The 115,343-nt window shown below is 43.2% G+C and carries 110 protein-coding genes and 1 pseudogene (2 of these 111 running past the window's edge); 30 read left to right on the top strand and 81 right to left on the bottom strand.

Annotated elements, in window-relative coordinates:
- Positions 1–995 carry the 3' portion of a metallophosphoesterase gene (locus H1R16_RS12050; RefSeq protein WP_181886301.1) on the top strand. The gene continues 214 nt to the left of window position 1, outside the view, so only the last 995 of its 1,209 coding nucleotides appear in the window; its start codon lies off the left edge, out of view; the stop codon is at positions 993–995.
- Positions 996–1,149: 154 nt separating this feature from the next.
- On the opposite strand, the gene H1R16_RS12045 is transcribed toward H1R16_RS12050, so the two are convergent.
- Positions 1,150–2,112: an NAD-dependent epimerase/dehydratase family protein gene (locus tag H1R16_RS12045; protein ID WP_181886302.1), complete on the bottom strand. Its 963-nt coding sequence runs from the start codon at positions 2,110–2,112 to the stop codon at positions 1,150–1,152.
- A gap of 88 nt (positions 2,113–2,200) precedes the next feature.
- Between H1R16_RS12045 and ggt the strand changes: the two genes are divergently transcribed.
- Positions 2,201–3,886, top strand: coding sequence for a gamma-glutamyltransferase (gene ggt / locus H1R16_RS12040; RefSeq protein WP_181886303.1), 1,686 nt, complete (start codon positions 2,201–2,203; stop codon positions 3,884–3,886).
- 53 nt (positions 3,887–3,939) lie between these two features.
- Positions 3,940–4,491, top strand: coding sequence for a hypothetical protein (locus H1R16_RS12035; RefSeq protein ID WP_181886304.1), 552 nt, complete (start codon positions 3,940–3,942; stop codon positions 4,489–4,491).
- A 36-nt stretch (positions 4,492–4,527) separates the two neighbouring features.
- Here H1R16_RS12035 and H1R16_RS12030 read toward each other — a convergent pair whose 3' ends face one another.
- The 7 genes from H1R16_RS12030 to H1R16_RS12000 are packed head-to-tail and all read right to left on the bottom strand — an operon-like array spanning position 4,528 to position 10,415.
- Positions 4,528–5,955: an SDR family oxidoreductase gene (locus H1R16_RS12030; RefSeq protein ID WP_181886305.1), complete on the bottom strand. Its 1,428-nt coding sequence runs from the start codon at positions 5,953–5,955 to the stop codon at positions 4,528–4,530.
- A complete protein-coding gene (locus H1R16_RS12025; RefSeq protein ID WP_181886306.1) occupies positions 5,955–6,437 on the bottom strand; it encodes an SRPBCC family protein in 483 nt (160 codons plus the stop codon). The genes H1R16_RS12030 and H1R16_RS12025 overlap by 1 nt, the downstream gene beginning before the upstream one ends.
- A complete protein-coding gene (locus H1R16_RS12020; protein ID WP_181886307.1) occupies positions 6,434–7,147 on the bottom strand; it encodes a lycopene cyclase domain-containing protein in 714 nt (237 codons plus the stop codon). Before H1R16_RS12020 ends, H1R16_RS12025 begins: the two co-directional genes overlap by 4 nt.
- A 9-nt stretch (positions 7,148–7,156) precedes the next feature.
- Positions 7,157–7,624, bottom strand: coding sequence for a sterol desaturase family protein (locus tag H1R16_RS12015; RefSeq protein WP_181886308.1), 468 nt, complete (start codon positions 7,622–7,624; stop codon positions 7,157–7,159).
- Between the two features lie 3 nt (positions 7,625–7,627).
- On the bottom strand, positions 7,628–8,086 hold the full coding sequence (locus tag H1R16_RS12010; RefSeq protein WP_181886309.1) for a hypothetical protein: 459 nt from the start codon (positions 8,084–8,086) through the stop codon (positions 7,628–7,630).
- A gap of 3 nt (positions 8,087–8,089) precedes the next feature.
- Positions 8,090–8,935 carry a phytoene/squalene synthase family protein gene (locus tag H1R16_RS12005; protein WP_181886310.1) on the bottom strand — a complete coding sequence of 282 codons (846 nt, stop codon included), beginning with the start codon at positions 8,933–8,935 and terminating at the stop codon, positions 8,090–8,092.
- Complete coding sequence (locus H1R16_RS12000) at positions 8,928–10,415, bottom strand: phytoene desaturase family protein (RefSeq protein WP_181886311.1); 1,488 nt, start codon at positions 10,413–10,415, stop codon at positions 8,928–8,930. The genes H1R16_RS12005 and H1R16_RS12000 overlap by 8 nt, the downstream gene beginning before the upstream one ends.
- 272 nt (positions 10,416–10,687) lie before the next feature.
- Between H1R16_RS12000 and H1R16_RS11995 the strand changes: the two genes are divergently transcribed.
- The gene (locus tag H1R16_RS11995; protein ID WP_181886312.1) at positions 10,688–11,329 is read left to right on the top strand and encodes a MarR family winged helix-turn-helix transcriptional regulator; all 642 of its coding nucleotides are present in this window, start codon (positions 10,688–10,690) and stop codon (positions 11,327–11,329) included.
- A gap of 22 nt (positions 11,330–11,351) precedes the next feature.
- On the opposite strand, the gene H1R16_RS11990 is transcribed toward H1R16_RS11995, so the two are convergent.
- From H1R16_RS11990 to H1R16_RS11965, 6 genes are all read right to left on the bottom strand, one after another.
- Positions 11,352–12,200: a diacylglycerol/lipid kinase family protein gene (locus H1R16_RS11990; protein WP_181886313.1), complete on the bottom strand. Its 849-nt coding sequence runs from the start codon at positions 12,198–12,200 to the stop codon at positions 11,352–11,354.
- Positions 12,201–12,236: 36 nt separating this feature from the next.
- Positions 12,237–13,049, bottom strand: a complete 813-nt coding sequence (locus H1R16_RS11985) for a DUF3298 and DUF4163 domain-containing protein (protein ID WP_181886314.1) — start codon at positions 13,047–13,049, stop codon at positions 12,237–12,239.
- 71 nt (positions 13,050–13,120) lie between these two features.
- Positions 13,121–15,055, bottom strand: a complete 1,935-nt coding sequence (gene gyrB, locus H1R16_RS11980; RefSeq protein WP_181886315.1) for a DNA topoisomerase (ATP-hydrolyzing) subunit B — start codon at positions 15,053–15,055, stop codon at positions 13,121–13,123.
- 250 nt (positions 15,056–15,305) lie between these two features.
- A complete protein-coding gene (gene lysS, locus H1R16_RS11975) occupies positions 15,306–17,003 on the bottom strand; it encodes a lysine--tRNA ligase (RefSeq protein ID WP_181886316.1) in 1,698 nt (565 codons plus the stop codon).
- A 109-nt stretch (positions 17,004–17,112) separates the two neighbouring features.
- Entirely contained in the window at positions 17,113–17,526 is a 414-nt protein-coding gene (locus H1R16_RS11970) for a c-type cytochrome (protein WP_228451042.1), read from the bottom strand.
- Positions 17,519–17,791: a hypothetical protein gene (locus H1R16_RS11965; RefSeq protein ID WP_181886317.1), complete on the bottom strand. Its 273-nt coding sequence runs from the start codon at positions 17,789–17,791 to the stop codon at positions 17,519–17,521. The genes H1R16_RS11970 and H1R16_RS11965 overlap by 8 nt, the downstream gene beginning before the upstream one ends.
- A gap of 221 nt (positions 17,792–18,012) precedes the next feature.
- Here H1R16_RS11965 and H1R16_RS11960 point away from each other — a divergent pair, with 221 nt between their 5' ends.
- From H1R16_RS11960 to lipB, 4 genes are all read left to right on the top strand, one after another.
- Complete coding sequence (locus tag H1R16_RS11960; RefSeq protein WP_181886318.1) at positions 18,013–18,330, top strand: hypothetical protein; 318 nt, start codon at positions 18,013–18,015, stop codon at positions 18,328–18,330.
- Positions 18,331–18,414: 84 nt separating this feature from the next.
- Complete coding sequence (locus H1R16_RS11955) at positions 18,415–18,918, top strand: hypothetical protein (RefSeq protein WP_181886319.1); 504 nt, start codon at positions 18,415–18,417, stop codon at positions 18,916–18,918.
- A gap of 98 nt (positions 18,919–19,016) precedes the next feature.
- On the top strand, positions 19,017–19,586 hold the full coding sequence (locus H1R16_RS11950) for an anthranilate synthase component II (protein ID WP_181886320.1): 570 nt from the start codon (positions 19,017–19,019) through the stop codon (positions 19,584–19,586).
- Positions 19,587–19,637: 51 nt separating this feature from the next.
- Complete coding sequence (lipB, locus tag H1R16_RS11945; RefSeq protein WP_181886321.1) at positions 19,638–20,360, top strand: lipoyl(octanoyl) transferase LipB; 723 nt, start codon at positions 19,638–19,640, stop codon at positions 20,358–20,360.
- 18 nt (positions 20,361–20,378) lie between these two features.
- Here the strand turns inward: lipB and H1R16_RS11940 are convergent, their stop codons facing one another.
- Positions 20,379–20,672, bottom strand: a complete 294-nt coding sequence (locus H1R16_RS11940; RefSeq protein ID WP_181886322.1) for a putative quinol monooxygenase — start codon at positions 20,670–20,672, stop codon at positions 20,379–20,381.
- A 106-nt stretch (positions 20,673–20,778) separates the two neighbouring features.
- On the opposite strand from H1R16_RS11940, the gene H1R16_RS11935 reads away from it, so the two are divergent.
- Complete coding sequence (locus H1R16_RS11935) at positions 20,779–21,207, top strand: DUF4268 domain-containing protein (protein WP_181886323.1); 429 nt, start codon at positions 20,779–20,781, stop codon at positions 21,205–21,207.
- Positions 21,208–21,209: 2 nt separating this feature from the next.
- On the opposite strand, the gene gldG is transcribed toward H1R16_RS11935, so the two are convergent.
- From gldG to H1R16_RS11780, 31 genes are all read right to left on the bottom strand, one after another.
- Complete coding sequence (gene gldG, locus H1R16_RS11930) at positions 21,210–22,877, bottom strand: gliding motility-associated ABC transporter substrate-binding protein GldG (protein WP_181886324.1); 1,668 nt, start codon at positions 22,875–22,877, stop codon at positions 21,210–21,212.
- Between the two features lie 5 nt (positions 22,878–22,882).
- Positions 22,883–23,611, bottom strand: coding sequence for an ABC transporter permease subunit (locus H1R16_RS11925; protein ID WP_181886325.1), 729 nt, complete (start codon positions 23,609–23,611; stop codon positions 22,883–22,885).
- A 24-nt stretch (positions 23,612–23,635) separates the two neighbouring features.
- Entirely contained in the window at positions 23,636–24,193 is a 558-nt protein-coding gene (locus H1R16_RS11920; protein WP_181886326.1) for a CopD family protein, read from the bottom strand.
- A 39-nt stretch (positions 24,194–24,232) separates the two neighbouring features.
- Positions 24,233–24,871 (bottom strand): hypothetical protein, encoded by a 639-nt coding sequence (locus H1R16_RS11915; RefSeq protein ID WP_181886327.1) that lies wholly within the window; start codon positions 24,869–24,871, stop codon positions 24,233–24,235.
- Positions 24,872–25,023: 152 nt separating this feature from the next.
- Positions 25,024–26,220, bottom strand: a complete 1,197-nt coding sequence (gene kbl, locus H1R16_RS11910; RefSeq protein ID WP_181886328.1) for a glycine C-acetyltransferase — start codon at positions 26,218–26,220, stop codon at positions 25,024–25,026.
- 139 nt (positions 26,221–26,359) lie between these two features.
- A complete protein-coding gene (locus H1R16_RS11905) occupies positions 26,360–28,282 on the bottom strand; it encodes a M1 family aminopeptidase (RefSeq protein ID WP_181886329.1) in 1,923 nt (640 codons plus the stop codon).
- A 78-nt stretch (positions 28,283–28,360) separates the two neighbouring features.
- A complete protein-coding gene (dacB, locus tag H1R16_RS11900) occupies positions 28,361–29,833 on the bottom strand; it encodes a D-alanyl-D-alanine carboxypeptidase/D-alanyl-D-alanine endopeptidase (RefSeq protein WP_181886781.1) in 1,473 nt (490 codons plus the stop codon).
- Between the two features lie 164 nt (positions 29,834–29,997).
- Positions 29,998–32,445: a replication restart helicase PriA gene (priA, locus tag H1R16_RS11895; RefSeq protein ID WP_181886782.1), complete on the bottom strand. Its 2,448-nt coding sequence runs from the start codon at positions 32,443–32,445 to the stop codon at positions 29,998–30,000.
- A gap of 138 nt (positions 32,446–32,583) precedes the next feature.
- Complete coding sequence (locus H1R16_RS11890) at positions 32,584–33,759, bottom strand: proline dehydrogenase family protein (protein ID WP_181886330.1); 1,176 nt, start codon at positions 33,757–33,759, stop codon at positions 32,584–32,586.
- Between the two features lie 55 nt (positions 33,760–33,814).
- Positions 33,815–34,708 carry a UbiA family prenyltransferase gene (locus H1R16_RS11885; protein WP_181886331.1) on the bottom strand — a complete coding sequence of 298 codons (894 nt, stop codon included), beginning with the start codon at positions 34,706–34,708 and terminating at the stop codon, positions 33,815–33,817.
- A gap of 65 nt (positions 34,709–34,773) precedes the next feature.
- On the bottom strand, positions 34,774–35,703 hold the full coding sequence (locus H1R16_RS11880) for a mevalonate kinase family protein (RefSeq protein WP_181886332.1): 930 nt from the start codon (positions 35,701–35,703) through the stop codon (positions 34,774–34,776).
- 106 nt (positions 35,704–35,809) lie between these two features.
- Positions 35,810–37,300, bottom strand: a complete 1,491-nt coding sequence (locus H1R16_RS11875) for an MFS transporter (protein ID WP_181886333.1) — start codon at positions 37,298–37,300, stop codon at positions 35,810–35,812.
- A gap of 95 nt (positions 37,301–37,395) precedes the next feature.
- On the bottom strand, positions 37,396–38,577 hold the full coding sequence (locus H1R16_RS11870; RefSeq protein ID WP_181886334.1) for an acetyl-CoA C-acyltransferase: 1,182 nt from the start codon (positions 38,575–38,577) through the stop codon (positions 37,396–37,398).
- 129 nt (positions 38,578–38,706) lie between these two features.
- Positions 38,707–39,492 carry a hypothetical protein gene (locus tag H1R16_RS11865; protein WP_228451043.1) on the bottom strand — a complete coding sequence of 262 codons (786 nt, stop codon included), beginning with the start codon at positions 39,490–39,492 and terminating at the stop codon, positions 38,707–38,709.
- 17 nt (positions 39,493–39,509) lie between these two features.
- Positions 39,510–40,832, bottom strand: coding sequence for a nucleoside permease (locus H1R16_RS11860; RefSeq protein ID WP_181886335.1), 1,323 nt, complete (start codon positions 40,830–40,832; stop codon positions 39,510–39,512).
- A 13-nt stretch (positions 40,833–40,845) separates the two neighbouring features.
- Positions 40,846–41,442, bottom strand: a complete 597-nt coding sequence (locus tag H1R16_RS11855; RefSeq protein WP_181886336.1) for a bifunctional nuclease family protein — start codon at positions 41,440–41,442, stop codon at positions 40,846–40,848.
- A 106-nt stretch (positions 41,443–41,548) separates the two neighbouring features.
- The gene (locus H1R16_RS11850) at positions 41,549–42,496 is read right to left on the bottom strand and encodes an electron transfer flavoprotein subunit alpha/FixB family protein (protein WP_181886337.1); all 948 of its coding nucleotides are present in this window, start codon (positions 42,494–42,496) and stop codon (positions 41,549–41,551) included.
- A 31-nt stretch (positions 42,497–42,527) separates the two neighbouring features.
- Complete coding sequence (locus H1R16_RS11845; RefSeq protein ID WP_181886338.1) at positions 42,528–43,274, bottom strand: electron transfer flavoprotein subunit beta/FixA family protein; 747 nt, start codon at positions 43,272–43,274, stop codon at positions 42,528–42,530.
- Positions 43,275–43,397: 123 nt separating this feature from the next.
- Complete coding sequence (locus H1R16_RS11840) at positions 43,398–44,105, bottom strand: SDR family oxidoreductase (RefSeq protein ID WP_181886339.1); 708 nt, start codon at positions 44,103–44,105, stop codon at positions 43,398–43,400.
- A gap of 182 nt (positions 44,106–44,287) precedes the next feature.
- On the bottom strand, positions 44,288–45,268 hold the full coding sequence (locus H1R16_RS11835) for a T9SS type A sorting domain-containing protein (RefSeq protein WP_181886340.1): 981 nt from the start codon (positions 45,266–45,268) through the stop codon (positions 44,288–44,290).
- Between the two features lie 135 nt (positions 45,269–45,403).
- Positions 45,404–46,966 carry a T9SS-dependent choice-of-anchor J family protein gene (locus H1R16_RS11830; RefSeq protein WP_181886341.1) on the bottom strand — a complete coding sequence of 521 codons (1,563 nt, stop codon included), beginning with the start codon at positions 46,964–46,966 and terminating at the stop codon, positions 45,404–45,406.
- Between the two features lie 127 nt (positions 46,967–47,093).
- On the bottom strand, positions 47,094–48,152 hold the full coding sequence (locus H1R16_RS11825; RefSeq protein WP_181886342.1) for a T9SS type A sorting domain-containing protein: 1,059 nt from the start codon (positions 48,150–48,152) through the stop codon (positions 47,094–47,096).
- 196 nt (positions 48,153–48,348) lie between these two features.
- Complete coding sequence (locus H1R16_RS11820; RefSeq protein WP_181886343.1) at positions 48,349–49,260, bottom strand: T9SS-dependent choice-of-anchor J family protein; 912 nt, start codon at positions 49,258–49,260, stop codon at positions 48,349–48,351.
- Between the two features lie 128 nt (positions 49,261–49,388).
- Entirely contained in the window at positions 49,389–50,771 is a 1,383-nt protein-coding gene (locus H1R16_RS11815; protein ID WP_181886344.1) for a dipeptidase, read from the bottom strand.
- A 204-nt stretch (positions 50,772–50,975) separates the two neighbouring features.
- Positions 50,976–51,224: a hypothetical protein gene (locus H1R16_RS11810; protein ID WP_181886345.1), complete on the bottom strand. Its 249-nt coding sequence runs from the start codon at positions 51,222–51,224 to the stop codon at positions 50,976–50,978.
- 65 nt (positions 51,225–51,289) lie between these two features.
- Positions 51,290–52,426: a class I SAM-dependent methyltransferase gene (locus H1R16_RS11805; RefSeq protein ID WP_181886346.1), complete on the bottom strand. Its 1,137-nt coding sequence runs from the start codon at positions 52,424–52,426 to the stop codon at positions 51,290–51,292.
- Positions 52,427–52,501: 75 nt separating this feature from the next.
- Positions 52,502–53,665 carry a methylmalonyl-CoA mutase family protein gene (locus tag H1R16_RS11800; protein ID WP_181886347.1) on the bottom strand — a complete coding sequence of 388 codons (1,164 nt, stop codon included), beginning with the start codon at positions 53,663–53,665 and terminating at the stop codon, positions 52,502–52,504.
- Positions 53,666–53,695: 30 nt separating this feature from the next.
- Positions 53,696–54,061, bottom strand: a complete 366-nt coding sequence (locus H1R16_RS11795) for an FtsB family cell division protein (RefSeq protein ID WP_181886348.1) — start codon at positions 54,059–54,061, stop codon at positions 53,696–53,698.
- A 1-nt stretch (position 54,062) separates the two neighbouring features.
- Entirely contained in the window at positions 54,063–54,680 is a 618-nt protein-coding gene (gene udk, locus H1R16_RS11790; protein ID WP_181886349.1) for a uridine kinase, read from the bottom strand.
- A 130-nt stretch (positions 54,681–54,810) separates the two neighbouring features.
- Positions 54,811–57,498: a DNA ligase D gene (gene ligD / locus H1R16_RS11785; protein WP_181886350.1), complete on the bottom strand. Its 2,688-nt coding sequence runs from the start codon at positions 57,496–57,498 to the stop codon at positions 54,811–54,813.
- 71 nt (positions 57,499–57,569) lie between these two features.
- Entirely contained in the window at positions 57,570–57,761 is a 192-nt protein-coding gene (locus tag H1R16_RS11780; RefSeq protein ID WP_181886351.1) for a DUF3606 domain-containing protein, read from the bottom strand.
- A gap of 11 nt (positions 57,762–57,772) precedes the next feature.
- Here H1R16_RS11780 and H1R16_RS11775 point away from each other — a divergent pair, with 11 nt between their 5' ends.
- Complete coding sequence (locus H1R16_RS11775) at positions 57,773–58,096, top strand: hypothetical protein (protein WP_181886352.1); 324 nt, start codon at positions 57,773–57,775, stop codon at positions 58,094–58,096.
- A gap of 918 nt (positions 58,097–59,014) precedes the next feature.
- On the opposite strand, the gene H1R16_RS11770 is transcribed toward H1R16_RS11775, so the two are convergent.
- Positions 59,015–59,779 carry a helix-turn-helix domain-containing protein gene (locus H1R16_RS11770; RefSeq protein WP_228451044.1) on the bottom strand — a complete coding sequence of 255 codons (765 nt, stop codon included), beginning with the start codon at positions 59,777–59,779 and terminating at the stop codon, positions 59,015–59,017.
- Positions 59,780–59,993: 214 nt separating this feature from the next.
- On the opposite strand from H1R16_RS11770, the gene H1R16_RS11765 reads away from it, so the two are divergent.
- The 3 genes from H1R16_RS11765 (at position 59,994) to H1R16_RS11755 (ending at position 65,309) form a co-directional block, all read left to right on the top strand.
- Positions 59,994–61,316, top strand: coding sequence for a T9SS type A sorting domain-containing protein (locus H1R16_RS11765; RefSeq protein WP_181886354.1), 1,323 nt, complete (start codon positions 59,994–59,996; stop codon positions 61,314–61,316).
- Between the two features lie 90 nt (positions 61,317–61,406).
- Positions 61,407–63,320 (top strand): T9SS type A sorting domain-containing protein, encoded by a 1,914-nt coding sequence (locus H1R16_RS11760; RefSeq protein ID WP_181886355.1) that lies wholly within the window; start codon positions 61,407–61,409, stop codon positions 63,318–63,320.
- Between the two features lie 90 nt (positions 63,321–63,410).
- On the top strand, positions 63,411–65,309 hold the full coding sequence (locus tag H1R16_RS11755) for a T9SS type A sorting domain-containing protein (protein ID WP_181886356.1): 1,899 nt from the start codon (positions 63,411–63,413) through the stop codon (positions 65,307–65,309).
- Between the two features lie 124 nt (positions 65,310–65,433).
- Here H1R16_RS11755 and holA read toward each other — a convergent pair whose 3' ends face one another.
- Positions 65,434–66,471, bottom strand: coding sequence for a DNA polymerase III subunit delta (gene holA, locus H1R16_RS11750; RefSeq protein WP_181886357.1), 1,038 nt, complete (start codon positions 66,469–66,471; stop codon positions 65,434–65,436).
- 6 nt (positions 66,472–66,477) lie between these two features.
- Here holA and H1R16_RS11745 point away from each other — a divergent pair, with 6 nt between their 5' ends.
- Positions 66,478–66,912 (top strand): type I restriction enzyme HsdR N-terminal domain-containing protein, encoded by a 435-nt coding sequence (locus H1R16_RS11745; RefSeq protein ID WP_181886358.1) that lies wholly within the window; start codon positions 66,478–66,480, stop codon positions 66,910–66,912.
- A gap of 73 nt (positions 66,913–66,985) precedes the next feature.
- Here the strand turns inward: H1R16_RS11745 and H1R16_RS12365 are convergent, their stop codons facing one another.
- From H1R16_RS12365 to H1R16_RS11730, 3 genes are all read right to left on the bottom strand, one after another.
- The gene (locus H1R16_RS12365) at positions 66,986–68,035 is read right to left on the bottom strand and encodes a bifunctional transcriptional activator/DNA repair enzyme AdaA (protein ID WP_181886359.1); all 1,050 of its coding nucleotides are present in this window, start codon (positions 68,033–68,035) and stop codon (positions 66,986–66,988) included.
- A 128-nt stretch (positions 68,036–68,163) separates the two neighbouring features.
- Positions 68,164–69,096 (bottom strand): SPFH domain-containing protein, encoded by a 933-nt coding sequence (locus H1R16_RS11735; RefSeq protein ID WP_181886360.1) that lies wholly within the window; start codon positions 69,094–69,096, stop codon positions 68,164–68,166.
- Positions 69,097–69,200: 104 nt separating this feature from the next.
- Positions 69,201–70,556, bottom strand: a complete 1,356-nt coding sequence (locus tag H1R16_RS11730; protein ID WP_181886785.1) for a deoxyguanosinetriphosphate triphosphohydrolase — start codon at positions 70,554–70,556, stop codon at positions 69,201–69,203.
- A gap of 72 nt (positions 70,557–70,628) precedes the next feature.
- On the opposite strand from H1R16_RS11730, the gene H1R16_RS11725 reads away from it, so the two are divergent.
- Positions 70,629–71,366, top strand: coding sequence for an endonuclease (locus H1R16_RS11725; protein WP_181886361.1), 738 nt, complete (start codon positions 70,629–70,631; stop codon positions 71,364–71,366).
- Positions 71,367–71,435: 69 nt separating this feature from the next.
- Here the strand turns inward: H1R16_RS11725 and gcvP are convergent, their stop codons facing one another.
- Complete coding sequence (gcvP, locus tag H1R16_RS11720; RefSeq protein ID WP_181886362.1) at positions 71,436–74,291, bottom strand: aminomethyl-transferring glycine dehydrogenase; 2,856 nt, start codon at positions 74,289–74,291, stop codon at positions 71,436–71,438.
- Positions 74,292–74,432: 141 nt separating this feature from the next.
- Between gcvP and H1R16_RS11715 the strand changes: the two genes are divergently transcribed.
- A complete protein-coding gene (locus H1R16_RS11715) occupies positions 74,433–74,585 on the top strand; it encodes a hypothetical protein (protein ID WP_181886363.1) in 153 nt (50 codons plus the stop codon).
- Here H1R16_RS11715 and H1R16_RS11710 read toward each other — a convergent pair.
- A complete protein-coding gene (locus H1R16_RS11710; protein WP_181886364.1) occupies positions 74,582–75,226 on the bottom strand; it encodes a J domain-containing protein in 645 nt (214 codons plus the stop codon). The genes H1R16_RS11715 and H1R16_RS11710 overlap by 4 nt on opposite strands.
- A 102-nt stretch (positions 75,227–75,328) precedes the next feature.
- Positions 75,329–76,456, bottom strand: a complete 1,128-nt coding sequence (gene dnaN / locus H1R16_RS11705) for a DNA polymerase III subunit beta (RefSeq protein ID WP_181886365.1) — start codon at positions 76,454–76,456, stop codon at positions 75,329–75,331.
- A gap of 112 nt (positions 76,457–76,568) precedes the next feature.
- Here dnaN and H1R16_RS11700 point away from each other — a divergent pair, with 112 nt between their 5' ends.
- The gene (locus H1R16_RS11700; RefSeq protein WP_181886366.1) at positions 76,569–76,919 is read left to right on the top strand and encodes a diacylglycerol kinase family protein; all 351 of its coding nucleotides are present in this window, start codon (positions 76,569–76,571) and stop codon (positions 76,917–76,919) included.
- A gap of 7 nt (positions 76,920–76,926) precedes the next feature.
- Here H1R16_RS11700 and H1R16_RS11695 read toward each other — a convergent pair whose 3' ends face one another.
- Both H1R16_RS11695 and purB read right to left on the bottom strand, forming a co-directional pair.
- On the bottom strand, positions 76,927–80,622 hold the full coding sequence (locus H1R16_RS11695) for a phosphoribosylformylglycinamidine synthase (protein ID WP_181886367.1): 3,696 nt from the start codon (positions 80,620–80,622) through the stop codon (positions 76,927–76,929).
- A gap of 374 nt (positions 80,623–80,996) precedes the next feature.
- Entirely contained in the window at positions 80,997–82,424 is a 1,428-nt protein-coding gene (gene purB / locus H1R16_RS11690; protein ID WP_181886368.1) for an adenylosuccinate lyase, read from the bottom strand.
- Between the two features lie 191 nt (positions 82,425–82,615).
- Between purB and H1R16_RS11685 the strand changes: the two genes are divergently transcribed.
- Genes H1R16_RS11685 through H1R16_RS11675 form a run of 3 tightly spaced genes read left to right on the top strand, consistent with a single transcriptional unit; the run spans position 82,616 to position 84,589 of the window.
- Positions 82,616–83,317, top strand: a complete 702-nt coding sequence (locus H1R16_RS11685; protein ID WP_181886369.1) for a DUF4197 family protein — start codon at positions 82,616–82,618, stop codon at positions 83,315–83,317.
- Between the two features lie 55 nt (positions 83,318–83,372).
- Positions 83,373–83,681, top strand: coding sequence for a DUF493 family protein (locus H1R16_RS11680; protein ID WP_181886370.1), 309 nt, complete (start codon positions 83,373–83,375; stop codon positions 83,679–83,681).
- An 8-nt stretch (positions 83,682–83,689) separates the two neighbouring features.
- Positions 83,690–84,589 carry a TIGR01777 family oxidoreductase gene (locus H1R16_RS11675; protein WP_181886371.1) on the top strand — a complete coding sequence of 300 codons (900 nt, stop codon included), beginning with the start codon at positions 83,690–83,692 and terminating at the stop codon, positions 84,587–84,589.
- 4 nt (positions 84,590–84,593) lie between these two features.
- Here the strand turns inward: H1R16_RS11675 and H1R16_RS11670 are convergent, their stop codons facing one another.
- The 4 genes from H1R16_RS11670 to H1R16_RS11655 all read right to left on the bottom strand — a co-directional run bounded on the left by H1R16_RS11670 (position 84,594) and on the right by H1R16_RS11655 (position 87,475).
- Positions 84,594–84,941: an arsenate reductase family protein gene (locus H1R16_RS11670; protein WP_181886372.1), complete on the bottom strand. Its 348-nt coding sequence runs from the start codon at positions 84,939–84,941 to the stop codon at positions 84,594–84,596.
- 28 nt (positions 84,942–84,969) lie between these two features.
- The gene (locus H1R16_RS11665) at positions 84,970–85,584 is read right to left on the bottom strand and encodes a deoxynucleoside kinase (RefSeq protein ID WP_181886373.1); all 615 of its coding nucleotides are present in this window, start codon (positions 85,582–85,584) and stop codon (positions 84,970–84,972) included.
- A gap of 73 nt (positions 85,585–85,657) precedes the next feature.
- Positions 85,658–86,356, bottom strand: a complete 699-nt coding sequence (locus tag H1R16_RS11660) for a hypothetical protein (protein WP_181886374.1) — start codon at positions 86,354–86,356, stop codon at positions 85,658–85,660.
- Between the two features lie 96 nt (positions 86,357–86,452).
- Positions 86,453–87,475: a glutaminyl-peptide cyclotransferase gene (locus H1R16_RS11655; protein ID WP_181886375.1), complete on the bottom strand. Its 1,023-nt coding sequence runs from the start codon at positions 87,473–87,475 to the stop codon at positions 86,453–86,455.
- Between the two features lie 249 nt (positions 87,476–87,724).
- On the opposite strand from H1R16_RS11655, the gene H1R16_RS11650 reads away from it, so the two are divergent.
- Positions 87,725–87,976: a BPTI/Kunitz-type proteinase inhibitor domain-containing protein gene (locus H1R16_RS11650; protein WP_181886376.1), complete on the top strand. Its 252-nt coding sequence runs from the start codon at positions 87,725–87,727 to the stop codon at positions 87,974–87,976.
- A gap of 82 nt (positions 87,977–88,058) precedes the next feature.
- On the opposite strand, the gene H1R16_RS11645 is transcribed toward H1R16_RS11650, so the two are convergent.
- Positions 88,059–89,309: a CinA family nicotinamide mononucleotide deamidase-related protein gene (locus tag H1R16_RS11645; protein ID WP_181886377.1), complete on the bottom strand. Its 1,251-nt coding sequence runs from the start codon at positions 89,307–89,309 to the stop codon at positions 88,059–88,061.
- A 185-nt stretch (positions 89,310–89,494) separates the two neighbouring features.
- Between H1R16_RS11645 and H1R16_RS11640 the strand changes: the two genes are divergently transcribed.
- Complete coding sequence (locus H1R16_RS11640; protein WP_181886378.1) at positions 89,495–89,878, top strand: SpoIIAA family protein; 384 nt, start codon at positions 89,495–89,497, stop codon at positions 89,876–89,878.
- 79 nt (positions 89,879–89,957) lie between these two features.
- Here H1R16_RS11640 and H1R16_RS11635 read toward each other — a convergent pair whose 3' ends face one another.
- The 3 genes from H1R16_RS11635 to H1R16_RS11625 all read right to left on the bottom strand — a co-directional run bounded on the left by H1R16_RS11635 (position 89,958) and on the right by H1R16_RS11625 (position 92,378).
- Positions 89,958–90,788, bottom strand: a complete 831-nt coding sequence (locus tag H1R16_RS11635; protein WP_181886379.1) for a dienelactone hydrolase family protein — start codon at positions 90,786–90,788, stop codon at positions 89,958–89,960.
- A gap of 120 nt (positions 90,789–90,908) precedes the next feature.
- Positions 90,909–91,775 (bottom strand): lipoyl synthase, encoded by an 867-nt coding sequence (gene lipA / locus H1R16_RS11630; protein ID WP_181886786.1) that lies wholly within the window; start codon positions 91,773–91,775, stop codon positions 90,909–90,911.
- A gap of 45 nt (positions 91,776–91,820) precedes the next feature.
- Complete coding sequence (locus tag H1R16_RS11625; RefSeq protein WP_181886380.1) at positions 91,821–92,378, bottom strand: RNA polymerase sigma factor; 558 nt, start codon at positions 92,376–92,378, stop codon at positions 91,821–91,823.
- Between the two features lie 109 nt (positions 92,379–92,487).
- Between H1R16_RS11625 and H1R16_RS11620 the strand changes: the two genes are divergently transcribed.
- A complete protein-coding gene (locus tag H1R16_RS11620) occupies positions 92,488–94,101 on the top strand; it encodes a M1 family metallopeptidase (protein WP_181886381.1) in 1,614 nt (537 codons plus the stop codon).
- Positions 94,102–94,106: 5 nt separating this feature from the next.
- Here the strand turns inward: H1R16_RS11620 and H1R16_RS11615 are convergent, their stop codons facing one another.
- The 5 genes from H1R16_RS11615 to H1R16_RS11595 form a co-directional block, all read right to left on the bottom strand.
- Positions 94,107–95,258, bottom strand: a complete 1,152-nt coding sequence (locus H1R16_RS11615; RefSeq protein WP_181886382.1) for a sensor histidine kinase — start codon at positions 95,256–95,258, stop codon at positions 94,107–94,109.
- A 7-nt stretch (positions 95,259–95,265) separates the two neighbouring features.
- Positions 95,266–96,651, bottom strand: a complete 1,386-nt coding sequence (dacB, locus tag H1R16_RS11610; RefSeq protein WP_181886383.1) for a D-alanyl-D-alanine carboxypeptidase/D-alanyl-D-alanine endopeptidase — start codon at positions 96,649–96,651, stop codon at positions 95,266–95,268.
- A gap of 110 nt (positions 96,652–96,761) precedes the next feature.
- A complete protein-coding gene (locus tag H1R16_RS11605; RefSeq protein WP_181886384.1) occupies positions 96,762–97,010 on the bottom strand; it encodes a NifU family protein in 249 nt (82 codons plus the stop codon).
- A gap of 42 nt (positions 97,011–97,052) precedes the next feature.
- Positions 97,053–98,159: an Mrp/NBP35 family ATP-binding protein gene (locus H1R16_RS11600; RefSeq protein WP_181886385.1), complete on the bottom strand. Its 1,107-nt coding sequence runs from the start codon at positions 98,157–98,159 to the stop codon at positions 97,053–97,055.
- 166 nt (positions 98,160–98,325) lie between these two features.
- A complete protein-coding gene (locus tag H1R16_RS11595) occupies positions 98,326–99,753 on the bottom strand; it encodes a dicarboxylate/amino acid:cation symporter (RefSeq protein ID WP_181886386.1) in 1,428 nt (475 codons plus the stop codon).
- A gap of 223 nt (positions 99,754–99,976) precedes the next feature.
- Between H1R16_RS11595 and H1R16_RS11590 the strand changes: the two genes are divergently transcribed.
- A complete protein-coding gene (locus H1R16_RS11590) occupies positions 99,977–100,453 on the top strand; it encodes a BON domain-containing protein (RefSeq protein ID WP_181886387.1) in 477 nt (158 codons plus the stop codon).
- A 10-nt stretch (positions 100,454–100,463) separates the two neighbouring features.
- Entirely contained in the window at positions 100,464–100,883 is a 420-nt protein-coding gene (locus tag H1R16_RS11585) for an SH3 domain-containing protein (RefSeq protein WP_181886388.1), read from the top strand.
- A 52-nt stretch (positions 100,884–100,935) separates the two neighbouring features.
- Here H1R16_RS11585 and H1R16_RS11580 read toward each other — a convergent pair whose 3' ends face one another.
- Complete coding sequence (locus H1R16_RS11580; protein WP_181886389.1) at positions 100,936–101,550, bottom strand: alpha-ketoglutarate-dependent dioxygenase AlkB family protein; 615 nt, start codon at positions 101,548–101,550, stop codon at positions 100,936–100,938.
- A gap of 75 nt (positions 101,551–101,625) precedes the next feature.
- The gene (gene speB / locus H1R16_RS11575; protein WP_181886390.1) at positions 101,626–102,477 is read right to left on the bottom strand and encodes an agmatinase; all 852 of its coding nucleotides are present in this window, start codon (positions 102,475–102,477) and stop codon (positions 101,626–101,628) included.
- 154 nt (positions 102,478–102,631) lie between these two features.
- On the opposite strand from speB, the gene H1R16_RS11570 reads away from it, so the two are divergent.
- On the top strand, positions 102,632–103,291 hold the full coding sequence (locus tag H1R16_RS11570; protein ID WP_181886391.1) for an HAD family hydrolase: 660 nt from the start codon (positions 102,632–102,634) through the stop codon (positions 103,289–103,291).
- A gap of 187 nt (positions 103,292–103,478) precedes the next feature.
- Here H1R16_RS11570 and H1R16_RS11565 read toward each other — a convergent pair whose 3' ends face one another.
- The 9 genes and pseudogenes from H1R16_RS11565 to lptB form a co-directional block, all read right to left on the bottom strand.
- A complete protein-coding gene (locus tag H1R16_RS11565) occupies positions 103,479–103,949 on the bottom strand; it encodes a hypothetical protein (protein WP_181886392.1) in 471 nt (156 codons plus the stop codon).
- Positions 103,950–104,118: 169 nt separating this feature from the next.
- Complete coding sequence (locus H1R16_RS11560) at positions 104,119–104,373, bottom strand: hypothetical protein (RefSeq protein ID WP_181886393.1); 255 nt, start codon at positions 104,371–104,373, stop codon at positions 104,119–104,121.
- A gap of 72 nt (positions 104,374–104,445) precedes the next feature.
- Positions 104,446–105,273, bottom strand: a complete 828-nt coding sequence (locus H1R16_RS11555) for a GLPGLI family protein (protein ID WP_181886394.1) — start codon at positions 105,271–105,273, stop codon at positions 104,446–104,448.
- A 376-nt stretch (positions 105,274–105,649) separates the two neighbouring features.
- The gene (locus H1R16_RS11550; RefSeq protein WP_181886395.1) at positions 105,650–107,041 is read right to left on the bottom strand and encodes a type III PLP-dependent enzyme domain-containing protein; all 1,392 of its coding nucleotides are present in this window, start codon (positions 107,039–107,041) and stop codon (positions 105,650–105,652) included.
- 76 nt (positions 107,042–107,117) lie between these two features.
- Complete coding sequence (locus tag H1R16_RS11545) at positions 107,118–107,768, bottom strand: thiamine diphosphokinase (protein ID WP_181886396.1); 651 nt, start codon at positions 107,766–107,768, stop codon at positions 107,118–107,120.
- A complete protein-coding gene (locus tag H1R16_RS11540; protein WP_181886397.1) occupies positions 107,769–108,344 on the bottom strand; it encodes a cob(I)yrinic acid a,c-diamide adenosyltransferase in 576 nt (191 codons plus the stop codon).
- A gap of 42 nt (positions 108,345–108,386) precedes the next feature.
- Positions 108,387–108,971, bottom strand: a complete 585-nt coding sequence (locus tag H1R16_RS11535; protein WP_181886398.1) for a hypothetical protein — start codon at positions 108,969–108,971, stop codon at positions 108,387–108,389.
- Positions 108,972–108,999: 28 nt separating this feature from the next.
- Positions 109,000–110,730 carry an ABC transporter ATP-binding protein gene (locus tag H1R16_RS11530; protein WP_228451067.1) on the bottom strand — a complete coding sequence of 577 codons (1,731 nt, stop codon included), beginning with the start codon at positions 110,728–110,730 and terminating at the stop codon, positions 109,000–109,002.
- A gap of 483 nt (positions 110,731–111,213) precedes the next feature.
- A pseudogene (lptB, locus tag H1R16_RS11525) lies at positions 111,214–111,939 on the bottom strand (LPS export ABC transporter ATP-binding protein); the annotation flags it as partial.
- A gap of 122 nt (positions 111,940–112,061) precedes the next feature.
- On the opposite strand from lptB, the gene H1R16_RS11520 reads away from it, so the two are divergent.
- Positions 112,062–112,391 (top strand): TM2 domain-containing protein, encoded by a 330-nt coding sequence (locus H1R16_RS11520; protein WP_181886401.1) that lies wholly within the window; start codon positions 112,062–112,064, stop codon positions 112,389–112,391.
- Positions 112,392–113,119: 728 nt separating this feature from the next.
- Here H1R16_RS11520 and hemB read toward each other — a convergent pair.
- Positions 113,120–114,112 (bottom strand): porphobilinogen synthase, encoded by a 993-nt coding sequence (gene hemB, locus H1R16_RS11515; protein WP_181886402.1) that lies wholly within the window; start codon positions 114,110–114,112, stop codon positions 113,120–113,122.
- 115 nt (positions 114,113–114,227) lie between these two features.
- On the opposite strand from hemB, the gene H1R16_RS11510 reads away from it, so the two are divergent.
- The 3 genes from H1R16_RS11510 to H1R16_RS11500 form a co-directional block, all read left to right on the top strand.
- A complete protein-coding gene (locus H1R16_RS11510) occupies positions 114,228–114,572 on the top strand; it encodes a T9SS type A sorting domain-containing protein (protein ID WP_181886403.1) in 345 nt (114 codons plus the stop codon).
- Positions 114,573–114,641: 69 nt separating this feature from the next.
- Positions 114,642–115,040 (top strand): VOC family protein, encoded by a 399-nt coding sequence (locus H1R16_RS11505; RefSeq protein ID WP_181886404.1) that lies wholly within the window; start codon positions 114,642–114,644, stop codon positions 115,038–115,040.
- A 4-nt stretch (positions 115,041–115,044) separates the two neighbouring features.
- Positions 115,045–115,343 carry the 5' portion of a DUF2116 family Zn-ribbon domain-containing protein gene (locus H1R16_RS11500; RefSeq protein ID WP_181886405.1) on the top strand. Its footprint extends 49 nt past the window's final position, so 299 of the gene's 348 nt are visible here — the first part of the coding sequence; its start codon is at positions 115,045–115,047; its stop codon lies beyond the right edge, outside the window.

Below are 115,343 nucleotides of genomic sequence, written 5' to 3'. Positions count from 1 at the left end.
TCATTTTCGTCCTGCCTAAGCTGTTTGTGGTGCTTATGCTCCTCATAGACGACATTTTGAGGCTGTTTCAGTTTGGTTACCAATATGTCACCTCAGATCCGGCGTCTGAATATCCGGGTCGCCGGAAATTCCTAAGCCTGGCCGGCATTGGCCTGTTCGGACTTGCTGCAGGTCTCTTTACCGACGGAATCATATTCGGGAAGTACAGACATAAAGCGAGAAAAGTGAAGCTTAAAATACCGAATCTGCCTGAAGCGTTGAAGGGATACCGCATTGTACAGATATCTGACCTGCACAGCGGCAGTTTCTTTAATCCTGAAAAGCTGCGTCCGGCTATAGAGCTTATTAACAGTCAGCAGCCTCATCTTGTACTTTTTACCGGCGATGTAGTCAATAATTATGCTGAAGAGTTTTCACGATTCATACCGCTGTTCTCAGAAATAAAAGCGCGCGACGGAAAGTTCACAGTTTTGGGAAATCATGACTATGGGCATTATGGAGAATGGGCTTCCAGGCAGGAACAGCAAGCAAATATACCTACGCTGATTCGATTACTGAAACAGGCAGGCTTCGAAACACTGCTTAATGAACACAGAAAACTGAATATTAGGGGCGAAGATCTCTACGTAATCGGCGTTGAAAATTGGGGCATCAAGCCGTTTCCTCAGTATGGAGACCTTAATAAGGCAACCTCCGGAATACCGTCCGAAGCTATAAAACTATTGATGAGCCATGACCCGTCCCATTTTGATGAAGTGGTGAAAAATCATCCGTCCAATGTACAGCTCACCATGTCGGGACATACACACGGGATGCAGTTCGGACTGGATCTGAAGAATATTAAATGGAGTCCCGTACAGTACCGCTATAAAAAATGGGCAGACCTTTATGAAAGCAATGGAAAGTACCTTTACGTGAACCGCGGTTTTGGAGTTATAGCCTACCCTGGACGTGTCGGTATTCATCCCGAAATTACAGTTTTCGAACTTACATAAAGTAGGAAATAGAAAGGGGAAATGCATTCAGCATTCCCCTTCTTATTAATTTGATTCTACACTCAGGTATATATCAATTGTTAAAGTACATTTTACTTTAAACTTACAATTAACTCATTATCATAATTATAAATCGGTTGTATTAAACCAATATTTAACTTCCGAGTTTAACCTTAAGATTCTTAAGCATATCTTTTGTCATGTCCGTAATATCGAAATCATACTTGAGACCCCAATCCTTTTTAGCTACAGAATCATCAATTGAAGAAGGCCAGGAATCGGCAATTGCCTGTCGAAAATCGGGCTTATAATCTATTTCAAAATCTGGCATTTCTTTTTTGATTTCTTCGGCCAGCTCATGCGGAGTGAAGGACATTCCTCCTAGATTATATGATGAGCGAACAGTCAGACTTTCCTTTGGTGCCGACATTAACTTCAGTGTAGCATTGATAGCATCATCCATATACAGCATCGGCATAGCAGTATCTTCGGAGATAAAACTGGTATATTTACCTTTCTCTACAGCTTCATAAAAGATTTCCACCGCATAATCTGTGGTTCCGCCACCTGCAGGAGTTTTCCAGGAAATCAGTCCGGGATAACGGATACTCCTGACATCCACACCATATTTATCAAAATAGTATTCACACCACTTCTCACCCGCCATCTTCGAGATTCCGTATACCGTAGTTGGATTCAATACCACATCCTGCCCTACATCATGTTTGGGAATTCCTTTACCGAATACGGCGATGGAACTGGGCCAGAACACTTTTTTCAGCATACCTTCACGCGCAAGTTCACAGAAATTAAGCAGAGGCTCTACATTCAGCTTCCAGGCGAACAGCGGCTGCTTTTCCGAAGTTCCGGAGAGCAGGGACGCCAGATGATACACTGTCGTAATTTCGTAATCCTTAACTACCTGCCTTACAAGCTGCGTATTGGATACATCCATCCTTTCATAGTAACCTGCCGACGTAAGGTTTTTGTCATAGCGGTCCAGTCCCGAAGCCACCACATTTTCGGCGCCATGTATTTCAACAAGTCTGTTTGTGAGCTCAGTTCCAATCTGGCCAAGGGCACCTGTAATAAGGATTTTTTCCGTGTACGACTCCATGTATATTGTTTAGAATTAGATGTTGGCAAATTTAGAAAATTTGATACGTTAATAAAAGTATTCTTTACTTTTGATAAAACTTCATGAGATGAAAAATACACTTTTCTTTATTCTACTTTGGCCGTGTGTCGCCTTTTCGCAGTTTACACAGATTAAAATTGTAAAGGAAGTCCGTACTAAAGACAAGGGCCTGATTGTAAGCGCTCATCCACTGGCCAGTGAAGCGGGTGCACTCATGTTAAGGAAGCAAGGCAATGCATTCGATGCCGCCGTAGCCACCCAGCTGGCGCTTGCCGTTGTCTATCCGCAGGCAGGAAATCTTGGCGGGGGCGGTTTTCTGGTCGCAACTAAAACAAATGGCGAAAAATTCACGCTCGATTACCGCGAAACTGCACCGTCAAAAGCTTACCGGGATATGTATCTCGACAAAAAAGGTAATGCAGATACCGACCTTTCGCAAAACGGAAGACTGGCGGTTGGAGTTCCGGGCTCAGTCGCCGGTTTTTTCGCCACTTTGAAACATTGCAAACTTCCAATGAAGGTTCTTATTCAGCCTGCAATTGAACTGGCTCAGAAAGGTTTCGCCATAACCGATCGCGAGGCATCCTTACTAAACAGAGAGATGCCGTCCTTTGAACGTCACAATAAAATACAGACCGTTTTTCAGAGAAAAAGTAAATGGAAGAAAGGAGATATATTAATTCAAAAAGATTTGGCAGAAACACTGAAACGTATTCAGAAAGAGGGTGCTGAAGGATTTTATCAAGGCGAGACAGCCCGGCTTATAGTAGCTGAGATGAAACGGGGCAATGGTATTATTGAGATGGGAGATCTGAAGAATTACAGAGTTATAGAAAGAAAACCCATCATGTTCAACTATAAAGAAAATGAGATTCTGTCGATGCCATTACCATCAAGTGGTGGTATTTTACTGGCGCAAATGCTGAAAATGTCGTCTTTTGAAAATCTTGGAAACCACAGGCATAATTCGCCGGTAGCGGTTCAGATCATGGTAGAAGCCGAGCGCCGCGCCTTTGCCGACCGCGCGGAATATATGGGAGATCCCCATTTCATTGAAGACAGGACACAAATGCTTATTTCCGATGACTATCTGAAAAAACGCTGGAAAAGTTTTGACAGAAATTGGGCCACCCCCAGTGCGGCAGTCGGCAAGATTACAAAGCAGCCGGAGGAGTCTACCGAGACCACACACATCTCTATTCTGGACCGTGAAGGCAATGCTGTGGCTGTTACCACAACTCTTAACGGGCTTTACGGAAGCAAAGTGGTCGTAGCGGGCGCGGGTTTTTTCCTGAATAATGAAATGGATGACTTCTCAATAAAACCCGGTGTGCCCAATATGTTCGGTGCAGTGGGCGGTGAGGCAAATTCGGTTCAGCCCGGAAAGAGGATGCTCAGTTCAATGACACCTACAATTGTTTTGAAAAACGGTAAACCTTTTATCATTGTAGGAACTCCGGGCGGCACAACAATCCCTACATCAGTTTTTCAGTCGATAGTAAATATTGTGGATTTTGGATTGAATGCCGCCGATGCTGTAAATTCACCAAAATTCCATCACCAGTGGCTTCCCGAAGGTGTTCTTGTTGAAAGGACGTTTCCAGAAAAGACAATAGAGTCACTGATCAAAAAGAATTACAGTTTTGTTAAAACGGAACAGATTGGCAGGACAGAATTGATCGTCATTGATGAAAAAGGTGTGGCCACAGCAATTGCAGACAGTCGCGGTGATGATTCTGTAGGTTTAGAGTAGAATTAGTTTATAAAATAGATTGAATATAGAGCCCTTATATTTTAATGTCTTACATGGTTAATGTCCTCCAAACAGCAAGAAATTATTTTAAATGGATTTTAATACTTGGTCTTTTGCCATGCATTCTATCATTTCTGCTGTATCTTCAAATCAACGATATCTCAAAGAGCAAAGATGATTTCAATATATCAACAGGAAAAATTGACATTGTGGGCTTTACAGAAAAAGTTCATAAAGGGAATGCTTACAAAAGACTTCCTATTAAAAGCAAAACTAAAGTTCTTTTTGTTAAATTAAAAGGAAATGGCAACTTGTATTCCTTCTTATCAAAGGATAAGAAGCAATATGACAAAATTTTCTCCATCCTTAACGAGGACGATCTGGTGAGAATTTACCATAGTCCACCCGTTAAAACTCAGAATACCATTGACATTATTCAGCTTGAAAAAGATGATAATGTTTTAATTGACAAATCTATTTTTGACGAAAAAAGGTATGTACAAATAAAAATCACTTTAATAATTTTAGCCGTGTACTTTGGCTTTCCGCTTTTATTTTTTATTCTATCGGTTATTGAGCAACGAAAAATACATGGTAAGCAATAAAAGACTTTTCTTGAAGTATGTTTCGGGCAAATTTTGTTACGCACCGGCAAGTTTTCGCAGCATCCCGTTAAAAATAAGCCCGTGAAAGGGCAGAACCGCATACCAGTACAGTCTTCCGGACAAACCCAACGGTCTGAAAGTAGCTTCCTGATGCAGGACACCATCCTTAATCCGGAATTCCAGCCACGCTTCACCGGGAAGTTTCATTTCGGCAAAAAGCAAAAGTCGCTTTTCATTCTTATCAGCATAAAGAACCCGCCAGAAGTCTACTGAATCACCGGCTTCCAGATCATCAAAATTCCTGCGGCCGCGGTGCAGGCCTACGCCCCCGAACATCTTATCCAGAAAACCTCTGATTCTCCAAAGGAAATCAGCATAATACCAACCTGTATTTCCACCAATGCTGAAAACACGGCTTATGGCAGCATTTTCATCATCAACCTTCATTGAACGGATATCTTTAAAACAACCCTTCGAGGGAACTTCAAGGTACTGCCACACATTGCGTGCATGAAACGGGCCGGTGAATGAATCGTACCAGCTGGACAGTACGTTGTTCTGCTTTATTTTGTCGAAAGCCATCTCAATGGCTTCCCTATACGAAAACAGCTTAATTCCAAGCTGTTCAGAGAGCGTATTCGGTTCTGCTATTACATTTATTTTCATACTGTCCACCAGATTTTTCGCTAAAGGATAACTGGTGCTTGTAATGAAGTAAAGCCAGTAGGAAGACAGTTTTGGTGTCATAACCGGAACCATATAAATTCTCCTTGTCAGGCCACGGACGCTGGCGTACTGCAGCAGCATCTGTTTATACGTCAAAATATCCGTACCCGCTATGTCGTAATTTTTATTGAAGGTAAAATCTTTGCCAAGTACACCTACCAGAAACTGAATCACATTCCGGATAGCGACAGGCTGACATTTTGTGTCGAGCCATTTAGGTGCAATCATCACCGGAAGTTTCTCTACCAGATCACGTACAATTTCAAAAGATGCGCTGCCGGAGCCAACAATGATGCCTGCGCGCAGACTTGTAAGTGCATATTTATGACTTTTGAGAGACTCTTCTACCCTTTTACGCGACTCTAAATGTTTGGACAGTTTTTCTTCGTTTACGATACCCGTCAGGAAAATAACCTGCTTTACCTGTGTCTGTTCCATGGCTGCCCGGAAATTATCCGCAGACTGCTTTTCCTTTTCAGCAAAATCGCCCTCGCCGGAGGACATGGAATGAACAAGGTAATAGGCTACTTCTACATCCTCAGGTATATTGTTTAATGTTTGGGAGTCCAGGAAATCATTCTCAACGATTTCCAATCGCTCCATGTGATTTTTGTAAAGGCGCGTACCAAACCTTCTGCGGTCGCGCACAGAACATACCACGGTGTGACCTTCTTCCAAAAGCTGGATCAGTAAGCGCTTGCCAATATAACCTGTGGCACCGGTGAGAAAAATCTTCATTATATGAACAGTTGCTTCAAAATTTTATGGCGGCTTTCGAAAATGAAAACCACCCGGTTCTTCACCACTTTACCTGCAAGTATATCGCCAATAATTCCAAAAGGCATCTTAAAGTTAACAATATCTGTCATCACTACATTTCCATCTTCAGTTTCCGTAAAATGGTGCTCATGATGCCACATGGAATACGGTCCGAACCGCTGTTCATCAACAAAGAACTTTTTCGGTACAAAGTGCGTAATTTCTGTAATCCAGTTGCTTTTCACAAAAGGTAATATCCCAATAGTATAGGTAATTATCTGACCCTGATAGGTATGCAGACCCGGATTATTGGTAATGCTGAATTTCATTTCTGCAGGAGTAATGCGGTCCAGATTACCGGGAACCGTAAAAAAAGCCCAGGCCTCATCAAGTGAGATCGGCAATAGTTGCTCAGAAGTCAGCGTGTAAATTCCGGACTGTTTGCTAATTTTCAGATTCATTCTATCATTGTTAAAGGATTCTGCCATTTTTTTTTCAGATACTCAAAGACCAGTACAATACCGTACAAAAGTGCGAAACAGTAAAAACTGTCTTCCAATGGCATGGTTCCTACGCGGATACCTAAATTTTCCGCATTATCATAGAAAACCACTGGCTTTACTGAATAGTTGCCTGTAAGAGCATTATTAACGAAATAGAACGGAATATAAATTACCAGGAAGCTTATATAAAAACGAGAAGCATACTTCCACCTGAAAATAATCTGCAACATCAGAAGCAGGGCAAAAATGCCGAAGGCAGTAAACGTATAAATTTTATCAGTGTTGAAAATTGCCACAACCGAACTCAAAACAAAGAGGAACAGTGAGAGATACTGAGAAACCGATTTACTTAGTACAACCTTAGGCAGAAAATACTCCAGTGCATAGTGAATAAATACGCTGGCATACGGAATCAGCAGGAAAAACAGATACTCTTCCAGCGGCATTTCCGCAATGCGGACGCCGATGAGATAGTCATCATTAAAACCCCAGACACCCAGATGAGTGAACCAGATGTCCCACGCAATGAAAAATAGACCAACAATAAGGATTGCCGAAAAAAAAGGCTTCCAGTACTGGATAAAATGCATACGTTTCCTTTCAAAACTGAAAAGGAAGGGAATCAGAAAACTAAAAACGTCTAATAACAGATAGTAGTAATGCTGCAAGATGAATGATTATTTAGTGGAAGATTTTGCCTCGCGAAAATAGCGCAGCGGCACGAAGAGCATACCGAAGCATTCACCCTGTTCCCTGCCCAAATGTTTATGATGGATTTTGTGTGCTTTCCGCAAACCGCGGAAATACCAGTTATTGGTATTGTCGAACCATTTAAAGCGGCGGTGAATAAGCACATCGTGTACCAGAAAATAGCACATTCCGTACAGAAAGACGCCCAAACCTACGAAAAACAGCCAGTTCAGTCCGTACCAGCTTCCGAAGTAGCAAAGTGCCATACAAGGCACCGCAAAAACAACGAAGAAGAAGTCATTCTTTTCAAAAACATGAGGATAACCGGGCTGATGGTGATCTTCGTGAAAGTACCATCCCAGCCCATGCATGATATATTTGTGCGTAAGCCAGGTTACACCTTCCATACCGATAAAAACAGCAAGTGTAATTAAAATATACAGCAGTATTTCCATTGTTTACATCTTAAAATAAGACTTGATTTTGCTGATCAGGTAAGGATCTGATGTCCTTTTCACTTCAGAAAGAATGAACTTTTTGTCCGAGGCCAGATCAGTGCGGTATCCGAGCGCGGCAGGCGCCTGGTCCTGACTCATAAAACGCATAAACCGTATTTCCAGATTTTTAGGGTCTTTTTTGACCGCTTCATTCAAAGCTTTTCGGCCTTTATTGAAGTAAGAATATTGGGTAATCGGGTTAGACGAATGTTTTGCCATCAAAAAATTTCCCAGCGCAAAGAAGGCCAGCGAAATAGGTTTACTGCCGGTATCGTAACTCTTTCGCGAATCTTCAAAAAGAGCTTTGGACGCCGCAGCCGAATGTTCACCCTGCTGCATCAGTTTGCGGAAACGGTCTACCTCCTGCCCGCTTAAAGCGGCAAAAGCACAGAACAGCGCTATCGTATATAATCTTTTCATAATTTAGACCAGATTCAAATTCTTGTTTAGCATCATTTCGCCGAAAAGATAAAGTTTTCGCGCATTAGACACCCGGATTCTTTTGGTGAGTAACATATCAGGCTCCGTATTCCGTATTTTCCTGAACAGGTTCATATAATATTTGTAAGCCATGAAAACTGCAATCCTGCTGGAAATAGGCAGCATTTTAATCCCCACAAAGGCATGTGCAAAATCTTTGGCAATATCTGCCTCAATCTTATTCTTATCGGCAAGGCTAAATTTACGGAAATCTACCTCAGGAAAATAGGTTCGGTTAAGATCGTTATAATCTGGCGCGATATCACGCAGAAAATTAATCTTTTGAAACGCCGCGCCCAGACTTTGCGCGTAAGGTTTCATTTTTTCGTACTCTTCATCGTTACCATCCACAAAAACCTTCAGACACATGAGGCCCACCACTTCCGCACTGCCATAAATATATTCATTGTATTTGTAATCATTTAGATCCCGTATTTCGCCCAGGTCCATACGCATGGAAGCCAAAAATGAATCTACCAGATGCTGGGGAATATTTTTTTCCTGCTGAGTTCTTATGAAAGAATGCAGTATCGGATTCAGCGATATCCCTTTGGAAATGCCGCTACTGTAACTGTTTTCAAACTCGTCCAGAAGCTGCGCCTTGTCGTAACCGTGAAAGGTATCCACAATCTCATCAGCAAATCTTACGAAACCATAGATATTGTAAATATGCTGCCTTATCTCCGGTTTGAACAGCGTGGAAGCCCTGGCGAAGGAGGTACTGTATTTTTCTGTGACCATTTTAGAAGAGAGGCCGCAGACCGCATGGAAGATGTCTAAATTATTCATATTGTGCTGTTGGTGATTTGTTGTTTTCGGTCTTCAGGATATACTCAGCTACAACCTTCCCGGATATCAATGCCGGAGGAACACCCGGCCCTGGCACGGTAAGCTGTCCTGTATAAAAAAGGTTACCTAGCTTTCGGTTATTAATTTGGGGCCGCAATACCGAAGTTTGCAGCAACGTGTTTGCAAGTCCATACGCATTTCCCCTGCACGAATGATACCGTTCCCTGAAATCCTGCACTCCAAAGCTCTTTTTAAACACAATGGCGTCGCGCAGGTCCTCGCCGGTGTTGGTTTTTATACGTTCCAGAATCAGCTCAAAGTAACGGTCATGTATCTCCTGCGAATCCTGCAGATCCACCGCCACCGGAATCAGGAAAAAGCCGACCTCATGACCTTCCGGACAAAGTGTTGCATCCGTTTTGCTGGAGAAATTGGCATAGAAAAGCGGTTTTTTGGGCAGGGTGCCTGTGTCGTAAATCTCTCGTGCATGATCTTCGAAATCTGTATCGAAGAAGAGGTTATGGTGCTGAAGTTTCGGTACTTTTCTGTTGAATCCCACATAATATAAAAACGATGAAGGTGCGAAAGTCTTCTTCTGCCAGTATGATTCTGAATAATTCCGCAGGCTGCTGTCCAGTAAAGTTTCTGTATGAGCATAATCGGCACCGGAGATTACGATATCTGCCTGGAAAGTTGAGTTCTTTGTAAGTACAGATTTTGCACGGTCGCCATCATATTCAATGGAAACCACTTCTTCATTAATCAGAAACTGTACACCCAGTTCCTCAGCTAATCTGTGAATCCCTTTCGCCACCGCATTAAATCCACCTTTGGGATACCAGGTTCCCAGCCCGAAATCGGCGTGGTTCATAAAATTATAAAAGGCCGGCGTATCAGACGGTTTTGCTCCCAGAAAGAGCACAGGGAACTCCAGAATGCTGCGCAGTTTGGGATTTTTGATGTTCCTGCGTACCGTTTGAGAAATGTTTTTAAAAAATAAAGGGAGACGTGTGGCAGTTTCGAGACTTACCAGTTCCAGCAGCGATTTCCCTGGGTTATAAACCAAATCCGTCATCGCGATTTTGTAATTGGACTGCGCTTTGGTCATAAAGTCCCGAAGGTGGGCGCCACTACCCTTTTCAATCTGCTCAAATGTATTAATTATCCCTTCCGGATTGTCATCAATATCCACATAATCATCCTGTCCAAAATAGACGCGGTAAGCGGGGGAAAGCTTTTCCAAAGTATAGTAATCCGACACCCTGCGGTTAAAATCGGCGAAAAATCTTTCAAAAATGTCCGGCATCCAGTACCAGCTGGGACCCATATCAAACCGGAACCCCTCGGCCTCCAGCAAAGATGCACGGCCACCAATCTGCTCATTTTTCTCCAGGACCGTTACACTGTAACCCGCATTAGCCATATAACAGGCGCAGGCAAGCGACGAAAATCCGGAACCTATTATAATTACTTGTTTCATCAGGTTAATCAACTAGTACAAAAATATACTTTTAAAATACATTTAGAAATATATTTGCCTATATTTACTATAAGCATTTTCAATAATAAATATATGAATTTTTAACAAGCTGAATTTCAACTGATAAGTCAAATGAAAAAAGATGTACCTACTTTCTGTATCCAATTTTGGCATAAAGTCCCATTCTCAGTATCTTTGTATATCTAACTAAGCCTGCTGCAGTAAACCAGTAGTAAAAACTAAACCGCAATAACCAGCAGGATCAGTAAACCATGGAACTTCACCTAATTATCGAAATTCTGACCGAACTGGATGCATTTCAGCAAAATCATCCCAGCAGCCAGCCCAGTCTGGAGGATTTCCGAATGCACCTTAACCAAAGAGCCTACCAAAAAGAGAATCCCAGGAACTTAACTGATAAATTTGACCTGGATGTCTATGATTTGGAGAATGAAATTGCCAAACAGGTGATTATGCTTGGGCGCTATTCAAAACAGCTGATCCGCAAGTCACTGGAAAATCACGCGACACTGGTGAACGAGGACTTTACCTATCTGTTCCGCATGATGGATTATGACAGCCTTACAAAGATGCAGCTCATTGAAAAAAATGCGCACGAAAAGCAAACGGGTATTGAAATAATAAAACGTCTTGTAAAAAACGGCCTCTTTGCCGAAAGCCCTGACGAAAACGACAAACGGAGCACAAGAATTTCGGTGACTGAAAAGGGTAAAAAAGTTTTCCTGGAATCAATGCAGGACATTACCAAGGTTTCCAAGATCATGTGTGGCCGCCTGAACCAGAAAGAAAAGGAAAGCCTGCTTTCGTCACTTAAAAAACTGAACACCTTTCATCACACGGTTTATTCCAATTTCAGGAATGAAGATACCAACGAGATTCTGAAACTGATCTAGTCCACGTAGCAAACAACGACAATTAAACTAAAATTTTCAGGCTTTTAGGCAATATTTTGATGTGAACAGGTGACTTAATGTTCACACCCTCACCATCCAGATGCCAGACTTCCGTATCTGCCTCGAAACGTATTTCGGGTACCGATAGATAGCTGATATACTGATTGGGAATCAGCTTCTTTGTAAACATTCTGTACGCAAATAAAGGTGCATGTGCGAAGGGAAACTTCTTCACTAAAGCAATTTCCAGCAGTCCGTCGCTGTGACTGGCTTGGGGTGCGATGAAGGCATTATTACCAAACTGGCGCGTGTTTGCAACATTAACCATAAGGTACTGGCCATCATATTTACTGTATTTCTCCTCAAACCGTACATTTACCGGCTCGTAAGTCCTGTATTTGGCAACAGAGGTACGGATGTAATTACCAAATCCTCTGGACGTTTTCTCGAAAGCCTGGATTATTGCACCGTCAAAACCGGTACCTGAAACATTAACTGAAAACCTGCCGTTCACCGTAAAGGTATCAACCTCGATAAATTTTCCGTTCAGGATTTTTGTCAGTAAGCTGCCGAGATCTTTAGAAAACTTCATCTCGCGCGAAAATCCGTTGCCTGAACCGGCCGGAAGTATAGCCAGAAGTTTCTTCGTATTAATAAGTGCGGAAGCCACGCTTGAAATTGTTCCGTCGCCGCCTACGGCCACAAAAACATCTACATCTTCGAAATGCTCTAAAATAAAATCATTTGTTGAATGCACCGAATGGGAAATATGATACAGCGGATCTGACACCCTGGACCTGAGTTCCCGGAGGAAATTGTCGGCATTGTTTTTAGCGGAATTCGGATTGATGATGAATGCGAAGCGGTACATACGCACAAAAGTAATTAAAGAAACGTAGAATCCTACTTATTTAATTCCTATCCTGGCTTTAAAATCAGGTCGTAAAGCAGCGGAGATTTTCGCTAACGGAACTGCAACAGGAATTATACCGGAAGCATACGGACCAATTTCGTACTGTCCGTACACGAAAGTCAGATGACGGTCATCAAAAAAGAAATTTTGGCTATAGGTTAATGTTGCCGGTTCAAAAAGTTCCTCCTTTCTGGATCCCACAGCTTCCAGCAAAATCTTATTCCACTGCACCGCTTTTACATCAACAATATCCTCCAACACCATATTTTTCTGCGCCATAAGGTCTACAGTTCGGTAGTTCTCAAATGCGTAGCCATGAGCACCGCCCGTATATCCATAACCTGTGTACTGAACAATCAGGAAGCCGTGATGATTGCTGAATAATGTCATAGCAGAATGCTGGTCCCACTTCTGCGGACGTTCCGGCATAAAATCGCGGTACTCATTTTTTGAATCGTAAAAGTACTTTTGCATGCGTGCCGTGGCAGATTTCTGCAGGGTGGATAAAGAATAATCGGAAAGTACTTTTTTATCATTAAAAAGAACATCAGAGTATAAACTGTCAAGAACCGGTTTATTAACGCCGTTAAAAACCAATAATTTCTGACTGTATTCCAAGGTAAGTGTTGGTGAAATTACTGCAGAATCTGCAACAATAAGTGAATCTGCAGAAAATGCAGTCGGTTTGTTGATGTTTTCATCTTCGGTGTTCACACTAACATCCGACTGCGATTCAGCGGAGGCCTTTTCGGAGCATCCCACAGACATTAGCGCAGCCACAGCAAATGCTGAAAGTAATCGTTTCATTGTAATTGTTTGAGCTGTAAAAGCAAAAAACCGTCCAAGCGGGACGGTTTTGCATATTGCAGTGATTGTTATTAAACATCAATCCGCGCATACTTCGCGTTCTTTTCAATAAAATCCCTTCTTGGCGGCACCTCGTCGCCCATAAGCATGGAGAAAATACGGTCTGCCTCGCCGGCATTATCAATAGTTACCTGTTTCATGGTACGGTGCTCGGGATTCATTGTGGTTTCCCAAAGCTGCTCAGCATTCATCTCACCAAGACCTTTATAACGCTGTACATCAACGCCTTTTCCGTCCGGAGCTATTTCCAGAGTATACTCTTCACGCTCCTTTTCGTTCCAGGCATAAATTTTCTTATTACCTTTCTTCAGCAGGTATAATGGTGGAGATGCAATATAAACATAACCCTGCTCAATAAGTTCCTTCATATAGCGGAAGAAGAAGGTAAGAATCAGTGTGGAGATATGCGAACCGTCCACATCAGCATCCGTCATGATCACCACTTTATGGTATCTCAGTTTGGAAAGATTAAGTGCTTTACTGTCTTCTTCAGTTCCTACCGATACGCCGAGTGCCGTATAGATATTCTTGATTTCCTCATTATCATAAACCTTATGGATCATGGATTTCTCTACGTTCAGGATCTTACCACGCAATGGCAGGATCGCCTGGAAATGTCGGTCACGGCCCTGTTTGGCAGTTCCACCTGCGGAATCTCCCTCTACAAGGTAAATTTCAGAAATCGCAGGGTCCTTGGAAGAACAGTCTGCGAGTTTTCCCGGAAGTCCGGCACCACCCATCGGTGATTTTCGCTGCACCATTTCACGTGCTTTCTTTGCTGCCTGTCTGGCTTTAGCGGCCAGGACCACTTTCTGCACAATCAGTTTTGCCTCGTTGGGATGTTCCTCCAAGAAGTTAGTAAGCATTTCGCCCACAATCTTATCTACTGCACCAGCAACTTCAGAGTTACCCAGTTTGGTCTTGGTCTGACCTTCAAACTGAGGTTCCATCACTTTTACAGAGATAATCGCCGTAAGTCCCTCACGGAAATCGTCACCCGTAACTTCTACCTTTTCCTTGGCCGGAATACCCAGTTCGTCTGCGAATTTCTTCAATGTTCTCGTAAGTGCACGTCTGAAACCAGTAAGGTGCGTACCACCCTCATGGGTATTGATATTATTTACATAGGAATGAAGGTTTTCGTTGAATGACGTGTTATAACGCATTGCAACCTCTACAGGAATATCATCCCTTTCGCCTTCCATAAAGATCACATTATCCATAATGGCTTCACGGTTTCCGTCGATGAACTCAACAAATTCCTTAAGACCACCCTCAGAGTAAAATGTTTCATGCTGAAGCGACCCGTCCTCATTCTTTACCCTTTCGTCTGTAAGTGTAATGGTGATTCCGCGGTTCAAAAATGCCAGCTCACGTAAACGGGTTGCCAGCGTATCATAATTAAACACGATTTCCTGAAAAATCGTATCATCAGGTTCGAAGAAAACCTCAGTTCCTCTCTCAGTTGTGGTCCCTATTTCTTTAACAGGGGCCAGTGCGGCGCCGCGTGAATATTTTTGCTGATAAACTGTGCCGTCGCGGTTTACAGTAGCAATCAGAGAAACGGAAAGTGCATTTACTACAGAAACCCCTACTCCATGCAATCCACCGGAAACCTTGTAGGAATCCTTGTCAAACTTACCACCTGCACCAATCTTGGTCATTACCACTTCCAGAGCCGATTTCTGCTCCTTCTCGTGAAAATCTACCGGAATACCACGGCCGTTATCCTTTACGGAGATTGACTCACCTTCATGAATCGTAACGGAAATAGTATCACAGTGTCCGGCCAGTGCCTCATCAATGGAATTATCCACCACTTCATAAACCAAATGATGCAAACCTCTTAATCCTACATCTCCGATGTACATAGATGGCCTCATCCGCACGTGTTCCATACCCTCAAGGGCCTGAATACTGCTCGCTGTATATTGTTTCTGACTCATACTGCTTAATTCTTGCTGCTGCGATTTAACAGACAGCAAAATATTTGTTTAATATATAATTTAATGATTGTTTTTGCGGTTTGCAAAGACTTACAAATATCGCGATTTTTAGCCGGATATAAAAGTTAAAAAGTGTTATTTAAAACGATATGAAAATCATCAGAAAAGTCCACTGTAAAAACCACAAGGAACGATCTACTTTAAACAAAAATAACGGACCAAGGCCCGTTACTATCTGCATAAATATTTTCTAAAGCGACTGAATCAGGATATTATCACCTGACTTTTCTACCTTTATCATTTCAAATTTTGTGAGGTTTTTTGTGGCCTTATCCCACTTTTTTCCGGAAAGCTGTGCACGCTCCTTCACTTCTGACAACTGCATCGCGTCTTCCTGAGAATTGAGAATCTCTAAAATCACCTTTTCGTCCTCCCCTAATTCAATCTGCGGGACTGTTTTTTCCGGTTTCATCTGGGGGAAGAAAAGCACCTCCTGAATTGAAGCATTATTGGTAAGGAACATAATTAACCTATCCATACCAATACCCAAACCTGAGGTTGGCGGCATTCCATATTCCAGTGCACGCAGGAAGTCATTGTCAATGAACATCGCTTCGTCATCTCCACGTTCCGAAAGCGCCAGCTGCGCCTCGAAACGTTCGCGCTGATCAATTGGGTCATTAAGCTCCGAATAGGCATTGGCCACCTCTTTTCCGCAGATCATCAGTTCAAAACGCTCGGTCAGACCTTCTTTACTCCGGTGTTTTTTTGTTAAAGGTGACATTTCCACAGGATAATCGGTGATGAAGGTAGGCTGGATGAAGTTACCTTCACATTTCTCGCCAAAAATTTCATCGATGAGTTTTCCTTTACCCATCGTTTCATTAACCTCAATGCCAATGGATTTCGCAAATTCAAATAGTTCCGTTTCGGATTTTCCGGTTATGTCGAATCCGGTAAATTTTTGAATGGCCTCCGTCATCGAAATTCGGGCAAACGGTGCCTTAAAACTGATCTGATGTTCACCGAAAGTGGCCTCGGTGGTTCCGTTTACCTGGAGGGCACAGAATTCCAGCAGTTTTTCTGTAAAAGCCATCATCCAGTTATAGTCTTTATACGCCACATAGATTTCCATCACTGTGAACTCGGGATTGTGCGTACGGTCCATGCCTTCGTTTCTGAAGTTTTTGGAAAACTCATAAACACCATCGAAACCGCCAACAATCAGTCTTTTCAGATAAAGTTCATTGGCAATTCTTAGATAAAGCGGGATATCCAGTGCATTGTGATGCGTGATAAAAGGACGGGCAGCCGCTCCTCCCGGGATGGGCTGAAGCACAGGTGTTTCCACTTCGAAATAGCCTGCATCATTAAAAAATGAGCGCATGGCGGTGAAAAGTTTGGTTCTTTTCACGAAAACCTCCTTCACATGCGGATTAACGATTAGATCCACATAACGCTGGCGGTACCGCAGTTCGGCATCATTAAACGCATCGTGAACCACTCCATTTTCGTCGGTACGGGGTTGTGGCAGCGGACGAAGGGATTTTGTCAGAATCCTGAAATTCTTCACCATAACGGTCTTCTCGCCCACCTGCGTATTGAAAAGTTCACCTTCGATACCAATAATATCACCGATATCCAAAAGGTGTTTATAAACTTCGTTATACATGGTCTTGTCTTCGCCCGTACAGATTTCGTCTCTGTTAAAGTATACCTGAATACGGCCTTCAGAATCCTGAAGCTCAGCAAAACTTGCTTTACCCTGAATTCTTCTGGACATCAGACGGCCAGCAATCTGCACCTGTTTACCTTCAGAGAAATCTTCCTTTATACTTTTGGTAGTCGCTGAGATTTTATATTCCTCCGCCGGAAAAGCGTCGATTCCCATTTTCTTCAGGGTTTCCAGCTTCTCTCTTCTGATGATTTCCTGTTCTGATAACTGCATGTTTGCTTGCTTTTTAAGTGTGCAAATTTAGTTAAATTTCTGCAGTAATCGGAACAGCCGGGCATAAAAAAGCAGCCTTGCAGGCTGCTGAATATTGCTTTGCTAAGGTCTAATTTACCCGCAGACTCAGTATATATTCCACCATTTTCTTTGCGTTGTCGCGGCTCATGCCGGGGTGCGCAGACATTGGCACACTTCCCCACACACCGCTGCCGCCATCAATTATTTTGCCGGCAAGCAGTTCAAGGTTTTGCGGATTATTATCATAACGCCCTGCAATCTCCCGGTAAGAAGGACCAATCAGTTTATCGTCTGTTTTATGGCAGGTCAAACAGTCAGTTCCTTCAATGAGTGATTTACCTTCTGCAATTCTGGCCGACGGATCTACCGGTACCGTTTCCTGTACCTTCTCCGGCGCGGATGCGGGTGGTGCATTGAAGTCAGGCACCGATGAGCTTTCCTGTTTACCGCATGAAGTCATCAGTAGACCTGCAGATATACAGGCCGTGAAGAATTTAGTCATTTCCTGACGGTTTGGATTTATCTGTCGCTCCCGTAGATGTAGTTCCGGAAGGATATGGCTTTATGGTATCGCCACTGGCATTAGGTCCGGGACCGTCGAAGGTAGAAGTAGCGGTTGGTTCGGAGATGGTCTGGGTAGTATCCATTTCAGAAACTTCCGGCTCTGCCAGCATTGTGTTACTGTCTTTTTGATAAGAATCCTCTTTTTTACTGCAGCTCGCCGCGATCAGTGCAACTGCGAAAGTTAAAGTAAGTAGCTTTTTCATAATGTTCAAATTTTAACAAAAATAAGACTTTAGGTTTTAAATTGGGGCCGAACTGAGAAAAGTGGTAATAAATAATGTCTTATTTTTAATTGTTATAATTATAAATATATCAGAGTCAAGAATTTAGACAAAGTGCTTCGTACCTTTGACTCGTGAAACGGCTGACCGTCTTTTTGTTTCTGACAATTTACCTTCTCTCATTTACGGAGGTACAGCAAATAATGAAATTCCCCAACCTTGTTTCGCATTTTCTGGCGCATAAAATCATCAACAGCAACACGACCGTATTTTCCTTTTTAAAGATGCATTATGTTGATGAGCATCCTGTGGATGCTGATTACGACCAGGATATGAAATTACCTTTCAAAACTCACGAGACAAATTCAGTAGTCGTAAATCCACTTACCATCCCGGGAGATTTTACATTTTCGCTGTTAAGTCCTGCGATATTCAGGGAGCGAAAAGGTATTCTGTCCCGTAGTTTCATTTATGCTTCCAATACGCTGAACAGCATTTTCCGCCCACCGATTTTTGTTTAAATAATCAGCAGAAGAAACCTTTTCCATTAATCAATCGAAAAGTGTTTCGCATTTCTCCATTACTTAAACTTTAAATCATTCAAAATGAACAATACACATCTGCATTTGGTGGTTAACCATTTGCCTATTATATTTCCTGTTGTAGGAATAATTCTTCTTGTCATCGGTATTTTCACAAAAACCGAAGTATCAAAACGCAACTCCTATTTCATTTTCATACTGGGTGCCCTTGCCTCAATTGCTGCCATGGCTACGGGTGAAGGTGCCGAAGAAGGTGTAGAAAACCTTCCGGGCGTTGCCGAAAGCCTTATTGAAACCCATGAAGAAGCAGCTGAACTTTTTGCCGGTCTGTCTTATATCTTAGGCGGAATAAGCACAGTAGCGCTTTTTGCGAGCTTCAGGAACTATATTTTTTCCAAAATAATGCCTTTTACTGTAGTTTTATTTGCCCTCGCGACATTGTTTTTCGCTCAGAAAGCCGGCACAACCGGTGGCGAAATCCGTCATACGGAAATCAGTTCCACCGGTACTTCGCAGATCATCGGGGAAGACATCAAAAAAGAAAGCAATCATCATGATAAAGAATAAAATAGAACTTAGGTCATAGTAACAGTTTTTGACAAACCTGATAATTGTCCGGACTTTGCCGCGCAATCCGGCAAAGTCTTTTTTTATACTTTTGTGCGATGAAGATTCTGATTCTGGATAATTACGACAGTTTCACCTACAATTTGGTCCAGATGACGGAGCAAATCACGGGCAAGAGGGTTCATGTAGCCAAAAACGATGAAATCAGTGTGGCTCAGGCAGCGAATTTTGACAAAATCATCCTTTCACCCGGTCCTGGAATACCTTCTGAAGCAGGAATACTTGAAGAACTGATTCGGGACCTTCACCAGCAAATTCCTATACTTGGGATATGCCTGGGTCTTCAGGCCATTGCAGAAACCTTTGGCGGAAGCCTTATCAACCTGAAAGAAATATTTCATGGCGTAGCTACACCGGTGACTATTCTGAATACCGAATGTAAACTTTTCACAGGTATTCCTCAAAATTTTGAAGCCGGACGATACCACAGCTGGGCGGTACATCCTGAAACATTTCCAAAAGAACTTGAAGTTACCGCTGTAGATGGTGACGGAATAATTATGGCGCTGCAACACCGGAACTTAGATGTGCATGCGGTGCAGTTTCACCCGGAGAGCGTTCTCACTCCGGAGGGAAAAAAGATTATTTCTAATTTTCTGCGTAGTTAATATTCACTGCATAGGATAATAAACATTAAATTTGTACCTTTAAATCAGACCATGACAGCAACCCAAAACAGAAGCCTCAATTTTAGTGACCTTGGTTTAATGGATTATCTGCCCGCTTTTGAATACCAGGAAAAGCTTATGAAGGAAATCATCGACATTAAACTTGCTAACCGCGAAAAAAGTGAAAGTGAAACTGTTGAGACGCCCAATTATCTTCTGTTTGTTGAGCATCCGCATGTTTACACCATCGGAAAATCAGGTGATGAGCACAATATGCTGGCGAATTCGGCAAAGCTTAAGGAAATTGATGCTACCTATGTGAAGACCAACCGTGGCGGCGATATTACCTATCACGGTTTCGGCCAACTCGTGGGCTATCCTGTTCTGGACCTGGATAATTTCAAGTCGGATATATTCCTGTACATGCGTAATCTGGAAGAAGTAATCATCCGCACGATCGCAGAATACGGACTGACCGGCGAGCGGAGTGAAGGTCAGACCGGTGTCTGGATGGACGTGGGAAAACCCTACGCCAGAAAGATTTGCGCGATGGGAGTAAAAACGTCCAAATGGGTTACCATGCATGGTTTCGGCCTGAACGTGAACACCGATTTACGCTACTTCGAATACATCATTCCCTGCGGTATAAAAGATAAGGCTGTTACTTCACTGCAGCGTGAACTTGAGAGGAAATTTACCGACGAAGACATAGCTGAACTGAAGGAAAAAATCAAAAAGCACTTTACCGAGGTCTTTGAAGCTACGCTGATCTGATTTACACAGCCAGTTAACTTATAATGTTTTGTATCCTTTGTAAACCTGCACGGAATCCTGGAGTAACGGAGCAGCCTGCTTGCGGAAGTCCATCAGATGTTCGCTCACATTATGCTGTTGGTGATGTTCTGCCGAACGCCAAAGTTCAACAATAAAAAATACACCTTTCTGATCTGCATCTTCCACCAGGTCGTACTGCAGGCAACCTTCTTCTTTACGGGTTTCGTAAACGAGTTTGTTCAGGATCTCTACCGCGTCCATCAGATAATTTTCCCTGAAACGGAACAGGGCAACAATATAAAGTTCTTTCATTTTTTAAATCTGCGCACAAAAGTAAGCAAAAAGGTAAGCCCTGCACGGTGTCAGGCATGAATAAAATCCTTATGTTAGTGCAAATAATGTTTAGACTTTATCACTTATGTTTTCAAAACAGGAAGCTCAGCAGTTAAAACAGGAGTTCTGGACCGCCTTCGGCAAAAGTTTTCCGAGAAAATGGATCCTTTACGATACCAAGATCAAGGATTTCTCCTTTAAATTTTTTGCAGACAACAAGAAGGCAGAGGTCTCACTTGACCTAGAAATGAAGGACGAACTGTTCCGCAATGCCTATTATGAGAAAATATGGTCTCTGGAAAACATGCTGGAGGAACATGTAGGCGAGTTTTATAAAGACGAATTCTATACCCTTGAAAACGGCAAAGTAATCTCGCGGATATGGGTATCAAAGGACGACGTTTCCATTTTCAACAAAAATACCTGGCACGAGATCTTCGAATTCTTTGTCGAAAAAATGGAAGGCTTTGAAAGGTTCTATTATGAATATGAGGATTTTATAAAGGATGTATAGCTTTATGAAAATCTGCGTTTCCTGAACCAGAAAAACAAGGCACCTAGCGATCCTATCACAACCAAAGGTAGCAGTAAATTAACCCATTGCCAGTAGCTTTTGTCGTAATCGATACGCTGGCGGTCCAAAAGACGGGCCTCAATATTCCTGTTGCGGAGCTCCATAAGGTTAGCATCATCCAGAAGGAAGTCCAGCGCGTTACTCAGGAACTGTCCGTTGCCGTAGCTTTGTTTCGTAAGCAGATCTTCACCCAGTGGAAGTGGCTTGCCTTTCAGGACCTGGTTCCGTCCAACATCACCGTCTGAAATCACGATCATTTTATTTTCCGAACTCTGCTTCCTGAAACCCGGATAAGACCTGGACTCGATACGGTTGGCATAAGCTGAGGTAAATTTTCCCTGAAGCGAGACCGCAAATATCTTAGGTGTGCTTGGCTTTTCGAAAGCGGCAACTGAGTCTGCACTTACGATTTCCGAAAGGGACACATAGTTAGGAACCGGCTTTACAAAAGTCCTTTCACTGCTTTCAAAAAGCACTTCGGTCTTAATGCCGGGGCGGCCCAAAGTATCAATAGCAGTTGGGAATTCAAATTTAACAGGATTGATATTCTTGGTAATCGGGTTATTCCTTTCGGCGATCCCCAATGGGAAATAAGGCCAGAGGAATGAGCTGTACTGCGGATTGCCGGCAACCTCACCGGAAACTATACGTAGTAACGCTGATTTCTTCATGTCCTTCACCAGACCCGGATTAATACGGACGCCATAATTGAAAAAGAAATCGTTCATATTGGTCTCAATGGGATAAGCCATGATCTTTTTCGACCTGTAAAGTGTATCCATTTCAGCATTCACAGCATCCATCATCCAAAGGGTCTTCCCCCCATTCATAATGTACTGGTCCAGCACCACCTTTTCACCGTCAGTAAAAGGTTTGCGGGGCTTCGCGATCACCAGTGCGTCCATCTGCTTCAGCCTGGGAACATCTGCCACGGTAAGTTCGGTTCCGCTCTCGGGAATGATTGGCCCCGCGTTGTAATTCTGAAGCGCCATCTGCATAAAACCCTGAAACTCTTCGGGTCTCAGTTCGTCCTGGTTAATCAAAATACCCACATTCTTGCGGCTGTTGCGGGTGATGTCTTTGATATTTGAAATCAGGCTGTATTCCAGACCTTCGATTGATTTGCTTAGCTGTTCTACAGGATCCAGCCCTGCCTGGTTTACGATAAGCGGAATTGAAGAACCGTAGGTTTCGTATTTCAGGACTGCATAGGGAAACATGACGATCTGACGGATTTCGCCATCCTTCATATCCGGTAACACCGAAGGCTGCAGACCCATGGCCATCAACGTATCCTGTGATATCTTGGTTTTAATAGGGTCGATGAATTTATAGTCAATCTTAGGATTTATCTTGCGGAATTCTTCCAGCATAAAGCGGGTTTCATTCTGCAGCTGTCTGAAACTTGCCGGGAAGTCACCTTCCAAATAAATCTCTACCATTAGTGGCTTATCTACAGATTTTAAAACTTCCTGAGAGGATTCAGAAAGTGTATACCGTTTCTCTTCCGTAAGGTCCAGCCTGAAACTGAACAGACCGTAGGCACCCAAAAGCAGAATTACCGCTGCAATGATATATAAAACTGTATTCTTTTGCATTTTCAACTTCATAACAATTACTTATTCTTTTCAACAAAAACTTTAGACAGAAAAAGACAGATGCCAATAACCAGCAGAAAATAGCAGATGTCCCGCAAATCAATCAGCCCTCTTGTAAAACCCAGGAAATGCTGGTAGAAGCCCAATCTGGACAGGATATAATCTGCGCCGCCAAGCAGTTTATAACTTGCGAGCTGCTCTATACCAAAATAAAGGATGAAACACATAAAGACACCGAGCAGGTAAGCCATAATCTGGTTCTGCGAAAGGGCCGAGGCCAGGATTCCCACCGCAGCAAAAGCCGCGACCAGGATAATCAGTCCAAAGTAGCTTCCCATGGTTGCTCCCATATCCAGATTTCCCTGGGGCACACCCAACACGTAAACCGTGTACAGGTAAACCAGCGACGGTAAAAGGCATAGTACTCCTACAAACCAAACCGCAAAAAACTTAGCGGTAACGATTTCCGAAATGCGAACCGGTTGCGAGAAAAGCCACTGAAGTGTCCCGCCCTGTCTTTCCTCGGCCAATGACTTCATGGAGAGCGCCGGAATGACAAACATCAGCAGCCAGGGAACCAGCACAAAGTAACTTTGCAGTGTGGCTGTACCGATATCGAATATATTTGAATCATTTTCAAAAAAGAAGAGAAAGAGAGTCCCGATTAAACTGAAAGCCGCAATAATGACCCATGCGCTCCAGTTGCCGAAATAAGTCCAAAGTTCTTTTTTAAATATTGCTGTCATTTATATTGAATTATAATGATGTTTTTATCCGTTAAGCTTTTTTTTCCTGCTGTTCACCAGCTTTACGGTGAGCATAATGGTCAGAACCACTACCGCAAATCCGGCCAGAAGCTGCCACCAGTACTCTATTACCATTGATTTTAAAATTACAGTGAAAACAACCAGGAAGAGTATAAAGGTTGCGACTTCGTTGGCCTGCCTCAGTTTAATGTTGGCCGTAGGAAAAGTGGCTCCTGCCAGGGTCTTCATTTTCAGAACCTGTTTCCAGGACCAGTAATGATAGGAGCCCAGGGCAAGCAGGAAAGTCAGTTTAAGATGAAACCAGGGTGTTTTCATCAGGCCAAAATTCAGAATGATAAGTGTAAGACCACTAAGCAGCATAATGATTCCCGCGGGAACTGTGATGATGTTCCATAATCTGCGCGTCATGAACAGGTATTGCTCGCGCAGGATCTTCTTCTTTTCATCCTGAAATTCGTCAGTATCTTTATAGTACACAAAGAGTCTGACCAGATAGAAAAGTCCGGCAAAATAGCTGACCATAAAAATGATGTGAACGGCTTTGATGACGGTGTAGAGCATCCAAAAAATTTAAGCGCAAAGATATGAAATTGAAGCTAATTAAAACTTGTACACCAGTTTTATATCAATATCAAAATTGAACTTTGTCCCTTCCCTGGGAGCGTCAGATATAATCGGGAATCCATCTATCGGAGGTTCCGATTCCGTTAGATTGACAGCGTTCCTGTATTTTTCATCAAGATATCTTAGTCCAAACCCAATTTTGGGCATGAAGGCGATTCTGGAAGTTTCTTTGTGCAGTAATATGCTGTAGGTCAGATTTGCACCGGTTTTCGATCTTTCCACATTCGCAGCATCTGCCCAATAGTACTTGTAATCATCGAAAAAATAACTGTGGGTAAGTGTACGGTTGGCACGAATGTAGAAAAAATCGGCGCCTACAAAATGTTTCAGAACGGAATCGGGTGCCAGACTGTAATAAAACGCAGGACGGAGTTCATAAGAGGTAAAGTCCTCACCTATTTTAACCGGGGCAACTACAATACCTTTTGCACCATATCCCATGTCGACTCCTACGCGAACGCGGTCACTAATTTTATGAATGTACCCTAGTGTCCATCGCTGGTTAATAAATGAACTCATAAGACCGAAAGTGGCCATCGATTTCTTTTCTTTGTCCTGTGCAGAAAAACATCCGAAAAACAAAAGAAAAATGAGGAAGTGGAATTTATGCTTCATAATCTAATTAGATTTTGGGAAGAATTTATTTATTAACGATTCAGAATATCAAGATTCCTGCGGAATGACAAAGTTTCTGCTTCTTTATGTTATGGTAAAAGAGCAACGGAAAACAAAAAAAATCGCTGTCCTGGAGACAGCGAAATTATAGACTATTTGATTACATTAAGTTCCTTTCCTACTTTCGTAAATGCTTCAATGGCTTTATCCAGATGTTCGCGGGTATGCGCTGCGGAAAGCTGCACCCGGATCCTTGCCTTGTTTTTAGGAACCACCGGATAGAAGAATCCGATCACATAGATCCCCTCCTCCATAAGCATTTCGGCCATTTTTTGGGACAGGGGTGCATCGTATAACATTACAGGAACAATGGCTGCATCGCCGTCCGGAATATCAAAACCACGGGCTTTCATTTCGGTGCGGAAATATTCGGCGTTTTCCATCACTTTATCACGAAGCGAAGTATCATCGGAAATCATATCAATCACCTTTGAAGCTGCGCCTACGATGCCTGGAGCCAATGAATTTGAAAACAGATACGGTCTGGAACGCTGTCTCAGCATATCAATGATTTCCTTTTTACCGGAAGTAAAGCCACCCAGTGCTCCACCCAAAGCTTTGCCCAAAGTGGAAGTAATGATATCTACCCTTCCCATTACATCATTTGATTCATGAGTACCGCGGCCGGTTTTACCTATGAAACCCGTAGCATGCGAATCATCCACCATAACAAGACAGTCGTACTTATCAGCAAGGTCACAAACACCTTTCAGATCTGCTACAATTCCGTCCATGGAGAAAACACCATCGGTTACAATAATGCGGAAACGGTGGTTCTTTTCGGAAGCCGCCTTAAGCTGTGCTTCCAGATCTTCCATATTGTTGTTTTTATAACGGTAACGGGCCGCCTTGCAAAGACGAACACCATCTATAATAGAAGCATGGTTTAATTCATCTGAAATAATAGCATCTTCTTCGGTGAAAAGCGGTTCAAAGACACCACCATTGGCATCAAAACAGGCGGCGTACAGGATGGTATCCTCCATGCCAAGGAAATTTGAGATTTTAGCTTCCAGCTCCTTATGAATATCCTGAGTTCCGCAGATGAAACGTACGGAAGACATACCGTAGCCATGACTCTGGATCATATCCTGTGAAGCTTTCATCACTTCCGGATGGTTTGAAAGTCCCAGATAGTTGTTTGCGCAGAAGTTAAGCAGCTTCTTACCGTTCGCTTCAATTTCCGCTGATTGTTGAGAAGTGATGATTCTTTCGGTTTTAAAAAGACCGTCATTCTTTATATTGGCCAGTTCCTGCTGAAGGTTGTCCAGATACTTTTGTGAAATCATTAGTAGAATTTTTAGAAGTGCTAATTTAAGAAAAATAGAGGCAGGATACTAACCCTCAGGCATTCGTTGCGAATTTTGCCAAAACAATATTCCGCACTTTACCACGGTTACCTTATGGTGTTAGTTCGATATTCCGGTGTTATTTTTTGATGAATTTATAGTTACCATCCCCAATTGCAAGAATATAATTGCCCGGAACCAGTTCGGAAATATTCAAAGGTTTACCCGGTGTATAATTGCCTGCCTTAACCAATTTGCCGTCTGTAAAAAAGATCTGGAAATCCGCCGGACGGGTTAAACCTGAGATATTGATTTCATTGCCAGCCGGCACGGGATAAACGGATATATTTTCCTTTGCGGTTTCGGCTGTTGAAAGGGATGCATCCATCACCACAGTTGAATTTTTTTCCAGAATCTGGTGTTCATAATTGAACTGCACGGACGCTACTGTAAAGTTCAGCGGAAAATTGAAATACTGCCCGTTTGCGGTATGTTCAGGCTTCAAATAAACGACCTGACCGCCTGTACCGTTCACCTTAATGGGAAGCGGCATTTCATAGAAACTTACTGAAGGATGGCTGGTAGTCTGTAATGCCTGAATGGTAATGGACTGATTGGAATTCTGCTTCCATCTGATATTATAGGTAGGATAACCCTGACCATACACCCAATCATTAAAGAATTCAGTGAAATCCTTTCCGGTTGATGTCTGAAGTGAGGTATTCAGGTCTGTTGTTCGCACATAACTGTAAGCCAGATCAGGCCGTTGGTGGTAATCTTTAATTGCCTGATAGAAAACAGGATCGGTAAGAGCCCATTTAAGCATGCGGACTATATAACCGCCCTTCGCGTAGCTTAGTCTTCCGTTAAAAATGGCATTTACACTTCCCAAATTAGCGTCTGCCACATAGGTACTTCCACCGGGTGAGGAGGTGATGTAATCCTTTTGGTCCTCCAGATAATTCATAAACTGAACAGGTGTCATAATGAGTTTCTCGTTCACAAGATGCTCGCCAAAGGTTGCGAAGCCCTCGTTGAGCCAGATGTCATTCCAGGCGCCACAGGTTACTTTGTCGCCAAACCACTGGTGTGCCAGCTCATGTGCGATCAGTTGCTTTGAAAATCCGCCCATTGATGACATGGTCTGGTGTTCCATTCCGCCACCAAACTGAAACTGCATATGACCGTACTTTTCGTTGCGGAAAGGATAAGCGCCAAAATAAGTTTCAAAAGTGTTCATGGCCTGCTTGGTCCATTCAATGTTGGCCATTGCGGTTGGGTCATTTACTGTTGAAGGATAAATATAATTGACGAAAGGAAAAGGTGGCGAACCGATTACATCATTCAGTTTCGTGTAGTTGGTTACAGCAATCGCTATAAGATAAGCAGCTGTTGGATATTGAGTCCGCCAGAAGGTGCGCTTTTGACCGCCAGTCAATGCAATTTCCGACATCAGTGTACCGTTCGAGGCCACATTGTACTGAGCAGGTGCAGTGATTTTTATGTCAAAATTTTCAATTTTGTCGTTAAGGCTCTGCTTGGTCGGGAACCAATCCTGCGCGCCATAGGGCTCAGACAGTGTAGAAAGCAAAGCAGTGCCGTTCTGGGTTGTGGTAGTAAACGCATTATAGCCCGGCGCCGGTGCACCTGAATAATGGATGCTTAAGGAGTCCAGCACACCCGCGGAACGTACTGTGGGAAAGTCAATTTTCACTTCGTTGCTTGCAAGTTGTTGAAAATTTAGGTTGGCACCTTGGTAAACCACCTGTGAAACTGTCAGTTGAGTCGTAAGGTCAAAATAAATACTGGAGATATTTTGGTTCGGAATAAAATGCGAAGTCACACTGCCCGACACGTAATAAACCGCGGGGTTTATGGCAAGGTCCATGCGCTGATATCGAAGGTCGTAATTCAGCGTATTGGGATTCACATTTCCCACATTCATTTTATTAAGAAAAGCCTTTTTTTCTTTTCCGATAAGGGCAGAAGTAGCATCGGGAACAAACTGCGCATTAATTTGAAAGATAAATGAAGTCAGGAGTAATAAAAGTGCTTTTTTCATTTTGATAATTAAAGCATTAAAGATATAAAAAAACCTTCCAGGTAATTTCCGGAAGGCTGTTGTTTATAAATAATGATGTTATAAGCTTAAGGTGGGTGCCAGGATGCTTTCCATGCGCTGTTTCACCTGGTCCACAGAACCTGAATAATTGTTCACCATCAAGGAAAAAACAAGGGTTCGTCCTGAATTTGTTTTTAAGTAACCTGCCAGTGTCTTCACTTTGTTCAAAGTGCCCGTTTTTGCAAAAACCTGTCCGTAGCCGCTCCCCGTAAATGTCTTCTTCAGGGTACCGGTCTGTCCGGCGATTGGAAGTGAGTCGAAATACACCTTATAGTAATCTTCCTTCATCAGATCTGTAAGGTATTTTACCTGAGCGATTGGTGTAACATGGTTATTTCGTGAAAGTCCGCTGCCGTCATAATAATTCAGACCCTTCATATCAAATCCGCGGGCAATAAGATGGCCGTTTACCACATCGCGGCCTGACTGCAATGTCTGGTCTCCTTTTTTCTGAAAACCGGCCATTCTTAACAGCGCTTCTGCAAGTGCATTATCACTACGCTGATTGGTATCATAAACGATCTGGGCTAATGTGGGCGACTTATAAAAGGTGATGAATTTTCTTTCTTCCGGATTTAAGTCGGCTGTTCTTGCTTCCACTTTACCTGTAACAGCAATGCCGCTTTTTACCAAAGTTGTTCTAAGGCTGTTTGCGAGTGAAAAAGGTGCGTCCGGCAATTTAGTTTCAACAGGATTTCCTTCAAATTTCTCTGCATACACCATCTTATTGATGTAAGGCGAAACATAAAAATAGCGCTTGTTATCTTTCTCGAAAGGGCTGGGTTTTTTAGCGATCAGCTTTTCATGGGCAGGATTGATATTCGCAGTTGTACCTACAGGAAGGTAATAATTATGGTGCTCCAGCCACACAATATTTTCCGGCAAAACCGCTCTTTTATTTTCTTTAAAAACAGCGTTCTGGATAATAATACTTCCGTTCACTTTACGGATACCCAGATTCTGCACAGCCGACAGAAAATCTGCTGAAATCCGGCTGTAGGTGCTGGCACCTGCTTTACCTGTTCCCAGGGAAGGGTCACCACTTCCTACTATATAAAGGTTGCCGTTCAGGTTGCCATCAGCATCCAGTTCACCGGAATACTCCAGTTGGGTAATCCACCGGAATTTTTCACCCAAAAGACCCAAAGCAGTTTCTGTAGTTAAAAGTTTTGTGGTAGAGGCAGGAATAAGGGAAGCTGTTTCGTTATATGAAGAAATGACTTTCCTTGTTTTGGGATCATAAATAACGAACCCCCAGTCCGCATTTCTCAGAACGGGGTCATTCATCATACCATTCAGGTTAATGTCAACCAGTTCTTTGGCAGAAAGTACTACTTTTTCAGCAGTAGCGGAAGTATTTGAAGGAAGGCTGGCAGCCTGGTTTTCATACATTGTCGGATACTGCTTAACGGAACTGTTGCCCGACTGTGCAGCCATCAATGCTGAAAACATTACCGAGACACCGGCGATGTAGTTTTTCAGTTTAATCATCATAAATATTGTATCACTTTATTTTTGATTAATGCTTTTCAATATGGTTAAAGAACGTCTGCGATATTTTAAACATCACATATATAATGCGCCAAAAGTATTAATTAATATTGAATATCAGACATTTAAAAAACTTAAAAGGCCTAAAAAGCTGTTAAAGTTTGTTAAAAATCAACATAAATATACCGCTTTACACTTCGGTAAGCAGTTATCTCTTCGAATTCTTCAATACTTTCCTTTATATAATTTTTATAAATTTTATAGAATTTTCCACGCGGCAGTTTAATTAGAATCTGATATTGATACAGCAGATTAATCTTACCCACGGGCGATTTCTCAGGTCCTAAAATGCATTCCGGCGGCAGATATTTTCGTAAGACAGAACCCAGGAATTGCGAGGCCCTGTCAGCCTTTGCCTCGTTCCGGTGCTTCAGTTCAATCAGGATTGTTTTGGTGTAGGGCGGATAATTGAACTTCTTTCTCTCTTCCAGTAAATAGGTATAGATTTCACGCGGATCATTTTCCCGGATCAGCTGAAAGATGAAGTGCTGCGGATTATACGTTTGAATAAGAACCTTTCCCTCACCTGAAACCCTACCAGCCCGACCTGAAACCTGGGTGATCAGTTGGTAGGCCCTTTCTTCGGCCCGGAAATCCTGCACATAAAGCATATGGTCCGCCCGCGGAATGGTTACAAGTTCAATATGGTCAAAATCAAGCCCTTTTGAAATCATTTGGGTGCCAACGATGATATCCGTTTCTCCGCTTTCAATTTTTTCGTAGAGTTTCTCATAGGCAAATTTCCTGCGCATGGAGTCCACATCCATCCGGTCCACCTCCGCATCCGGGAAGAGTCGTGAGACCTCTTCATGAATCTGCTCTACACCAACACCGCGGGTATTCAGGTTTTCCGCATTGCATTTAGGACAGTTACTTGGTTTGGAAGATTTATTACCGCAGTAATGACATTTCAGTTCATTGGAAAACTTATGGTAAGTCATGATCACATCGCAGTTGCTGCAGTAGGAAACGTGTCCACAGGTCTCACACTCCACAACGTTAGCGTAGCCACGGCGGTTGTGAAGGATCATCACCTGATTTTTTTGCTGAAGGTTTTCAGTAATCTCGTCCAAAACATGCTGGGAAAAGTTACCGCTTACTTTCTTTCTTTGCTGTGCCTCTTTGAAATCGATAAGTTCAAACTGAGGCAGACTCACTTTGCCAAATCTTTCGCTAAGCGTAACAAGTTTCAGCCTGTCGTTCTGAGCCAGCCAATAACTCTCAACAGAAGGTGTGGCAGATCCCAGGATAACCCTTCCGCCATAAAATTCAGCTAATATCAGACTGGAGTCGCGGGCATTGAAGTAGGGCGCGACTTCGCGGGGACGGTACGCCGTATCATGCTCCTCATCTACCACAATTAGTCCCAAATTTCGGAACGGCAGAAAAAGTGCATTTCTGGTGCCCACCAGTACTTTGATTTCATTGTTGCGGATACGGCGCCACACTTCTACCCTTTCAAAATCCGAGAGTTTCTGATGGTAAAAACCAAGTGCCTGACCGTATTTTTTTTCCAGGCGAACGGCGGTTTGCTTGGTAAGTGCGATTTCGGGCAACAGCAATAAAACATTGAGCCCCGCTGCTACCGTCTCTTCTATGTTTTCCAGATAAAGATGCGTTTTACCGGATGAGGTTACGCCATGCAAAAGCACATTCTTTCCTTCCTCAAAGGCAGCCACTATTTCGTTGCGAGCGCGCTTCTGCTCTTCAGTCAGTTCTTCCAGCTGCTCTGTTTCGCCTTCGTACGATTCAAGGCGGTCTACCTGCAGAAAATATTCTTCAACAAGGTCTTTTTCTACAAGGGATTTAAGTTGTGAGTGCGCAAAATTGCCGTCGTCCAGCAGATGGGATTTGCGAATCTGTGTCTCCGGATTTTCGGTATGCATCTGCAGGATCATCATAAACAATTCCTGTTGCTTGGGCGACCGTTTCAGCTGGAGCAGGATTTCCGGTAGTTGAGCTCGGACGGCTTCAGGATCTTTGATCCGCACATAGGCTACTTCTTTCGCTTTATATTTCTCGGTAATTTTCTCATCTACCTCAATATACTGAAGGTCTATAAGCGAATTAATGGTTTTTATAATTTCCTTTTTAGGGATAAAGGCTTCAATTTCGGACAGATTAATGAGTTGTCTAATCTCCAGCGCCTGTATAAGGTACATCTCGTGTACATCAAGGTTCTCGAAGTCCACAACTACGTTTGGCTTGAGTTTCAGGTAGGTCTCACTTTCCAGTTTAAGAGACCCAGGAAAAGCCAGCCTGTAAATCTCACCCATATTACACAGGTAATAATCCGACAGCCAGGCCCAAAATTCCAGTTGCTCCTGAGGCAGAATGGGAGAATCATCCAGCATGCTGATGATTTCCTTTGGCACAAATGCATCCTGAGCCTCATCGTGAGTCCTGAAAACGATGCCGGTGTAGATCTTCTTGCCGCCAAAAGGCACCAATACGCGCATGCCGGGCAGAAGCAAGTCCGTGATGGCTTCCGGAACAGAATAGGTAAATGTTCCCTGCAGATTGAGCGGAAGAATTATTTGTGCAAACTTCAAGGCAGTGCTTTCAGGATTGGTGGTGAGGCTTAAAACGTAAGTCCAAAAATAAGGATTAATTCTAAGCTTCCCGAATCTGAACATGAAAAAGAGGGGATCTCAGTCCGCTCTGTATAATGATTTTTTCTAATAAATTTATCAGTTATAACTGCGTTTTCTCCTTTCCAATTCTTTTGAGATAAGAGCCAGTTCACGACCTGTCTGTCCTGCAACGGAAGTATTTTCCTGCGCACGGCGGGTCAGGTATGGAACAACATCACGTACCGGTCCGTAAGGCAGATATTTGGTGGCATTGTATTTATTTTCGCCTAAATAATAAGTGATATTATCACTCATACCGTACAGCTGACCAAAGTGGATTTTCTCATAATCATTAGGCAAAGATTTATCACGCATCCTGTCCATCACCAGCTCGGTAGATTTTTCATTATGTGTACCGAAAAAGGCTGAAACACGGTCAGTATTCTTCATCACAAAGTCGATGGCAGCGTTAAAATTATCGTCCGTGGACTGCTTATCCGGCTGTATCGGATCGGGATAATTAAACTGTGCGGCACGCTCTCTTTCCTTCTCCATGTAGGCACCTCTTACGAACTTATAACCCAGAAAATAGTTACCTTCAGTGGCTTTCTGCAAATCATCAGCAAGATATTCCATGCGTCCGGTCCGGTACATCTGAACAGTATTCCAAACAATCGCTCGTTCGCGGTTGAATTTCGACATCATTTCATTAACTAAATCATCCACTGCAGTCTGAATCCACGTTTCTTCGGCGTCAATCATTATGACCACACCTTTTTCATACGCCAGGCGGCAAACGCTTTCGTAACGGTTTACCACCCGGGCCCATTCCGATTTCTCACTGGTTGTGAGTTCGGAACCCGACTGAATCTCCTCATAAATACCCATACGTCCGAATCCTGTAGGTTTGAAAACCACAAAAGGTATGGCGGGATTGCCTTCAGCAAAATTAATATTGTGCTTTATCTCCTCACAGGTGAGGTCAAAAGTAGCCTCATCTTCCTTACCTTCAATGGCATAATCAAAGATACTTCCAATGTGGTGTTTGTACAGTTGCTGCACGACCTGCAGACTTTTCTCCCTGGTTTCGCCGCCGGCAAACTGTTCAAAAAGCGTATTGCGCACAATGCCCTCTACTATGGGAAATCTGTTATGGATCGTAAAGTTAAGCGCCTTTATTCCAATATTGGTCAGTGTAGGATGCTCAATTGCTTTAAACATCCAGTATGCTTTCCGGAGTTGGTCTGTTGATTTTTCCTGAAAAGCAATTTTGGTATCGTTGAAGATGGACATAAAATGGGTGGAATTAGTGCCACAAATTTAACAATAGTTTGCGGTATACAAAAGGTTAATACTTCAATATAATTCCGTCTGCAAGCATAGCCAGGATTCCCACAAAAATCCAGATCCGGAGAATATTGAGGGCATAGGAGCGCGACCTGTCTTTAGCCTGGATCATATTGTAAAAGGCTGCGGCAAGCACCGCCATACCGGTAAGGAAATACCATCCCATAATCCTCTGAAGTCCCAACCATTCGGTGATTATAAGTGATACACCAAAAGTGAGCAGGAGCAAGGTCGAGATTATCACAACTGTTGCTTTTGAACTCAGACTGTTGGGTACAGTGAAATAACCGAACAGGCGGTCGGCTGTTTTAGTGAGGGTGTCCTTTATAATATCTGTAAGCAGTAACATAAGTGCAAGATAAAGCGCCATCATGAAAATCTGAACGGAAAATGTCCTGTAGTACACCAGCATCCCAAAAAACGGATACAGGGTAAGGGCAACGAAGGTAATATTGTTGATGATCAGCATCCGGCTGAGCCGGTGACTGTAGAACCACATCATGAACTGATAGATCAGGAAAAAGACAACCACTCTGGTTGAAATAAACAGTGCGATGCCCAGAGAAAGTGTATTCAGAACCAGATAGGCGTAAAGGAAATATTTCTGCTTCAGGAAGGACTGAAGTCGGCTCCGGAAGGGCTTGACCAGCTGGTCTTTTTCGCGGTCATAAAACTGATTGATAATGCCGCCGGCCAAAATACTCAGCAGGCTGCAGAAAATGATCCCGTGCACCCGGAAATCAAAGACAAAAGCGCGAAGACTTTCTTCCTGATTAAAGAGAAAAAATGTAGAAACATAAAGTGCAAAAGCCAGTAACAAAGTCATGAAAAAACGCGCTCCCAGAAGAAAGCCCGTCAGTTGTGAAATTCTGTAGATTAACGGTTTTTTTTTCATAGACTAAAAATCAGGCAAGCCCACTAATGGCCTATAATTACCGTACAGAAACTGCACTGCACAAGTTAGAATCTGTATATAACTTCCTTATTGAAGCCGTGCAGCATTTTTTCAGCTTTTTCGTAGTCTCTGGTGAAGCCCAGGATATAACCGCCGCCACCGCTGCCGCAAAGTTTCAGATAATAAGCGTTGCTGTCTATACCCTTTTTCCAGATTTTGTAGATGCTTTCCGGAATCATAGGTTTAAAGTGTTCGTATGCCCAAACCGACAGATGCTTCAGGTTTTTAAAGAAAGGATTCATTTCCTTTTTAAGGAATGCATCAATACAGGCGTTATTATATCGGATAAATTCCTCCTTCAGGGTCTTGCGGAAACCTTCGGTTTTCATCTTCTCAAAAAAGATCTGTACCATAGGCCCGGTTTCTCCCACCATTCCACTGTCTATAAGGAAGATGGCTCCTTTCTGGTCTTCCAGACTGGCCGGAATAGAAACTTTATCTACACTTTCGCGGTTTTCAATCAGTATCGGCAGATTCATATAGCAGATCAGCGGATCAATTCCAGAACTTGTACCGTGAAAATAACTTTCTAACAGACCGAAAACCTTTTTAAGATCTTTCAACTCAACCTTTGAAATCGTGTCAGGGTTGTATTTTTTCAAAGAATATTTTTCGAAAATTGCAGCTACAAGGGCACCGGAACTTCCTACACCATAACCCTGCGGTATATTACTGTCAAAGAAGAGTCCGTTGTCGATATCTTTTAAGAATGCGTCTAAGTCAAGCTGATAACCTTCCGGCAATGTAAGTGCAGATAAATACTCGGCATACAGCCTGAGGTGTTCATTGGATTTTTTCTCGAAATCGGAATCCGTTGCTGAAAACTTGAGCGTACCCTTATAGAAACTGTAAGGAACTGTAAGGCCCTGAGAATCTTCAATGATGCCATATTCACCAAAGAGAAGGATTTTCGCGTAAAACAAAGGATTCGTCATATATCTTTAAAGATCACATTTCCAATTGCAAAGATAAGAAAAACGCAGTGACCTGTTGCTGTTTATTTAGCAAAAGCCAAGCCATGCTGGTATGAATAAAATCATCCTATAAAGTCTCCTTTTTGTTAATGATCTGAAGCTTCATAAACCTGATAAGTATAAGTCCAACGGTAAAAAACAGCGTCATGGAAAGTGCTGCATACCGCATATTGTCGAACCTGTCAATCAGTGTAGCAAAGATGAAGGTTCCTAAAATAATGGCCAGTTTTTCCAGAACATCATAAAAACTGAAGTAGGTCGTATTGTCATTACTTTCTTCGGGCAGCAATTTGGAGTAAGTAGAACGGGACATGGCCTGCAAGCCACCCATAACCAGACCTACAATAGCCGCAACACCATAAAACTGATATTCAACATACGGATTTTCCTTGTTCAGGAAATAGGCCGAAAGACACGCTACCATCCAAAGGACTATGGCGATCGAAATAACATTCTTATTACCGATCCTTCTGGACAGTCTCGAAAATATGATGGCACCTATAATGGCCTCAATCTGGATAATAAGTAATGTGGCGATGAGTTTGCCCTGCTCCAGGTTAATTTCACTCTTGCCAAAAAGAGTCGCCATCAGAAAGATGGTCTGCATTCCTACACTGTAAAAGAAAAAACTGGAGAGGAAATATTTCAGGTTCGCATCTTTAAAAAGCGTGCGGCCTACTTTGAACAGTTCGTTAAAACTTTCCTTGGCAACATCCACATAAAAGCTCACGTTGTCTTTCAGCACCTCGCCAAAGCCGCCCTGCTCTTCATGTTTTTTGAAAATATTCTTATAGTTAAGCAGTACAAGATCCTTGGGCAGCTGGTCTTTCACCATCCCAAACTGTGGCAAGTGGCGGAAGGTATACTGTGCAAAACCAAACCACCAGGCACCTGTAAGCAGAAACGAGATACGGGTGTACAGTTTGGCCTGTTCAGCATCTTTGGCAAGTACCTGGATCAGGATAAGGCAGATAATCACCAGCACCACAGAACCTATATAACCATACACATAACCGCGGGCCGAAAGTGCGTCCTGTTTGTCCCGGGTCGCAATATCGGGCAGGAAGGAATTGTAAAAAACCAAACTTCCCCAAAAACCTACACTGGCGGTTATGCTGAAAAGAAGACCCAGAAAAACGTTGTTCATGCCGGTAAACATAGCCAGTCCCATACATGAAGTGGCGCCCAGATAGCAGAAAAACTGCAGGAAAGACTTCTTGTTACCGATAGTATCCGCCAGCGACGACAGAAATGGAGAGAGCAGGACCACAATGAAAAACGATATCGTAAGTGAATAACCGTAAATTGCGTCCGGGTGATAACTTTCGCCGAAGACCGTAATCTGGTTTCTTACCGGAACCATAATTGACTCACCCGTTTCTTCTACAAAAACCTTCTTCTCCGTTACCGTAGTAAGTATCGCATAATAAATCGGGAATATGGTAGAAGTAATAACCAGTGAATAAACTGAGTTTGCCCAGTCATATGCTGCCCAGGCCTTCATTATTTTAGGGTTATTCTTGATTCTCCTGGTCGTTGTCTGATTAGTTTCCTGCATGGATATGAAATATTAACAAAAATAAAGAAACCATTAAGAACACGGTTAAAAATAACTGTATTTCTTAATGGTTTAAAGTTAACTTACAGTTGTTCTTACTGCATATTTTCGATAACGATAGCAGATGCTCCACCGCCACCGTTACAGATAGCAGCGGCACCGTATTTACCGCCGTTCTGCTTCAATACGTTTATAAGAGTAACGATGATTCTTGAACCTGAACTTCCCAGTGGATGCCCCAATGAAACAGCACCACCGTTTACATTCACTTTAGCTGAATCAAGACCCAGGATTTTGTTGTTCGCAAGTCCTACTACCGAGAAAGCTTCGTTAAATTCGAAGAAATCTACATCAGACACTTCAAGACCTGCTTTTTTAAGAGCTACAGGAAGTGCTTTTGCAGGCGCAGTAGTGAACCACTCAGGCTCATGAGCCGCATCAGCATATGAAACGATTTTTGCCAATGGCTTAAGACCCAGTTCGTTCATTTTCTCGCCCGACATCAGGATCAGTGCAGAGGCACCATCGTTAAGTGTGGAAGCATTTGCCGCTGTTACTGTACCGTTCTCTTTCTGGAAAACCGTAGGCAAAGTACTGATGCGGTCAAAATTTACTGACTTGTATTCTTCATCTTCAGCAAAGAGTACAGGCTCCCCTTTTCTTTGCGGAATCTCTACGGGCACTACTTCATCACTGAATTTTCCGTCGGTCCAGGCCTGAGCGGAACGCTTATAAGACTGAACTGCAAAATTATCCTGGTCTTCGCGGGAAAACTCGTGTTCTGCAGCACATTTCTCGGCGCAAACGCCCATGTGCACTTTGTTGTAAACGTCTGTAAGTCCGTCCAGTACCATTCCGTCCTGCATTTTTACATCACCTAGTTTGGTCGCGTTTCTCGCACTGAAATAGTGAGGAACCGCAGACATGTTTTCCATACCGCCGGCAACAATAACATCCTGATCACCAGCTTTAATGGACTGTGCAGCCATCATAACCGCTTTCATACCGGAAGCGCACACTTTATTGATTGTTGTAGAGGGCGTTTCATTGGACAGACCCGCGCCCAAAGCTGCCTGACGTGCTGGTGCCTGACCTTCGCCGGCCTGCAGCACATTACCCATATATACCTCCTGAACCTGCTTAGGATCCAGGTTGATTTTATCTAATGCTCCTTTAATCGCTGTAGCTCCTAATTTTGTAGCAGGAACCGTGGAAAGACTTCCCATAAAACTTCCGATAGGAGTTCTTGCAGCAGATACGATAAATACTTCTTTCATTTTTGTTAAATTATTTAATTTATGGTGCCCGCGGCCGCCATTTAATAATAGATTTTAGAAGGCGCAAATTACGAAAAAAAACACACTCGTAAAAGTGTGTTTTCTTTGTATAATTTTGATTGAGCGTTTCTAGCCCGCTGCTTCTTCAGTCATTTTGGTGTATTGGAATACCAGCCAGCTGAAATACTCCCACTTCACGGATTCAGCAGGAAACTTCGCCATAAATTCTTTGTTATCGCCAAAGAGAAAGTTATAATTTTCCTCGAAATCGGCTTTCTTCAGCCAGATTACACGGTCACCTTTGCGTACATAAAATGATTTGGTCACTCCGCCACCTACCTGAGGGCTGCTGATTGGTCCCATAGAAAAAGATACACCGGTAGTTTCTGAGGCCACAGGATCTGCATAGACCTCAATAATGCTGCTGAAATCGGGGTTGATAAGCTGCATCAGGTATTCCTTCTCCGCTTTTTTATTCTTGAGGGAAACAGTCTGGTTACGCAGATATACCTCGTCTTTGCTTGTTATTTTAGAAGGACTCTTACTGTTCCAGTTATTGATTTTGTTGAAGTAATTTGCTGTACGCATTCCTTTTTCGAAGCCTGACACCGGCAGGTACATCTCGGCGATATCTTCTGCTTTAAAAGTTTCGTCCTTGCCTGTGGAACTGCTTTTTACTTTAATTGAGTAAATCTGTCCCTTTTTGCGGTCCACATCGCGGGCAGTTCCCTGAATATTTGTAGCATCTTTCAGCAGTATCCGCGTTTCCTTTTTAGGAGAGAATCCTGTGAACATCTCTTCGAACATATAATTGTCCATTTCTTTAATTTCCTCCTTGCTGTATTTCACCTTTTGGCCGAAGGACAGACCGGAAACCAGCATAAGGGTAAGTGCTGTCAATTTAAAATTCATCATGTTTTTATGTGCTTTTTTTAGTGCTTTATTGCCGCGATGGCTTCCGGATTGTGTTTATGTTTAAACATGATGGCAAATAGTACAGCCACAATTAGGGAATATATCGCGAAAACGAGCCAGATCTCATGCCACATCTTTCCGCCGCCGTCGGTGGTAAAAAAGGAGGTAATCAGCCAGCCGCTCACCGCACTGCCCAGGATCGCACCAAAACCATTCGTCATCATCATAAAAAGTCCCTGCGCTGAAGAGCGGATTTTACTGTCTGTGTTGGATTCCACAAAAAGAGACCCAGAAATATTAAAGAAATCAAACGCCATCCCGTATATGATATTAGAGAGGATGATCAGCAAAAGACCAAAACCTTCCGGTTCTCCAAAAGAGAAGAAACCAAAACGCAGCACCCAGGCGACCATGGAGATCAGCATTACTTTCTTAATACCGAATTTATAAAGGAAAAAAGGAATGGCCAGGATGAAAAGGGTTTCTGAAATCTGCGAGATGGAAATGATCATGGTGGAATACTGTACTACAGCCGAGTCTTTATACGCCTCCACTGAGCCAAAATCCTTCAGGAAGGTGTCGCCATACATATTTGTAAGCTGCAGCGCCGCGCCCAGGAACATTGAAAACACAAAAAACAGCGCCATCTTTTTTTCCTTGAAAAGCTTAAAGGCGTCCAGTCCTAATTTCTGGGCAACGGTAGCATTATTACTGATTAGCCTTGGCGGTGGGCATTTTGGAAGAAAGAAGGAAAAGATCCCTAAAACGACCGCAAATATACCGGCAAAATAAAACTGATTCGCATTGAGTGAGTTACCAATCATGTTTGCTACCTTCTGACCCACGCCGATTCCGAATGCGGAGAAGGACTGCTCGTCACTGAAAATATTGGTACACCACATGGCCGCAATAAACCCTATAGTTCCCCACACGCGGATGGGCGGAAACACCTTTACAACATCATAATGGCTGTCCTTCAGTAATTTATAGGATATTGAATTGGACAGTGATAAAGTAGGCATGTAGAAACACATACCCACCAGCAGGATCCAGAAAAAAGTAGTGGGATCATCGGTCAGCGCCAAAAGAAACAGCGTGAGGCCATACAGAATATGGAGCGTTCCGTACAGTTTTTCGGCATTGATCCATTTATCTGCTACAATCCCCATCAGTGCGGGCATAAATATGGACGCTATTCCCAGCGTAGAAAATACAGCGCCGAACTCGGCACCACTCCACTGTTTATATGAAAATCCGTAGGTACCTAATGTTGTAAGCCAGGCTCCCCACACAAAAAACTGCAGAAAACTCAGGATGGTGAGTCTTAATTTTAAATTCATAAAGTCAGTATGATTATTCAATTTTCTTTTTCCTTCTCTTAATCTCCTCCTGGATTTCCATGGCGGTATCGAAGTCTTCATCCTTTACAGCGTCCTCCAGTAATTTCTGAAGGTCCTCCATGGACAGCGAACTCAGGGACTGGTCCGAAACCAACTCGCTGAATTCGGGATCTTCCGGCCGCTTCTCCTCTATCTCAAGCAGAATCCCGGCTTCACTAAGAACATCTTCTGTGGTGAAGATAGGAGCATCAAACCGCACAGCCATCGCTACAGCGTCGGAGGTCCTGGCGTCCAAAACCACTGCCTGGCCGGTTTCATCATTCAGAAGATTAATATTAGAAAAGAAAACACCGTCCACAATCTGGTAGATAATGACGGAAGCAATAGAATGCTTTGTATCACTTATGAACTTTGCAAACAGGTCATGGGTTAGTGGTCGGGGCGGATGTATGTCCTTTTCCAAACCCAGGGAGATAGACTGCGCCTCAAAATTCCCAATTACTACCGGCAGTTTCACATTGGTTTCTTCGTGCTCCAGCAGCAGCGCATAGGCGCCGGACTGCGTCTGGCTGTATGAAATTCCGCGTATGACGAGTTGCTTTAGATCCATAAGCACAAATATAATTAAATTTAATATTTAATCTGAAACTTTGGTTTCAGGCCCAGATAAAAAAAGTCCGGACATGGCCGGACTCTGTTATATCAAAGGGTTTTATTTATCCTTTCAACGCTTTAATCTTCTCTGTAAGTGCGGGGATAATCTGGAAAGCATCGCCCACAACTCCATAATCTGCCGATTTGAAGAAAGGAGCTTCTGCATCACTGTTAATTACCACAATCGTCTTAGAGGAGTTTACGCCTGCAAGGTGCTGGATTGCTCCAGAAATTCCTACTGCGATATACAGGTTAGGCGAAATTGCTTTACCGGTTTGTCCCACGTGCTCGGAGTGAGGTCTCCAGCCGATATCGGACACTGGCTTGGAGCAGGCCGTGGCTGCACCCAAAGTGTTCGCCAGATCCTCAATCATACCCCAGTTTTCCGGACCCTTCATCCCGCGGCCTGCCGATACCACAACTTCTGCTTCTTTAAGATCCAGTTTGCCTGAACTTTGCTCATGAGAAAGTACTTTGGTATCTTCATTTGCAATCGTTAGGTCTTTAGCTTCCTCTGTTCCTGCCACAGCATTTTCCTTAACACCGAATGCATTTTGGGAAACAGTGATGATCACACCCTGCCCTTCAGCTTTTGCATGCATAAAACCTTTGCCGGAGAAGGCTCTTCTCTTTACCTGGAAGGGCGAAGTACTTTCGGGAGCCTCAAGTACGTTGGTAATCAATGCGTAATCCTTCATCACTGCAAGCATGGGTGCTACAGAGGAAGCATCTGTAGTGTGTGGGAAAATAATTACATTTCCATCAGCTACGGCATTCATTGCCTCGGCATAAGCACGCGCACTGAAGTTCTTCAGACCATCGTCTTTAATGTTAATGACTATATCTGCGCCATATTTATATAATGAATCTGATGCATCAGTCGGGTTCACGGAAACTGCGGTCACTGTATCACCCATTTGGCCGGCTACAGCTTTAGCATAAGAAACAGCCTCAAAAGCGGCTTTCTTATAAACTCCGTTTATATTTTCTGCATATACGAATATTGCCATTTTAAATCTTTTTAAAATTAATTTTTCAGAATTAGATCACTTTTGCCTCCTCGTCCAGCAGTCTTACAAGTTCATCAATATTGTCCGGTGACACCATTTTCACCGCAGCCCTGGCCGGTACAGAATCGTAAGAAACGCCTTCCACTTTTGCCTGTGCAGATGTTCCTTCCTGAACGTTTAATGGTTTTGTCCTTGCCGACATAATGCCTCTCATGTTCGGAATAATAAGTTCTTTTTCATCTACCAAACCTTTCTGTCCCGCAATAACTGCCGGAAGTTTTACAGAGATGGTTTCCTTACCACCTTCAATCTCGCGGACAGCCTGAGCTTCAGCACCGTTTACTTCCAGACCTACACAAGCATTAACGAATGGCTTGTTCAGCAATTGTGCCACCATTCCCGGAACAGCGCCGCCATTATAATCAATGGATTCCCTTCCGCAAAGGATAAGATCGTAACCGCCCGCTTCAGCCACCGCAGCGATTTCTTTAGCTACAGAAAAACTGTCTTTTGGTTCAGCATTGATTCGGACAGCATCGTTGGCACCAATCGCCAGTGCTTTACGGATTACAGGCTCAGTACCGGAGTCACCTACATTAAGTACAGTTACAGTAGCGCCCTGGGATTCCTGCAGCTTAACTGCCTTGGTTAATGCAAACTCATCCAGCGGATTGATTACCCACTGGATCCCGTTCTTGTCCAATGCAGATTTGTCTGCTGTAAAATTAATTTTGGAAGTAGTATCCGGAACACTACTGATACAAACTAATATTTTCATGTTGAAAGTTATTTTTAAATTGAAACCGCGTACGGCCCCGGTTGTGATTTTTATTTTTGCTAAGATAAAAAAAATAAATATTATGCATGCATAGCACTATGCGGAATAATATTTATAACATAATTAACTGTTTGGTTTAGAGGGTCTGATCTCTATTTTACTGGGTAAGGTACGCGGATTCATTTTCAGTATGTCCAATACAAGTTCACCCAGATCTTCCGGCTGTATTTTCCAGGCGTCTTTTTCCGATGGTTCGTTTCCGTTAAAATTGGTGGAAACAGATCCCGGCATAATGGTGGAAACCTTAATATTGTACTTACGCAAATCGATCATAGCCGCTTGGGTAAAACCTACCGCGCCAAACTTGGAGGCATTGTAACCGGCACCGTTTTCAAAGAAGTTGGTCCCGGCCAGGCTGGAAATGGTAATATAATATCCTTCTGATTTCTTCAGTTCATCAACAGAAGCTTTCAGGGCATGGAATATGCCCGTCAGGTTGGTTTCAATCATGCTGTTCCAGTCCTCCAGTTCCATTTGGTCTATCGGTTTAAACACGCCAAGACCGGCATTGGCAATAACATAATCCAGTCTGCCGAATTTGTTAATGATTTCTGATACTGCTTTCTGTTCATCTTCAAAATTCCGAACGTCAGAGGCAATACCAAAAGCCATGGAGCCGTCATCAGAAAGAATTCTGGCAGCCTCCTCGGCATCTTCCTGTTTTCTTCCCGACACCGCTACTTTAATTCCGTGCTTCAATAAAACTTCGGCGATCCCAAAACCAATACCCTTGGTTCCGCCTGTTATATAGGCTACTTTATCTTTAAACATACTTTAATTTTTGGTGGCCTAAAGATAGCAAAAAGGCTCTGGAAAGGAGCAATTTTAAGAGATTTATTACCAGCCATAGCGAGGGTGGGTTTAAAAAATCCTGCGATTCCACCTAAGTGAAGATCAATAAACAAAAAAAATTCCGCACCGAAGTGCGGAACCCAAACCATTAAGTCTTCACCTTATTTTTTAATAAACTTTTTGCTCACCATGCCCTCTTCAGTCTTTAAACCGAGGATGTAGTTCCCCACTGGCAGACTTCTTACATCGATTTTACCATCCACCATTTTTGCATCCATCCTGATACCGGAAAGGTCGTAAATGTAGGTGTTCAGAATCCGGGCCTTGGAGTCCACTCTCAGGTAGTCGGCGGTTGGATTTGGAGAGACGGAAATACCCATTTTCTTTAAGGTAGCTTCGCTGGTACCCAATAGATTCACTGCTGCAACTGCCCGTACAGCAAGGTTATCAAACAGCGCATTGAAACTTGAGGTATTTCCTGTAGTTTCAAAGTTTTCCATTGTAAAATCCAACTCGTAAATATCAGACACTGCCCCAGCAATGGTTCCTTCGAATCCGGGACCTTTAAAAGTTATAAGACCTGTAGTGGAATTATATGCCCAACCTACCCTAACCCACTGGTTGGCAGGCAAAACAACAGGCGTAGCGCCCAGGTTAACCAATGATGGATTTATGCCGGCAGCCGTGGTGTATATACCATTCAAGACTTTTGTATCGGCCCGCATTCTGAAACCTCCTAAATACTTCGCGTATGCTGTATTATAAAGTTCCATTCCCACCGTATTTTTACTTGTGGAAGTTGGTCCGGTAAAGAAATCATATTCAATCTGTATAATGTTGTTTCCGGGAGTTCGTGCGGCCCACAAAGCAGCAAGACCATCCTTCCACATATAGCGCGAAGAGGTTGCATCGCCCGCAGCCCCGGTTATCTGCAGGTCCTTGTCGGTCCCTGAGCTAATAATCTGAAAATCGGCGACCGAAGGACCATTAATGGACCAGCCGCCCTGACCGGGAGTAAGACCTGTGGCATCTGCTGATACGTTACCAACTGTTAGGGTCTCAAAATTTTCCGTCATTAAAGTTTGCGAATTGGCCACCGTGGCTACCACTATCAATGCAGTAGAAAGTAGAATTTTTTTCATGTTTTTAATATTTAAAGGTGATGTAAATTTAAAAATAAATATACAAAGTTGTATTTTTTTATTTCCTCAAAATAGTTTCGTCTGGAAACGAAAAACGCCCCCAATTGGAGGCGCTTCGCGTTTTGTTAATAAGAACTATTTCTTAATGAATTTCTCAGTAGAGATTCCGTCCTTGGTTTCAACGTTGATTAAGTACGTTCCAACCGGAAGTGCGCTTACATTAACTTTGTCACCTTCTAATTTAACATTGATCTTTCTTCCCGTCATGTCTACCACAGAAACCGCATTGATTTTGGAGTCCGTTTTAATGTTCAGGATGTCAGAAGTTGGGTTTGGATAGATTAACAACTGCTGATCAACATTCTTAATCTCCGCAGTACCAAGTACAGCTGTAGTATTAAGATTAAACGTATCTAATCCTAATGAAACACCCGCAGTCGCACCTGGCGTTGTGTGATGGAAACTGAAGTAATGGGTACCCGTTGCAGTTGGCACATAAGTCGTTGTAAACTGGGTCCAGGCTGTAGCTGCAAAAGTGGTAGAACTCCAAACTGTAGTAGTTTGTGCAGCTGGTGTATTCTCTGCCCCAACCTTAAGTGCAATACTTTGTGGAGCGACGATTGGAGCAGCACTAAAGTTCCTCAGGTAAAAAGTCATTGTGTATGATTCTCCAGCCACAAGATGCAAAGGCCTAGTATAAAGATAGTTATTGGTTGGAGTCGCTGCTACAGTGCTACTGTTAGAAAATGCCATTTGTGCACCACCCTGCGGGTTTCCTACTGTTGCGTTAGTTGACCAATTTCCAGACCAGCCATCATTATGGAAGAATCCTGCTGCTGGGTTGTCAAATCCATAGGAATACGGGCTTGCATTGGAAGGTCCATGCGCGGTAAACAAAGAGTACGGACCGACCCAACCGCCGTTGGTGGCTCCATTCTTACTTCTTACAAAATACTGATAGCGTAAATTGGCATTTAAACCCGAGAATGTTTGGGTTAATGTCGCGGCGGCCGTTGTCCCCGTAACTGTTGGGATATGCCCTACTGCCCCAAAAGAATAATCATAACCTGTGGCACCTGTGGCTGCTGTCCAGTTGATCGTCCCTTGATTCCTTGTAATGCCTGAAGTTGTAACCGCCCGACCTACATTAGGACTTACACCGTTAATCACATGAACATTGTCAATGGCACCCAAAAATGCATCATTAGAAAAATTCTGGAATGCTATGTAAACTGTTTGACCACTATATGCACTTAAATCTAAACTTTTATTTTGCCATGTGGCTTCCTCTGCGTTCACGGTAAGCAGTGGTGTTGTAAAATTAGAAACCGCATTACCGGTGGTCGATACATAAACTTTGTATGATTCCTTATATAATGGGTCATATGAACGGGCGTGCCAGTAAAGATTGTTTGTACCGGTTGGAAGTGTAATTGCAGGAGAAACCATCCAGTCATTGGATGCACCCGCGGGAGTGTAATATGAGGTACTTAAGGCAACATTGTTATCAAACTCCTCGATGCGTTGAATCCACGCATTATTCACGTAAGCAACTTGAGTAGCCGGCGTTTTGGCATCTACATTATATAAAGTCCAATTAGATAAAGGACCTAGTGTTGGTTCAAAGTTGCTGCTGTGAACCTGCGCAGTACTCACCAGCGAGGCAAGTACAAATAAAGAAAGTAATGTTTTTTTCATGTTGAATATGTATAAAATTTAGTGATAAAAATAGCACAGTTTAACTTAACAGCCAAATACCATGATATATTTAAATTTAAAAAGCCTGACATTACATCAGGCTCTAGAAATTCAGGTTGTAAAAAAACTATTTTTTAATAAATTTCTCAGTTGAGATTCCGTCCTTGGTTTCAACGTTGATTAAGTACGTTCCAACCGGAAGAGCGCTTACATCAACTTTGTCACTCTCTACTTTCACATTGATCTTTCTTCCCGTCATGTCTACTACAGAAACCGCATTTATTTTGGACTCCGTTTTAATGTTCAGGATGTCTGATGTTGGATTTGGATAGATCGCAAGACTACCTTTAACATCTACCGTGTTCACCACATCATCTGTTGAAAGTGATCCAGCGGTACCAAACTGTGCCATGATATTATCTACGCCAATTACATTACTTACCGTATTTGTAGGTGCGGAATTATTGTAGAAATAAATATCTTCAGCTGTCATACCCGGCATTAATAAACTTGTTGTACCTGTAGTCGGCGTGGAACCAGATCCTCCCGGATGTCTCCAGGTAGATACACCGGTCGTCTTATTATATTCATAGATAAGGGTATACCAAGTGTTGGCAGTTAAGATAACTCCAGGTCCAGCAGTTAAATTGTAAGTGAAGGTCCAAGGACCCAGTGCTGGCGTTGTTGCTGGAAAAACAGGAGCCACCAAATTATTTAATGTCGCAAGTCCATAAAGCGTTTTTGTGGCAAAATCATAATAATAACCTCCAATAGTTCTGCTTGTCGCTCCATCCATACCCCAAACCCTCATTTGAGCAGCACCCGCACCCGTAGAATTACCTGTGTACAGTTCAAATTTAACCTGCACAATATTGTTACCCGCATTTGCTACGGCACTTGTTAACTGAGCTGCAAGCCGTCCGTTTAATGCAGGTGTTATCGCATTATAACTGTTGGATCCTATAATCTGCATGGATTTTCCGTGGGCAGCATCAATTGTTGTAACCTGATAATCCGCATTTGCACCACCTAAGGTAAACCATCCATTCTGTCCGGCAGCGGTTCCCGCAACATTTGTTCCCAGATTACCGTTGTTTAAAGCGTTAAAATTTTCGTTAAGGATCACCTGTCCGAACATCATCATTGTTGCAGAAGTTAGCAACAGAGAGGATAAAACTTTTTTCATATTTTTTATTATAAATTATTTTGATTGCTAAATTAAGACAATATCTACAATTACGCCATTTTTTTTTAATAAGATTGTAGCGTGCTCGTCCTCTTTCTGATTCCATACCCCGGGGTTGAAATCCGGTCGAGCTGTCTATTCCCTCAAACCTAATGGGCATAAAAAAACCGGCTGCCGCCGGTTTCCAAACTTTAATTTACTTCTTAATAAACTTTTCTGACACGTTACCGCTATAGGTCTCTATGTCAATAATATATGTGCCATTAGACAGGCTTGTTACATCCACTGTATTTCCTTTTACCGTAACAGCTACTTTTCTGCCGCTCATATCATAGACAGCGACGGATTGCAATTTATATGCACCGTCAATTTTAATAAAATCAGTTGTCGGATTAGGATAAACGGATAATTTATTTCTGGAAACTTCGCCTATAGCCATCGTAGATCTGGTTACCTGGAAGCTGTCAATTCCAATAATATCTGAATTAGTACCACTTGGTCCAGCGCTGGTAACAAAATACCTGAAGGCAAATTTCACAGGAACCGGTGTTGAGCCAACTCCTGTAATATTAAAAGTATATTGAGTCCAGGTTTGAGGGTACACAAAACCTACCGCCTGATTTGGATTTACAGAAACTCCCAGGTTAGTAAAGCTGCCCACATCGGTTGGACCCGTACTTGGTACCACTGTAGTAGCTGCGGAACTGTATCTCAACTCTAATCTGTCCGGATAATCAGTAGTCCCGTCTGTACCTTTGCGCGTATAAAAAGTTACAACATCTCCATCCTGCACGTTGACGGTGGGAGTAATGAGCCAATTACTGATGGTACCGGTGTTTGTACTGGTATAATTAACCAGTGCAAAGGAATTCTGTCCTCCAGCCTGCCCGGAAGGTACCCCCCCAATCCCGCTGCCGAAAATAGAGGTGGTTTGTGCTGTATAAGTTGCTTTACTCCATAATGTTGGTGTAGCGGGTGGTGCTGTGCTTTGGTTGGTCCTTGTCCAGTCTGTGCCAAAATCAGTATCGAAACCATAACTATACACATTGGTTTGCGCATTTGCGAATGAATACACCGCTAAGCATGCAGAAAGTATGATTTTTCTCATAATATTTTATTTTTTAGTAATGATAAACATACAAAAAATTACGGAATCACCAAAAAATCTTATCACCAACAAAGTAATAAATTACAAAGCCCCGCTATTTGCGAGGCTTTACATTTATTTGAATGTCCTTATCTTCCAGCATAGTTCTTAAAGAACAACGGTATACTTTCTATGCCTTTGTAAAAATTATAAAGTCCATAATGTTCGTTTGGCGAATGAATGGCGTCGGAGGCCAGACCAAAGCCCATCAGTACAGATTTAGCCCCAAGGACTTCTTCAAACATGGCCGTAATCGGGATACTTCCGCCGCTGCGGAAGGGCAGCACCTCTGTTCCGAACGCAGTCTCCATTGCTTTTTTTGCTGCATTAAATTCCTTTGTATCACTTGGTAAAACGTAAGGCATACCTCCGTGATGTGGGTTCACTTTCACCTTTACATTGGCGGGAGCAATCTTTTCAAAATACTTTGTAAACTTTCCGGTGATCTCCTCCGGAGTCTGGTAAGGAACCAAACGCATGGAAATTTTGGCAAAAGCTTTAGACGGAATTACGGTCTTGGCACCTTCGCCGGTATAACCGCCCCAGATTCCGTTGCAGTCCAAAGTAGGACGGATGGAAGTACGTTCGAGTGTAGTGAAACCTTTTTCTCCCTCTACTCCGCTAAGTCCGATTGAGGATTTAAAAGCTTCCTGATCGTCCTTCAGTTTGTTCATCTGGGCACGTTCTTCAGCCGGTACTTCCTCCACATTATCATAAAACCCGTCTATTGTAATATGTCCGTTTTCATCTATGAGGCCGGCAATCATGCGGCTAAGGACATGGATCGGGTTCGGAACCGCGCCACCGTACAGTCCGGAGTGTAGGTCTCTGTTCGGTCCTTCCACTTCTACTTCCACATAGCTCAGGCCGCGCAGGCCGGTAGTCACCGTAGGCTGCTCCGTGGAGTACAAACTGGTATCAGAAATCAGGATACAGTCGCAGGAAAGTTTCTCTTTGTATTCATTCACAAAATCGCCAAGACTTTTAGAACCCACTTCTTCTTCACCTTCAATGATGAATTTTACGTTGCATGGTAAACTGTCGGTTTTCATCATTGCCTCAAAAGCCTTGATGTGCATGAAGAACTGGCCTTTATCATCCGCAGCACCACGCGCGAAAACAGCGCCGTCGGGATGTAAGTCTGTTTTTTCTACATACGGTTCAAAAGGCGGCTTGGTCCAAAGTTCCAGCGGATCTGGTGGCTGCACGTCGTAATGACCGTACACCAAAACGGTCGGAAGGTCCTTGCCTACCATTTTTTCGCCATAAACAACAGGATAGCCTTTGGTTTTGCATACTTCAACCTCATCGGCACCGGCGTTTCTAAGGTGATCGGCACAAACTTCAGCACATTTCAGGACTTCATCCTTATAAGCAGGATCTGCCGATATGGACGCGATTTTAAGCAGTTCGAAAAGCTCGTCCAGGTAGCGTTTTTTATTTTCGCTGATGTAGTTCAGTGTTTCTTGCATGTTATCTTGTTGAGTTGTTAAGTCGTTAAAGCGTTAGGTTGTGAAATTGTTATACTGTTAAGGTGATTGATGATTGGTGATTGGTGATTGGTGATTGGTGATTTGGTTTGGTTTGATTTGATTTGATTTGATTACTGTAAAAATAAAAAAAATGCCCCGCGTAGGCAAGGCATTGTGCTTTTCAGTCAAAAATGCAGCAGCAAATTAACGAGTTTGGCTTGTCTGCACACGGACAGAATCGCTCATGATTCCGGTTTCCGGCGCGGTGGCTAATGTATCCGGAGCAGAAGGTGTTGCCACCGCTGCTTCAGGAAGTGCCGCTCTGTTTTCATGAGAATCGTACCGTTCTACATCATTTTCCAACCTAAGAACGCCCTGATTTCCGCCTGCCTGTACCTTTTTACAGCTCACGGCCAAACCTGCAACAAACAGTACCAATATCAATTTTTTCATAGTTATATTTCTTCCTGGATTATTGGCATCAAAAATAAGAAAATTTGCCTCCTGTAACAAAACTTTTAGGAGGATTTCAGGATTATTTTACCCTTTACGGATTGGGTAAAGATCAGATACTGGCTGCCGCCGTCGGAAATCTTATATTTTTTTCTGATTTGGTCGGGAGTCAAAGGATAATTTTTTGAAACGATATTGAATTTTCCACCTTTCTTTATTGATTTAGCCTCCACAGTGTCCACCTGCATTACCCTGCCCGGGAAATCATCCACCTTAACAGCCGAGGTGTAAACATGTGTATTCGGATGAAGTTTTTTTAGGTTAAATCGGAATGCAATAAGGTTGAAGGCGCCCGATTTCAGGACGGCGGTATTAGGCAGATACAGAAACTGTTCGGGTTCGGAATATTCAACACTACAGGCCGCCTCGCTGGCTGCTTTAAATCCAAACGAAGGTTCCTCGCTTTCCAGATTGATAGCTTCAATAAGCGGAACTGCAGCGGCATCCGTCCGAAGATGAAGTACCAGTTCTTTAACCTCATTGCGTACAGCTATAATCTGTATTTTGCTGATGTTCCGAACGGCGCCCAACAAATAACTGATATCAATAAGCGGCGAAAGTTTAATAATAATATGGTCTGAAATACGGAACAGATCTTCCTGAATTTCCAGCAGGTTAGGTGAAAGATCTTCGAGCAGGAACTTTTTATTTTTATGCTGGTCCCGGCGCGCCGGATCCAGATACACTACATCAAATCTCTCACTGTTCCTCTTTAGAAATGATTCCAGGGAATCATTAACAAAATTCGCTGGCCGTCCAAGTATTTTCCAGTTATGCTGAACAAGATCAATAAGATCCCGATCCTGTTCTACAAGAGTAATATCCCTGAAATCCTCCGACATAAACCAGGCATCGATGCCGAAACCGCTTGTAAGGTCCAGATACTTTTCACCACTCAGACCGCATGCTTTAAACTGTGCCGTTGACTGAGACGAAGCCTGCTCCAGGTTGAGACCGGGCGGAAACTGTATACCTTCTTTCAGAAGGAAAGGAAACTTTCTTTGCGCCACTTTCAGACCTTTTACCTGCTGAGCAATTTCCTGAATGGAAATGTCGTCGAAAGGTGACTTCCGCAATAGTAATGCAGGCAGGTCCGTATTAATGTTCGCGCGGATATAGTCCTGAATCTCTTTTCTAAGCATAGTAAATGGAGGCGACAGAAATAACCGGACGACTTTTGGAAAAGAATGCTGTTAAAAAAATGTAAATTCGAAATACTACTCAAACATCTGCGCAAGCCTTACCGCGCGGATTTCAGTTGGACTGTAAAGTTCCCCGGCCTCCCTTGTCTTTTCCAGTTTTGGGTACATATTGACACCAATCAGCTTCAGACGGCCTTCTTCCAGCCATTTCTGCTCTTCAAGAGCCTGCGTATAAATCAGTTTTTGCAGTTCACCTTTCATCATCATTTCGGCATAACCACCAGTCTGCTCCATTTCAACGAAAAAAGCCCAGGCTTTCGATGCCAGTTGTCGGGTAATGTCTTCCACAAAGTAGCTGCCGTTGGCACCGTCCTCAAATACATTGATTATGCTTTCGTAGGCAAGAACGATCTGCTGTTTGAACGATACTTCTTTGGAAAGTGAATTCCCGCTCTCTAACATATAGTCATTCGAAAATACAGCATCGGCACCGCCAATCATGGCCGCAGACAATTCCACGGTGGACCGTATCAGGTTGTTTTCAGGATCATTTTTGGATTTATTCCGCAGGGAAGTTTCCACAAAAATATAGGGAATACTTTGCAGGTCAAATTCTTTTGCCAACTGGGCAAACAGCAGTTTAAAGGCACGGATTTTAGCAATTTCAAAGAAATAATCCGCACTTACCGCAAACCTAAAAACCAGTTTATTAAGTACCTCCGCCCCGTACACCTCCACCATATCCTTTGTCTTAGCCAGTGCGATAGCAAGCTGCTGATATATTGCAGCGCCGGCGTTCTGATGCAGTGAAATATCTACACAGAGATTTCTGTTAAAAGCCTTGGCCAGCAGTTCCGTTCCCAACTGCCGGTCCATTTCGCCGGTAGATTCAGAAAAAATATCAATAAGTGAGTAATAACTGTTGGTTTCTTCGGGTGAGATATGCTCAGCAAGATCTTTATTGTTGATGTAAATATTTTTTTCCTCCAGATTCTCCACATTCTTCTCCAGCAAAAATGCAATAACATCTTCTTCCAGACTTTCAGCGTATCGTGATACCAGCTGGGTGGACTCCTCTACTTTCGGCAAAAGAGAAAGCGGCCTTGCCACCGAACCATGATAGGGCTTTACGGTGATGCCCTCCAGATTCTCCTTTTGCAGAACGGAATGTATATCATCTGTCTTAAGCTGTTTCTGAACTAAATTTTCCCAGTCAGTGAGTGTGGTCTTTGCAAACATTCTGATGTTTTTTTTGAATTAAAATCGCCTTTAAGGTTGTGCTTTTTTAAGATGGGTACTGTCTACCACCAAAATAAAGATCTCTTCATTCGGTTTTTTCATGAAATAGTTTTCGCGGGCATACTTTTCCTTTTCATCCTTATTATTCATGAGTTTACGGTAGAACTCGTCGTTTTTGCGGTACTCCGACTGATAATAGTTCAGCTGTTCTTCGTACTTATTGATCTCGGTATTCAGTTCATTAATGACCAAAAATGAGGTACTGTCAAAGAAAACCATCCAGACCAAAAAGCTGAAAACGGTAACGAAATATTTGTCAATTACATACCTGCGGATAAATTTCTCCAGCGGGGATTTGGGCCTGATGGGCTTTATAAGTGGATCATTCTTCTCCATGTCAGTGTACTTTTTTGAGTGAATTATTAATCACTGTTGAAAGAAAGTCAATAGCCACCGTGTTCTGTTTCATATTAGGTACAATAAGGTCGGCTTCGTTCTTTGAAGGTTCAATGAACTCGTGGTGCATTGGCTTGAGTGTGTTCTGGTAACGGTGCAGCACTTCCTGCAGATCACGGCCCCTTTCCTGAGTATCGCGGCGGATGCGGCGGATAAGTCTCTCGTCTGAGTCCGCATGTACAAAGACCTTCAGGTCATACTCTTTCAGAAGTTCAGGATTGGTAAGCACCAAAATCCCTTCTACAATAAGGACATTCTTGGGTTCCACAAGAACGTGATCGCCCGTTCTGGAGTGTGTTACAAAGGAGTAAATGGGCTGTTCAATCTGCTCATTGTTTTTCAGCATCTGAACATGACGCAACATGAGGTCGAAATCAATGGATTTTGGGTGGTCATAGTTCAGTACTTCCCTTTCAGCTAAAGTAAGCGACTGGTTGTCATGGTAATAGTTGTCCTGAGAAAGCACGTTTACCCCTTCAGTATTCAGCTGCTGCATAATTTTGTTGACAACGGTTGTCTTACCCGAGCCTGTTCCGCCTGCAATTCCGATAACCAGCATAGAAAAATAAATTTTTACAAAGATACTATTTTCAGAAAGTGAACAGACGGTACAGGAGAAATTTTCGCGGCTGACACCTATTTAGGAGTGTCCAGGCTCAAGCCAGATGATTTGTAAACAAAAAGAAGGACTATAGCCCTTCCAGTTTCTTAAGTACCTTTTTCAGATTAATTCCTTTGCCTAATACGGGTTTGAAGATATCGCCTTCACTTTCCATTCGCTCCAGCGCATTGAATATGGTAAAGTCCTTCATCTTCAAACCTTTCTTTACTTCGTCCCAGTGCAATGGCATAGAAACGGTGGCTCCGGGTTTTGGCCGCAGCGAATAGGGTGCTGCAATGGTAGCGTGTGGGCGGTTCTGCAGAAAATCGAGATAAATCTTTCCTTCCCGCTTTTTAATTATGCGTTCGATACTCGTAAGTTCAGGAAGTTCCGCCTGAACCAGTTTTACAAGAATACGTGCAAATTCCTTAGACTGTTCATACGTGTACTTGTTATTAAGCGGAATGTAAATATGAAGTCCTGTGGAACCGCTGGTTTTGCAGTATGAAGGAACATCCAGGTCATCCAGCAGTTGCCGCGTTACCTGAGCTGTTTCAATTACATCATTGAAAGAGTTTATATCCGGGTCCAGATCAAGTATGCAGAAGGTAGGATTATAAGGTTTCTTCACTGTGGAATTCCAGGGATTCATTTCTATGCAGCCAAGATTAGCCATATAAAGCAGTGCTGCTTCATCCGTCCCTACAAGATACTTTCGGGCACGTTTATCGGAATCGCTGGTATAATCGAATGTTTTGACCCAGGAAGGGGCACTGCCGGAAACATCCTTATAATAAAATCCTTCCCCTTCTATCCCGTCCGGGTAGCGGTTCATACTTTGCGGTCTGTCTTTCAGATACGGCAAAATGAACGGTGCGGCGCGATAATAATAATTGATGAGGTCCCGCTTTTCCAGTTTTTCGTCCGGCCAGAAAATTTTATCCAGGTTAGTGAATTTCAGTTCGTGACCATTAACTTTTTTTACCTGACTTTTTTCTGTAGGATTCAGGAGTGTCTTCCGGCCCGGATCTTTTCTTGCAGTAACCAGAGGTTCAGCTTCTGGCACCACTTCCTGCAGCGGTTTTTCCTGTTCCAGAACTACCTGCGCCGGCTTTTTATCGGACCGCATTCCCTTAAACGAAGGGTGACGCATAATTCCGTCCGATGTCAGTTCGGTATAGTTAACCTCACAGATTAGTTTAGGTTTCAGCCAGGTTACCGTAGCGTTAGGCGGGTTATGGCGGAAGCGCGAAGGTTTGTTTACATCAGGTTCTTCCGTAAAGGGATGCTTATCTGTAATCAGCGGTTTGAAGAGTTCCATCATGTCCTTCTGCATCTTTGTATTGAATCCTGTGCCCACCTTCCCACTGTATATGAGTTTTTTATTGTCGTAAACACCTACCAACAAACTGCTGAACGCCTTTTTTGTATCATCATTTATTGTAAAGCCCCCTATTACAACCTCCTGCCTTTTATTGGCTTTAATTTTCAGCCAGTCTTTCGTTCGGTTTTTTGTTTGATAAACGCTGTCCTTACGCTTCGCCATAATGCCTTCCAGGTCCATATTCCGGGCTGCTTCCAGAAATTCAATTCCGGAGGTATGAAATTCCTGACTCAGCATAATTATGTCTGATTTTGGCAAAATTTGTGAAAGAATTGCGCGCCTGTCGGTCAGCGGAAGTTCTTTGAGATCCCTGCCCTGGTACCAAAGCAGGTCGAAGACATAGTAAACCAGTTCGCCGTCGGATTCGCTGCGCCAGTTCTGCAGTTTACCGAAGGCTGCTTTACCGTCTTTATCCAGAACCACGATTTCACCGTCCAGCACAGCATCCAGTTTAAGTTTGGAGAGTTCCTGCTGAACAGGATAAAATTTTTCGCTGAAACTCTTATTGTTACGGGATTTCAGGGTTACATCACCCTCATTCATAAAGGCCACAGCACGGTAACCATCCCATTTAATTTCGTACAGCCATTCGTCACTGTCGAAGGGTTTATCTACCAAAGTGGCAAGCATTGGCGCGACTTCCGTATAAAAAGCCTGCTTCGGTGCTTTTGACATTAGTTTTTCCACAGATTCTTCCCGCTTCTTTACCGCTGGTTTATTCTTTTCGGTCCCGGCAGTTTTCGTTTTTGAAGTTTTGGAGGTTGTCTTAGCTTCAGTTTTTGTTTTTTTTGCTTTCTTCTGACCGTACACCTCCACCGGGGATTCTTCCATTTCGGCTATGGTTTTATCAGAAAGTACGGAACGGTCCTTTAGTGTAATATCTTCAGTGTCGGCATATTTATCCTTTAGTTTCATCAGCAGCCAACCGTTGTCGCCACGGCCATGCGCTTTTACTAAGGCAAATTCGCCCTTCAGTTTAGTGCCGTTAAGTGAGAATTTAATTTTTCCCGCTTTCAGTTGTTCCAACAGTTGCTGCTCCTGTTTCTTACGGCTTTTTTCCGGTTCTGAAGGAAGGTAAGCTCCCTCGTCCCACACGATAACTGTGCCGCCGCCATACTGTCCTTTGGGAATAGCACCTTCAAAATTGCGGTAATCAAAAGGGTGATCTTCCACCATCATGGCAAGACGCTTAACAGACGGATCCATTGAGGGTCCTTTTGGTACTGCCCAACTTTTAAGCACTCCGTCCATTTCCAGCCGGAAGTCGTAATGCAGATGTGAGGCATCGTGTTTCTGAACCACAAACCGTAGTTCCCTTGCGGTTGATTTCCCACCGAAGGGTTCAGGTGTCTTTTCTTTCGAGCGTTTTTTGCGGTATTCTTCCAGTGCCATAATTGTGATTTAAAAGTGAAACATGAACAACCCCACCAAATAATTGACGGGGTATAAGGAGAGTTTTACCATTATTTGCTGTGACGCTTTTTAAGGTAGTCTTCCAGAACTTTTCTGTCGTTAGATCCGGTTGCGCGGATGGCACCGGTTACTGCCTGTGAACTTACGCCCATTTTCTCTTTAAAGTACTGAATCTCGTAGTTCTCTGAACCGTTTACCTTGTTACGGTCCTGCTTCCCTGTTTTAGATTTATTATCGGCCATAATATTTGTATTTGGAAAAATACGAAGTACAAAAAGTTTGCCTGTGTGGTTGGAGGAGCCGAAAGAGCAAAGAGAACAGAGGAAACGAAAAAGGAAAAAGTGAGGCAGTGTCAATTCCCAAGATAGGTTCATACGTTACTTTTTTGCCTCAGCTTTTTTATAATTTTAATGGAATCGGCGATCCTTCTGCGAAGGATTCAAGACTTGGATCTTTGCCAGTATATGTTTATTTTTTTTGTGCTATTGGCGAAACTCCTTCGTCGTTTTTTAGGATTGGTCAAGATGAAGGGCGAGTTTATAAGAGGAATAAGGAATGTAAAACCAAATTTACATAACAGTCTTAACAACATGCTAACCGCAGGAGCTAGTTGGCAAACTCATGGTCGGTACTGAGAGCCGTGTCAAGGTTTAGAACACACGCCTGATATGCAGTGGTTGATGCGCAAGTGCGCACGGCAGAGGTCAGATATTTGGCCCAGTTGGTTATAGCTGGTATACTATAGACGTAAGACCAATGTATACCCGGAGAGGCCCCGACTTATCTGTGAAGTATCCGGCGGGTATGTATACTGCAACTACGGTGGAAGGTCGGGGACGTCTTTAGATAAAGGGGCTGGGAAGAAATTAATGAGTTAAAATATGCAAATTTCTAAATGTTTTGGCATTTTTGTCTTTTGAAGTCTGCATTAGAAATAAAAGTAATAAATTCTTGAAAACCAAGCAAATATTTTCTATAATTATTAAACTTTTCACCTAAACGTATGCGAAAGCAGCGGAAATTACAATAATCTATTTGGTAAGCTTAGAGTGACCGATCAGCAACTCCAGATCAATGTCGGTTCCTGCTGTTGTGGCAAAGAGCACCAAGGTTTGAAAGTCGTGAGGTCGTAAAAACGCAAGTCTGAAATCTGAAATCCCGCATCTTGCGTCTATTATAACCACAGCGGGCACGGAGGTTTTCGCCAAAGTGTACGGAAAAGAGATTCTATCTTAACGTGGAAAAACAAAAGATCCACAATTTAAAATTTAAAATTTGAAATCTTGCTTCTGTTGTAACCACAGGGGACCCGGAGGGCACAGAATTTAAGTGTCTGAATCTGCGCGCATATTTGTGAAATGCGGTCATATACTCGTATACTTTAACCCCAGCGCGCACAAAATCCAAAATCCAGCATCTGCCATCTGAAATCTTGATTCTTGGCTCTTGGCTCTTGCTTCATAGCTCTCTCCCTGACTCTTGCTTCTGCCCCTCTCTAAACCAGCTTATAACTTGTTGCCACCGCCACGGCCTGCGAAATATTGACCACCTCCAGTTTTTCAAAAAGGTTCTTGTGGTGAAATTTTACGGTGTCCGAAGTAACACACATTTTCGCGGCGATTTCACTTACCGAAAGGCCCTGCGAGGCAAACACCAGAATTTCGGTCTCCCTGCTGGTCAGGCACACCTTTTCCCTGCTTTCCCAACCGTCTTCTGCCTCATTGTACACCCAAATCATGTTGCTGCCCTGACGCTGTATCTGCACATTGCCCGCGCTGCTCTTGTTGGACAGCGAAAAGAGGCAGAGCGCTTTCCAGATCTGCCCTTCGTTGGTCAGGAACAGCGGCGTGTATTTATGGTTAACCAGGACTTTCCGGTTGTCGCCCATAATCAGGTGAAAATCGTAGGTTATGGAGTAGTGCCGGCGCTCTTCCAGAGGCGTTTTTTCGTAGAATTTAAAGCCGGCCTCATTTATTTTCAGCAGCAGTTCCAGGTCTTCCTGCGGCACGTGTTTCATATAGAAATCATAGCCCATGGCCACAAATTCCTCCGGCGTGTGCCCGCACAGGAACAGGCGGTTATCCGACACATAATCAAAACCTTTTTTCAGGTAATCAATAACATACATGCTTTGGTAGGTGGTATTCTCTACGGCTTTTATAACCTGCAGAAAATTAAGCGACTGTGCGGCTTCTTCTTCGCTTAGGCGGGTAACTGTGTTTTGGGGAATAAAGAAATCTTCGGTTTTGGGGTGCATCATTTGTGGGCTTTTTAGGGTAAAACTACCCGAAAGGGTAGGACGGTGGTACCCAAAACTACGTAATTTTACGGAGATGGCTCTTGTTGTGTGTCTTCCTGGAACGGCTTTACAAAAAATAGCACAAGAAAAAGGTTCAATTTTAGTTCCGAACAATACTTTACCTGCATTGATTTACAAAAGTTGATTTAAGTGGAAAAAACCTAAAATTTAAATTATGAGAAAAATATTTACATTCTTTATTACTGTTTTACTGTCTGGGAACGCATTTTCGCAATCATGGGTTTCAATGCCTCAACCTTTTGCACCCAATAGATCCCTCGATGTTCTTTCTTTGAATAGTGCAGATAATTTTTGGGCCTACTCCAGTAACACACCTAAACAGTTTGCAATAACTACAGATGGGGGCAGTAACTGGACCATGGGAAATACCAATGATATCACAGCAACCTACGGCCAGTATAATTGGAATGTTAGTGCGCTCACCAGTGTAAACGAAACGACTGCGTGGGTATTAACGTTGCATGGTTCAAATTTATATGATGTCTGGAAAACCTCTGATGGAGGAAATACATGGCTTCATCAACTGAACTTGGCCCCCGGCGGCGCAAGTATCCTTTATTTTTTCAATTCGGATACGGGTATAGCTATAGGAAATCCTGTGGGTTTTAATTACAGGTACAGAATATACCGCACCGTGGATGGTGGAGCTACATGGAGCCTTCTGCCGGATAGTAGCAGTCCTCATACTACTGGTCTTGCAAGGCCATGGATTAGTTTTGTAGACGGAGTGTTTTATTTTATTGAAGAGTATTTCCTTGCAGGAGCAGGCTTCAGGCAAAGAATTATTAAATCAACCGACTTGGGAATAACTTGGTCGGCTCTTCCTGCTTCATTTCCGGGGAGACAATGCTTAATGGCATGGAGTGACACCAATAAAGCTGTCCTTGTTGACCAAACGCAACTTTCCGGATATCCAACGATGCAGATGCATAGAACTACTGATGGTGGTCAAACATGGTCTGCCATTCCATTTTCAGGTCTGCCTTTATCCTGGATAACGGATATTTCTTATGTTCCGGGTACAGATATATTATTGGCTACAGGTCAATATTATGGTAATGATCCCAACGCCCATGGATCATGGATATCTACCGATAATGGAAACACATGGAATGCGATTGACCCCAATGTTCGTCATTCGTTTTTGAGGTGCTATAGTGTGGGAATATGCTATTCGGGAGGATTCAATGTGGCAACAAACACTGCTATGCTTTTCAAAATGAACCTCGCGGGATTAAATACGCTGGAAGTAAATTCTACATTGGTCGGGATTCACCCAAACCCAACATCAGGGGAATTAAATATAGTGTCAAAAAACAATATAAAAAGCACAGCATTGGTTGATTTAACTGGTAAATTAGTTATTAAGGGCATTTCCAAGAAGATGGATATTTCATTTCTACCGAAGGGAGTTTACGTCCTAACTATTCAATTTGAAGACGGTAGTGCGGTAACTGAAAAGGTGATTAAAAAATAAAGTTTCTTCATAACGGCCTTGCACATGGCGGCCAAAGCGGCCGCCGGACTGCGGGGAGGTAGTGAAGAATGCATTAAAAAAATAAACAATATGAAAAACAAACTTTACTTATTACTCTGTACCACCCTGCTCACCTTTTCCTATGCCCAAACCTACCAATGGCAGTGGGCCAAAGCAGGGGGCGGCGATACAGGGTCGTCTGCAATAATATTTGCTGAAACCCGGGACGAGATGATCCGCGATGTGGTGGTGGACAATAATAATAATTCCTATTATCTCACCACGATCTATCCGCAGAATCCCAATATTAATGGCAGTACTATAACCTCTTATCATTCAAAGGATCTTCTCCTATTCTCTCTGGACTGCCAGGGGAATCTGCGCTGGAGTCAGACGATCGGAGGTTATAATGACAGTGAGCATGCATGGAATCTAGAGGTTGACAATAACGGAGGATTATACATGATGGCTCATGTAACGAATCAAGCGCACATTACCGCTCCAACCATATTGCCTGTCCGATGGGACCCCAACCATGCCCGGCCACTTTCCAGTGTGGATTATTCGGACACGACAACGCCTGACCCGGGGTTAAACAAAATTTTCTTGTTAAGGTACAACACTGCCGACGGAACCTTGGATTGGGAAAAACCATTGCAGAATCCACTGGGCGTATCACGATCCACCGATAGGGGTGATAATGGGGTGTGGACCATGGACAACTCCTATAATATCCATGCTATTTTGGGTTTTGAGGCGGGCACCCATTTAGGAGGATTAATTACCGTACCCAGTTCTTTTACCACTACCTACCAATACTATCTTGTAAAATTTAACTATAGCATCGGCACAGGTAATGTTGTGAATATGATTCCGCAGCCTAACCCACTGTTATTGCCCATTACAGGAAATTTAGAGTCCGGCGTTGCCGGAGGCAAAGTTCAATTTCTTTATGATGAAACTTTAAACCGCTACTATCTGGCAGGAAGTACCAGCGTATCATTTCAGGATTATCTACCTCTCGATTACAATGGCACACCCCTTTCAAATGACGGTTACGTGCTGGCAATTGACGGAACCACGGGGGACGTATTTTGGCGCCGCGAGTTTACCACGTTCATTGGGGGGACCGCAAATCAGTCGCCAGATGAGAAAATATATTCCCTGATAAAAGATTCTGATGGATCCCTTTATCTCTCAGGGAGATATACAAATGGGGATCCGGCTCCTACTTTATCCGGTCCCGGTTACAGTTATACACTGCCCACCAATCCGCCAGGCGCCCTAACCAATATTAATTTTGTGATGAAACTGAACCCTTTGGGTGCGGTACAGTGGGTAAAAGCACCCACCTCGTCCAATACCAATTTTTTTGGCACCCGCTCTATGAGAGCCAGAATCGCCTTAAACGGTAATGAGATCGCCTTTGTAAAGGGCACCCGAAGTATTGAGACATGGGATTCATTTACCGTTACCAACCCGGTTAATGACCAGGCCAACTCGCTGCTTGTAAGACTGAACAAGGACACTGGTAACGCCTTAGGCCTGAACCCCATATTAAGCGGTTACGGAACTGATGACGAACTTACCTCCGTAGCGGTAGATAATGACGGGAACTATGTGGTAGGAGGCTATTTTAAAACGGATATTTTCACTGATCCCAATGATAATATCCCCACTATCTCATATGGGTCCAGTACCCGCTCCCAGTTTTACGTAGCCAAGCTGGCCAAATCGGCCTGCAGCGCCATGGCTACTACCGAAACAGAACTGGACAGCCATATTTCCTTCTACCCCAATCCCACACAGGATGAAGTGCAGGTTAGCACCAAAGACACCCCAAAATCCTGGGAGATCTACGGCATGACGGGACAAATCGTAAGTAAAGGAGCCTTCAGCCGTGGCAGCAACCGGATAAACATGAGTCAGTTGGCCACAGGCACTTATATGGTAAAGGTAGAAACCGAAAAAGGTACCCTTACCGGCAAGGTGATTAAAAAATAAAGTTTCTTCATAACGGCCTTGCACATGGCGGCCAAAGCGTCCGCCGGACTGCGGGGAGGTAGTGAAGAATGCATTAAAAAAATAAACAATATGAAAAAGAAACTTTACCTTTTACTCTGTACCACCTTAACCACCTTTGCGACTGCCCAAACCTACCAATGGCAGTGGGCCAAAGCCGGGGGCGGCGATACAGGATCAGGGGGTGGATCCGGGTTTTACGAAACCAGAGACGAGATGATTCGCGATGTGGTAGTGGATCATAATAATAACTCCTACCATCTTACCGCTATATATCCACAGAATCCAAATATTAACGGTACTGCTGTAACCTCTTATCATTCAAAGGATCTTCTCCTATTCTCACTGGACTGTCAGGGGAATTTACGCTGGAGTCAGACGATTGGGGGATATGGCACAAGCGAGTATGCATGGAACTTGGAAGTTGATAATAACGGAGGATTATATATGATGACTAATGTAACGAATCAGGCCCACATCACTGCTCCAACCATATTGCCTATTCGGTGGGACCCCACCCATGCCAGACCGCCCATCACTGTGGATTATTCTGATACGACAACCCTTGACCCGGGATTGAATAAAATTTTCTTACTGAAATATAATACAGCAGACGGTACATTAGCCTGGGAAAAACCATTGCAGAATTCTTTGGGAGTATCATGGCTAACCGACAGAGGTGATAATGGGGTGTGGACCATGGACAACTCCTATAATATCCATGCTATTTTAGGATTTGAGGCGGGAACGCATTTAGGAGGCTTAATTACCGTACCCAGTTCTTTTACCACTAGCTACCAATACTATCTTGTAAAATTTAACTATAGCAGCGGCACAGGTAATGTTGTGAATATGATTCCCCAGCCTAACCCACTGTTATTGCCCATTACAGGGAATTTTGAATCCGGCTTTCTTGGAGGCAAAGTTCAGTTTCTTTATGATGAAAATTTAAACCGCTACTATCTGGCAGGTAGTACCAGTACCACATTTCAGGATTATCTTCCTTTAAGTTATAACAGTATCCCACTTTCTAATGACGGTTATGTGCTGGCAATTGACGGAACCACCGGGGACGTAGCCTGGCGAAAGGAATTTTCGACCTATAGTTCAGGTTCCGCTAATCCTTTTCCTGATGAAAAAATATATTCTCTCATAAAAGACTCTTCTTCAAATATCTACATTTCAGGCAGGTACACTCAGGGTGGGACACCAGCCGCGACCTTTGGAAATTACACCCTGCCTGCTACACAGGGTACTGATATTAATTTTGTTATGAAAATAGATCCATTAGGAAATGTACTATGGACAAAGGTGCCAGGCAGTTCTGCGACTGAGTATTCAGGAACACGTTCCATGAGAGCCCGCATTGCCTTAAATGGTAACGAAATCGCCTTTGTAAAAGGTACTCGGAGCAATGAGATCTGGGACAGTTTTTCTATAACGAGTCCGCAAAATGACCAACCCAACTCGCTGCTTGTAAGACTGAACAAAGATACAGGTAATGCCGTAGGCCTGCATCCTATATTGAGCGGGTACGGTACTGCAGATGAACTGACCTCCGTGGCGGTGGATAATGACGGGAACTATGTAGTAGGAGGCTATTTCCATTCCGAGATTTTCACTGATCCCAATGACAATATCCCCACCATTTCCTATAACGCAAACGGCAAGTCCCAGTTTTACGTTGCCAAGCTTGCAAAATCTGCATGCAGCGCCATGTCGACAAACGAAACCGAACTGGACAACCATATTTCCTTCTACCCCAATCCAACGCAGGATGAAGTGCAGGTAAGCACCAAAGACACCCCAAAATCCTGGGAGATCTACGGCATGACGGGACAGATTGTAAGTAAAGGAGCTTTCAGCCGTGGCAGCAACAGGATAAATATGAGTCAGTTGGCCACAGGCACCTATATGGTAAAGGTTGAAACCGAAAAAGGTGCCCTTACCGGCAAGGTGATTAAAAAATAAAGTTTCTTCATAACGGCCTTGCACATGGCGGCCAACGCGGCCGGCGGGGCAATTCAAATAATAAATTCAAAATTTAACCTCACGCCCTTAGTACCCTACCCTCTAAAGAGTCTTTAAGGTTAGATCAAACACTAACCTTCAACCGGTCTACATTAAGGATTTTGTAGGTAAGTTCTCTAAGCAGCTCGGCATCATCTATTTGGTTGGCACCCAAGCCCTTGTTCTTAAGGTCGGCTTCGCGTAGCAGGGAAATGATTCTGGTGGCATGTTTCAGAGGATAGAAGCGCGCGGATTCAGCAAAATCCTTTATAAAGTAGGGATTCACATTCATAGCAGCGGCCATAACCTGCGGACTCTGTCCATGCATGGTGTGATAAATAATGATGTTCGAAAAATAATTGTACAGGTTCCCAATAATCATAGGGAAGGGATTGGTCTTGGGACTTTTTCCCATAAAGAAGGCAATCCTGAGGGCGGCTGCGTGGTTTTTGTTGCCTAAAGCTTTCTGAAGTTCGAAGACGTTGAAGTCCTTGCTGATCCCAATATGAGTTTCCACAAGCTTTTCATCTAACTCCTGCCCTTCCTTCATTACCATTTTCAGTTTGCCCAGTTCATTGGCGATGCGTGAAAGGTCATTCCCAAGATAATCTGCCAGCAGGTGAGAGATATTGGGTGCCGTTTTTATTTGATTGGCTTTACATTCGTCTGCAATCCACTTCGCCAGCTGATAGTCTTTTACTGGCTCACTAAGAAAAATCCAGTTGTTTTTGGTGAGGATCTTTGTTATTTTCTTACGGCTGTCCAGCTTTTTATGTTTGTGAGCAAAGACCAAAACAGTTGTAGGAACAGGGTTTTCAACATAGAACTCCAGAGATTTAAGCTCATCTTCACCCAATTTCAAGTCTTGAGCTTCTTTTACAATGATAAGGTTCAACTCGCCAAACATCGGAAATTGCTGCGCCAGGGAAATAATTTCGGGAATACTGGTATCCTTACCGTACAGAACAGTTTGCCCAAAGGATTTCTCATCCTCAGTTAGGACATCGTTTTCCAGACTTTTTACAGCTATATCAATATAATAAGACTCCCCACCATGTAAAAAATAGACGGGAAGAAGTGCTTTATTTTTAATATTTTTGAGCAATAATTCTAAATCTTTCATACCAGCTTGCAACTGCCAAAACTTAATTTTCGGGAAAACTTTAACTTCCGTTTCAGGAAAGACAAAGATAACTTATTTATTTATGACCTCACCCGGAAAAGCTACCTGCTGCTTACTCCTGAGGAATGGGTACGGCAGCACTGGATTCATTATTTCCTCAGTACCAAGGGCTATTCAGCATCGGCATTAATATCAGAAAAGAAGCTGGTTCTGCATGGACTTACAAAGCGTATAGACCTGCTTGTTACGGAGAAAACCGCTCCAAAAATCCTGATTGAATGTAAAGCGCCGTCCATAGCGCTCACCGAAAAAACATTTGAACAGACAGCGCGCTATAATTCTGTAATCGGTGCTCCTGAAATAATCCTTACAAACGGACTGCAGCATATATGTGCGCGGTTCTCAGCCAGCGGTTACGAGTTTTATCAGTTTGAATTTTAATTACAGTGCCCACCTTTAAGCAGAAAATACATTTTCTTATTGTTAACAATCCTGTTGCCTGCTTCAAAGCATCTTATAAATTACTTTTCGCATTTCTTTCAAGTTCAAGAAGTTTCTGCTTGCGCCATACGCCGCCTCCATAACCTGTAAGGGTACCGTTGCTTCCGATTACCCGGTGACAGGGAATGATGATTGAAATCCGGTTAAAGCCATTGGCATTTGCCACGGCACGCACCTTCTTTACATCACCCAAAAGCGCGGCCTGACGGCTGTAAGTCCAGGTCTCTCCATAAGGGATCTGACGCAGAACCTCCCAAACCTTTTTCTGGAAATCTGTGCCTATAGGCGAAAGCGGCACTGTAAAGACTTTTCTACTGCAGTTAAAGTATTCTGCCAACTCCCTCTCAAGCAAGTCAAAGTGGGGATTATTTCCCGGCACCACCCTGCCGTTCAGCGCAGTAGCTATTTTGGTAAGTGTGGATTCCAGCGTGGAGCGGTCGCCAAACTCAAGCATACAGATACCTGCCTCAACCGCAGCGGCGTACATGCTTCCCACGGGTGTCTTAATTCTTTTCAGGTCAATGATTTTTTGCTGCTTCGCACCCGCAGGCGAATTACCGAAAACATTTCTGAAGCCTTCACTGAAACCGCTCAAACTTGCAAAGCCACTTTCATAGGCGCTATCCATCACGGTGCTGCCCTGCTGCAGTTTCTTAAATGCGGAATTCAGCTTTAGCATACGCTGGAAAGCCTGAAAAGTCATTCCCTGGTGTTTTGTAAACCACCTGCGTACGGCCACGGGCTCCAGCCCTCGGGCAGATAAATCGCGGTCTGTAATTTTAACTGATGGATCGTTCGCAAGTTCCTGAAGTAGTCCGATGATGCCGACCGGAGTTTTGTCCGGGTTTTCCAGAGGTTTACAGACCTTACAGGGACGGTAGCCATTGTTCAGCGCTTCATGCGTACTGTGGAAGAACTCCACATTTTCCGGTCTTGGCTTTCGGGCACGGCAGGTGGGCCGGCAAAAAATGCCGGTGGTCTTCACACCCATCCAGAAAACTCCTTCGAAGTCAGGATCTTTATCCACTGAAGCCTGGTACATGATTTCGTTTGTAAGCTGCATTTTTTTCATTTAACAATACAAAACTAATTATAAAACAGCAACCACTACAACCGCAAAACGGACAGGTAATTTTAAACAAAAAAAAGCCGGACAACATTGCCCGGCTTTCCTTTGATAGTCTCTATCTGTTAGTGACCATGCTGCCTTGGAGGCTCGGGTACGCCCGGTTTTGCCAGGTCGTCCATCTTCTGGGTCGCCGCCATGGATACCACAAGGTCGTTCAGCATCGTACTTGCCGATGTAGGTGTATTAGGTAAAAGAACAAGGTTACTTCTGTTGCTTGCTCCAATTGAATGAAGTGTGTCATAATGCTGAGTAATGATAATCAGAGCAGATGCTTCCTGCGAACTGATATTGGCTGAATTCAGCATTTTTACAGATTCCTCCAGACCTTTGGCGATCTCACGTCGCTGGTCGGCAATACCCTGACCCTGAAGTTTCTTGGATTCTGCCTCTGCTTTCGCTACTGCTACGATTCGGATTCTCTGTGCTTCAGACTCGTACTCGGCAGCGGTTTTTTCACGTTCGGCAGCGTTTATCCTGTTCATGGCATGCTTTACCTGCTCGTCCGGATCAATATCGGTTACAAGAGCCTTGATGATGTCGTATCCATAACTCTGCATAGCTTCCTGAAGCTCACCTTTTACAGCAATTGCGATATCATCCTTACGAACGAACACATCGTCCAGTTTCATCTTTGGCACTTCTGCCCGTACCACATCAAATACATAGGAGGTAATCTGATTTTCAGGATTCTCCAAACGGTAGAAAGAGTCAGCAACCTGCTCCGTTATTACCTGATACTGTACCGATACCTTCATTCGAACAAATACGTTGTCCAGTGTTTTTGTGTCGATGATTACATCAAGCTGCTGGATACGCAGATTCATCCTTTTTGTCACCTGATCGATGTAAGGAATTTTGAGGTGCAGTCCCGACTGACGCACCGAATGAAATTTACCAAGTCGTTCTACAATCGCGGCCGTAGCCTGCTTCACCGTAAAAAATGAGGCGAAGAGCGTGATAAGCGCGAGAAAACCAATAATACCTAAAAAAACCATGTTTTAAATTTTGTCTGTGATTAATAGTTGTTTGAGCACTAAAGATAAACAAAAATGTGGTTTTTTCCTCACAAAATCCTGGCTTAAAAAAAATGATTGTCCTACTAAACCGTCATTCCGATTTCAATTCCTTTAATCTTACGGTAAAGGTCGGTGGCATAATTGTCCGTCATGCCTGAAACGAAGTCTATTACACCCAGAACCTTCTGGTAATCGCTGCCGCTTTCGTAAACGAACTGCTCTGGCAAAAGTTTCAGAGCCATTTTATCGTAAGATTTACGTTTGTCTTTAGGCTTCAGAACTGCAGGTACAAAATGATCCAGCAACTCATACATTACATTGTAACCGGCATTTTCAATTTCGACCACAGCTTTGTGGTTGTAAATCTTTTCGATGGAGAAACTTTCGATTTCCTGCAGCGACCTGTTCCCGGATTTATAAATATCCAGCAATGATTTGTCCAGAGTCCCAGCCATAATTTCTGAAAAATTTGCCTGGTAAAGCTGTATCGATTTATTGATCAGCGCATTGATCACTTTCGCTCTTAAGTAAGATATTCTTTCGTTGGCATTCGTCAGTACGGCCAGCTTGTCTTCTACCCTTCCCGTATTCTGATTTTCTGAGCGGATAAGTTCAAAAAAAAGATTTTCACAATCGGAGGTTGATACAATTCCGAGACGGTGTGCATCTTCCATATCGATAATGTTATAGCAGATATCATCTGCAGCTTCAACAAGAAAAACAAAGGGATGCCTTTTGTAGACTGTAGGTTCGGAACTTTCAGCAATCATACCTACGGAGGCGGCGATATCAAGGAAAGTTGACTTTTCATTCTGGAAAAAACCGAACTTTTTTCGGTGCAATATTCCCTTTTGTCTGGCTACCGATTCGCAGGGATATTTGGCGATGCTGGCAAGGGTGGCATAAGTAAGCTGAGTGCCGCCTTCGTCTTTACCGTTTTGCTGATGAGTGAGAACCCGGATTGCGTTGGCGTTTCCTTCAAAATTAACCAGGTCTACCCATTCTTTTTCGTTAAATTTAGGTTTGAGATCTCCTTCATTTTTTTCGAAATAGCTGGCAATGGCATCCTCGCCTGAATGTCCGAAAGCGGGATTCCCCACATCGTGACAAAGACAGGCTGCGGCAATAACGTTCTGAAGGTTATGCTGATAGAAATTCTGAGCAGTTTGGTCTAGTTGGTTACTATATTCCGACGAAATAAAATCGCCGACGGCGCTGCCCAGGCTCCGCCCTACTGAGGACACCTCAAGAGAATGAGTGAGCCTGTTATGTACGAAAACACTTCCCGGAAGCGGAAAAACCTGGGTTTTATTCTGAAGTCTGCGGAATGCGGCCGAAAAAATAATACGGTCGAAATCCCTTTGGTAGTCTGTCCTTGATGCGGAAGTTGCCGCTATATTTCCTGTTCGTTTATTGGTGAAAATGCTGTTTAAGTCCATCATTCAAAAATACGGATTTTATGACGCAGCTTAATGGTTTAAGATTTGAATTCAACCTAAAAAATAAACCAGATGCCTGAAGGACCGTCTATATTAATCCTGAAAGAGAAAACCGAGAAATTCATAGGCATGAAAATTATTTCTGCTTCCGGAAACGCAAAGATTGAAATGGACAAACTACCGGGATTAATCTTTGAAGAGTATAAAATTTTCGGCAAGCAGTCTTATCTGGTAGTTGAGCCTTTTACAATCCGGATTCATCTTCTGATGTTTGGGTCATACTCTGTTGATGAAAACAGTAAACCGGAGCGGCAACTAAGACTGCATCTTAAATTTGAAAACGGCGACCTTTACTTCTACTCATGCTCGGTAAAACTGCTGGACAGTGCAGTGCTGAAGGAAATTGACTGGAACGCAGATGTTCTGAGCGACGACTGGAAACCTCTGAAGGCAAGAAAGAAACTGAAATCGCAGCCCGACACTCTGGTTTGTGATGCACTGCTGGACCAAAATATTTTTTCCGGTGTTGGCAACATCATTAAAAATGAGGTCCTGTTCCGGATCGGTGTCCATCCTGAAAGTTTGGTAGGCAAGCTTCCTCCGAAAAAGCTTTCGGCACTGATCTTTGAGGCCAGGAATTACAGCTTTGATTTCCTGAGGTGGAAAAAAGAATATGTACTGAAGAAAAACTGGCTGGTCCACACAAAGAAAATCTGTCCCAAATGCGGTGAGCCACTTACCAAAAACCACCTGGGCATAACCAACAGGCGTTCGTTTTACTGCGAAAAAGACCAGAAATTATATGTCTGATGAATTGTGAAAAAAAAAGTTCCCGGCCTTCGGCCGGGAACTTCAATATAAATGTAGCTTAAACAGTTATTACATATAAGCTTCAATCGGTTCGCAGGTACAAACCAGGTTTCTGTCGCCATAAGCTTCATCCACTCTGGATACTGACGCAAAGAATTTATGGTCGCGTACCCACTCCAGCGGATAGGCAGCTTTCTCGCGGCTGTAAGGTTTGTCCCAGCTGTCTGAGATCACCACCTGCTCCGTGTGCGGAGCATTTTTCAGTACGTTATTTGTAGCATCAGCTTCCCCATTCGCAACCTCATCAATCTCCTTCTTGATGCTGATCAAAGCTTCCGCAAAACGGTCAATTTCGGCCTTACTTTCAGATTCTGTAGGTTCAATCATCAGCGTGCCGGCTACAGGGAATGAAACAGTAGGCGCGTGGAAACCATAATCCATTAAACGCTTGGCCACATCAGCCACCTCAATACCTAAGGATTTGAACTGACGGAAATCTACGATACACTCGTGGGCTACACGTCCGTTCTCGTTGCTGTAAAGGATTGGGAAATGCTCGGCCAGAACTTCTTTCAGATAGTTGGCGTTGAGGATGGCATGTTCAGTAGATTTCTTAAGTCCGGAAGCACCCAGCATCTTGATGTATGCATAAGAGATATTCAATACCAGTGCGGAACCATAAGGTGCAGCAGAGATGGCGTCAATAGATTCCGGAGAACCAATCTTAATGTTCGGGTTGCTTGGAAGGAACTTCACCAGGTGGGAAGCTACACAGATGGGTCCAACACCGGGTCCACCGCCGCCGTGAGGAATCGCGAAGGTCTTATGCAGGTTCAGGTGACAAACATCGGCACCGATAAGTCCGGGGCTTGTAAATCCAACCTGTGCGTTCATATTGGCACCGTCCATATATACCTGTCCGCCATTGTCGTGAACCGTCTTGATGATTTCCTTGATATTGGCATCAAAGAAACCGTAAGTGGACGGATAGGTGATCATAGCTGCGGAAAGGTTTTCCTTATGCTGCTCAGCTTTGGCTTTCCAGTCTTCAGGATCAATCTCACCGTTCTCCAGATTTTTACAAACCACCACCTTCATACCGGCCAAAACCGCAGATGCGGGGTTGGTGCCGTGTGCCGACTGTGGAATAAGTACGATGTTACGGTGATCCTCTCCATTCGCTTTATGATATTCACGGATAACCATAAGTCCCGCATATTCGCCCTGAGCTCCCGAATTAGGCTGTAGTGAAGTACCGGCAAAACCTGTAATTTCAGCCAGATCCTGCTCCAGTTCCTTAATGATTTCCTGGTAACCGCCTGCCTGCTCAGTAGGAACAAACGGGTGAACGCTTCCCCAGCCGCTCCAGGAAATCGGAAGCATCTGCGATGCCGCATTGAGTTTCATAGTACAGGAGCCCAATGCGATCATGGAATGGGTAAGCGAAAGGTCTTTACGTTCCAAACGTTTGATATAACGCATCAGTTCAGTTTCGGTATGGTACCTGTTGAATACTTCTTCGGTAAGGATTGAGTCCTGTCTCAGTAATTCTGCCGGGATGCTGTGATTTTCCTTGATCTCAAGCTTGAACGCCTGTTTTTGCTTGAAGTTCGCAAACGCTTCAACAAGACAGTCAAGTTTTTCAAGGGTGGTACTTTCATTAACTGAAATACTCACTATACCTTCAGAAAAATAATTCAGGTTGATCTTGCGATCACGCATCAATCGCATCAGATTTCCCTTCTCGTCTTCATGGATTCTCATCTTCACCGTATCGAAGTGAGGCTCCTCTACAACGTCATATCCCAATACAGAAAGTGCATCCGAAAGTGCATTTGCTTTAAAATGAATCTGGTCTGCGATATAGTTCAGCCCATCAGGACCGTGGTATACACAGTACATACCGGCCATTACGGCAAGCAGCACCTGTGCGGTACAGATATTTGAAGTTGCTCTTTCACGCTTAATATGCTGCTCGCGGGTCTGAAGTGCCATTCTCAGGGCTCTCTTACCGTACACATCTACAGACACACCTATAATTCTTCCCGGAATGTCACGCTTATATTCTTCCTTACAGGCAAAGAAGGCCGCATGCGGGCCACCGTATCCCATTGGGATTCCGAACCGCTGGGAAGTTCCCACGGCACAGTCGGCACCCATATCAGCAGGTGATTTAAGCTTCACCAATGCCATTGGGTCACACGCAACTGCAACCTGCAGGTCCAGTTCCTTGTAAGATTTAATATCGTCTGTATAATCCAGAACAATTCCGTTTTTTCCCGGATATTGCAGCAGCACACCAAAATACTGGTTGCTGAACTGGTGGTTCTTGTGGTTACCCTCTACGATCTCAATCCCTAAACCTTCTGCTTTCGTACGAAGTACAGCTACTGTTTGAGGTAATACCAAGTCGGAAATAAAGAACTTATTGGCTGTTTTCTTCTGCTCTTTGGTTCTGTTGGAAAAGAACATATTCATAGCTTCTGCTGCTGCTGTACTTTCGTCCAGCAAAGATGCATTGGAAAGCGGGAAACCTGTTAAGTTAGCAATTACAGTTTGGTAGTTAAGCAAAGCTTCAAGTCTTCCCTGAGCAATCTCGGCCTGGTAAGGCGTGTAAGCCGTATACCAGGATGGGTTTTCGAGGATATTCCTTTTAATCGCTGCAGGAAGCAGTGTGTTGTGATAGCCGAAACCGATATAGTTGGTATAATCGGCATTTTTTGCAGCCAAAGCTGTAGACTGACGGATCAGTTCATATTCGGAAAGCGGCTCGGAAATGTTAAGTTCCTTATCCGCTCTGATGGAATCCGGGATGGTTTGTGAGATAAGTTCATCGATACCGGACACACCGATCTTGTCCAACATCGCTTTTTTGTCGTCCTCATTCATAGAAATGTGACGGCTAACAAACTGCTGTGTATTCATTTTTATTTAAGATTTATTTAATGGGGAGAATAGGATTGTAAAATTACGGATTTTATGCATTTTGGGCAACCCTGTATTTAGTCAGCTAATAATTTAAATAAAGCTTATTTGTAATTAGTCTAAATTAATTATATTTGCCCCATGAAAACAGGTATTGTTCCTTTCAAGATCGCTCCGCTACCTCCTGCCGGTTCTTTTTCAGAAGAAATGTACTGCGGAAAGAAGAAATGCTGTAAGAAATTCAAAACCGGCAAACGCTGCAAAAAGTGTCCCGGCCGGCTGAAAATGGCCTAAAATTCCTGCAAAATGAAATATAGTGCGGCTGCCAGCAGTAATATGGCAACCACTATTTTTGCCCATCCTGAAATATTGCTTCGGGCCGTTCCTGATGTATCTCGCTGCTGAAAGAGGTCTTCCACATTGTCCCGGAAACGTTCACGGTCATTGTTAAATACCTCCGTTATGGTAATTCCCTTTACCGCTGTCTGCCGCGTTAATGAATTGGCAGCATGCAGGATGATGACAAATTTCCCGTTTTTGAATTCTGTGATCCTGAAAGTACGCTCGCCGTAGGCCTTTTCCAAACCAAAGGGAACGATCTTCACCACGTCGGCATTCAGCGTATTCCATTTAATAATTACTTCCTCGCCTTTCACCGCATGAACCTTGTTACTGGTGAAGCTCTTAACGGTTGGCGGAAGCGAACTGCGGCTACTGCCTCTGCCGGAAACTATATTGTGGTCGTAATTGCGGCGCAGCTGCGGATCACTCAGTGTTTCGTAGGCCTCCTGAATTTCCATAAAGCGCTGCGCGAAGAAGGCGTCATTGTCATTCTTATCCGGATGATATTTCATGGAAAGTTTCCTGTAGGCCGTCTTGATGTCCTCTTCCGAAGCATCGTCCTTAATTCCCAGAAAATAATAGTAGTCCTTCAAAAGCTGAATATGGTTTTGACAAAAATAAAAATTAAAACTGAGGAGCCCATTGAAAAATAAAAAAACCCGGTCGCCCGGGTTAAATTTTATGTTTCTGCGCAATTACATGCCTATAACGGGCATAGACAGCATAAGAAGGTTTTCATTGTCTTCCAGCCCGTCCACAGGTTCTATGATGCCCGGTCTGTTGGGTTGCGACATTTTCATTGTAATATCATCGGCACGAAGAACGGATAACATCTCTGTCAGAAATTTTGAACTGAATCCAATGTTGATATCCTCGCCGTTATAATCGCAGGGAATCTGCATATCCGCTTTGTTTGCATATTCAGTATCCTCAGCATGAAGGTGAAGCACATTTCCGGAAAGCTTGAAGCGAACCTGATTTGTGGATTTATTGGACATAATTGATGCCCGGCGGATTGCACTAAGAAGCAGGTTACGGTTTATCGTAAGTACATTTGGATTTTCCTTCGGAATAACTGCTGAATAGTTTGGATACTTGCCGTCAATCAAACGGCAGATCCATATATTATTTCCAAATGTAAACTTGGCCATATTGTCGTTGAACTCAATTAGAACATCGTCATTGGTACTGGCCAGGATATTACGGAATATGCTCAAAGGTTTCTTCGGCATAATAAATTCCATAGGCTCGGAAACGAGGTCTTTTCTCTTGTACACAACAAGGCGGTGAGAATCGGTAGACACAAAGTTGGTTTCATTTTCTCCAAACTGGAAAAGTACACCCGTCATTACCGGACGAAGGGAATCATTGCTTGTAGCAAAAAGAGTATTGCTAAGTGCTTCCGAAAGAACTCCTGATGGCAGTGACACGCTTTGAGCGCTTTCGAACTCAGGAATTTCCGGGTAATCTTCAGCATTATCCAACGCTACAGAGAAGTTATCCTTTTCATCCAGAATCTCAAGAACATTACCGGCAGCATCTGCGGACTCCTTCACGGAAAGTGTCAGTGGCTGCTCACCGTAAGTCTTCACAAAATCCTGAAAGATCTTGGCAGGTACGGCAAATTTGCCACTGTCCTCTGATTTTACTTCCAGGGAAGTAATCAGTGTCGTTTCGCCGTCGGAAGCAGTTATACGGAGACTGTTGTTCTCTAATTCAAAAAGATAGTTTTCTAAGATGGGTCTTGACTGGGAGGTTGAAATTACTCCACTAACGGTTTGCAGGGCTTTCTGCAACTCTCCACTTGACACAATAAACTTCATCTGTACAAATTATTTGGACAAATATAATGAATTGGCTTAAAATTGCGAAACTAAACCGGATTACTTATCAACAATTTTGATAAATCTCTATCTTTGAAATTCAACATCAGCAATGCGAAAACCCCCACTTTACAAAAGCTTTCTAAACGCCCTGCACGGGATTGGCCACATGGTTCTGCAGGAAAGAAATTTCCAGATAGAACTGGCCGCTTTAGCTATAAATCTTGTTCTGATCTTTTTTTTGAAAGTACATGCAACCGAAGCAGCTGTGATTCTTGCGATCTGCGGTGCCGTTTTAGCAGCAGAACTCATGAATACGGCGGTGGAGAAGCTCTGTGACTTCATCCACCCCGAATTCCATGTTAAAATCGGCCTTATCAAGGATATTTCTGCCGGCGCGGTAATGCTCCTGGCTTTAACCGCCCTGATAATCGGTCTGGTTATTTATCCAAAATACTTTTAGCGAACTTCTATTTGAAATACTCTACGCCGTTTTTAAAGATGTTGTGGTAGTTCGCAGTCGGGATATTTCTGAAAAGCCCTTCAGCAAAACGCTCCGGGTGTCCCATCCGTCCGAAAATCTTGCCTGACTTACTCGTAAGTCCTTCAATACCGAACAGGGAATTGTTTGGGTTATGAGGCATTCCATGTGCAATGTTTCCGTCCAGGTTGATATATTGTGTTGCCACCTGACCGTTCTGATACAATTCTTTCAGAACCTCCTCTGAAGCCATGAAGCGTCCCTCGCCATGCGAAATCGGGATTGTATAAACTTCATCCTTCATCCCCCGAAGCCATGGAGAATTGTCATTTACCACTTTCACATCTACCATCTGGGAAATATGTCTGCCAATGGCATTATGCGCCAGTGTCGGTGAATTTTCATCAAGGTCGCGGATCTCGCCGTAAGGAAGCAGTCCGGATTTTACCAAAGCCTGGAAACCGTTGCAGATTCCCACAATCAGACCGTCGCGTTCCAGTAACCTGTGAACTGCATTTCTCATCTTTTCGTTCTTCAGAACATTTACGATGAACTTGGCAGAACCGTCGGGTTCGTCGCCGGCAGAAAAGCCACCGGAGAAAGCCAGGATTTGTGACTGTTCAATTTCCTCAATCCAGGCATCCAGGCTTTCGTTCAGCAGGTCATGGTTCAGGTTGATAAGCGGTAAACTTGAAACCACAGCACCTTCCTTACGGAAAGCATTCTGAGTTTCATACTCACAGTTGGTCCCCGGAAATACCGGAAGAAATACTTTCGGACTTGCTAAATTATGCTTGCGGATACTGAAAGATTTAGCCTCGCTGGCATTCAGATTTGAATCTATTTCCACTACAATCTTTTCCTTTTCAGCAGTCGGGAAAAGATCCTCGAAAGTTCCGGTCCAGGCTTCAAGCAGTTTTGAAATAAGAACTTCTAAACCGTTAAATGACAGTTTATTCGTGTCATTTACTTCACCTATTTCCTGAAGTGAAGGATGACTAAGGTCTGACGTTGCCTCAATAATCAGGCTTCCGATATTTTTGCTGAGAAGCTCCTCTTCAGCCAGGCTTACTTCCACTCCGAGTTTGTTACCGAAACTCATCTTGGCAAGCGCCACAGCTGCTCCGCCATCCTTAATGGTTTTTACAGAAACAATCTGACCGTTTTGAATATTGGAATAAATGAATTCAAATACATCTTTTAGCGCGCTGTAATCCGGCAGTCCGTTTTCCTGTGGTGTATGCCTGAAGTAATACAGTCTGTTTCCAGCCTTCTTGAACTCAGGAGAAATGATGCTGCTTTTATAACCGTTCGCACATGCAAAAGAGATCAGGGTTGGCGGAACGTTAATGTCCTGGAAACTGCCGCTCATGGAATCCTTACCGCCGATGGCTGCAAGTTCAAAATTCATCTGTGCATCATAGGCACCCAGCAATGAAGCCAAGGGCTTACCCCAATTCTCGGGAACTGCGCCCAGTTTTTCAAAATATTCCTGAAAGCTGAGACGTATATTTCTGTAATCGCCGCCCATAGCCACGATTTTAGCTACACTTTCCACAACTGCGTTGGCTGCGCCGACCATTGAGTTTTGGGATGAAATTTCCGCATCAAATCCCCAGCTGGCCAATGATACTGTTTCAACATCTGTTGCACCAAGTATAGGCAGCGTCTGAACGCTTCCTTCCATTTCAGTAAGCTGATATCTACCTCCATATGGCATGGCGACAGTGGTACCGCCCACTGAAGCATCAAACATCTCTGTAAGACCTTTTTGTGATGCCGTATTTTTATTTGAAAGTGCACTTAACAGATTCTCTTCTGAAAAGACAGTAGTATCAGTTTGCACTTGCTGCAGGTGGGAAATACAGGCATCCTGACGTTTAGCACAACCGTTGGTATCCAGGAAATCACGGCTGAGATCCACGATCTGCTGTCCCTGCCAGAACATTTTCATTCTGCCGGAATCTGTGACTTTGGCTACTTCAACAGCCTTTAGATTCTCCTTCTCACAAAAGCTGATAAACTTATCCCTGTCGTTTGCATCAATCACGACTGCCATACGTTCCTGTGATTCGGAGATGGCCAGTTCAGTACCGTTCAAACCTCCATATTTCAGCGGAAGGATATCAAGATTGATTTCCAGTGACTCCGCAATCTCGCCGATAGCAACAGAAACGCCGCCTGCACCGAAATCGTTGGACTTCTTAATAAGTGTGGTTACCTCAGGATTTCTGAAGAGACGCTGAATTTTACGCTCCTCCACCGGATTACCTTTCTGAACTTCGGTAGAAAGTGTATGGATTGAGGTCTCGTCCTGCTCTTTGGAACTTCCTGTAGCTCCACCCACACCGTCGCGGCCGGTTGCACCGCCCAGAAGAATTACAAGATCACCTTCCTGCGGCTGTTCACGTTTCACGGCATCTTTTTTCACAGCACCAACTACAAAACCAACTTCCATCCTTTTGGCTTTGTAGCCATCGTGATACACCTCATTTACAAGTGTTGTTGCAAGACCAATCTGGTTACCGTAAGATGAGTAACCGTTGGCTGCCTGTTTGGTAATGGTCCTTTGCGGCAGTTTACCAGGTAAAGTTTCAGATATAGGTTCCAGCACATCGGCGGCGCCGGATAATCGCATAGCTTGGTAAACGAAGGCTCGACCGGATAACGGATCTCTAATCGCACCGCCCAGACAGGTAGACGCACCACCGAACGGTTCAATTTCTGTTGGGTGATTATGGGTTTCATTTTTGAAAAGCAAATACCACGGTTCTTTTTTACCGTCGAATTCCGCTTCAATTTCTATTGTGCAGGCGTTGATCTCATCTGAAACCACAAGGTTGTCCAGTTTGCCGGTCTTATGGAAATAGCGCGCACACACCGTAGCAAGGTCCATTAGTGAAATGGGTTTTGCCTCGCGGCCCAGGAATTTTCTTTTTTCAAGGTAGTCGTTGAAAATGTTTTCCAAGGTTGACTTAAAATCACCGGAGAACTGTATATCCGTAAGTTCAGTTTCAAATGTAGTGTGACGGCAGTGGTCGCTCCAGTAAGTATCGAGTACCTTTAGTTCAGTTTCGGTGGGATCGCGTTTCTCGGACTGGAAATAATTCTGGATAAATTGAAGATCATCAAATCCGAATGCAAAACCATGATTTTCATAGAAGTCTTTCAGTTCTTCTTCAGTAAAATCTATAAACCCGGAATGTGTAATAACGGGAGAAGGCTTCTCCTCTGCGGGAATCTGAAGCACCGAAAGATCTTTTTCCTGACTCTCGACGCGGTTAATCAGATGGTCTTTCACCTTGTCCAAATCTTCTTCGGATATTCCGAAAAGCTCGATGACTTTCCCACTGCGAACAGTGGAATTTTCATTTCCGGTAAGGAGCGCGATACACTGCTGGGCAGAGTCGGCGCGCTGGTCATACTGTCCCGGAAGGAATTCCGTAGCGAAATGAAGCTGCGCCGCAGGATTATTTTCGTGCAGGATATCGGTAACAGGATCCACGAAGGTGTTGTTTACAACGAGTTTGAATCCGTTCTCATCAACTCCGAAAATATCATAGATGTTATACACTTTTACGTCCTGAATTGCCGGAACCACATTTTTGAGTTCGCTGTATATTTTAGGACTTTCAACATCGAAAATTCCTCTTTTTTCTACGAAAATTCTTTTTTTATTAGACATTAGATGTCAGATTTTAAAATTTATAGATTTTGGCGGAGGCCAAATATTTTTCTGTTGCAAAATGGGCTAAAGGAAGTTCTGAGTAATTGTATACAAAATATAAATCCTACCAAATTAAGCTGTATAAACAGTTAGTGGAAGATCTTATATTTAACTCTCCAATAAACAGGTACAGTAGCGACCGCCGCGGGGCCGAACATTAAAAGGTAAATTGGTAAATATCTGGCCTGGAAAAAACTCTCTGTGAAAAGATCAGTGATAGCCAAAGTCAGTAAGGTAAAACCTACAAACCATATCATACCTAAAATAACAACGGCTTTTTTTGATATGAATTTAGTAAAAGTTCTCATTGCAATTAAACGATGTTAGACGAATTACACTTTCAAATCCGCTTCCATGCCTATAAGACCGGCATATTTATCCAAAATTGGCTGCACCTCATTCTTAACAAACTCTTCTGTCTGAATTGGCGCGAAGCCAACAAAATTCTTAGGATCAAGAACTTCCATCAGTTTGGATTTGTCCATTTTAAGTGTCGTATCGTTAAGTATGCGTTCCAGCAGGTCATTTTCCTTACCTTCTTCCTTCACTTTCTTCGAAGCTTCCATTGAATGAACGCGGATGGTTTCGTGAATTTCCTGACGGTCACCGCCGGCTTTCACTTCTTCCATAATGATATATTCGGTGGCCATAAAAGGCAGCTCATCCATGATATGTTTGTTGATGCGGTTTTCATACACCACGATTCCGTTCATAATATTATTCCAGATCAGAAGGATTGCGTCCACTGCCAGGAAAGACTGCGGAATTGCAAGTCTTTTATTGGCTGAATCGTCCAAAGTCCTTTCAAACCACTGAGTTGCAGCTACCATTGCGGAACTTGAACTCAATGACATCACAAATTTGGAAAGCGCACCGATTCTCTCGGAACGCATCGGGTTTCTTTTATAAGCCATTGCCGAAGAACCGATCTGGTTTTTCTCAAAAGGCTCTTCTATTTCCTTTAAGTTCTGCAGAAGTCTAAGGTCGTTGGTAAATTTATGTGCCGACTGGGCAATATTGGAAAGCAGGGACATCACTTTCGCATCGATTTTACGGTCGTAGGTCTGACCTGAAACACCGAAAACTTTATCGAACCCAAAACGCTTTGAAAGTTCTGTATCCAAATGCTTCACTTTAGCATAATCGCCTTCAAAAAGCTCAAGGAAGCTTGCAGCCGTTCCGGTAGTACCTTTTACACCACGGAATCGAAGTGTCTCAATGAAAAACTCAAGTTCCTCAAAATCCAGGATTAAAGACTGCAGCCATAACGTAGCACGCTTGCCGACAGTAGTAAGCTGGGCAGGCTGGTAATGAGTAAACCCGAGCGTGGGTAGGTCTTTATATTTCAGGGCAAAATCGGAAAGATTTTTAATTACATTCACCAACTGTTTTCTTAAAAGAAGCAAACCGTCGCGCATCTGGATCAGGTCGGTATTATCGCCAACAAATGCCGAAGTTGCCCCCAAGTGAATGATTCCCTTCGCAAGCGGAGCAGCATCGCCGTAAGTATGTACGTGAGCCATCACATCATGACGGAATTTCTTTTCATATTCGGCTGCTTTATCATAATCGATAATTTCAGCATTTGCCTTAAGTTCAGCTATCTGCTCATCGGAAATCTCAAGACCCAGATCTTTCTCAATCTCTGCCAGAGCGATCCAAAGCTTACGCCAGTTTCTGAATTTATTGTTCGGGGAAAAATTGTAAAGCATTTCCGGGCTTGAATACCGTTCCTCAAGTGGATTTTTGTACGAGTCCATTCTTTCTTTTTACTTTTTATCGTCACAAAAATACGATTTTTAGTGGGAAACAGCGGTGCGAACTACAACAAAAAAGCAGGGTTATGCCGTGATTTCATTGTGGCAGAAAGGCAGAGACGGTGCACACCTTAACCAGATACCTGTATTTGGCGTAATATTTGAGATTGCACCTTAGTTTTAAATCAGACATCATGAAAAAGATCATACTTTCCGCAGCACTTCTAATGGGAACCGGCGGGGTTCTGCTCACTTCCACTCAATCCTGTATGGCCCTTGCAACCTCGGACCTGGGTCTATCCGTAATAAAACGTGTTCTGCTGGGCGGAGTATCACAGATGGCCAATATTTTTGGTAACAAACAGGCCTTTCTTCAGAATGACCTGATTGTACGCGCTTTGCCGGAAAACCTTAGGAGCGTTTACAACCTTCTCGACAGAGTGGCACCAAACCTGGCAACCACGGGCAAGGAGTATGTAGCCGAAAGTGCTGCATACACTGTTAATATATCACAACCTATCCTTCAGAATGCGGTAAACAGTTTGACAGCCAATGATGTATCCCGCATTATGCAGGGTGGTCAGGGAATTGCCACGCAGGTGCTCAGAGAAAAAACCGAGCAGCAGTTAATCCAGGCCATTATGCCGCAGGTAGACCAGAAACTTAATCAATTCGGCATTGTAAGGACCATAAATACAGCACTGCAGGGTACCAATATGCTGGGAAGTCTTTTTGGCGGGCAGAGCAGTACCAGCAATCTGGGTGGTAACGGTTTAAGCAGACTGGCATCTGAACAAATGGTAAACGGTATTTTCAACATCATTGAAGATTATGAGCAAAAAAACAAGTCAAGCATGTTAGGCGCCTTCAGCGGCAGTGCAGAATCAATCAAATAATGCTATCTTTAGGGTTCTTTTTTAAGGACCTTTTTTCATCAACAAAATTATCAGAATGGACCCATTATACGTCGACGCCAGCGGACAAAATCAGGATGAATTTTACGAATCACTGAAGACTAAACTGGAAGAGAATCATAATTTTCCCGAAGATTATCTGTACAAATTTATCTTTCCGAACGATAACCTTAAACTGACGGAACTTTATCAGATTTTTGACAAGATAAAATACACCATTTCCACCCGTGAAAGCAAAAACGGCAAATATATCGCTGCCAGTATGACCGCTTTCGTGATGGATGCCAATCAGGTGGTGGACCTTTATAAAAAGGTTGCCAAAATTGAAGGCGTTGTTATGCTTTAAGGGCGGCTATGAAAATTCTGATCACCGGAGGCACCGGACTTGTAGGTACAAAACTTGTTAAGGAGTTGCGGAAACGGGGCCATACTGTAAATGTTCTGGTAAGGAAAAAGAGCAATAAGCCTAATGAATTTTATTGGAATTACAATAGGCGCCAATTGGACAGTGAGGCACTTGAAGGCGTGGAAAGTATTATCCATTTGGCAGGTGCAAGCATCGGCAAGAAATGGACATATGAATACAAGCAGGAACTGATTTCCAGCCGTGTGGACAGTGCGAATTTTCTGTATGACCACTGTACTCTTGCAGACATAAAGTTAAAGTCATTCATCTCTGCTTCAGGAGTCAATTATTACGGAACCTTTATTTCAGATGATATTTTGAATGAAGAAGCCGGTATAGTTAAACATGATTTTCTCAGTGATCTTTGTCTTAAATGGGAAAGTGCCGCACTTCATTTTGGAAACATCGCAGACAGAACTGTTATACTCAGAACCGCACCCGTTCTGTCAGAAAAAGGGGGCACCATGGAAAAACTTAATATGATAACCAACCTTAATCTCTCCAGTGCTATTGGTAAAGGATCACAGTGGTTTAACTGGATTCATTTAGACGATCTGGTGGATATGTATGTTCAGGCTGTAGAAAACCCTAAGTTTGAAGGTGTATTTAATGCAGTGGCAGATGAGATACCCACCAATAAGGAATTTATGAAAAGCCTGGCTAAATCAAGATCGAAATTATTTTTGCCCGTAAACGTACCATCATTTCTGTTGAGGATGGTATTTGGGGAAATGAGTGTAGTTATCCTGGAAGGAACACGCGTAAGAAATAAAAAAATCAAATCCCTGGGATTTGATTTTAAATATCCTGAACTGAAGCAGGCCCTTAAGTCATTTGTAAAAGCCTGACTTCTTATTTATCAATAAAGAACCTTACGTTCTCGACAGGACGGCCAACCATCGCAACAGATCCTTTAATCAAAATAGGTCTTTGCATTAACGAAGGGTTTTCACTTAAGACGTGAATCCACTCTTCTTCAGATAATTCTTTGTCGGCATATTTTTCTTTGTACAGCTTATCATTCTTACGGATGAGACCGTCTATGTCGGTATTCAGTTTTTTCAGGACGGTGCGAAGTTCAAGTTGGGAGAGCGGATGCTCTACAAAATCTATGATTTCGAATGCGACATTATTTTCGTCCAGATGCTCCAGGATTGCCCGGGATTTGGAACAGCTGTTATTATGAAGGACTTTAATCATGGCTGAATAGGATGTAGAGATTAGTTAATTAAAATAGGCCATGCATTTCTGTTTCGATGCGCTGCAGGATATATCCAAAATCCTCAGGCCGCTCCACAAAATCCAAATCATCAACTTCAATGATCAGTAGTTTTCCCTCTTTATATCCGGAGATCCAGCGCTCGTACTTCTGGTTAAGCCTGGACAGATATTCTATACTTATAGTGGCCTCATAATCGCGACCACGCTTGTAGATTTTTTTTACCAGATTCGGAACATCTGATTTAAGATAAATCAGCAAATCCGGTGCCGAAACGAAACTCCGCATTAAATCAAAAACTGCTGAGTAATTATTAAAATCGCGGTCAGAAAGCAAATTCATATCATTCAGATTCTCCGCAAAAATATGTGCATCTTCATAGATCGTGCGGTCCTGAATGACGCTTCTGCCACTATCACGGATTTCCTTCACCTGGCGGAAACGGCTGCCTAAAAAATAAATCTGGAGTGCAAAACTCCATTTGCTCATATCGGCATAAAAATCTTCCAGATAAGGATTATGGTCCACATCCTCAAACTGAGTATCCCAGCCATAATGTTTGGCCAGCATGGTCGTTAACGTAGTTTTGCCTGCACCTATATTTCCTGTTACCGCAATATGCATCGTGAATGGTAGTGATTAATTAATAAAAGACTGTAAAACCAATGCGGTCTGTTGTTATACCCTATTTCTCACATTAATTTTTAACGGGGTAAAGATAGAGGTTGTTGCCTTTGATTACAAAGTAACGTGTTGAGTTTTTATCCACAATCGCGGCTGTGGGATCGCTGAATATCCGGACAGTCTGCCCTTCGTTATAGAGCCATACTGCATTGTCTGCAATAATGTAGATTCTGTCATTTTCACGTCTTAACCTTTTACCATTTTGGAATGGCAACTCCACCAATTTTTCAGATTTAAAATTGTAAACAGCCAGGTGGTTATCGGTAACAATATATATCAGACTGTTAAAAACCAAAAAGTCGCGTACTGTTTCATATTCAATATTCAGCGGAATGTTTTGTGCGGTCTTATTTTCTCGGAAATTGTACCTGATCAGGCGCTTGGTACTGTCATCCAGCAGCCAAACAAACTGCTGATCTTCGGCGTAAGCTGCCCGTATATATCCGAAATGGTTACGGAGATCTACGGTCTGGATTTCGTTAAGGTTCTGGTCATAGAAGCGGAGAACCTGTGCATTTTCGGAAAAAGTGGGAATATTAAGCGGGTTTTGAACGGACTGTATCCGGAAGGGCAATGTAAGCATAAGCCGTCCTTTCTGAATGCCCAGCGAATCGTATTTGGTAAGGCTGAAATCTTTATTCTGATACAGATAGATATTGCCGTAATCATCGGCAAAAAGTTCCTTTGTTTCCCGCAGATGCAGAGTGTCCATAGGCAATATATGCTGCGCGTGGGCCCTGCAGCATATAAAGAAAAGGATATAGATAAGTCTCTTCAAATTTCAGGACATTTATCGCTGCTGTGCAGTTTATTTAACAGAAACCTCATAGATTTTAGGCCAGTTCTTACCGGTGACAAGCATATTATCCCCTTTGAAGGCAATACCGTTCAATACATCGTCATCCCCTGTGGTATGCTTTTTCGCTAACTCTGAAAAATCAAATTTGCCGGTAACTTCTCCGTTTTTAGGATTGATCTTAAGGATAATAGGCTTCTGCCAAACATTGGCATAAACAAACCCCTTGTGGTATTCCAGTTCATTCAGACGGTCATATGCAGTAGCATTACCGGCAACGGCTACATACCTTACTAGTTTGGATGGATCTGAGGAATCAAGGAAGTAGAGATTCTTCGTTCCGTCTGAAGCGATCAGGTTTTCACCGTCGTACGTAAGACCCCAACCCTCGCCCATTACATTTGGGTATGGAAATTCGCCTAAAAGCTTTAATGAAGATTTATCGTAAATAAAACCTTTTTTGTTTTGCCAGGTGAGTTGATACACCTTGTCGCCAATGATTGTACTTCCCTCAGAAAAAACATCTGCCGGCTGCTCAGTAAAGGCAATCGGAGTAGTAGTTCCAAGTGTGTATTTAAGAATTTTTGAAGAACCGTTCTGTCCGTCAGATTCATAGACCGTATTTCCTTCCAGCTGAAAGCCCTGTACAAAATTGGCTACATCATGTGGATATTCTGCAACAACCGTATAGTTCAATTGCTCCTCGGCTGTTTTTGCGAATACGTAGATAGTGGCATCCTGGGTCAGGACCTCGCCATCTTTCTTTTTTATATTAAAGGTAACTGCATTGTCGCCAAGCGTAAAGAAATTAGGATCAACTATAAGTGCAGAAGTTTCCTTATCTCCAAAGCTGATTGTTATTTCAGCGGCATTTTCCATCACTTCTGCCGGAAGCTGAAGTTTATCGCCAAAATGATAGCCTTCACTCTCCATCTGAAGGTTGTAATCGTTCAGTGTATTAAGAATTTCCTTGTCCTTATTACAGCCCGTCAGTACGAAGAGCGCAAACAGTGCAACGGCGAATTTCCTTTTCATTCTTTTTTTTTTCAAAAATAGTGATTTTAAAGGACATATGCAGGAACCGGAGTTTGATAGGAGGCAATAAGAAACTGAAGTATAAACCTTTTTAAGCAAACACCGTAAAGCCTGTCCCCCAGTAATTTAGACGTAAATATGGACTGCAGAAATATACCATATTAATTTATATTTTATAATTTTACTGTAGCAGAAGCGCAGATCAAATGAGTAAGTCTCTACACATATTAACCTTATAATATATTGATTATGAAACAGTCTTTACTTCTCAAAAGTGTGCTGCTGGTGTGCACCAGCCTTGTCATTAACTGTTCACGTGACTGTGGTCCAAAGCCCGCCGTATGCAGCGAAATTCCGCCAGCAAATGAACTTTGTGCCGCCAATTTTACGCGCTGGTTTTATGACGAGGCCAGTAACAAATGTGAACAGATTACCTACACCGGCTGTTCCCAAAAAGGGTTTGCCACGGTTCAGGAATGTGAGGCGTGTAAGTGCAGGTAAAACGGATCTGCAAATACATACCTTTTCTCAGTTGGACGGTTTGTATTCTTATTTCGTGAATTGTGCTGACAATTCTGCAGTCTTACTTGGTGTTTACAAGAATCTCCACCAGGTCCTGCAGAACCCGTTGTGAGACAAACTGTGCAAAATCGTTCCGGTGAAGATGTGGGAGGTGGAGTTTCTGTGTCTTTTCGAAACTTTTAGTGCGAATGGAATAGTAAACGGTGCCCACTTCATTATCAAATTCATCAGTAGAAGGACCCGCCACTCCTGTGGTGGAGAGGGCAATATCTGTCCCGAAAAGAGTAAGACAACCCAAGGTCATTTCCTGTGCTACTTCAGCGGAAACCGTAGTTTTTTCTGAGATAGTCTGTGCCGAAACACCAAGGATTTCAATCTTTTTGCGGTAATCATAAGGAATGATGCCACCCAAAAAATAAGCAGAACTGCCCGGTACGGACGTTAAGAGCCTGGCCACGGCACCGCCCGTGCAGCTTTCAGCCGTGGAAATTGTAAGTTGCCTGGTAATCAGTATTTCCTTCAGTATTTCCTGAATTTCATTCCCATTCCAGGAAATTACATGGTCTCCTATCAGCGGTTCAAGCTTTTTCACTTCGGTATCCAGCTGCGCGCTCAGCGCCTCCAGGTCGGAGCCGCTGCAGTTGAGCCGTAACTTTATTCTGCTGCCCACAGGAAGGTAAGACAGAGAAATGGAAGGTGGCAAAGCCAGTTCCCAACTCTCAATCTGTTCAGAAAGCAAACTCTCCGGGATTCCAACCACAGAAACGGATCGTGTTACAAGATGGTTTACAGAATTACGTTCTGTAAGAAAAGGGATAATTTTATCAGTCATCAAAGGTTTTACCTCGTAGGGAACGCCCGGCAGGCAAAACACGAGTTTACCCTGCTCATCCATCATCATGCAGGGTGCGGTGCCGTTTTCATTCTGGAAAACCCTTGCCCGCGAGAGCACCATAGCCTGAGGTCTGTTCAGTTCCAGCAGATGTTCGCGTTTCCGTTTGATGAAGAGATTTTTTAAATGTTGAAAAGTGGTCTCGTCGAGAGCAAGTTCATCGTTGAAGAACTGAGCGAAAGCAGTTTTTGTCCTGTCGTCTTTTGTTGGTCCCAGCCCACCAGTGGTGAATACTAAATCTGCCAGGGAACAGGCCGTCTGAAGAGCTTTCCTAATAATGTCAGTTTCATCAGCAACAGTAAGAATCTGAACCACCGGAATCCCTATCTTTTTCAGCTGCCCCGCAATAAAGGTGGAATTGGTATCCACGGTGTCCCCGGACAGGATTTCGTCGCCAATAGTTATCAGAACTGCTTTCATTAAATATAATTTTGCCCTAAATTTAAAGTATTCGCCGAAGAATGAGGGCATATTCATTAAAAAACCGGAAGACTTTTCATACGAGATATTAATCGGGTGGTGAAAATCACAAAGTCCTGTTGGTTCAATTCTTGTTGACCTGAGATGAGTTTAACTAACTGAAGAATAACACTAAATCCTACAATATGATCACCGTAATTCCCGATGTACCCGAAAATGTAGCCGCTTTTAAGGCTACCGGCGAAATTTCGCAAGCCGACTTTGAAAACCTTGTTTTACCGCACGTACAGGCAAAAGTAAATGCTTTCGACGAACTGAACTATCTGCTCTTGCTGGATACTGACCTGGATAACTGGACGGCCGGGGCCTGGTTCCAGGATGTCCTTTTGGGCCTGAAAAATCTGACCAAATGGAACCGCGCGGCTATTGTAACAGATAATAAAGGTGTACAGAATTTTACAGATATCTTCAGTGTCCTGATGCCGGGTGAATTCCGCTCTTTTCCCACAGAGTTTATTCAGAATGCGATCTTCTGGTGCGCCAATGGTGACGAAGTTGACGCCGATTAAACGTATGAACTCTACGAAAATGAGTATGCGCCGAAACTCTGTTTCGGCGCATACTCATTGCTATAATTTCCAGGATTCTTTATTTCAGCACACCGGCCAGAAAAGCTTTCATCTCGTTCCATGACTTTTCATCCGCTGCCTTATTATAGGCTACGGGAATATTAAACTTTTTTCCTGTTGCAGTTGCCTCCGGGTTTGTGAAAGCATGAAGCGCGTCCAGATAGTTTACAAATTTGTAATCAATTTTTGCACTGTCCATCTCTTTCTTATAATTGGCAATCTCTTCCTGTGGCACCAAAGTATCCGCCGCGCCGTTGAGAACAAGGTATTTCACCTTATTGTTTTTTGCACGTATCCCCGTTGTCAGGTTTCCATGGAAACTCACTACTCCCTTAAAATCATTATAGGTCCTTCCCATATTCAGAGCCTGTGCTCCCCCGAAGCAGTAACCGACAATGGCCATCCTTGTGTGGTCTGCATTTTCGGCAATGATCACCTTATTTTTGGCTGCATCGAACATCCGGCGCGCATCAATCGGGATTTTGTAGAAATGAGAAGATAATTTCTGAGCTTCTTCAGGGGTCTCAACCACTTTTCCATCGCCATAATAATCCACTGCTACCGCATAATAGCCCAGTTCTGCCAACTGCTTCGCACGGTTTTTAACATAGTCATTCAATCCCCACCATTCCGGAAGCACAAAGACTACGGGCAGCGGTCCTTCTGAATCTGTTTTATAGGCAGCAAAGGACCGGTGGGTAACGCCGTTTATGCCGTAAGAAAGATCTTCGGTCTTAATCATTGATTTCTTGTCCGTCAGTTCAGTTGTAGACTTCTCCAATGTTGATTTATCAGTGCATGAGAAATTGAGGAATGCCAGCATGGCAACCGAATAAAGAGCTAATTTCATATCATACTTTATTTTGCGTTACTAAAAATAGAACATTTCTTCCACCTAACAACCTAATAACAGTGATGGAATACAAGCCAAAAAAAGCTGCATCTCTGCAGCTTATATTTTGTTTGGATTCTAGTGGATATGCTTTTCCGCGTGGTAAGAACTACGCACCAAAGGTGAACTTTCCACATGTCTGAAGCCTAAACTTCTGGCAAAATCGCCAAATTCCGTAAACTCTTCCGGAGTAATGAATTTCTTTACCGGCAGATGTTTCTTTGTAGGTTGAAGGTACTGCCCAATGGTAATCACGTCCACATTTGAGTTTCTGATATCTTCAATAGTTTGGAAAACCTCGTCGCGCTCTTCGCCCAGTCCCAGCATAAGACCGGTTTTGGTCCTATTCTGTCCGGCTTCCTTTAGATAGCGCAAAACTTCAAGACTTCGCTCATACTTTGCCTGTATCCTCACCTCGCGGGTAAGGCGCTTTACGGTTTCCATATTATGCGAAATAACCTCCGGAGCAACTTCAACCAGGCGGTCTATATGTTTGGTGATACCCTGGAAATCAGGAATCAGGGTTTCCATAGTGGTTCCTGGTGAAATCCTCCGAACGGCATTCACCGTTTCGGCCCAAAGTATGGAGCCCATGTCTTTAAGGTCGTCCCTATCTACCGAAGTAAGTACTGCATGCTTGATTTTCATCAATTTAATGGACCTGGCCACCTTTTCCGGTTCGTCCCAGTTTACATCCAGCGGTTTTCCGGTTTTCACGCCACAAAATCCACAGCTTCGGGTACAGATATTCCCAAGGATCATGAACGTAGCTGTACCTTCGCCCCAGCATTCGCCCATATTAGGGCAGCTGCCGCTCTGACAGATGGTATTCAGCTTATATTTATCGACAAGACTACGGAGTTCACGGTAGTTTTTCCCGGTAGGAAGTTTTACGCGGATCCATTTCGGCTTTTGAATAGTGGTATCTACAACAGTGTCGTTCATCATTAAAAATAAAGAGCAAATTTACGAATTTAGAAATTGCCGTGTTCAGTCTTCATATTCATCGGTTTTCAGCAGTGCCGAAAGGACTTTTTTAGCCCGCATGATCCTAACTTTAGTGTTTGAAACTGTTAGATTAAGTTCCTCAGCAATCTCTTTAATGCTTTTCTCTTCAAAAAAACGCAGGCGGATAATTTCCTGATAATTAAGATCCAGTGTGGCAATGACAGCCAGAATTTGCTTCTGCTCCTCTTCGGAAATCAGAAGTTCTTCCGGTGAACGCGCAAACTGGTCCCGGATTTCGTCGAAACTGTTTACGGCATCTTCATTTTCACGGTTTTTCCTTCTCCAAAAGTCAATAACCGTATTCTGAGCAATGGTTAGAACCCAGGTCTTAAACTGGAAATTGGGATCGTAAAGATCAAGCTTGTTCAGTACTTTGGAGAATACATTTACAGTAATCTCGTCTGCGTCAATCTCATTTTTAACTTTCTTCATCACAAAAGAAAAAACATCCACCCAAAAAAGGTTGATGAGGTGAGTCTGCGCTTTCTGGTCCTTTTGCTGAGCTCTGCGTATGAGCGTGATAAGTTGGCCGTCTTTCATTGAAGAGGTAAAAATACAAATTTATAAGGATGATTAGGAGCAATTTCAGCAATAATATGGCCGAATTGCTTACCGTTTTATTTGTTATTTTTGATGAAATTTACCACAGATGAAAACTTCGATTTTCCTTTTCATGCTTTGTTCCTTAGGTCTAGGCGCTCAGAATTATACCAAAACAGATTCGCTGAAAGGATCCGACAATGCTTACAGAAATTTCTGGGATGTTAAAAGGTATGAACTGACCGTAGAAGCAGATTTTGACACAAAGATGGTCAGCGGAAGCAACCTAATTCAATTTGATGTAATCAAAAAGGTTAAAGACCCAATATTTCAGATCGACATTCAGGAGCCGATGAAGGCAGCTGTGCTTAAATCTAATTTTAAGATTATAAAAACTGAGCGGGAAGGAGATTTTCTGTGGATACACGCGGACGGAACTTTTGAACCTACTACCAAATACCAGATGGAAATTTCCTATTCGGGGAATCCCAAAGTTGCAAGGAATGCACCATGGGACGGAGGATGGGTATTCACCAAAGACGATACCGGAATGCCGTTTATGAGTGTAGCACAGGAAGGAATCGGCACGTCGGTGTGGCTGCCTGTTAAGGATCATTGGGCAGATGAACCAGACAATGGAATAAAGATGAAGATCATTACGCCGAACACCCTGTTGGGCGTAGGAAACGGCCGCCTGATCAGGACCGAAACCTTTAATGATAAAAAACACTATACTTGGGAAGTAAAGAACCCCATCAACGCCTATTCCATAGTGCCGAACATTGGCAATTATGTGAATTTTAAAGACACCTACAGCGGTGAGAAAGGCCAACTTGATCTTGATTACTGGGTTCTGAAAACCAATCTGGAAAAAGCCCGGACGCAATTCTCCCAGGTAAAACCGATGATGAAAGCCCTGGAATATTGGTTTGGACCCTACCCTTTTTACGAAGACAGTTTTAAACTTGTGGAAAGTCCCTACCTGGGCATGGAACACCAGAGCAATGTAGCCTACGGAAACGGTTACGCCAATGGTTATCTGGGGAGGGATTTATCAGGAACAGGAGTTGGTTTAAAATGGGATTTCATACTTATCCATGAAAGCGGACATGAATGGTTTGCCAATAATATTACGGCCAAAGACAAAGCAGATATGTGGATTCACGAGGCGTTCACATCATACTCCGAAACTCTTTTTACCGAAAACTTCCTGAACCGCACGGATGCGGACAGATATGTGCAGGGAACCCGTAACAACATTCAAAACGACCGGCCTGTAATCGGGGATTATGGCGTTAGGAATACGGGAAGCAGCGATATGTATTATAAAGGTGCCAATATGCTGCATACGATCAGGACCATCATAAATGACGATGTAAAATTCCGGAGTATCCTGCGTGGAATTAATAAAGATTTTTATCATCAAACTGTGACCTCTGGGCAGATTGAGAATTATATCTCTGAAAAATCCGGACTGGACCTTACTACGGTTTTCGACCAATATCTTCGTACGACCAAGATACCCGCTTTTGTTTACAGACAGAATGGAAAAATGCTGGACTTCCGTTATGAAAATGCGGTGAACGACCTGCAGCTGCCATTAAGGATTAACGGAAATCAGCTGATCCGGCCTACTGAAAGTTGGCAGCAGGTTGAACTGAACTCTCCTGCCCCTGTGGTTTTTGACAATAATTATTTTGTTGATTACAGGAAATCAAACTGAAGTATCTATTTCCTAAGGACAACACGGAAAGTAGTTCCCTTTCCGAGGTCAGTTTGCGGTATCCGGATATCGCCGCGGTGGTATTCCTTAACCACGCGTTTTGCCAGACTGAGTCCAAGTCCCCAGCCACGCTTCTTGGTTGAGTATCCCGGCTTGAAGACATTTGCGGCCTGGCGGGCGGTGAGTCCGCAACCGGTATCGCGGAAGTCAATGATAATATTCCGTCCGCGCTCATAAGCAAGGATTTCCAGCTTACCCTGACCCTTCATGGCATCAACAGCATTTTTAACTAAATTTTCAATTACCCAGCTCAGCAGAATCCGGTTGTGTGGAATAATAATCTGTCGGGCCGGAAGGTTCAGTGTGAAATTCACCTTGCCGGAAATCCGTTTTTTAAGATAATCATAATTCTGATGTATGGTCTCAGAAAGATTCATATCATTTAGTTCGGGAACCGAACCGATCTTGGAAAACCGTTCGGAGATTGTCATCAGCCGGTTCACATCCTTTTCTATCTCAGCGGCTTCCTGGGAGTCGGGATTGTCCATCCGCATAATCTCAATCCAGCCAATCATTGAAGACAGCGGCGTACCTATCTGATGTGCAGTTTCCTTTGCAAGGCCCGCCCACAGAAAACCCTCGTCAGTTTTCTTTATTGTGCGCAGAAACCAGAAAGAGAAAAGCAGATAAGCAAATATGAAAAGACCAAGCACATAAGGCGACCAGCGTAAATCATTGAGCAGGCGTGAATTGTCGTAATAGACAAACTGGTTGTTGCCGTCTGGGAACTTAAGTTCAATGGGCGGGTAGGTCTTACCCATGTTTTTAGCCAACTCGGCAATTGCAGCGGCGTCGTTCTCTATCTCGGGCGGAATATTTCCATGGAACATAGGTCTGTTCTCGCGGTCAAGTATAATTACCGGAATGGTGCTGTTAGAACTTGTGATTTTAAGAAGTAAGTCCTGAACATCAGGATCGGGTGCCACGACATTCTGCTGGAACTTAATCGCGCTCGCAAAAAGGTCGATCCTCTTTATCTCCTCTTTACGCAGATAATCGATCAGGATTACGGATGAAACCACGATCGCCGATGTCACCACGGTGAGTAACCCAAAGACAAACCACTGATTGAGCCTGGAAAGAAGAGGTCTTTTCAAGAATATTTTATTTTAAGACGTTTAAGACTTTGTAGAGCGCATCACTTACATTGCCACCCTGATAATTGTTGATGATGACGGAATATACATACCTTTTTCCGGCTCCGGACGTATGATAGCCTGCGAAGGATTTTATGTTCCTGATGGTGCCGCTTTTCATCTTCATACCGTTCTGCTCCGGGAAACCCTCAATATAACTGTTGAACCAGGCTTGTTTTTGGGACCATAGCAAAGCCTGAACTTCCGCCCGTGCTGAAACGTAATTCTGAGGTGACAGTCCGCTGCCATCGGCAAAGTTAATCATCGCCTCATTAATGCCTTTATTTTTCCAGAAATCCTTCATATAATCAATACCCGCATCAAAGCTTCCCGAGCCTCTTTTATCTTTAGCCATGGTCTTTACAAATGTTTCGCCGTACAGATTTACACTCTTCTTCAGAAACCAGTATACGATCCTGTCAAGTGTGGGCGACTGCCAAGTAAAGAATATATTGGACTCGGGCGCCTTCATTATTTTCAGACCTTTAATAAGCTGTCCACTGTTGGTTATAACATTGCCGGTAAGCGAGATGCCGCTTTCGCTGAGCCAGGATTTTATTTCCATGCCCAACTGCATGGGTGGATTGGGTAGTGCTCCGGAGACCGTCATCGCTTTGGTCGGTAAGGTACCGTTTATCAGGGCTACCTCTGAATGCGGTGCGGTGAAAATAAGGCTTTGGTCTGAAATTCCACCAGTTTTCACCTCGTTAACCCACTTCACATTGTGCAGAGGTATATTAAAATCTTTGATTTCACCATTACGCAGATTCACATCAAACTGATTTTCGCGCCAGTTCACACTCCAAACACCCGCGCCGTAATAGTTTCCCATATCATCCCAGGGCCAGCCACCCGGAACGGTTTGAAAATCAAAATAGGTATCATCAATAACCAAATCTCCTGAAATGAAGGTAATACCCTGCTTTTTTAGTGCATCAATAAGTTTTCGGCGGAAGTCCTCCGGCTTATAACCATCGTAGCGCCAACTGCCCAGGGTTGGATCTCCGTTGGAGCTGATAAAAAGATTTCCATCAAGTTTACCGGAGATTATATTGCCGGAATAGGAGGCTGTAGTTTTATAGGTGTAGTTTTTGCCTAAGGTTTCCAGCGCAGCTGCTGCCGTAAATATTTTCTGGGTTGAAGCTGTAGACAAACCTTTATTTCCCTGATATTCATAAATGAACTTACCGGTTTCATCGGCCACATAAAAAGACAGGTTAGCCGAATAGGCAGCGGGAGTTTCCAACAGATTTTTAGTGGCGGCATCCAATTTCTGTGCGACATCCTGAGCGAAAAAAAACTGGCCTCCCAGCACTGCAGCAGCAATCAGGTGTTTCTTTTGAATACTAATCATAGCCAAATATAGTAAAAGCGGTATCAATATATAATTTTCCGGAATTTCTGTGAACAAAAAACCCTTTCAGCCTGTGTGGTTGAAAGGGTTTATTATGCTGCGTGAAGGTGTTAGTTTAGACTTACCACTTCAGTAATTTCGGGAGCATGCTGCTTAATGGTGTTTTCCACACCCAACTTCATTGTCGAAAAGCTCATAGGACAACCGTTGCAGTTACCCTGAAGCTTCACGATCACCTTACTGCCTTCCACATCAATAAGTTCAATATCTCCCCCATCCTTATTCAGAAAAGGCCGGATGCTTTCCAGTGCTTCCAGCACTCGGGTTACAGTTGCCTCGTGTACAATATTACTTTCCATATTATTTTGCGGGCTTAGGATTTCTAAAGAAACCTTTGCCTTTTATTTTTTCTTTGGTGAACAACCGGCCATGGTTGTAATCTTTACGGCTTCGGTAGGCGGAAGGCTTTTATTTCTTTCCACCAGACTTTCGATCATACTTTTTGCGGTCTCAATATAGATATCCGCAATCTTGGAACCTTCCTGCAGTGCGGCGGGACGGCCTACATCACCTGCCTCACGGATGCTCTGGATAAGAGGTATCTCACCAAGTACGGGAATTCCGATATCTTCGGCGAGGTACTGAGCGCCCTGCCTTCCAAAGATATAATATTTATTTTCCGGAAGTTCATCCGGCGTGAAATAGGCCATATTTTCTATCAGTCCTAGAACAGGAATGTTGATGCTTTCCATCTGGAACATAGCGATACCCTTACGAACATCGGCCAAAGCCACATGCTGAGGCGTACTTACGATTACAGCGCCTGTAACCGGTACTTCCTGAATTATGGATAGGTGAATATCTCCGGTTCCCGGCGGAAGGTCAATAAGAAGGAAATCCAGTTCGCCCCAGTGTGCATCACGGATCATTTGGTTAAGGGCTTTTGAAGCCATTGGCCCACGCCATACCACTGCCTGGTTGGCTCCGGAAAAATATCCAATGGACAGCATTTTCACACCGTAATTCTCAACAGGCTGCATAAGATTTTTACCGTCTATTTCCACTGAAAGGGGTTTCGCACCTTCGGTATCAAGCATTGTCGGTACAGATGGACCGTAGATGTCCGCATCCAGAAGACCTACTTTGAAACCCATATTTGCCAACGTAACGGCAAGGTTAGCGGCAACTGTGGATTTACCTACGCCCCCTTTTCCGGACGCTATGGCGATGATATTCTGAATTCCCGGAATCTGCTTGCCTTTGATCTGGTTTTGCTGAACCTCGGTTGGCTCAGGCGAAACTATTTTTAACTTCAGCACCACTTCCTCCCCAAACTGAGAGGCAAAGGCCTGCTTCATAGCTACTTCAAGTTTTTTCTTTTCGTGCATGGCCGGCGAGTGCGCGGTCATATCTATATATACCTCATTGCCCATAACCTGAAGGTTATTTACGAGGTCTTCCACTTCAATCTCTTTCAGGAATTCCTGAACCTTTACTTTCGTCAACATAATTATATCTGAATATTGAACAGCAAAGTTACGGAATAAACGCCAATTTAGACTTAATAAAAATAAGGTTTTTCAGCAACTGCTGTACACCTGATGATCTTCATAGGAAGTTTCGGGAATGAATGGGAATTACCGAAGTTAATGTAAATTAATGCAGTAGAAGAGATTACTCTTCTTCAAAATTCAGCGCGGCCTGCTGGTCAAACTCGCCTTCCCATTTGGCGATAACTACAGATGCGAGACAGTTTCCGATTACATTTACAGAAGTACGTCCCATATCCATCAGCTCATCAATTCCCAGTATGGCGGCTATGATGAAGACCGGCAAACCAAACTGGTCCGCCGTGGCGATAAGGATAATTAAGGAAGCTCTTGGTATGGCCGCCACACCCTTGCTTGTAATCATAAGGGTAAGACAAATGAGCAACTGCTGACCGAAGGAAAGATCCATACCTGCCGCCTGCGCGACGAAAATTGAAGCTAACGAAAGGTATAGGGTGGTTCCGTCCAGATTGAAGGAGTAACCCGTGGGAACTACAAAAGAAACAATCTTCCTTGGAACACCGAATTTCTCCATGTTTTGCATTACCACAGGCAGTGCAGCATCCGAACTTGTGGTTGCAAAGGCGATTGAAACCGGTTCCTTTATAGCCTGAATGAACTGTTTGATCGGCACCTTCATATAGAGCGCAATAGGCAGGAGTACCAGCAGCAGGAAGGCAATCAGTGCGCAGTAGAGCGTAAGCAGGAGCATAAATAGATATTTGAGGATGTCAATGCCCATATGTCCTACGGTATACGCCATGGCAGCACCCACACCAATCGGCGCAAAATACATGATAATGTGCGTATACTTGAACATCGTCTCCGCCAGACTGTCCACAAAATCCACCATAGGTCTTTTCTTGCGTTCGGGTAACTGCGCAAGGCCGATACCGAATATCACCGCAAATACCACAATCTGAAGAACCTGGTTATCATAAATTGACTTGATGATGTTTTCCGGAAATACATCGCGGAAAAATGAAGTTGTCTTAAAGATCCAGTGGTTTTCCTCCGGAATAGATTCCAGTGCACGCTGGTCTGCCTCCTTTAACGAAGAGGTTGCGGGAAGATCGTGATGCGGTATTTTGGAGGCATCAATCCCAACTCCCGCCTGCGAAATATTGATGGCGGCAAGTCCAATGAACAGTGCGATTGTGGTTGCCGTGTAAAAGTAAAGTAATGATTTCCACGCCATACGTCCCACCTGCTTCAGGTCCGAATGTCCGGCAATTCCATATACAAGAGTGGCAAATAAGATAGGTCCCACAATAGTTTTCACTAAACGGATAAAACCCTGACTGAGTGGCTGCAGCGAGAGCGCAATTCCCGGATAATCCCGGCCTACAATAACACCCATTACAATGCTGACCAAAATCCATGTCGTAAGGTTCTTTCTCTGCAAAGCGTAGGTTATCATACCCAATACAAACAGCAGGTGACCAAAAACCAGATAATCAGGTGGCAGTGAGTTTAAAAGATTTATTCCGTGCAGCAATACAGCTACAGTGAGTGTGAAATAAGGAAAGATCCTTAGGAGTGTAGGACTCATATATTTTTTATAACGGCTACAAATATATAATTTTTCATCAGAGTGTTAATAAACATTAAAAATAGGGCTGCACTAAACACGAAGGATGAACTGATAAGGCAATCAGGAGCAGAGAGGGCGGTCTTCCTTAAAATTTAAGAAACATTTAGCCTTTAGCTGAAACATCGATAGACTAAATATTCCTAAATTTGAGAATATAATTCTTAACATTAAATAATTTACTATGAAAAAAATGTTTGCAATGGCTACCCTGGCACTGGCGATTTCCTTTGGTTCGGTTGCCTGTAAAGAGAAAGTGTCTGATGCTGAACTCACTACTCAGGCTACTACTGTGGTTACGAGCAATCCCGGAGCTACTGTTGAGGTAAAAGACGGAACCGCACACCTGAGCGGCACTTTTCCTGATGAAGCTTCACGCGATGCTATGATCAGCCAGCTGAAAGCAATTCCTGGAATAAAGGATGTAATGGATATGACCCGCATTGAAGCGCCGGTAGTTGAAACTGTTTCTGCAGTAGACCCAGCGGTTCAGCAAAAAGTTCAGGATGCGGTAAAGGATTTCCCGTCAGTAAAGGTTGAGGTGGTGAATGGCGAACTTACACTTACAGGTGACGTTTCTCCGGCTCAGGCCAGAAAAATAAAGGAATCTGTAGATGCGCTGCAGGCCGGAAAAGTAAATTACAACTATAACGTTAAATAACAGTAATAATATGAGTGCATTACAGGATAAATATGCCGGCGTGATTTCAGCAGCACAGTCTGCGGGTATTTCCGGATTACAGGTACGTGAGCAGGACGGGATATTATATGTTTCGGGCTCTGCAGGCAGCACGGCGGCGAAGGATGCCGTATGGAACGCTTTGGGTGCCATAGATACTACCTACTCCGCATCAGACATTAATGTTGATGTGCAGGTGGCCGGACTTAGCACAGGAGCAAACCTTACGGTAAATACGGAAGAATCCAGTCTGAACATAAGACAGGAACCATCTACCGAGGCTGCCATCATTGGAAAGGCTTCCAAAGGTGATTCCGTAACTTTGGTTGAGCAGTCCTCAGATGACTGGTGGAAAATCAGAACTTCCTCCGGTGAGGAAGGTTATGCTTACGCAAGGTATTTGAGAGCGTAACAGAAATATTTAAAATGATTACCCTTGAAGTCCCCGAAATATCGGGGATTTCTTACTTTTCGATAGTTCGGAAAGTCAGGTTGATCCGAGGGGTCGCTATTTTCTTGGTAGGTGGTAAACGGTGAAGCCAAAAGCTTTGCGTCTGGTCTTTCATTACCAGCAAACTGCCGTGTTCCAGTATCAACTCCACTTTCTGGCCGGTGTATTTATGTTTGAATGAAAATTTCCTTTCAGCACCAAAACTCAGTGAGGCAATTGCGCCATTTTTCTTAAGGTCCTTTTCGCCGTCGCTGTGATAGGCCATACCCTCTTCGCCACTGTGGTAAAGGTTGAGCAGACAAGAGTTATAGGTTTCACCCGATTTCTGTTCAACTATACTCCTCAGTTCCAGAAGATCATCGGTCCACGCCAATGCAGTTTTTGTAGATTTGGAGTAAGTATATTCAAAATCCTTATCACCATACCAGGCCACCTTTCTTTTGGTGATGATCTTTTTGCCGAAAATCACGGCTTCATCGTTTTTCCAGTCGATGTTGTGTAGCAGACTGTTGTAAAATTCATCTGCCAGCTCAGGTTCCAGCACCCTGCCATAGTAATTCACCGTACCGTCCAGCGGCAGCAGATTTTTTTCAGGATCAAGATTTTGGTCAAAAAACAGATTTAACATAATTCAGCAACTTAGTATAAAAATAAAAACTTCCCGGGAGTCCGGAAAGTTAATATCTATAATTTTAAAAAATCCTTATTTATTCAAATGATAATAAGCCAGCATCTTGTAGTAGAGCTTGGCCGCGAGGAAAGCTGTAGGTTTGGGCATAGGTGAATCCATAAGCTCCACGATATCAAATGCTACTACATTGCATTTCTCAAATACTTTCTTAAGCAGTTCTAAAGTTGGATACCACTGCAGTCCACCCGGCTCCGGGGTACCTGTAGAAGGTGCAATAGAAGGATCGAAAGCGTCCAGGTCTATGGTGATATATACATTTCCTGAAACTTTAGCAAGAACATCGTCTATCCAGTTTGGATTGGTCGCGATTTCATGTGCCCAGAAACACTGTCCTTCCGGAACATACTGAATTTCTTCGGCATCGCAGGAGCGGATGCCCACCTGAACCAGATTCAGCTTCTGCGAAGCTTCAAAAACCGCGCAGGCATGATTAGAGGTGGATCCGTGAAACTCAGGTCTCAAATCCGTATGCGCATCCAGCTGCAGAACAGTAAGATTTTCATACTTCTCGCCTACCGCACGGATAGAGCCAATTGAAACCGAATGCTCACCGCCAAAAAGAGTGAACAGCTTACCGTCATTCTGAAGAAGTTCTTTGGTTTTCTGATAGACCGCCTCAGTCATAGCCTCCGGCGAAGAGTTTTCAGAAATATCACCCGCCAGAAATACCCCTTCCAGGTAAGGCTCCGTTCCGGTTTCAATATCATAGAGTTCCATATTCTCGGAAGCATCCAGGAAAAGTTCAGGACCTTTGTCGGCACCTTTGCCCCAGGTTGATGTTCCGTCGTAAGGCACGGTCACAAGCATTACTTTCGAATTTTCCAAAGTAGCATTCTCTTCGGGTATTGCAGCATATGTTCTCATTTATCTTCTTCTGTTTTTAATGTTATTTTTTGAAATCCAAAGATAATAAATTGCAGTGACAAGCGGTGGGTGCCTATATAAATGCTGCTGGATGCCGAACTGTTCGCAGCCCTGATTCGCTTAAATTTTAATAGTTTTGCAAAAAAAAATTGAAATGCCTTTAAAAGCTGTTTTATTCGACATGGACGGAGTGATTGTGGACACTGAACCCCTGCACAGGAAAGCTTATTTCCGGATGTTTGAGGATTTCGGGATTGATGTCTCGGAGGAACTCTTCACCACCTTTACGGGAGCCTCTACAAAAAGGGTTTGCAATACGCTCATAGATACGTTTGGTCTTGAGGCCGACCATGAGGATCTGGCACGGATAAAAAGGCATCATTTCAAAAATTATTTTGATACAGATCCGGACTTCGACCTAATTCCGGGAGTGAAAAGCCTGATTGAGAACTATTATGACAACGGGATTAAGATGGTACTGGCTTCATCGGCACATATGAATACGATTAACTGGGTGTTTGAGAAATTTGAGCTGGAGCCCTACTTTGTCGGGAAAATTTCAGGTGCCGACCTGCAGGAATCCAAACCCCACCCGGAAATCTTTGAGCTCGCTGTTCAAATGGCCGGTGAACACAGAGAACATTGTATGGTGATTGAAGACTCAACAAACGGTATTGAAGCCGCACATGCAGCGGGTATTTTCTGTACGGCTTATCAAAGCGCACATTCCAAGAATCAGGATTACACCAAGGCCAACCTGTCAGTATTTGATTTTGCAGATATTGAATTTGAAAAGGTGAAGAAGTATTTCTAATCACTAATGTCCGATACTGAGCCTCTTTGGTCATCCTACATCCTAAAAGCGAAAAACTCCCTAGACTGCTGAAATCCTCATGAAAAGCTGCCGAAAGTTCCGTTCAACGGGCTTTCATTATTGGATTTTCAAGCCCAAGGAAAGCTTAGTTATTAGCAGTAGTTTTCTTATTTATTTTTTGTTTTAATTATTTATTGTATTCTGTTTCTAAAATTATATTTACTCTATTTTCACTTTCATTTTTATCCAATATTTTTTCATCATAAGAAGTTTCGATTTGTGTCTTTTTCCAGAAAGGATAGAATATTACACTTGAAGTTCCAAAATTTACTGAGTTGGAATTTGAATGCTCAATTTCAATAGATGTTTTAAAAATTGTGTTTCCTTTAATGTAATTTGTTGTTTTAATTCTGTTCGTTAATAAATCAAATGTTTGAAATATTCCTTCATCTAAATTATTATATTCTTCACTGAAATGCTTATGAATAAAACCGTAGCCTACAACTAATTCTCCAAGAGTATTTGAAATCCAAAAGCTTGAATTTTTAATATTCAAATATTCATTTCCATCTTCCTCCTTTGAATAGTCTATTTTATCTCCTAATTTCTCGATTAAAAAATCTTTAATTTCTTTAAATTTCTTTTGGTTGCGGTTCATTTTCTAAAATTCCGACTAGGTTAATTTAATACATTGATCTTCGGTTGGTTAACGTATTAATATCTTTATCAGTCAGACCAAATTTAGTGATTTGTTTTTGTATTCTTTTCACTGCGGCCATTTTTCTTTTCTCATCCAGAAAGAGGTATTGTGACGGCGGGTTGTAGGCTTAGTTCTTTACCAGCATGTTCCAGATAATGACGGCGAGTTTCCTGGCCAGTGCGGAAACGGCGCTTGGCCTCCCTTTTTTGTAGCGGAGTCTTTTGAAGAACTCTGCCAGCCAGCCTTCCATTAGGTAGCCGATGGCATTGGCCGTGTTTCCGAGTGTTATTATATGCCTCTTTTTTTTCCGAATAGTTGATGAAATGCCTGATTTATGGCCGGCGCATGCTTGCGCAAGTTCATTAGATGTTACATACAGCAAAATCTTTCCTAAGCTTTTGCGGGCATGAGTCAGCTTTGATACAAAGTACTGTCGTGATTTTTATGCATAGAATTAAGGTACAATGATGTCAAACAGGTACACTTCCTTGTCTATAGGATTATTAAATTTAGAAGTGATCTTTTTTATCAGTTGTTCCTGCTGCTTAATTACAGAGGGCGATGCGGTTTTAAAATTGTAGTGAAATGTGTCGCCCCAAATGTTTTTGTACATTATGCTGTGATGTCCGGGGTTTTCCAGAAACTCTTTAATCTGCTTTGCATACTTTTCTTTGGTGATATTTGATTTGGGTAACTTGATTTCTTTAATCTGGTTGGTCTTTTGGATTCCTACAAATGAAATCTCATAATCCAAATCGGTTGACAGAACTCTATAGACCATTCCAGGTAGTCCGGAAAAAAGATAAGGTCCCACAAACAGAGGCACATCTTCGGTATAGAAAATTGCCCACTCCCGACCTCCTGCATTTGTCCACGCCTGTTTTATAGAATAACCCCCCTGTTTATCCACTTTCGTATTCAATAACTGATATTTGAGTGACGGCTCTTCATATGTATAAGTTGCACTGTTAAAGTCAGCTGAAACCCATGATTTTTTTGTCCCAAGATCTTTGTAAACCTCAAACTTTAAATTTGGACTTTCGTAGCTGTCTGAAAGCGCAGGATCATTGGCCTGCACCATAGAATCAAGTTTCTTCTGATCCAGGCTGTAGAACCGGCTTTTGTGATTATTGACCTCCAACATCATGTACTCAGTTTTTCTCTCTTTGAGATCAGCAACCGGCTGGTAGCTTACTTTATAAAGTATTGAATAGGATTGTCCAAATAAAAATGAACTTACAACACAAAGGAATAACGTAAGTAGTGTGGAATATGGCTTCATAAGGAGTTTATTAATAAATCTAAACCGGTGATGACGAATATAAGATTAATTACACAAACAGAACCAGCCTATAATGTCTTTGAACTAAGTTTTCAATTGTCGTTTCACTGAAACCATTATTAACAGCGCGGTGCGGTTGAATACCTGAGGAATGACATTATCTTGGCTCAAATTACTGATAAATTGAAGATTATCAAAGTACCGATTAATTCCTCCGTCAGAGAAGGTAAACTCCGGATCTTAGCCCCGATTGCAGTGGAAATCCTTTTAATATTTGGGTTACGGCGGCGAAGCCGCCGCAACCCAAATATTAAAAGATTGCAGCGTAAAGCGGGATCACAAATGAAAAAGAGCAACTCACGTGTTGCTCCTTATTTTAATATCCTAAAAGTTTCAGCACCTCCTCGGGCTTCTGTTCCTCGCGGAAAACCTCGTAAGTGAAGTTTCCGTCTTCATCCTTATTGATCAGTATATGCTTAGGCTGTGGCATCAGACAGTGGTGAACGCCGCCGTAACCCCCAATGGTTTCCTGATAAGCCCCGGTGTGGAAAAATCCAATGTACATGGGCTTGGTCTCACTGAAAACCGGCAGGTAAATGGCATTAGTATGCTGCTCGGAGTTATAGTAATCGTCTGAATCACACGTAAGTCCACCCAGGAATACACGCTCATAGGTATCGTCCCAACGGTTCAGCGGCAGCATGATAAATTTACGTGAAATAGCCCAGGTATCCGGCAATGTGGTCATAAAACTGGAATCAATCATATTCCATTTTTCCCTGTCATTCTGCCTTTTCTGCGAAATCACTTTATAAAGATGGCCACCGCTTTCACCCACGGTGAATGATCCGAATTCGGTATAGATATTCGGCTCTTCCACACCCTCTTCTTCACAGAATTTCTTGATCTGCGATACGATCTCGTTTACCATGTACTGGTAATCATAATCGAAGTTGAGGGAGGTTTTAATAGGGAAACCACCGCCGATGTTCAGTGAGTCCACTTCCGGCGCAATCTTCTTCAGCCTGGCATATACACGCAGACATTTATAGAGTTCATTCCAGTAATATGCGGTATCCTTGATACCGGTATTAATGAAAAAGTGAAGCATCTTGAGCCTGGCATTGGGATGTTCGGCAATTTTCTGACTGTAATACGGAATGATGTCCTTGTAGCCTATTCCCAGTCTGGAGGTATAAAACTCGAACTTAGGTTCCTCTTCCGAAGCGATACGGATGCCTATGTTAAAGGTGGTATCGATACTTTCGGTAAGCTTGTCAAGTTCGCGGTAATTATCCAGGATTGGAATGATGTTCTGGAAACCGTTATTGATGAGATCGGAAATCTTTGCCAGATAATCATCGGTTTTAAATCCATTGCAGATAACCTCCACATCCTTGCCATAATTCCCTTTATTATAAAGTGAACGGATAATATCCATATCGTAGGCTGATGATGTTTCCAGGGAAATGTCATTTTTAAGAGCTTCTTCCAGGACAAAAGCAAACTGGCTGGATTTGGTGCAGTAGCAGTAGGTATACCCTTTTTTGTAATCGTGCTTCTCAATGGCCTCCTTAAACCAACCTTTTGCGCGCTGGATATTTGTGGAAATTTTCGGCAAATAATTAAATTTCAGCGGAGTACCAAACTCTTCTACAATATCCATCAGCGGAATATCGTGAAACTGCAGACTGTTTTCAACCACATTGAATTCTTCAGTAGGGAAATACAGGGTTTGGTCAATAAGTTCTGAATATTTAATTTTCATTATAAGCTTTCGGTTTAAGTAATTACAAAATGCAAATGTGGTAAAAAAAGTTGATTTTAAAGAACAATCGACTCAGTTATCCCTCAGCACTGCCGTTCGCATCGCCGGTTGCCAGTCCCACGAATAGTACGAGCGCACCCCTCTCAAAATTAATCACAACGGAATCTTCAAGTGCCAGATTTCGTGTTCCGATCCGGTCTGTCATATTTAGAGTTTCGCCAGAGAGAGGCCACTTTAAGCCTTTTGTAGTGATTTGGGCCGCCTCGGGATAAGGATAAAGCGACACCATCCTGTTTTTTACATCGTTCAGTACTGTGTGCTCTTCTGCGAAAAAGTAACAGGCAAATTCATCATAGAAAGTGATTTTCAATTTGCTTTTGAACAAATAGGCAACGTGCAGATTCCCGAGAAAATGATCCATTTCGCCTCCGCTTCCGCCGTATACATCAACTTTTTGAATTCCGCGTTCCAGCAGAATCTCCAGCGATTTCTGAAAATCGGTTTTGTCCTGATCCGGTGTATAGATGAATCTCTGACTGTAAATATCCTCGTCCGAACCGTTATGGCTGTCGAAATCACCGGAAATAAAATCCAGTTGGTCCAACGGATAACCCTTTTCCTTCAGGTATCGAAAGGCACCGTCCGAACAGGCCACCATTTGGTATCCGTCAGTTTCCGGCAATTGGTTGGGTGGGACACCATTGATAAACAGAAGAGCTTGCTTCATTTATTGTCCGCGGTCGTTGGGGTTCCAGTATTCTTCCTGTTCGCCATGAATTTTGGAGACATATCTTGCCAAAACAAACAGATAATCTGAAAGACGGTTCAGATATTTAATCAGTTCTGGCCGAACTTCTTCGTGCCCATTCAGAAACACCAGACTGCGCTCGGCACGTCGGCAAACTGTGCGGCATATATGCAGCGATGTGGCGCCTTTACCACCACCCGGAAGAATAAAGTATTGTAATGGTTCCAGAGTAGCTTCAAATTCATCCATCCACTGCTCCAGCTCCTCTATTTCCGTTTCTGAAATCATCAGTGACAGGCGCGACTTACCGTTAGCAAGCATCAGTTTATCCGTTGGCGTAGCAGATTCTGAACCTACTGTAAAAAGGTCAAACTGTATTTTCTTAAGCTGGTTCAGGATGCGTTCGTCATTTATTTCAGCTTTGGCAAAACCGATAAATGAGTTCAGTTCGTCAATGGTGCCATAGGATTCAACCCGGGCTGAAGCTTTGGAAACGCGGGTGCCGCCGTAAAGCGAGGTTTCACCTTTGTCGCCGGTCTTGGTATAAATTTTCATACCCAAAGATAAGTTTTAAAATGGAAATTTTAAGTTGAAAGGCTATTTCACTACCTCCACGAAATGCCATACCGTCTGGTCCTTAGGATGATAAATGACGGTGCTGGAGTTTGGAAAACGGCTTATTTTATAATATTCAATTGTTTTATCGGTCCTGAGTTCGTTTAGGAACGAAACATTAACAAGATCGCCTGGGATAAACTTCTCAACGAAAGCAATTTTCTCGATGATGGACGAGCCGTCCACCTTCTTATATTCTTTAGCAGAACGGCTTTCATCGGTGGTCGGCTGTTCTGTAAGCGACTGTAACAGCAGTTCCTTTTCCGGAGCTTTATACTTAAAGACATAATAAGGCGAGCCATTGGGCGTTACAATCCTTTTGCCGGTTACCTGACTAAGCTTAAGGTCATTAGCCGCCGTAAAAATGCTATCGAAAGCCACATCCTCGGCCTTCACTACCCTGCTCACCTGCTCGGTGATGGTTTGTTGCACAGTTTCCATGGCCTTTTGCTGAACCTGGTCTTTGGTATCGGTCACAATAGTTGTTACACTTTCCTCAATTTTCTGACAGGAAAACAGCAACATCGCACCTGCAGCCAGAACCACTTTAGTATTAAATATTTTCATATTCGGATTAAACGTAAAATTAGTGCTTTTATTGGTTATCGCGGTAGGAACTTACCAGTTTATCAAGATTCAGGCTGCGGGCCGACGCGTCAAAAATCTCGCGGTAGGTTCCGTTCATATCTACGAGCTGGTCATGGGTGCCGTTTTCAACCACATGGCCCTTTTTCATCACATAAATCATATCACTGTCCAGAATCTGCGAGAGTGAGTGGGAAATAATGATTACGGTCCTGCCCTCTTTTATGGCATCCAGTGAGTTTTTGATCTGTTCTGTGGCAATGGCGTCCAGACTTGCAGTAGGTTCGTCCAGAAAAATAATGGGGGGATCCTTCAGGAAAAGTCGGGCAATCGCGATGCGCTGCTGCTGCCCACCGGAAAGTTGAGTAGCATCATGCTGATAGCCTTGCGGCAAATCCATAATCTGGTCATGCAGATAAGCTTTTCTGGCAGCCGTTTCAATCTCTTCAAAATTGGCATCCATATTTCCATAGCGGATGTTATCTTCAATACTTCCCTGGAAAATGTGGTTTCGCTGCAGCACCAGACCAATATCGCCGCGAAGAAATGAATTTTCATACTGATTAAGGTCGATGCCATCGAGCGTAATATTACCTTCGTCGGGAAGGTAAAACTTACAAAGCAGATTAATTACTGTGGATTTCCCGGCACCGCTTAACCCCACCAGGGCGGTAGTTTTGCCGTTTTCAATACGCATGGAGACATTATTCAGTGCCTTTGTGCCGTTGGGATAGCTGAAATCTACGTTTTTAAGTTCAAAAGTACCTTTTATATTACTGTCGACTACAGTTCCGTTGGGTTCGGTCTCTTCATCAGCATTTAAAATATCAAAATAACCTTCGGCATAGATGAAGGCATCATTCATATCATCATAAATCCGGTGCAGCTGACGTATGGGTGACGAAACATTATTGAAAAGCATAATATGAAGCATGATAGCACCAATGGTCATTTGCTGGTCCAGCACCAGATAAACAGTAAGCAGGATGATGAGCACGACACCAAACTGCTCAATAAAAGTCTTCAGGCCGTCATAAATGAAGCTGGTGCGGCGCGTGTAGAGCTGGCTGTCCATAAGCTGCATCTGAAGGTCGTACTGTTTCTTACCTTCAAATTTTTCGCGCACAAAACTTTTGATCACCATAATGGACCCTATCAGATTAAGCAAGCCTGATGTTTTCTGTTCGCGCTGATTTCGGAGCGTACGGCGCACCCCCGAAAGCCTTCTGGCCTGAAGTGAACTCACATAAAAATAAATGGGAACCACCACCGTTGAGACCAAACCCACATATACATTCTGCATATACATGATGATGAGGGCAATAATCGCGTTGGAAAACAATGGCAGTATGTCGATGAAAAAATTCTGCACCAGCTTGGTCAGACTTTCAATTCCGCGGTCTATGCGGGTCTGCAGTTTTCCTGTCTCGTGATTTTCATCGTTAAAATAGGCAATGCGGTAACGCAGGATCTTGTCAATCGCTGTTTGGGCAAGAACAGAACTTACACTGATTCTGATTTTTTCACCATAGAATTTCTGGCCAAACTGGATGAAGATATTTGCAAGTTCCTTACCCAGCAGTATGGCCGTTATAACCACCAACACATGGATACCCTCACTCATCGGGTCGGGCAGATTCACCAGTTCAGTTACCTCGTCCACCGTGTATTTCAGTACCAGAGGGTTTACCTGCGCCGCAAGAGCACCAAGGAAGGTAAGGAAGAGTGTACCGTAAATCATGTAGCGGTACGGCGAAATAAAAGGGCGCAGCTGTTTATAAATGCTGATCAGGTTAGTAGTGCGGGCGAAAGGTTTCGGCATAAATATCAAAAAAGGTTTCAGAAAATTCCAAAACCTGAAGTAAACAAAAATTCGACCAAAAAAGGATTAGCTCTTGTAGGTGTAGCTCGTCAGATAGTGCAGTTCCGGACGGCTGGCCGCGGTTGACTCGGCTTCTGCCATTTCCAGCGAATAGCGGCTTGTAAGCTCTTTCTTCTGAAAGAGGAAGGAATTGTTCGCATTTTTATCTACCACATTATTGAATATGTGCTCAATTTCTGAATTGGCCAGCGACGCAAAACTCATATCCTCAAATCCATACATTAACCTCAGATTATCAAGTCCGGAAAAATTCGCGTCCACATAATCGCGGAACTGATTTTTGGAGTCGAAATTTCCTGCCCAGATATTGTACACATAAGATTTCGTCTGTTCTTTGTTCAGAATATCCTGATACACAAAGTTTTCGCCCAAATAAGCTTCGCGAACCAAAGGATCATTGGCCAGATCGTGAGGCAAGCCTTCCTTCAGGATTTTACCTTCAAACATAATATAGGTTTTATGCGTGATGGCAAGCGTTTGCTGCACGTTGTGATCGGTAATCAGGATACCGATGTTCTTGTCCACAAGGCTGCGCACGATTTTCTGGATATCTTCCACAGCGATGGGGTCTACGCCGGCAAAAGGTTCATCCAAAAGAATAAAGTTAGGGCTTGTAGCCAGACAGCGGGCAATTTCGGTACGCCGTCTTTCACCACCCGAAAGCAGGTCGCCGCGGTTTTTGCGTACATGCTGAAGTGAGAATTCTTCAATAAGTTCGTCGCACTTCATCTGCTGTTCCCTTTTGGAAAGCTTGGTAAGCTGAAGAACTCCTAAGATATTTTCCTCCACAGAAAGCTTGCGGAATACCGATGCTTCCTGCGCCAGATAGCCAATTCCCTTCTGGGCGCGGCGGTACATGGCATCCGAAGTAATTTCCTTATCGTCCAGGTAGATTTTTCCGGAGGTCGGTTTTACAAGACCAACGATCATATAGAAAGAAGTTGTTTTTCCGGCGCCATTGGGACCCAGAAGCCCTACAATTTCGCCCTGTGAAACCTGTACAGAAACGCCTTTCACCACTTTTTTCGGTCCGTACTCCTTAATTAAATTTTCGCCCCTTAAAATCATGCAGCAAATATAAATAAAAATGGTGCACGACCTCGGTAAGCTCAAATATTTGAATATATCGGCACAACTCTTAAATATTTATGCAGAATTTCAATATTATTATTAATTTTAAATAAAAAAACATGGAAACCTACGGCTACAATAATCCCGATCCACAAAACAGAAATTCCAATTACCGCTCCGAAAAGAAACTGGCCACAGGGATTTTCGCCATTATTTTGGGTGCTTTGGGCATCCACAAGTTCTACCTTGGCTATACCAGTGAAGGTATTACGCTCTTGCTTTCCACGCTCATTATCCTGCCGCTGCTCACCATCATTACCTGCGGGATTGGAAGTGCCTTCTATCCTGTAGTTTTTATCGTACCTCTTATTGAAGGTGTCATTTACCTGACGATGAGTGACGAACAGTTTGACCGCACGTATGTTCAGGGACGCAAACCCTGGTTCTAAGTTTAATTTTTCAATTTGGACAGATTATTACAATACACTCCCCGTTTTCTGTTTCGTGCAATTAACTTTAAACGGGCTGATGTTGGGGTAAAAAGCGAACAATTTATTCAGATTTTGAATTTTGGATTTTAAATTTTGGATTTTAGATTTGCTCAACATTAAAATATGAACCTTCTCTCCGTGCACTTTGTGAGAACCTTTGTGAACTTTGTGGTTAAAAGTATTTAGATTTCAGACATCAGATTTCAGATGTTAGATTTATTCAAAAATGAAGTATAAAACCTCCGTGCCCGCCGTGGTTTAAATAGAAGCAAGAGCCAATCCGCAAGACGTCAGATTTTGGATTTTGGATTTTGGATTTATTCAACGCATCATAATATGCTCACAGATTACACTGATGAGCACAGATTAAAAATATTTAAGCATAACTAATAATGTTTCTGTGAAGATCAGTGAAATCCGTGCGAGAGGTAAGCCCGCAGATTACACTAATGAGCGCAGATTAAAAAAATTTAAGCATAAAAAGCACGGTTAAAATCCACGACATCGGGATTTATAAAATAAATATTCAGACTTTTGAGATTCCTGCGGAATGAGAAAGAGGCTGTTTTCTAGATGATGGATACTGGGTTTTCATGTAAAAATTTACAAAAGGCAAAGATTACGACCTTTCTTAAAAATAAAAGGGCCTCCATAAATGAAGACCCTCTGTAATTTGTGGTGAGAACTTATCCGTTCAGCAGGATGGCCGCTTCCTTGGCCGCATAGGTAAAAATCATATCGGCGCCGGCGCGTTTTATACAGGTTAGGCTCTCAATTACTGCTTTGTCATTATCCAGCCAACCGTTCTGTGCCGCCGCCTTCAGCATGGCATATTCACCGCTTACGTTATAAACCGCAATTGGCAGGTCAATAGTTTCCCGAACTTTCGCAACAATATCCAGATAAGGCATTCCGGGTTTTATCATAATGATATCGGCACCTTCGGCTACATCTTTTAATACTTCGTCAATGGCTTCGCGGGAGTTATGAAAGTCCATCTGATAGGTTTTCTTGTCCTGCGGGATTTCCTGCGAATCTACTGGCGCGGAGTCCAGGGCACTTCTGAAAGGTCCGTAGAAAGAACTTGCATATTTCGCCGAATAACTTAAGATGCCTACATCGGTAAAACCGCTTTCTTCCAGACCTGTCCGGATGGCGGCTACACGGCCATCCATCATATCGCTGGGCGCTACAATGTCGGCACCGGCTTTAGCGTGAGATACAGCCATTTTGGTAAGAGCCTCATTGGTTGCATCATTATCAACTTTTCCGTTCGTGATAATCCCGTCGTGACCGTAAATGGAATACGGATCCAGTGCAACATCGGGCATCACTACCATTCCGGGAACAGCATCCTTGATAGCTTTTATGGTATCCTGCATTAGTCCACTGTCATTCCACGATTCTTTTCCGGTATTGTCCTTCAGGTTTTCGGAGACCTTCATATACAGGTTAACGCCCTTCACACCCAGGGAATACAGTTCGCGGCATTCCTGCACGGTGAGGTCCAATGTTCTGCGGAATATTCCGGGCATTGAAGCAATAGCTTCCTGTTTGTTTTGGCCTTCCATTACAAAAACCGGCATTACCAGATCATTGGTGCTAAGAACAGTTTCCTGAACTAAGCTGCGTATGGCGGCGCTCACTCTAAGCCTTCGGTTGCGGGAATATATCATCATGATTTAAATGTAAAAGTGGTATTCTTTTTGAAAGTACAAATTTAATGATAGTTAATGATAAAACTATTGCCGGTTTACGGAAGTTTCTTATCTTCGTAAAGTATTGTATTAAAAAATGAAAAAACTTTTACTTATTATATTATTTTTCGGCCTTGGCTTCAGCTCCACTTTTACTGCTCAAAGCCGCGAACCTTTTGGGGTAAGTCAGAAAAATGACGACGGAACTCTGGTGGCCTACCCGAATCCTACACGCGATATCCTGTTGGTGAAAGCAAAAGACCCAATGGTAAAAGTGAGGTCGGTTTCTTTTTATTCCATTCTGGGCACTCAGGTGGCAAGTTATAATGTGAATATGAACGCTGCTGAGATTAACTTGGGAAACTTGAGACCTGGTAAATATCTGATGAGATATATACTGAGCGACAATACTCAGAAAATCAAGCAAATTATTAAGCAGTAATAATTACTTCCTTACCGGTTGCATATACATATCCGTTTCCGAACGGATATTTTGCTATATTTGAGTGTGATGAAAAGCTTTCAGAAAGTACATACCATCCTCTACGTAACTGATCAAGCAATAAGCCGCGAATTCTACCGGCAAATTTTGGGTCTGGAACCGGTGCTGGATGTGCCCGGCATGACGGAATTTCAGCTTTCTGATGTTTTCACACTGGGCCTCATGCCCAACAGCAGCATTAACAGAATTCTTAAAGGGAAAACACCTGACCCTACAAGCGGAACAGGAATTCCACGTTGTGAACTCTATCTTTATGTGGATGATACTGAAGCTGAATATCAGAATGCTGTGGCTCTTAATGCAAAGGTTCTAAGTGCACCTGCTGACCGTGACTGGGGTGACCGTGCCTTTTACTTGGCTGATCCTGACGGTCATATAGTAGCTTTTGCCAAACAACTTAAAAATTAAGCGCATGAATACCTGTCTGGAATGCAGCGAGCCCATACACGGAAGATCCGACAAGAAATTCTGCTCGGACGCATGCCGTAATGCCTTTAACAATAAGCAGAACAAAGACGCTTCGAATTTGATGCGCAACATCAATAATAAGTTGCGAAAGAATCACCGGATTTTAGCTGATCAAAAGTTCACCGAAGGCAAAGCCAAAACGACCCGCAATAAGCTCTCGGCTGAAGGCTTTGATTTTGAATATTTTACAAATCTGAAAATCTACAAAAACGGCGCTGAGTACCGATTTGTCTATGATATTGG

The sequence above is a fragment of the Marnyiella aurantia genome (genome assembly GCF_014041915.1).
Taxonomy (GTDB): Bacteria; Bacteroidota; Bacteroidia; order Flavobacteriales; family Weeksellaceae; genus Marnyiella; species Marnyiella aurantia.
This window is presented reverse-complemented; position numbering and strand designations above follow the sequence as displayed.

Coding starts and splice junctions, on each gene's coding strand:
- H1R16_RS12045 (WP_181886302.1), bottom strand. CDS start 2,112: ATGGAGTCGTACACGGAAAAAATCCTTATTACAGGTGCCCTTGGCCAG.
- ggt (WP_181886303.1), top strand. CDS start 2,201: ATGAAAAATACACTTTTCTTTATTCTACTTTGGCCGTGTGTCGCCTTT.
- H1R16_RS12035 (WP_181886304.1), top strand. CDS start 3,940: ATGGTTAATGTCCTCCAAACAGCAAGAAATTATTTTAAATGGATTTTA.
- H1R16_RS12030 (WP_181886305.1), bottom strand. CDS start 5,955: ATGAAGATTTTTCTCACCGGTGCCACAGGTTATATTGGCAAGCGCTTA.
- H1R16_RS12025 (WP_181886306.1), bottom strand. CDS start 6,437: ATGAATCTGAAAATTAGCAAACAGTCCGGAATTTACACGCTGACTTCT.
- H1R16_RS12015 (WP_181886308.1), bottom strand. CDS start 7,624: ATGGAAATACTGCTGTATATTTTAATTACACTTGCTGTTTTTATCGGT.
- H1R16_RS12010 (WP_181886309.1), bottom strand. CDS start 8,086: ATGAAAAGATTATATACGATAGCGCTGTTCTGTGCTTTTGCCGCTTTA.
- H1R16_RS12005 (WP_181886310.1), bottom strand. CDS start 8,935: ATGAATAATTTAGACATCTTCCATGCGGTCTGCGGCCTCTCTTCTAAA.
- H1R16_RS12000 (WP_181886311.1), bottom strand. CDS start 10,415: ATGAAACAAGTAATTATAATAGGTTCCGGATTTTCGTCGCTTGCCTGC.
- H1R16_RS11995 (WP_181886312.1), top strand. CDS start 10,688: ATGGAACTTCACCTAATTATCGAAATTCTGACCGAACTGGATGCATTT.
- H1R16_RS11990 (WP_181886313.1), bottom strand. CDS start 12,200: ATGTACCGCTTCGCATTCATCATCAATCCGAATTCCGCTAAAAACAAT.
- H1R16_RS11985 (WP_181886314.1), bottom strand. CDS start 13,049: ATGAAACGATTACTTTCAGCATTTGCTGTGGCTGCGCTAATGTCTGTG.
- gyrB (WP_181886315.1), bottom strand. CDS start 15,055: ATGAGTCAGAAACAATATACAGCGAGCAGTATTCAGGCCCTTGAGGGT.
- lysS (WP_181886316.1), bottom strand. CDS start 17,003: ATGCAGTTATCAGAACAGGAAATCATCAGAAGAGAGAAGCTGGAAACC.
- H1R16_RS11970 (WP_228451042.1), bottom strand. CDS start 17,526: ATGACTAAATTCTTCACGGCCTGTATATCTGCAGGTCTACTGATGACT.
- H1R16_RS11965 (WP_181886317.1), bottom strand. CDS start 17,791: ATGAAAAAGCTACTTACTTTAACTTTCGCAGTTGCACTGATCGCGGCG.
- H1R16_RS11960 (WP_181886318.1), top strand. CDS start 18,013: ATGAAATTCCCCAACCTTGTTTCGCATTTTCTGGCGCATAAAATCATC.
- H1R16_RS11955 (WP_181886319.1), top strand. CDS start 18,415: ATGAACAATACACATCTGCATTTGGTGGTTAACCATTTGCCTATTATA.
- H1R16_RS11950 (WP_181886320.1), top strand. CDS start 19,017: ATGAAGATTCTGATTCTGGATAATTACGACAGTTTCACCTACAATTTG.
- lipB (WP_181886321.1), top strand. CDS start 19,638: ATGACAGCAACCCAAAACAGAAGCCTCAATTTTAGTGACCTTGGTTTA.
- H1R16_RS11940 (WP_181886322.1), bottom strand. CDS start 20,672: ATGAAAGAACTTTATATTGTTGCCCTGTTCCGTTTCAGGGAAAATTAT.
- H1R16_RS11935 (WP_181886323.1), top strand. CDS start 20,779: ATGTTTTCAAAACAGGAAGCTCAGCAGTTAAAACAGGAGTTCTGGACC.
- gldG (WP_181886324.1), bottom strand. CDS start 22,877: ATGAAGTTGAAAATGCAAAAGAATACAGTTTTATATATCATTGCAGCG.
- H1R16_RS11925 (WP_181886325.1), bottom strand. CDS start 23,611: ATGACAGCAATATTTAAAAAAGAACTTTGGACTTATTTCGGCAACTGG.
- H1R16_RS11920 (WP_181886326.1), bottom strand. CDS start 24,193: ATGCTCTACACCGTCATCAAAGCCGTTCACATCATTTTTATGGTCAGC.
- H1R16_RS11915 (WP_181886327.1), bottom strand. CDS start 24,871: ATGAAGCATAAATTCCACTTCCTCATTTTTCTTTTGTTTTTCGGATGT.
- kbl (WP_181886328.1), bottom strand. CDS start 26,220: ATGATTTCACAAAAGTATCTGGACAACCTTCAGCAGGAACTGGCCAAT.
- H1R16_RS11905 (WP_181886329.1), bottom strand. CDS start 28,282: ATGAAAAAAGCACTTTTATTACTCCTGACTTCATTTATCTTTCAAATT.
- dacB (WP_181886781.1), bottom strand. CDS start 29,833: ATGATTAAACTGAAAAACTACATCGCCGGTGTCTCGGTAATGTTTTCA.
- H1R16_RS11890 (WP_181886330.1), bottom strand. CDS start 33,759: ATGTCCATCTTCAACGATACCAAAATTGCTTTTCAGGAAAAATCAACA.
- H1R16_RS11885 (WP_181886331.1), bottom strand. CDS start 34,708: ATGAAAAAAAAACCGTTAATCTACAGAATTTCACAACTGACGGGCTTT.
- H1R16_RS11880 (WP_181886332.1), bottom strand. CDS start 35,703: ATGACGAATCCTTTGTTTTACGCGAAAATCCTTCTCTTTGGTGAATAT.
- H1R16_RS11875 (WP_181886333.1), bottom strand. CDS start 37,300: ATGCAGGAAACTAATCAGACAACGACCAGGAGAATCAAGAATAACCCT.
- H1R16_RS11870 (WP_181886334.1), bottom strand. CDS start 38,577: ATGAAAGAAGTATTTATCGTATCTGCTGCAAGAACTCCTATCGGAAGT.
- H1R16_RS11865 (WP_228451043.1), bottom strand. CDS start 39,492: ATGATGAATTTTAAATTGACAGCACTTACCCTTATGCTGGTTTCCGGT.
- H1R16_RS11860 (WP_181886335.1), bottom strand. CDS start 40,832: ATGAATTTAAAATTAAGACTCACCATCCTGAGTTTTCTGCAGTTTTTT.
- H1R16_RS11855 (WP_181886336.1), bottom strand. CDS start 41,442: ATGGATCTAAAGCAACTCGTCATACGCGGAATTTCATACAGCCAGACG.
- H1R16_RS11850 (WP_181886337.1), bottom strand. CDS start 42,496: ATGGCAATATTCGTATATGCAGAAAATATAAACGGAGTTTATAAGAAA.
- H1R16_RS11845 (WP_181886338.1), bottom strand. CDS start 43,274: ATGAAAATATTAGTTTGTATCAGTAGTGTTCCGGATACTACTTCCAAA.
- H1R16_RS11840 (WP_181886339.1), bottom strand. CDS start 44,105: ATGTTTAAAGATAAAGTAGCCTATATAACAGGCGGAACCAAGGGTATT.
- H1R16_RS11835 (WP_181886340.1), bottom strand. CDS start 45,268: ATGAAAAAAATTCTACTTTCTACTGCATTGATAGTGGTAGCCACGGTG.
- H1R16_RS11830 (WP_181886341.1), bottom strand. CDS start 46,966: ATGAAAAAAACATTACTTTCTTTATTTGTACTTGCCTCGCTGGTGAGT.
- H1R16_RS11825 (WP_181886342.1), bottom strand. CDS start 48,152: ATGAAAAAAGTTTTATCCTCTCTGTTGCTAACTTCTGCAACAATGATG.
- H1R16_RS11820 (WP_181886343.1), bottom strand. CDS start 49,260: ATGAGAAAAATCATACTTTCTGCATGCTTAGCGGTGTATTCATTCGCA.
- H1R16_RS11815 (WP_181886344.1), bottom strand. CDS start 50,771: ATGCAAGAAACACTGAACTACATCAGCGAAAATAAAAAACGCTACCTG.
- H1R16_RS11810 (WP_181886345.1), bottom strand. CDS start 51,224: ATGAAAAAATTGATATTGGTACTGTTTGTTGCAGGTTTGGCCGTGAGC.
- H1R16_RS11805 (WP_181886346.1), bottom strand. CDS start 52,426: ATGCTTAGAAAAGAGATTCAGGACTATATCCGCGCGAACATTAATACG.
- H1R16_RS11800 (WP_181886347.1), bottom strand. CDS start 53,665: ATGTTTGCAAAGACCACACTCACTGACTGGGAAAATTTAGTTCAGAAA.
- H1R16_RS11795 (WP_181886348.1), bottom strand. CDS start 54,061: ATGGAGAAGAATGATCCACTTATAAAGCCCATCAGGCCCAAATCCCCG.
- udk (WP_181886349.1), bottom strand. CDS start 54,680: ATGCTGGTTATCGGAATTGCAGGCGGAACAGGCTCGGGTAAGACAACC.
- ligD (WP_181886350.1), bottom strand. CDS start 57,498: ATGGCACTGGAAGAATACCGCAAAAAACGCTCGAAAGAAAAGACACCT.
- H1R16_RS11780 (WP_181886351.1), bottom strand. CDS start 57,761: ATGGCCGATAATAAATCTAAAACAGGGAAGCAGGACCGTAACAAGGTA.
- H1R16_RS11770 (WP_228451044.1), bottom strand. CDS start 59,779: ATGATGCACCCCAAAACCGAAGATTTCTTTATTCCCCAAAACACAGTT.
- H1R16_RS11765 (WP_181886354.1), top strand. CDS start 59,994: ATGAGAAAAATATTTACATTCTTTATTACTGTTTTACTGTCTGGGAAC.
- H1R16_RS11760 (WP_181886355.1), top strand. CDS start 61,407: ATGAAAAACAAACTTTACTTATTACTCTGTACCACCCTGCTCACCTTT.
- H1R16_RS11755 (WP_181886356.1), top strand. CDS start 63,411: ATGAAAAAGAAACTTTACCTTTTACTCTGTACCACCTTAACCACCTTT.
- holA (WP_181886357.1), bottom strand. CDS start 66,471: ATGAAAGATTTAGAATTATTGCTCAAAAATATTAAAAATAAAGCACTT.
- H1R16_RS12365 (WP_181886359.1), bottom strand. CDS start 68,035: ATGCAGCTTACAAACGAAATCATGTACCAGGCTTCAGTGGATAAAGAT.
- H1R16_RS11735 (WP_181886360.1), bottom strand. CDS start 69,096: ATGGTTTTTTTAGGTATTATTGGTTTTCTCGCGCTTATCACGCTCTTC.
- H1R16_RS11730 (WP_181886785.1), bottom strand. CDS start 70,556: ATGGACTTAAACAGCATTTTCACCAATAAACGAACAGGAAATATAGCG.
- H1R16_RS11725 (WP_181886361.1), top strand. CDS start 70,629: ATGCCTGAAGGACCGTCTATATTAATCCTGAAAGAGAAAACCGAGAAA.
- gcvP (WP_181886362.1), bottom strand. CDS start 74,291: ATGAATACACAGCAGTTTGTTAGCCGTCACATTTCTATGAATGAGGAC.
- H1R16_RS11715 (WP_181886363.1), top strand. CDS start 74,433: ATGAAAACAGGTATTGTTCCTTTCAAGATCGCTCCGCTACCTCCTGCC.
- dnaN (WP_181886365.1), bottom strand. CDS start 76,456: ATGAAGTTTATTGTGTCAAGTGGAGAGTTGCAGAAAGCCCTGCAAACC.
- H1R16_RS11700 (WP_181886366.1), top strand. CDS start 76,569: ATGCGAAAACCCCCACTTTACAAAAGCTTTCTAAACGCCCTGCACGGG.
- H1R16_RS11695 (WP_181886367.1), bottom strand. CDS start 80,622: ATGTCTAATAAAAAAAGAATTTTCGTAGAAAAAAGAGGAATTTTCGAT.
- purB (WP_181886368.1), bottom strand. CDS start 82,424: ATGGACTCGTACAAAAATCCACTTGAGGAACGGTATTCAAGCCCGGAA.
- H1R16_RS11685 (WP_181886369.1), top strand. CDS start 82,616: ATGAAAAAGATCATACTTTCCGCAGCACTTCTAATGGGAACCGGCGGG.
- H1R16_RS11680 (WP_181886370.1), top strand. CDS start 83,373: ATGGACCCATTATACGTCGACGCCAGCGGACAAAATCAGGATGAATTT.
- H1R16_RS11675 (WP_181886371.1), top strand. CDS start 83,690: ATGAAAATTCTGATCACCGGAGGCACCGGACTTGTAGGTACAAAACTT.
- H1R16_RS11670 (WP_181886372.1), bottom strand. CDS start 84,941: ATGATTAAAGTCCTTCATAATAACAGCTGTTCCAAATCCCGGGCAATC.
- H1R16_RS11665 (WP_181886373.1), bottom strand. CDS start 85,584: ATGCATATTGCGGTAACAGGAAATATAGGTGCAGGCAAAACTACGTTA.
- H1R16_RS11660 (WP_181886374.1), bottom strand. CDS start 86,356: ATGGACACTCTGCATCTGCGGGAAACAAAGGAACTTTTTGCCGATGAT.
- H1R16_RS11655 (WP_181886375.1), bottom strand. CDS start 87,475: ATGAAAAGGAAATTCGCCGTTGCACTGTTTGCGCTCTTCGTACTGACG.
- H1R16_RS11650 (WP_181886376.1), top strand. CDS start 87,725: ATGAAACAGTCTTTACTTCTCAAAAGTGTGCTGCTGGTGTGCACCAGC.
- H1R16_RS11645 (WP_181886377.1), bottom strand. CDS start 89,309: ATGAAAGCAGTTCTGATAACTATTGGCGACGAAATCCTGTCCGGGGAC.
- H1R16_RS11640 (WP_181886378.1), top strand. CDS start 89,495: ATGATCACCGTAATTCCCGATGTACCCGAAAATGTAGCCGCTTTTAAG.
- H1R16_RS11635 (WP_181886379.1), bottom strand. CDS start 90,788: ATGAAATTAGCTCTTTATTCGGTTGCCATGCTGGCATTCCTCAATTTC.
- lipA (WP_181886786.1), bottom strand. CDS start 91,775: ATGAACGACACTGTTGTAGATACCACTATTCAAAAGCCGAAATGGATC.
- H1R16_RS11625 (WP_181886380.1), bottom strand. CDS start 92,378: ATGAAAGACGGCCAACTTATCACGCTCATACGCAGAGCTCAGCAAAAG.
- H1R16_RS11620 (WP_181886381.1), top strand. CDS start 92,488: ATGAAAACTTCGATTTTCCTTTTCATGCTTTGTTCCTTAGGTCTAGGC.
- dacB (WP_181886383.1), bottom strand. CDS start 96,651: ATGATTAGTATTCAAAAGAAACACCTGATTGCTGCTGCAGTGCTGGGA.
- H1R16_RS11605 (WP_181886384.1), bottom strand. CDS start 97,010: ATGGAAAGTAATATTGTACACGAGGCAACTGTAACCCGAGTGCTGGAA.
- H1R16_RS11600 (WP_181886385.1), bottom strand. CDS start 98,159: ATGTTGACGAAAGTAAAGGTTCAGGAATTCCTGAAAGAGATTGAAGTG.
- H1R16_RS11595 (WP_181886386.1), bottom strand. CDS start 99,753: ATGAGTCCTACACTCCTAAGGATCTTTCCTTATTTCACACTCACTGTA.
- H1R16_RS11590 (WP_181886387.1), top strand. CDS start 99,977: ATGAAAAAAATGTTTGCAATGGCTACCCTGGCACTGGCGATTTCCTTT.
- H1R16_RS11585 (WP_181886388.1), top strand. CDS start 100,464: ATGAGTGCATTACAGGATAAATATGCCGGCGTGATTTCAGCAGCACAG.
- H1R16_RS11580 (WP_181886389.1), bottom strand. CDS start 101,550: ATGTTAAATCTGTTTTTTGACCAAAATCTTGATCCTGAAAAAAATCTG.
- speB (WP_181886390.1), bottom strand. CDS start 102,477: ATGAGAACATATGCTGCAATACCCGAAGAGAATGCTACTTTGGAAAAT.
- H1R16_RS11570 (WP_181886391.1), top strand. CDS start 102,632: ATGCCTTTAAAAGCTGTTTTATTCGACATGGACGGAGTGATTGTGGAC.
- H1R16_RS11565 (WP_181886392.1), bottom strand. CDS start 103,949: ATGAACCGCAACCAAAAGAAATTTAAAGAAATTAAAGATTTTTTAATC.
- H1R16_RS11555 (WP_181886394.1), bottom strand. CDS start 105,273: ATGAAGCCATATTCCACACTACTTACGTTATTCCTTTGTGTTGTAAGT.
- H1R16_RS11550 (WP_181886395.1), bottom strand. CDS start 107,041: ATGAAAATTAAATATTCAGAACTTATTGACCAAACCCTGTATTTCCCT.
- H1R16_RS11545 (WP_181886396.1), bottom strand. CDS start 107,768: ATGAAGCAAGCTCTTCTGTTTATCAATGGTGTCCCACCCAACCAATTG.
- H1R16_RS11540 (WP_181886397.1), bottom strand. CDS start 108,344: ATGAAAATTTATACCAAGACCGGCGACAAAGGTGAAACCTCGCTTTAC.
- H1R16_RS11535 (WP_181886398.1), bottom strand. CDS start 108,971: ATGAAAATATTTAATACTAAAGTGGTTCTGGCTGCAGGTGCGATGTTG.
- H1R16_RS11530 (WP_228451067.1), bottom strand. CDS start 110,730: ATGATTTACGGTACACTCTTCCTTACCTTCCTTGGTGCTCTTGCGGCG.
- H1R16_RS11520 (WP_181886401.1), top strand. CDS start 112,062: ATGGAAACCTACGGCTACAATAATCCCGATCCACAAAACAGAAATTCC.
- hemB (WP_181886402.1), bottom strand. CDS start 114,112: ATGATGATATATTCCCGCAACCGAAGGCTTAGAGTGAGCGCCGCCATA.
- H1R16_RS11510 (WP_181886403.1), top strand. CDS start 114,228: ATGAAAAAACTTTTACTTATTATATTATTTTTCGGCCTTGGCTTCAGC.
- H1R16_RS11505 (WP_181886404.1), top strand. CDS start 114,642: ATGAAAAGCTTTCAGAAAGTACATACCATCCTCTACGTAACTGATCAA.